This is a genomic window from Candidatus Defluviilinea gracilis (genome assembly GCA_016716235.1).
In the GTDB taxonomy this organism is placed as follows: Bacteria; Chloroflexota; Anaerolineae; order Anaerolineales; family Villigracilaceae; genus Defluviilinea; species Defluviilinea gracilis.
In genome coordinates, this window is sequence record JADJWS010000007.1 from 287,215 (window position 1) to 402,557 (window position 115,343).

General features: G+C 52.4%; 108 protein-coding genes, 2 tRNA genes and 1 CRISPR repeat array (1 of these 111 running past the window's edge). Of the genes, 50 read left to right on the top strand and 60 right to left on the bottom strand.

Features of this window, described 5'->3' with window-relative positions:
* From IPM31_19290 to IPM31_19330, 9 genes are all read right to left on the bottom strand, one after another.
* Positions 1-439 carry the 5' end (the start) of a GAF domain-containing protein gene (locus IPM31_19290; GenBank protein MBK9009117.1) on the bottom strand. Its footprint begins 1,694 nt before the window's first position, so only the first 439 of its 2,133 coding nucleotides appear in the window; the start codon lies at positions 437-439; its stop codon lies off the left edge, out of view.
* Positions 440-453: 14 nt separating this feature from the next.
* Positions 454-897: a response regulator gene (locus IPM31_19295; GenBank protein MBK9009118.1), complete on the bottom strand. Its 444-nt coding sequence runs from the start codon at positions 895-897 to the stop codon at positions 454-456.
* Complete coding sequence (locus IPM31_19300; GenBank protein MBK9009119.1) at positions 890-1,282, bottom strand: response regulator; 393 nt, start codon at positions 1,280-1,282, stop codon at positions 890-892. Before IPM31_19300 ends, IPM31_19295 begins: the two co-directional genes overlap by 8 nt.
* Positions 1,283-1,391: 109 nt before the next feature.
* Positions 1,392-1,463, bottom strand: a tRNA-Gly gene (locus IPM31_19305).
* A gap of 74 nt (positions 1,464-1,537) precedes the next feature.
* Positions 1,538-2,539 (bottom strand): polyprenyl synthetase family protein, encoded by a 1,002-nt coding sequence (locus IPM31_19310; GenBank protein ID MBK9009120.1) that lies wholly within the window; start codon positions 2,537-2,539, stop codon positions 1,538-1,540.
* A gap of 3 nt (positions 2,540-2,542) precedes the next feature.
* Positions 2,543-3,151, bottom strand: coding sequence for an HAD family phosphatase (locus IPM31_19315; GenBank protein MBK9009121.1), 609 nt, complete (start codon positions 3,149-3,151; stop codon positions 2,543-2,545).
* Between the two features lie 80 nt (positions 3,152-3,231).
* Complete coding sequence (locus IPM31_19320) at positions 3,232-5,670, bottom strand: FAD-dependent oxidoreductase (protein ID MBK9009122.1); 2,439 nt, start codon at positions 5,668-5,670, stop codon at positions 3,232-3,234.
* 126 nt (positions 5,671-5,796) lie between these two features.
* Positions 5,797-6,183 carry a four helix bundle protein gene (locus IPM31_19325; GenBank protein MBK9009123.1) on the bottom strand — a complete coding sequence of 129 codons (387 nt, stop codon included), beginning with the start codon at positions 6,181-6,183 and terminating at the stop codon, positions 5,797-5,799.
* A gap of 84 nt (positions 6,184-6,267) precedes the next feature.
* Complete coding sequence (locus IPM31_19330) at positions 6,268-7,164, bottom strand: phosphotransferase family protein (protein ID MBK9009124.1); 897 nt, start codon at positions 7,162-7,164, stop codon at positions 6,268-6,270.
* A gap of 347 nt (positions 7,165-7,511) precedes the next feature.
* Here IPM31_19330 and IPM31_19335 point away from each other — a divergent pair, with 347 nt between their 5' ends.
* The 4 genes from IPM31_19335 (at position 7,512) to IPM31_19350 (ending at position 11,847) form a co-directional block, all read left to right on the top strand.
* Positions 7,512-8,639, top strand: a complete 1,128-nt coding sequence (locus tag IPM31_19335) for an amino acid ABC transporter substrate-binding protein (GenBank protein ID MBK9009125.1) — start codon at positions 7,512-7,514, stop codon at positions 8,637-8,639.
* 67 nt (positions 8,640-8,706) lie between these two features.
* Positions 8,707-9,888 (top strand): ABC transporter permease subunit, encoded by a 1,182-nt coding sequence (locus IPM31_19340; GenBank protein MBK9009126.1) that lies wholly within the window; start codon positions 8,707-8,709, stop codon positions 9,886-9,888.
* 1 nt (position 9,889) lies between these two features.
* The gene (locus IPM31_19345) at positions 9,890-11,089 is read left to right on the top strand and encodes an amino acid ABC transporter permease (GenBank protein MBK9009127.1); all 1,200 of its coding nucleotides are present in this window, start codon (positions 9,890-9,892) and stop codon (positions 11,087-11,089) included.
* 14 nt (positions 11,090-11,103) lie between these two features.
* Positions 11,104-11,847, top strand: a complete 744-nt coding sequence (locus IPM31_19350; GenBank protein ID MBK9009128.1) for an amino acid ABC transporter ATP-binding protein — start codon at positions 11,104-11,106, stop codon at positions 11,845-11,847.
* An 18-nt stretch (positions 11,848-11,865) separates the two neighbouring features.
* On the opposite strand, the gene IPM31_19355 is transcribed toward IPM31_19350, so the two are convergent.
* The 7 genes from IPM31_19355 to IPM31_19385 form a co-directional block, all read right to left on the bottom strand.
* On the bottom strand, positions 11,866-12,255 hold the full coding sequence (locus IPM31_19355) for a type II toxin-antitoxin system death-on-curing family toxin (GenBank protein ID MBK9009129.1): 390 nt from the start codon (positions 12,253-12,255) through the stop codon (positions 11,866-11,868).
* A complete protein-coding gene (locus IPM31_19360; protein ID MBK9009130.1) occupies positions 12,255-12,452 on the bottom strand; it encodes a DNA-binding protein in 198 nt (65 codons plus the stop codon). The genes IPM31_19355 and IPM31_19360 overlap by 1 nt, the downstream gene beginning before the upstream one ends.
* Before the next feature lie 73 nt (positions 12,453-12,525).
* Positions 12,526-12,909 carry a hypothetical protein gene (locus IPM31_19365; protein ID MBK9009131.1) on the bottom strand — a complete coding sequence of 128 codons (384 nt, stop codon included), beginning with the start codon at positions 12,907-12,909 and terminating at the stop codon, positions 12,526-12,528.
* Positions 12,906-13,238, bottom strand: coding sequence for a hypothetical protein (locus IPM31_19370; GenBank protein MBK9009132.1), 333 nt, complete (start codon positions 13,236-13,238; stop codon positions 12,906-12,908). Before IPM31_19370 ends, IPM31_19365 begins: the two co-directional genes overlap by 4 nt.
* 110 nt (positions 13,239-13,348) lie before the next feature.
* Positions 13,349-13,735, bottom strand: a complete 387-nt coding sequence (locus IPM31_19375; protein ID MBK9009133.1) for a hypothetical protein — start codon at positions 13,733-13,735, stop codon at positions 13,349-13,351.
* Positions 13,732-14,067 carry a hypothetical protein gene (locus tag IPM31_19380; protein ID MBK9009134.1) on the bottom strand — a complete coding sequence of 112 codons (336 nt, stop codon included), beginning with the start codon at positions 14,065-14,067 and terminating at the stop codon, positions 13,732-13,734. The genes IPM31_19375 and IPM31_19380 overlap by 4 nt, the downstream gene beginning before the upstream one ends.
* 18 nt (positions 14,068-14,085) lie before the next feature.
* Positions 14,086-15,114, bottom strand: coding sequence for a type 2 isopentenyl-diphosphate Delta-isomerase (locus tag IPM31_19385; protein ID MBK9009135.1), 1,029 nt, complete (start codon positions 15,112-15,114; stop codon positions 14,086-14,088).
* 63 nt (positions 15,115-15,177) lie between these two features.
* Here IPM31_19385 and acpP point away from each other — a divergent pair, with 63 nt between their 5' ends.
* Positions 15,178-15,411, top strand: coding sequence for an acyl carrier protein (gene acpP / locus IPM31_19390; protein ID MBK9009136.1), 234 nt, complete (start codon positions 15,178-15,180; stop codon positions 15,409-15,411).
* A 143-nt stretch (positions 15,412-15,554) separates the two neighbouring features.
* On the opposite strand, the gene sucD is transcribed toward acpP, so the two are convergent.
* On the bottom strand, positions 15,555-16,418 hold the full coding sequence (gene sucD / locus IPM31_19395; GenBank protein MBK9009137.1) for a succinate--CoA ligase subunit alpha: 864 nt from the start codon (positions 16,416-16,418) through the stop codon (positions 15,555-15,557).
* Positions 16,415-17,545 (bottom strand): ADP-forming succinate--CoA ligase subunit beta, encoded by a 1,131-nt coding sequence (sucC, locus tag IPM31_19400; GenBank protein MBK9009138.1) that lies wholly within the window; start codon positions 17,543-17,545, stop codon positions 16,415-16,417. Before sucC ends, sucD begins: the two co-directional genes overlap by 4 nt.
* Positions 17,546-17,741: 196 nt before the next feature.
* Here sucC and IPM31_19405 point away from each other — a divergent pair, with 196 nt between their 5' ends.
* From IPM31_19405 to IPM31_19480, 16 genes are all read left to right on the top strand, one after another.
* The gene (locus IPM31_19405) at positions 17,742-19,562 is read left to right on the top strand and encodes an ABC transporter ATP-binding protein (GenBank protein MBK9009139.1); all 1,821 of its coding nucleotides are present in this window, start codon (positions 17,742-17,744) and stop codon (positions 19,560-19,562) included.
* Positions 19,563-19,717: 155 nt separating this feature from the next.
* Entirely contained in the window at positions 19,718-20,038 is a 321-nt protein-coding gene (locus IPM31_19410; GenBank protein MBK9009140.1) for a GIY-YIG nuclease family protein, read from the top strand.
* Positions 20,039-20,253: 215 nt separating this feature from the next.
* Complete coding sequence (locus IPM31_19415; protein ID MBK9009141.1) at positions 20,254-21,951, top strand: ABC transporter ATP-binding protein; 1,698 nt, start codon at positions 20,254-20,256, stop codon at positions 21,949-21,951.
* Positions 21,952-22,086: 135 nt separating this feature from the next.
* Positions 22,087-22,323: a DUF2281 domain-containing protein gene (locus IPM31_19420; GenBank protein ID MBK9009142.1), complete on the top strand. Its 237-nt coding sequence runs from the start codon at positions 22,087-22,089 to the stop codon at positions 22,321-22,323.
* On the top strand, positions 22,320-22,712 hold the full coding sequence (locus tag IPM31_19425; GenBank protein ID MBK9009143.1) for a PIN domain-containing protein: 393 nt from the start codon (positions 22,320-22,322) through the stop codon (positions 22,710-22,712). Before IPM31_19420 ends, IPM31_19425 begins: the two co-directional genes overlap by 4 nt.
* A gap of 2 nt (positions 22,713-22,714) precedes the next feature.
* Complete coding sequence (locus IPM31_19430) at positions 22,715-22,945, top strand: YgiT-type zinc finger protein (GenBank protein MBK9009144.1); 231 nt, start codon at positions 22,715-22,717, stop codon at positions 22,943-22,945.
* 20 nt (positions 22,946-22,965) lie between these two features.
* Positions 22,966-23,223, top strand: coding sequence for a hypothetical protein (locus IPM31_19435; GenBank protein MBK9009145.1), 258 nt, complete (start codon positions 22,966-22,968; stop codon positions 23,221-23,223).
* Positions 23,204-23,494 (top strand): putative toxin-antitoxin system toxin component, PIN family, encoded by a 291-nt coding sequence (locus IPM31_19440; GenBank protein MBK9009146.1) that lies wholly within the window; start codon positions 23,204-23,206, stop codon positions 23,492-23,494. The genes IPM31_19435 and IPM31_19440 overlap by 20 nt, the downstream gene beginning before the upstream one ends.
* 143 nt (positions 23,495-23,637) lie before the next feature.
* Positions 23,638-24,705, top strand: coding sequence for a hypothetical protein (locus IPM31_19445; GenBank protein ID MBK9009147.1), 1,068 nt, complete (start codon positions 23,638-23,640; stop codon positions 24,703-24,705).
* Positions 24,706-24,781: 76 nt separating this feature from the next.
* On the top strand, positions 24,782-25,780 hold the full coding sequence (locus IPM31_19450; GenBank protein MBK9009148.1) for a hypothetical protein: 999 nt from the start codon (positions 24,782-24,784) through the stop codon (positions 25,778-25,780).
* Positions 25,781-25,786: 6 nt separating this feature from the next.
* Positions 25,787-26,434 carry a hypothetical protein gene (locus IPM31_19455; protein MBK9009149.1) on the top strand — a complete coding sequence of 216 codons (648 nt, stop codon included), beginning with the start codon at positions 25,787-25,789 and terminating at the stop codon, positions 26,432-26,434.
* A gap of 116 nt (positions 26,435-26,550) precedes the next feature.
* Positions 26,551-27,696, top strand: coding sequence for a dienelactone hydrolase family protein (locus IPM31_19460; GenBank protein ID MBK9009150.1), 1,146 nt, complete (start codon positions 26,551-26,553; stop codon positions 27,694-27,696).
* Positions 27,697-27,905: 209 nt separating this feature from the next.
* Positions 27,906-29,339, top strand: coding sequence for a trimethylamine methyltransferase family protein (locus tag IPM31_19465; GenBank protein ID MBK9009151.1), 1,434 nt, complete (start codon positions 27,906-27,908; stop codon positions 29,337-29,339).
* A 252-nt stretch (positions 29,340-29,591) separates the two neighbouring features.
* Positions 29,592-29,834 (top strand): hypothetical protein, encoded by a 243-nt coding sequence (locus tag IPM31_19470; protein ID MBK9009152.1) that lies wholly within the window; start codon positions 29,592-29,594, stop codon positions 29,832-29,834.
* A gap of 418 nt (positions 29,835-30,252) precedes the next feature.
* Positions 30,253-31,431: an FAD-binding oxidoreductase gene (locus IPM31_19475; protein MBK9009153.1), complete on the top strand. Its 1,179-nt coding sequence runs from the start codon at positions 30,253-30,255 to the stop codon at positions 31,429-31,431.
* A 512-nt stretch (positions 31,432-31,943) separates the two neighbouring features.
* Positions 31,944-32,978 (top strand): hypothetical protein, encoded by a 1,035-nt coding sequence (locus tag IPM31_19480; protein MBK9009154.1) that lies wholly within the window; start codon positions 31,944-31,946, stop codon positions 32,976-32,978.
* 288 nt (positions 32,979-33,266) lie between these two features.
* On the opposite strand, the gene IPM31_19485 is transcribed toward IPM31_19480, so the two are convergent.
* The gene (locus tag IPM31_19485) at positions 33,267-34,433 is read right to left on the bottom strand and encodes a creatininase family protein (GenBank protein ID MBK9009155.1); all 1,167 of its coding nucleotides are present in this window, start codon (positions 34,431-34,433) and stop codon (positions 33,267-33,269) included.
* Between the two features lie 643 nt (positions 34,434-35,076).
* Here IPM31_19485 and IPM31_19490 point away from each other — a divergent pair.
* The 6 genes from IPM31_19490 to IPM31_19515 all read left to right on the top strand — a co-directional run bounded on the left by IPM31_19490 (position 35,077) and on the right by IPM31_19515 (position 41,636).
* Positions 35,077-36,744 (top strand): ABC transporter substrate-binding protein, encoded by a 1,668-nt coding sequence (locus IPM31_19490; GenBank protein ID MBK9009156.1) that lies wholly within the window; start codon positions 35,077-35,079, stop codon positions 36,742-36,744.
* 196 nt (positions 36,745-36,940) lie between these two features.
* On the top strand, positions 36,941-37,918 hold the full coding sequence (locus tag IPM31_19495) for an ABC transporter permease (GenBank protein MBK9009157.1): 978 nt from the start codon (positions 36,941-36,943) through the stop codon (positions 37,916-37,918).
* Position 37,919: 1 nt separating this feature from the next.
* Positions 37,920-38,879 (top strand): ABC transporter permease, encoded by a 960-nt coding sequence (locus IPM31_19500; GenBank protein MBK9009158.1) that lies wholly within the window; start codon positions 37,920-37,922, stop codon positions 38,877-38,879.
* Positions 38,876-39,862, top strand: coding sequence for an ABC transporter ATP-binding protein (locus tag IPM31_19505; GenBank protein MBK9009159.1), 987 nt, complete (start codon positions 38,876-38,878; stop codon positions 39,860-39,862). Before IPM31_19500 ends, IPM31_19505 begins: the two co-directional genes overlap by 4 nt.
* A complete protein-coding gene (locus IPM31_19510) occupies positions 39,859-40,866 on the top strand; it encodes an ATP-binding cassette domain-containing protein (GenBank protein MBK9009160.1) in 1,008 nt (335 codons plus the stop codon). Before IPM31_19505 ends, IPM31_19510 begins: the two co-directional genes overlap by 4 nt.
* Positions 40,863-41,636, top strand: a complete 774-nt coding sequence (locus IPM31_19515) for an RNA methyltransferase (protein ID MBK9009161.1) — start codon at positions 40,863-40,865, stop codon at positions 41,634-41,636. Before IPM31_19510 ends, IPM31_19515 begins: the two co-directional genes overlap by 4 nt.
* An 87-nt stretch (positions 41,637-41,723) precedes the next feature.
* Here the strand turns inward: IPM31_19515 and IPM31_19520 are convergent, their stop codons facing one another.
* Positions 41,724-41,948 carry a hypothetical protein gene (locus IPM31_19520; GenBank protein MBK9009162.1) on the bottom strand — a complete coding sequence of 75 codons (225 nt, stop codon included), beginning with the start codon at positions 41,946-41,948 and terminating at the stop codon, positions 41,724-41,726.
* 167 nt (positions 41,949-42,115) lie between these two features.
* Between IPM31_19520 and IPM31_19525 the strand changes: the two genes are divergently transcribed.
* The gene (locus tag IPM31_19525) at positions 42,116-43,111 is read left to right on the top strand and encodes an SH3 domain-containing protein (protein MBK9009163.1); all 996 of its coding nucleotides are present in this window, start codon (positions 42,116-42,118) and stop codon (positions 43,109-43,111) included.
* A gap of 92 nt (positions 43,112-43,203) precedes the next feature.
* A CRISPR array of direct repeats spans positions 43,204-46,114; the repeat unit is 22 nt; unit sequence TGAGGGATTTTTTATTTCTTAC.
* 274 nt (positions 46,115-46,388) lie between these two features.
* On the opposite strand, the gene cas2 is transcribed toward IPM31_19525, so the two are convergent.
* From cas2 to IPM31_19595, 14 genes are all read right to left on the bottom strand, one after another.
* Complete coding sequence (gene cas2, locus IPM31_19530; protein ID MBK9009164.1) at positions 46,389-46,679, bottom strand: CRISPR-associated endonuclease Cas2; 291 nt, start codon at positions 46,677-46,679, stop codon at positions 46,389-46,391.
* Positions 46,680-46,793: 114 nt separating this feature from the next.
* Complete coding sequence (gene cas1 / locus IPM31_19535; protein MBK9009165.1) at positions 46,794-47,792, bottom strand: CRISPR-associated endonuclease Cas1; 999 nt, start codon at positions 47,790-47,792, stop codon at positions 46,794-46,796.
* A gap of 135 nt (positions 47,793-47,927) precedes the next feature.
* Positions 47,928-48,839, bottom strand: coding sequence for a hypothetical protein (locus IPM31_19540; protein ID MBK9009166.1), 912 nt, complete (start codon positions 48,837-48,839; stop codon positions 47,928-47,930).
* A gap of 94 nt (positions 48,840-48,933) precedes the next feature.
* On the bottom strand, positions 48,934-49,770 hold the full coding sequence (cas6, locus tag IPM31_19545) for a CRISPR system precrRNA processing endoribonuclease RAMP protein Cas6 (GenBank protein MBK9009167.1): 837 nt from the start codon (positions 49,768-49,770) through the stop codon (positions 48,934-48,936).
* A gap of 96 nt (positions 49,771-49,866) precedes the next feature.
* The gene (locus tag IPM31_19550) at positions 49,867-50,229 is read right to left on the bottom strand and encodes a hypothetical protein (protein MBK9009168.1); all 363 of its coding nucleotides are present in this window, start codon (positions 50,227-50,229) and stop codon (positions 49,867-49,869) included.
* Between the two features lie 107 nt (positions 50,230-50,336).
* Entirely contained in the window at positions 50,337-50,657 is a 321-nt protein-coding gene (locus IPM31_19555) for a DUF1874 domain-containing protein (protein MBK9009169.1), read from the bottom strand.
* Positions 50,654-51,667 carry a type III-B CRISPR module RAMP protein Cmr6 gene (gene cmr6 / locus IPM31_19560; GenBank protein MBK9009170.1) on the bottom strand — a complete coding sequence of 338 codons (1,014 nt, stop codon included), beginning with the start codon at positions 51,665-51,667 and terminating at the stop codon, positions 50,654-50,656. The genes IPM31_19555 and cmr6 overlap by 4 nt, the downstream gene beginning before the upstream one ends.
* A complete protein-coding gene (locus IPM31_19565) occupies positions 51,664-52,053 on the bottom strand; it encodes a type III-B CRISPR module-associated protein Cmr5 (protein MBK9009171.1) in 390 nt (129 codons plus the stop codon). Before IPM31_19565 ends, cmr6 begins: the two co-directional genes overlap by 4 nt.
* A gap of 9 nt (positions 52,054-52,062) precedes the next feature.
* Entirely contained in the window at positions 52,063-52,944 is an 882-nt protein-coding gene (gene cmr4, locus IPM31_19570) for a type III-B CRISPR module RAMP protein Cmr4 (protein MBK9009172.1), read from the bottom strand.
* A 12-nt stretch (positions 52,945-52,956) separates the two neighbouring features.
* A complete protein-coding gene (gene cmr1, locus IPM31_19575; protein MBK9009173.1) occupies positions 52,957-54,228 on the bottom strand; it encodes a type III-B CRISPR module RAMP protein Cmr1 in 1,272 nt (423 codons plus the stop codon).
* Positions 54,225-55,355, bottom strand: coding sequence for a type III-B CRISPR module-associated protein Cmr3 (cmr3, locus tag IPM31_19580; GenBank protein ID MBK9009174.1), 1,131 nt, complete (start codon positions 55,353-55,355; stop codon positions 54,225-54,227). Before cmr3 ends, cmr1 begins: the two co-directional genes overlap by 4 nt.
* Positions 55,352-57,085, bottom strand: a complete 1,734-nt coding sequence (cas10, locus tag IPM31_19585) for a type III-B CRISPR-associated protein Cas10/Cmr2 (GenBank protein MBK9009175.1) — start codon at positions 57,083-57,085, stop codon at positions 55,352-55,354. Before cas10 ends, cmr3 begins: the two co-directional genes overlap by 4 nt.
* A 539-nt stretch (positions 57,086-57,624) precedes the next feature.
* Complete coding sequence (locus tag IPM31_19590) at positions 57,625-59,499, bottom strand: ABC transporter ATP-binding protein (protein ID MBK9009176.1); 1,875 nt, start codon at positions 59,497-59,499, stop codon at positions 57,625-57,627.
* Positions 59,500-59,702: 203 nt separating this feature from the next.
* Entirely contained in the window at positions 59,703-61,538 is a 1,836-nt protein-coding gene (locus IPM31_19595; protein ID MBK9009177.1) for an ABC transporter ATP-binding protein, read from the bottom strand.
* A 413-nt stretch (positions 61,539-61,951) separates the two neighbouring features.
* On the opposite strand from IPM31_19595, the gene IPM31_19600 reads away from it, so the two are divergent.
* The gene (locus IPM31_19600; GenBank protein MBK9009178.1) at positions 61,952-62,839 is read left to right on the top strand and encodes an aminotransferase class IV; all 888 of its coding nucleotides are present in this window, start codon (positions 61,952-61,954) and stop codon (positions 62,837-62,839) included.
* 31 nt (positions 62,840-62,870) lie between these two features.
* Here the strand turns inward: IPM31_19600 and IPM31_19605 are convergent, their stop codons facing one another.
* The 3 genes from IPM31_19605 to IPM31_19615 form a co-directional block, all read right to left on the bottom strand.
* On the bottom strand, positions 62,871-64,256 hold the full coding sequence (locus IPM31_19605) for an MATE family efflux transporter (GenBank protein ID MBK9009179.1): 1,386 nt from the start codon (positions 64,254-64,256) through the stop codon (positions 62,871-62,873).
* Between the two features lie 136 nt (positions 64,257-64,392).
* Positions 64,393-64,869, bottom strand: coding sequence for a hypothetical protein (locus IPM31_19610; protein ID MBK9009180.1), 477 nt, complete (start codon positions 64,867-64,869; stop codon positions 64,393-64,395).
* Complete coding sequence (locus IPM31_19615; GenBank protein ID MBK9009181.1) at positions 64,866-65,897, bottom strand: tyrosine-type recombinase/integrase; 1,032 nt, start codon at positions 65,895-65,897, stop codon at positions 64,866-64,868. Before IPM31_19615 ends, IPM31_19610 begins: the two co-directional genes overlap by 4 nt.
* A 484-nt stretch (positions 65,898-66,381) precedes the next feature.
* On the opposite strand from IPM31_19615, the gene IPM31_19620 reads away from it, so the two are divergent.
* The 4 genes from IPM31_19620 (at position 66,382) to IPM31_19635 (ending at position 72,822) form a co-directional block, all read left to right on the top strand.
* Complete coding sequence (locus tag IPM31_19620) at positions 66,382-67,944, top strand: N-6 DNA methylase (GenBank protein ID MBK9009182.1); 1,563 nt, start codon at positions 66,382-66,384, stop codon at positions 67,942-67,944.
* Entirely contained in the window at positions 67,941-69,194 is a 1,254-nt protein-coding gene (locus IPM31_19625) for a restriction endonuclease subunit S (protein ID MBK9009183.1), read from the top strand. Before IPM31_19620 ends, IPM31_19625 begins: the two co-directional genes overlap by 4 nt.
* A 331-nt stretch (positions 69,195-69,525) precedes the next feature.
* Entirely contained in the window at positions 69,526-70,239 is a 714-nt protein-coding gene (locus tag IPM31_19630) for a hypothetical protein (protein ID MBK9009184.1), read from the top strand.
* Between the two features lie 276 nt (positions 70,240-70,515).
* A complete protein-coding gene (locus tag IPM31_19635) occupies positions 70,516-72,822 on the top strand; it encodes a DEAD/DEAH box helicase family protein (protein MBK9009185.1) in 2,307 nt (768 codons plus the stop codon).
* On the opposite strand, the gene nadE is transcribed toward IPM31_19635, so the two are convergent.
* The 4 genes from nadE to IPM31_19655 form a co-directional block, all read right to left on the bottom strand.
* Positions 72,809-74,392: an NAD(+) synthase gene (gene nadE / locus IPM31_19640; GenBank protein MBK9009186.1), complete on the bottom strand. Its 1,584-nt coding sequence runs from the start codon at positions 74,390-74,392 to the stop codon at positions 72,809-72,811. The two genes, IPM31_19635 and nadE, sit on opposite strands and share 14 nt — an antisense overlap.
* 159 nt (positions 74,393-74,551) lie before the next feature.
* Entirely contained in the window at positions 74,552-75,442 is an 891-nt protein-coding gene (locus IPM31_19645; protein ID MBK9009187.1) for a hypothetical protein, read from the bottom strand.
* Between the two features lie 62 nt (positions 75,443-75,504).
* Positions 75,505-76,467, bottom strand: a complete 963-nt coding sequence (locus IPM31_19650) for a hypothetical protein (protein ID MBK9009188.1) — start codon at positions 76,465-76,467, stop codon at positions 75,505-75,507.
* A gap of 88 nt (positions 76,468-76,555) precedes the next feature.
* Positions 76,556-77,104: an adenylyltransferase/cytidyltransferase family protein gene (locus IPM31_19655; GenBank protein MBK9009189.1), complete on the bottom strand. Its 549-nt coding sequence runs from the start codon at positions 77,102-77,104 to the stop codon at positions 76,556-76,558.
* Between the two features lie 97 nt (positions 77,105-77,201).
* On the opposite strand from IPM31_19655, the gene IPM31_19660 reads away from it, so the two are divergent.
* A complete protein-coding gene (locus IPM31_19660) occupies positions 77,202-78,398 on the top strand; it encodes a radical SAM protein (GenBank protein ID MBK9009190.1) in 1,197 nt (398 codons plus the stop codon).
* A gap of 91 nt (positions 78,399-78,489) precedes the next feature.
* The gene (locus IPM31_19665; protein ID MBK9009191.1) at positions 78,490-78,780 is read left to right on the top strand and encodes an antibiotic biosynthesis monooxygenase; all 291 of its coding nucleotides are present in this window, start codon (positions 78,490-78,492) and stop codon (positions 78,778-78,780) included.
* A 142-nt stretch (positions 78,781-78,922) separates the two neighbouring features.
* On the opposite strand, the gene IPM31_19670 is transcribed toward IPM31_19665, so the two are convergent.
* Together IPM31_19670 and IPM31_19675 are read right to left on the bottom strand one after the other, a co-directional pair.
* Positions 78,923-79,498, bottom strand: coding sequence for a response regulator transcription factor (locus IPM31_19670; GenBank protein MBK9009192.1), 576 nt, complete (start codon positions 79,496-79,498; stop codon positions 78,923-78,925).
* Positions 79,495-80,388 carry a trypsin-like peptidase domain-containing protein gene (locus IPM31_19675; GenBank protein MBK9009193.1) on the bottom strand — a complete coding sequence of 298 codons (894 nt, stop codon included), beginning with the start codon at positions 80,386-80,388 and terminating at the stop codon, positions 79,495-79,497. The genes IPM31_19670 and IPM31_19675 overlap by 4 nt, the downstream gene beginning before the upstream one ends.
* Positions 80,389-81,029: 641 nt before the next feature.
* Between IPM31_19675 and IPM31_19680 the strand changes: the two genes are divergently transcribed.
* Positions 81,030-81,506, top strand: a complete 477-nt coding sequence (locus IPM31_19680; GenBank protein ID MBK9009194.1) for an SET domain-containing protein-lysine N-methyltransferase — start codon at positions 81,030-81,032, stop codon at positions 81,504-81,506.
* A 155-nt stretch (positions 81,507-81,661) separates the two neighbouring features.
* Here the strand turns inward: IPM31_19680 and IPM31_19685 are convergent, their stop codons facing one another.
* The 16 genes from IPM31_19685 to IPM31_19760 form a co-directional block, all read right to left on the bottom strand.
* On the bottom strand, positions 81,662-82,000 hold the full coding sequence (locus IPM31_19685) for a hypothetical protein (protein MBK9009195.1): 339 nt from the start codon (positions 81,998-82,000) through the stop codon (positions 81,662-81,664).
* A gap of 152 nt (positions 82,001-82,152) precedes the next feature.
* Positions 82,153-82,785, bottom strand: a complete 633-nt coding sequence (locus IPM31_19690; protein ID MBK9009196.1) for a hypothetical protein — start codon at positions 82,783-82,785, stop codon at positions 82,153-82,155.
* 97 nt (positions 82,786-82,882) lie between these two features.
* A complete protein-coding gene (eutJ, locus tag IPM31_19695; GenBank protein ID MBK9009197.1) occupies positions 82,883-83,683 on the bottom strand; it encodes an ethanolamine utilization protein EutJ in 801 nt (266 codons plus the stop codon).
* 95 nt (positions 83,684-83,778) lie between these two features.
* Entirely contained in the window at positions 83,779-84,330 is a 552-nt protein-coding gene (locus tag IPM31_19700; protein ID MBK9009198.1) for a DUF861 domain-containing protein, read from the bottom strand.
* Between the two features lie 135 nt (positions 84,331-84,465).
* On the bottom strand, positions 84,466-84,789 hold the full coding sequence (gene eutM, locus IPM31_19705) for an ethanolamine utilization microcompartment protein EutM (protein ID MBK9009199.1): 324 nt from the start codon (positions 84,787-84,789) through the stop codon (positions 84,466-84,468).
* 239 nt (positions 84,790-85,028) lie between these two features.
* Entirely contained in the window at positions 85,029-86,528 is a 1,500-nt protein-coding gene (locus IPM31_19710; protein MBK9009200.1) for an aldehyde dehydrogenase family protein, read from the bottom strand.
* 155 nt (positions 86,529-86,683) lie between these two features.
* Positions 86,684-87,340 (bottom strand): ethanolamine utilization microcompartment protein EutL, encoded by a 657-nt coding sequence (gene eutL / locus IPM31_19715; protein MBK9009201.1) that lies wholly within the window; start codon positions 87,338-87,340, stop codon positions 86,684-86,686.
* A 157-nt stretch (positions 87,341-87,497) separates the two neighbouring features.
* Positions 87,498-88,448, bottom strand: coding sequence for an ethanolamine ammonia-lyase subunit EutC (gene eutC / locus IPM31_19720; GenBank protein MBK9009202.1), 951 nt, complete (start codon positions 88,446-88,448; stop codon positions 87,498-87,500).
* A gap of 67 nt (positions 88,449-88,515) precedes the next feature.
* Positions 88,516-89,883, bottom strand: coding sequence for an ethanolamine ammonia-lyase subunit EutB (locus IPM31_19725; GenBank protein ID MBK9009203.1), 1,368 nt, complete (start codon positions 89,881-89,883; stop codon positions 88,516-88,518).
* Between the two features lie 240 nt (positions 89,884-90,123).
* A complete protein-coding gene (locus tag IPM31_19730; GenBank protein ID MBK9009204.1) occupies positions 90,124-90,777 on the bottom strand; it encodes an ankyrin repeat domain-containing protein in 654 nt (217 codons plus the stop codon).
* 11 nt (positions 90,778-90,788) lie between these two features.
* On the bottom strand, positions 90,789-92,264 hold the full coding sequence (locus tag IPM31_19735; GenBank protein MBK9009205.1) for an ethanolamine ammonia-lyase reactivating factor EutA: 1,476 nt from the start codon (positions 92,262-92,264) through the stop codon (positions 90,789-90,791).
* A 73-nt stretch (positions 92,265-92,337) separates the two neighbouring features.
* Complete coding sequence (locus tag IPM31_19740; GenBank protein ID MBK9009206.1) at positions 92,338-92,628, bottom strand: EutN/CcmL family microcompartment protein; 291 nt, start codon at positions 92,626-92,628, stop codon at positions 92,338-92,340.
* Positions 92,629-92,675: 47 nt separating this feature from the next.
* Entirely contained in the window at positions 92,676-95,480 is a 2,805-nt protein-coding gene (locus IPM31_19745) for an FAD-dependent oxidoreductase (GenBank protein MBK9009207.1), read from the bottom strand.
* Between the two features lie 66 nt (positions 95,481-95,546).
* Positions 95,547-97,010, bottom strand: a complete 1,464-nt coding sequence (gene glpK, locus IPM31_19750; protein ID MBK9009208.1) for a glycerol kinase GlpK — start codon at positions 97,008-97,010, stop codon at positions 95,547-95,549.
* A 121-nt stretch (positions 97,011-97,131) separates the two neighbouring features.
* Positions 97,132-98,835 carry an amino acid permease gene (locus IPM31_19755; GenBank protein MBK9009209.1) on the bottom strand — a complete coding sequence of 568 codons (1,704 nt, stop codon included), beginning with the start codon at positions 98,833-98,835 and terminating at the stop codon, positions 97,132-97,134.
* A 222-nt stretch (positions 98,836-99,057) separates the two neighbouring features.
* Complete coding sequence (locus tag IPM31_19760; protein MBK9009210.1) at positions 99,058-99,471, bottom strand: hypothetical protein; 414 nt, start codon at positions 99,469-99,471, stop codon at positions 99,058-99,060.
* A gap of 142 nt (positions 99,472-99,613) precedes the next feature.
* Between IPM31_19760 and IPM31_19765 the strand changes: the two genes are divergently transcribed.
* The 9 genes from IPM31_19765 to IPM31_19805 all read left to right on the top strand — a co-directional run bounded on the left by IPM31_19765 (position 99,614) and on the right by IPM31_19805 (position 109,618).
* A tRNA-Leu gene (locus IPM31_19765) sits at positions 99,614-99,695 on the top strand.
* 48 nt (positions 99,696-99,743) lie between these two features.
* Positions 99,744-101,228: a trigger factor gene (gene tig / locus IPM31_19770; protein MBK9009211.1), complete on the top strand. Its 1,485-nt coding sequence runs from the start codon at positions 99,744-99,746 to the stop codon at positions 101,226-101,228.
* A 54-nt stretch (positions 101,229-101,282) separates the two neighbouring features.
* Positions 101,283-101,891, top strand: coding sequence for an ATP-dependent Clp protease proteolytic subunit (locus IPM31_19775; protein ID MBK9009212.1), 609 nt, complete (start codon positions 101,283-101,285; stop codon positions 101,889-101,891).
* A gap of 110 nt (positions 101,892-102,001) precedes the next feature.
* Positions 102,002-102,844, top strand: a complete 843-nt coding sequence (locus tag IPM31_19780; GenBank protein ID MBK9009213.1) for a DUF1028 domain-containing protein — start codon at positions 102,002-102,004, stop codon at positions 102,842-102,844.
* Positions 102,841-103,629 (top strand): HAD-IIA family hydrolase, encoded by a 789-nt coding sequence (locus IPM31_19785; GenBank protein ID MBK9009214.1) that lies wholly within the window; start codon positions 102,841-102,843, stop codon positions 103,627-103,629. Before IPM31_19780 ends, IPM31_19785 begins: the two co-directional genes overlap by 4 nt.
* A 52-nt stretch (positions 103,630-103,681) precedes the next feature.
* On the top strand, positions 103,682-104,773 hold the full coding sequence (rlmN, locus tag IPM31_19790; GenBank protein MBK9009215.1) for a 23S rRNA (adenine(2503)-C(2))-methyltransferase RlmN: 1,092 nt from the start codon (positions 103,682-103,684) through the stop codon (positions 104,771-104,773).
* A gap of 110 nt (positions 104,774-104,883) precedes the next feature.
* On the top strand, positions 104,884-105,450 hold the full coding sequence (locus IPM31_19795) for an RNA polymerase sigma factor (protein ID MBK9009216.1): 567 nt from the start codon (positions 104,884-104,886) through the stop codon (positions 105,448-105,450).
* A complete protein-coding gene (locus tag IPM31_19800; protein ID MBK9009217.1) occupies positions 105,450-106,115 on the top strand; it encodes a LysM peptidoglycan-binding domain-containing protein in 666 nt (221 codons plus the stop codon). The genes IPM31_19795 and IPM31_19800 overlap by 1 nt, the downstream gene beginning before the upstream one ends.
* Positions 106,116-106,201: 86 nt before the next feature.
* A complete protein-coding gene (locus IPM31_19805) occupies positions 106,202-109,618 on the top strand; it encodes a TIGR03663 family protein (GenBank protein MBK9009218.1) in 3,417 nt (1,138 codons plus the stop codon).
* A gap of 202 nt (positions 109,619-109,820) precedes the next feature.
* Here IPM31_19805 and IPM31_19810 read toward each other — a convergent pair whose 3' ends face one another.
* On the bottom strand, positions 109,821-110,540 hold the full coding sequence (locus tag IPM31_19810) for an alanyl-tRNA editing protein (protein MBK9009219.1): 720 nt from the start codon (positions 110,538-110,540) through the stop codon (positions 109,821-109,823).
* 64 nt (positions 110,541-110,604) lie between these two features.
* On the opposite strand from IPM31_19810, the gene IPM31_19815 reads away from it, so the two are divergent.
* The 5 genes from IPM31_19815 to IPM31_19835 all read left to right on the top strand — a co-directional run bounded on the left by IPM31_19815 (position 110,605) and on the right by IPM31_19835 (position 115,231).
* Positions 110,605-111,162, top strand: a complete 558-nt coding sequence (locus tag IPM31_19815; GenBank protein MBK9009220.1) for a hypothetical protein — start codon at positions 110,605-110,607, stop codon at positions 111,160-111,162.
* A 150-nt stretch (positions 111,163-111,312) separates the two neighbouring features.
* Positions 111,313-112,248 (top strand): ATP-binding cassette domain-containing protein, encoded by a 936-nt coding sequence (locus IPM31_19820; protein ID MBK9009221.1) that lies wholly within the window; start codon positions 111,313-111,315, stop codon positions 112,246-112,248.
* Between the two features lie 9 nt (positions 112,249-112,257).
* On the top strand, positions 112,258-112,992 hold the full coding sequence (locus IPM31_19825) for an ABC transporter permease subunit (protein ID MBK9009222.1): 735 nt from the start codon (positions 112,258-112,260) through the stop codon (positions 112,990-112,992).
* Positions 112,992-114,710 (top strand): GldG family protein, encoded by a 1,719-nt coding sequence (locus IPM31_19830; protein ID MBK9009223.1) that lies wholly within the window; start codon positions 112,992-112,994, stop codon positions 114,708-114,710. Before IPM31_19825 ends, IPM31_19830 begins: the two co-directional genes overlap by 1 nt.
* Positions 114,707-115,231 carry a hypothetical protein gene (locus IPM31_19835; protein MBK9009224.1) on the top strand — a complete coding sequence of 175 codons (525 nt, stop codon included), beginning with the start codon at positions 114,707-114,709 and terminating at the stop codon, positions 115,229-115,231. The genes IPM31_19830 and IPM31_19835 overlap by 4 nt, the downstream gene beginning before the upstream one ends.
* The last annotated feature ends 112 nt before the right edge of the window (positions 115,232-115,343 follow it).

Below are 115,343 nucleotides of genomic sequence, written 5' to 3' on the forward strand. Positions count from 1 at the left end.
CCACGGGCTGGGACGGGGCTGTGGAGTTTGCGACGACCTTGGTCGTCAACTGGATCGTCCGCTGAAACGAGTCGATCAATTCATCGCTAATAGTCTGGCCCGCTCGCGCGCCGATCATCACCAAACCGCGCATATCCGCGCCTTGCATCACGGGAATGAACGCCGCAGACTCGCACTCGAACTGACGAATATAGTGGAGCATATTGAACTGAGTCAACGATTCAGGCAACGACCTCCCGCTTGCCGCATCCACCCTTACAAACCCGCGCGTAATGTGACCTTCAATATCCCGGACAGACAATTCATGCCCGCGAGGAATCGTCGCCTGTGGTTCTCGCGCGCGCGGGTCTGAAAATTGCGCAAGTTGCAGGTGATCTCCATTGGCTATAAAGTAAGCCGTGAAAAAGAACGCGTTTCCTTCGGGGAAATTTTGATTCATTGAAATCTAATTTTTTAGCTGAACTCCCAGACCGATTCGCCGTTTAGAATTCGACGGATCTGATCGGGAAATTTATCGGGATCGAGCGGCTTACCGAGGAAGCCATCGAAACCGGAATCCTTTGCCTTGTTCATTTGGTCCGTGCTTGCCTCGGCAGTGACGGCAATGATCGGGATCGAGCGTAGCTTCTCAGACGCGCGGATCTTTTTCAAAGCGCCGTACCCATCCTCGTAGGGGAGGCGGATATCCATGAGAATCAGATCGAGCCGGGATAACGTGTCGGCATATTCGACCACCTCGTAGCCGGACGTTTTCCATTCGCAATGGATTCCCAAATACCCCAACATTCGGGCAATCAACACAAAGTTAGCGACGTTATCCTCAACGACCAGAACGGTCGCGTCCTTTGGAATCGTCGGCTTTCGGATGGGTTGGGTATCTAAAACATTTTCAGACATGTGCTCTCCTCGCGAGGAACTTTTCTACTTCTCGAACCAGTTGATCGATATCGATCGGTTTTTGGATATACCCATCACAGCCAGCCTCGATGGTTTTTTCGCGGTCGCCCCGCATCACATTGGCTGTGATGGCGAGGATCGGAACCTTGCCGAACCCATCCATGGCTTTGATCTGCGCCGTCAGGGTGTAGCCGTCCATATCGGGCATGTTGATATCCATTAAGATGAGATCGGGGCGGCGCGTCTTCAGGATTTCAAAGGTCTCTTGGGCGCTACTGGCTTCGACCAGCGCGTATTTTTCCGCCAACAAGACACGCCTCACCAGCATTCGGTTTTCGGGATTGTCTTCCACATACAGGATCAAATTCTTGGCGCTCTCGCTCATCAATAGTGTGTCTCCAGACTGAATTTTACATACTACCTTTGGGGGATGACATGACAGCAACCTTGCAAATTCCCCAACAAAAATGTCGAGGCGGAGCCTCGACATGCAGAGCGGGTGATGGGACTCGAACCCACGATATCTTGCTTGGGAAGCAAGCGTTCTACCACTGAACTACACCCGCTAGATGTTCAAAATTATAGCCATGCGAATCTGTTGTGTCAATGCGGATATAAAACCCGCTTCGCCTCGACGGGGCTACTGTTTGCGCCCTAGCAAGCGACTCGTCAACTCGAACAACGCTCCGCCCGCCTCGCCCTGCGGGTCTGCCTCGCGCAGATTCATCAACGCGAGATCGGTCATCTGCTTCGCCGCCTCTTGCGCCGCGAGCAAGCCGCCTTCACTCGCAAGCAAACGCGAAACCTCGCCAACCTCATCGGGCTTAATCGGTCCCTGCGCCCAACTTTCCGCGAACTTTCCTTTTTTCTCAAGCCCCGCCAAAATGGGAAGAGAATTTTTCCCTTCCACCAGATCGCTCGCAACCGATTTGCCCGTCACTTTCTCGTCGCCCCAGATTCCTAAAATATCATCCTGCACTTGAAACGCGAGACCAAGATAATGCCCATACGAGCGATAGACTTCCTGCTTCTCCTCGTCCGCGCCGCCAAGCAACGCGCCGATGTGACAACACGCCGCGATCAGCGCGGATGTTTTGCCTGAGATCATGTGCCAATAATCTTCCACGCCGAGATCGTTTCGTTCTTCATAAGACATATCAAGATACTGTCCGCGTGTGAGATCGAGACAAGTGTTATGCAGAATCCCCGCCGCTTTCATCACAACCTCGGCTGGATAGCTATCTTTCAAATCAACAATTGCCTGACTCGACATCACGAACAACGCATCGCCAACATTGATCGCCATCGGCGCGCCCCATTTGACCCACGCCGTATCCCTGCCTCGTCGCTTCGATGAATTATCTTGGATGTCATCATGCACGAGTGAAAAGTTGTGCACCAATTCAATCGCCGCCGCCGCAGGTAGCGCAAATTGCCAATTTGCACCACAAGCAGATGAAGTCAACAACACCAACAGCGGACGAATCCGTTTGCCAGTCGCTTCGGGACCCGCGCCTTCACCCGTCCAGCCCATGTGATAGGTGAGCATCTCGTGGAAAGGCTTTGTGCGCGGCGAATCCAATCGCGAGACTTGTTTTTGCAGCTCGGCTTCGATGGCTGAGATGAGTTCTTTTGTGTCCATGCGTTAGAGAATTCCCATATGAGTTAATTCATCTTCCAATTGTTCGGGCGATGTGAAATGGATTGTAACAAATCCCATCCGTTTTGCCTGTTCGATGTTCACCAGCGAATCATCAATGAATACACATTCGCTCGCGAGTCTGCCGATCTTTTCAAGCATGAGGTTGTAGATCTCAGGCTCAGGCTTCACAAAACCGACGTTTGCCGAAATGACCATGTCATCGAGCATGTTGAAGAAATCATACTTTTCTCGTGCAAACGGAAATGTCTCCGCCGACCAATTGCTCAACCCATACAGTGGATAGCCCGCCTGTTTGAGTCGCTTCAAAATTTCGACTGTACCTGCGAATGTATCGCCTATCGAATCTTTCCAATGATCGTGATATGCCTGAAACAAATGCGCGTATTGCGGGAACTTCTGCGAATGGTCAGCCACGCCTTCTTTGAATGTGCGACCTTTATCTTGTTGCGCGTTCCATCCCGCAAAATCCACTTCACTGAAAAATTTCCTCATCGCCTCTTCATTCTCAAAATGACGACGATACACATACCACGGATTCCATTCGAGCAAAACATTCCCGAAATCGAAGATGATGGCTTTGATGTTGTTCATATGCAAGACCGTCCCGCAGGTTTGATTTCAGGACTCTGCTGAATCCCAGGAAACCTGCGGGACGTTTTCCCTATGTCACGTTACGCTTTCACTCGCTCACCCTTCGGATCAAACAACGGCTCTTTCTGTACTTCCGCCTGAATTTCAACGCCGAAGCACTCTACCGTTACCCGCGTTCCAACTTTCGCCAACTCAATCGGCAAATACGTGTACGCAATGGACTTGTTGATCGAATATCCGAATCCACCCGAGGTGACCCAGCCGACAACTTTTCCATTGTGGCGAATTGGTTCACTTCCAAAGACGATTGTGTTTGGATCATCCAGCACAATACAACACAACTTTTGTTTAACGCCTTCCGCCTTCTGTTTGACCAGCGATTGCTTACCAAAGAAATCAACGGACTTGTTCAACGCCACCGCGAATCCCAGCCCTGCTTCGTACGGGGTGTAATCTGGCGTGATGTCCGCGCTCCAGTAGCGATAACCCTTTTCCAGCCGCATGGACTCAATCGCCTTGTATCCCGCCGCGACCATGCCGTGCGGTTTGCCTGCGCTCCACAACGTGTCCCACAATTGTTCGCCATATTCAGAGGGCGCGTAAAACTCCCAGCCGAGTTCGCCGACATACGTCACGCGCAATGCCAGGGTGGGAATATTCCCAATCGTGATCTGTTTCGCTGTCATATAAGGGAACGCTTCATTAGATACGTTGTCGCGCGTGACAGATTGCAGAATGTCACGAGCGCGTGGACCCCACAAACCAAAACATGTTCTCGCCGAAGTAATGTCGTTTACAAACACAGTTCCATCGAGCGGCATGTATCTTCGCAGGTGAGTCATATCGTGCGTGCCGAAGGCTGTGCCAGTCACGATTTGAAACCGATCTGTGGCGAGGCGCGTCACAGTGAAGTCACATTCGATTCCGCCGCGCGCGTTGAGCATTTGCGTGTACGTCACTGTGCCGATGGGTTTATCAATATCGTTGGCGCATAATTTTTGCAGGAATTCACACGCGCCTGGTCCCTGGATTTCGATTTTCGAGAACGACGTTTCATCGAACAAGCCAGCGGCTTCACGCGTGGCGCGAGTCTCTGCGGCGATGGCAGGTGACCAGTTGTCGCGCGACCAGCCCGAAAGGTCGGGAAGAGAAGCGGCGCGTGAGTCCGCTTCATTTGGCGCGAACCAGTTCGGGCGCTCCCATCCGCCTTTTTCACCAAAGACCGCGCCCAAATCCTGCAAGTGATGATAGGCGGGCGAAACACGCAAAGGTCGCGCCGACTCGCGTTCTTCGTATGGCATGTGAATGTCGTAATATTTTCCGTACGTTTCAATTGTGCGCGCCAACGTGAACGATTGACTCGCATATTGATTTCCAAAACGCCGCACATCGAGTTTCCACATGTCCCATTCGGGGTGCCCGTCAATGATCCACTCCGCCATCGCTTTGCCGATGCCGCCCGCGCCCGCGATGCCATGCGCGCAAAACGCGCACGCCACCCAAAAGCCGCGCACAGATGTTGGTCCCAACAAATATTCTGAATCGGGCGTGAAGCCTTCGGGTCCATTTAATAACTGCACGATCTCAACACTTTCCATTGATGGCACGCGCTTGATAATATTTTCCATCAACGGCGTGAAGCGATCCCAATCGGGTTCGAGCAATTTGAAATTCCAATCTTGCGGCACGCCATCGAGTCCCCATGGCGCGGGCTGTCGTTCGTACCCGCCCGCGACCATGCCGCTGTCACTGCCGCGAAAATAAACAAGATGATCTGGATCGCGCATCGTCGGCATCGTCTGTGGTTGATTCTTGACAGGCTTGGTGATGAGATACAAATGCGCCATCGGGATGATGGGCAACGTGATGCCGACCATGGACGCGATATCGTTGCCCCACAATCCCGCCGCGTTGATGACGACATCGCTTCTTACTTCGCCTCGATCTGTCATCACACCCCGAACCTGATTCCCGCTGACGGTGATTCCAGTCACGCGCGTGTTGAACATAAACGTCGCCCCGCGACTCTTCGCGCCAGCCGCGAGCGCGTTGGTGAGTCCCGTTGGGTCAATCTGCCCATCGGTGGGGAGGTGGACTCCGCCGCGCACATCATCCAACGACATCAACGGAAATAAATCCCCACATTCTTTCGGTGAAATAATTTCAAGTGGCATCCCAAATGCTTTGGAATATCCGACAACGCGCTTCAATTCCTCCAGCCGCGCATCCGATGAAGCGATTCGCAAACTGCCCACTTCGTTCCAGCCTGGGTCAACGCCTGTGAGGTCTTTGAGCTTGCGATACAAGTCCGTGCTGTAACGCATCATCTTGGTGAGGCTCGATGATGTGCGGAGTTGCCCCACTAAACCTGCCGAGTGAAACGTCGAACCGCTCGTCAATTCATGCCGTTCGATGACGACGATATCTTTCCATCCCATCTGTGTCAGATGATAAGCAATGCTTGCCCCGCCGACTCCTCCGCCGATGATGATCGCTTGTGCGTGTGTGGGTAGATTCATGAGTGTGTTGATCCTTGATTGGTGTTTGAGGGTAAATTCGTGAGGCGTGGGTTCGTGGAGCGTGAGGCGATGTTGCGTGAGGCGTGGATTCGTGAGGCGTGGGGTGTGTGAACGTGAGGCGAGGGGTTACTCTTTGCCGCGCGGGGTCCATTTGCCTGGGTCGGACATCATGATGGAGAGTTGACTGCAAATGTGGTCGTAATGGTCGGAGAGTTCTTTGTGAAGTGCGGGTGTGATGTATTCGAAGTGTAATGCAAAATCAATCCAGACGGCGGTTTCGGTGGCTTCTGAATCAGAATCGGTCAATTTGCTGACGAAGTTCTTCGGGTATTTTCTCCTCCGCCATGCTTCGGCGATGTTCGCGCAGACCGAACGCGAGGAACGCCTGATTTGATCAGTAAGGCTGTATTTTTCTTCGGAAGGAAACTTCTTGGTGATTTCATGGATCTGTGTCGCGGATTTGAAGGCGAGTTGATACACGCGCAAGTCACGGTGAGATGTAGCGGTTGTCATTTTGTTCTCCTTTTGTGAATTGATGAGCTGTCGGAGCATTGAATTGGAGTCGCCTCACGCCCAATTCGCTCCACGCCTCACGTTTTACACTTCCCTCAGCCACCTTTGAAACTCACTTCCACTCGTGCTGGATTCAAACCTCTCAAAATACTTCTGCCCGTAGCCTTCGTAATCAAAATCAAGTTGCGAGACGCCGCGTTGTACCTGCGCCCACATTGCCTCTCTTAGATCGGACATGATCTTCATTAACTTGAGATGCGCGTGTTGTGAGTCTGTTGGGTTGTTGAAGTAGGCGCGGAGCAAGATGGCATCTTGTTCTACGTTGAATTCGTGTTGAACGGCGAAGTTGCCCAGGTCAAAGAAGATGTCGCCCATGCCCGCGTATTCCCAATCCAAAACGCGGATGCGATTTCCATCATCAATAAAGTTTCCATTGAGTAAGTCATTGTGGCAGGGACGGAGTGCCAGCGGCTCGCGGGCGTAGAGCGCTGTTTCGATCTCACTTGATTTTTCGAGATACCAATCCATCTTATCGGGTAGTTTTACATTGAAACTGCGAGCAGTTTTGGCGTATTCCTCCGCGACGCGGAAGGGAGAGAAAAAGCCGGGAAAGTTTTCAATCGCGTGATAGGCTTTCATAGATTCAAGCACGCGTTTGATGTTTTCCTCCGTGCCGATCTCCTCAGCCGACATCCCTTTGCCTGAAATGAAACGAGCGAGGATGAATCCCTCAGGGGCAATAAAGGCAACAGGGTTTGGAGCAACTCCAATTTGCGCGGCGAGGCGGGAGCATTCATATTCCACCGCGCGGTCGATGCCGAGAAATTTTGTCTCGTTGCCGCCCATCCGCAAGACGAAGGAGTCTCCGTCTGCTGTGATCTTGTAATTCTTGTTGGTGATGCCGCCCGTCAACTCAACGACTTCGATTGACTTGGCGGAGGCGATTTGCGGAATGCGCTGGAGGATTGTGCTGAGTTCCATGGTTGACCTCGATGGCAGGACGTGCGCGAATTATACTTTTGATTTGCGGAATAGAAACGACCTTGCGAGATATAAATGTTTCCGCGAAACGAATAGTCAAATCGCCTTGCTTTTTTTCAAAAAATGAATTACAAACCTTTCAACACGAAAGGAGGTGCGCCGCCCCCGTCCTGTTGTAAAGAACTGCGCCGTATAAAACGAGATCGTTCAATAGACCTCTTGCGAAAATCACTTTCGCCACAGAGCACACAGAGAAAGAGAGCATTTCTCAAAGGTCTCTGTGGACTCTGTGGCTAAGCTAGAGACACTTATGCAAGAGGTCAAATAAAACTCTACTTGGAGGAGAGATGCGTAAAACCTATACCACCCTATCGTTGTTTGTCCTGTTCGCGCTTGTGTTAGCCGCATGTGGCACCGCGGCTCCTGCGCCCGCTCCCAGCGGCGAAACCGTCACCGTGAAAGAAACTGTAGTCGTTGAAGTGACCTCATCCGCGCCGGTTGTTGTCGCTCCCACCGGCTATGGCGTAACGCTGAAAACCGTGATGGAACGCGGCAAGTTGGTCTGCGGCGTGAACTCGCAAGTGCCGGGCTTCGGCTACGTGGATGCGAGCGGAAATTTTGCGGGGATCGATGTTGATTATTGCCGCGCCCTCGCCGCCGCCATTTTTGGCGATGCTACCAAAGTCGAATTCCGCCCTGTGACCGCCGCCGAGCGCTTCACCGCTTTGCAATCCGGCGAAATCGATATCCTCAGCCGCAACACCACGTGGTCGCTTGTGCGTGATACCGAGTTGGGCGGCAACTTCGTCCACACCACCTTCTATGATGGTCAAGGTATGATGGTTCCGAAAGATAGCGGAATCAAGACCCTTCAAGATTTGGCGGGCGGCACGATCTGCGTTCAGACCGGCACAACCACCGAACTTAACCTCGCCGATGTGATGGCGTCGTTGGGCGTCGAGTACACCCCGGCTGTTTTCGAAGATGCCGATGCGACATTCGCGGCATACTCCGAAGGGCGCTGTGACGCCGTCACCACCGATAAATCCGGCTTGGTCTCGCGCCGCTCTGTGTTGGCAGATCCGTCTGCTCACGAGATCCTCGACGTGACCATGTCGAAAGAACCGCTCGGTCCGATGGTTCGCCACGGCGACGATCAATGGTTCGACATCGCGCAATGGACGGTCTTCACGTTGTTCTCCGGCGAAGAATTTGGAATCACCTCTGCTAACGTGGATGACATTCGCGCCAATGCCACCGCGCCTGAAGTCCGCCGTATGCTTGGCGTGGAAGGCGACCTGGGTTTGAAACTCGGGCTCACCAACGATTGGGCTTATAACATTATCAAGCTCGTCGGAAATTACGAGGAGATTTACAATCGCAACCTCGGTCCCGATACCCCGACTTACATTCCGCGCGGCTACAACAGCCTGTACACCGATGGCGGCTTGCTCTATTCGCCGCCGTTCCGTTAGACCATAAAGAACGCAAAGAGGGCGGGGAGATATTCCCCGCCCTCTGTTTTCATTTGGATGACTCTCCATGCAGCGCGAACATAACCAAGCCGCAACAATTCCATTTTGGCGCGATGAGCGCATTCTCAAAATTTTAGGGCAGATCGTTTTTGCTTTGTCTGTTTTCTATGTGGGCATGCTCATCTACCAGAACATGAAAGTCGGGCTTGCCAAACAAGGCATCTCGTTCAGCTATTCATTTCTGACCAACATCTCCGGCTTCGACCTTGCGGAAACCTCTTTCCCCTACGACCGCAACTCCGCGTATTGGCAGGCGTTTCTCGCGGGATTGCTGAACACGCTCAAGGTCGGCGTCGTCGGCATCGTCTTTGCGACCATTCTCGGCGTGATTCTCGGCGTCGCGCGCCTTTCCACGAATTTCATCATCAACCGCCTCGCAACATTTTATCTTGAACTCATTCGCAATCTTTCGTTGTTGGTATTCTTGATCTTTTGGTACCTCGGCGTTTTTCTCAAACTTCCGCGCGTGAAGGATGCCATCTTATGGCCCGGCGATATCATCCTGACGAATCGCGGCGTGGGCATCCCTTGGGGGATTCCAACCGCTTCTTTCCCGACGTTCCGCCTGATTCTCCTCTTCGGCTTGATTCTCGCCGTCATCGTTTTCTTCGCTCTTCGAGCCTATAGCCAACGCACAGGCCGCGCCCCGTTGACTCTACTCTGGTCGCTCCTCACATTTGTATTGGTTGCGGTAGCGGGCTGGTTCATCCTCCCTGTCAGACCGCTCACATTGGATCTCGCTTTCGTGAAAGGATTGAATCTCGCAGGCGGGAAAATTCTCACTCCCGAATTCATGGCGCTCACGTCGGGACTCGTGCTGTATACCGCCGCATTCATCGGCGAAGTCGTGCGCGCGGGGATTCAATCCGTTTCAAAGGGACAAGTGGAAGCCTCACGCGCGTTGGGCTTGAACGGCTTTCAAACCTTGCGCCTGATCGTTTTCCCGCAAGCCCTGCGCGTCATCATCCCGCCGCTGACGAGTCAATATCTAAACTTGGTGAAAAATTCATCGCTGGCGATTGCAGTCGGCTATCCCGACGTTTTCTATGTATCGAACACCATTCAAAATCAAACAGGTCGCGCGGTGGAGATGATCTCGTTAGTGATGTTGACCTATCTCAGCATCAGCCTTCTGACTTCGGCGTTGATGAACTGGTACAACCAGCGGATCAAATTGGTGGAGCGCTAAGATGGCAAACGTCGAATCTGTCCTCCCGCCGATGACCGAACGCTCCAACCTCCTGCGTTGGGCGCGCAAGAATCTATTCGGTTCGTGGTACGACGCAGTGTTGACCATCCTCGGCGCGTGGATCGTCTATTGGGCGGTGAGCGGTCTGCTGACGTGGGTATTCACCACAGCCGAATGGAAAGTGATCATCGTCAACATGCGCTTGTTGATGATCGGGCAATATCCACTCGAGCAGGCTTGGAGGTTGTGGATCTGGCTTGCCCTTCTGGTTTTTCTTTCGGGAAATTCATTGGCGATCTGGGCGAGAGGTTCGCGTTATGCGCTTGTGCTTTTAGTTTTACCTGTCGTGCTGGCGTTTGCTTTTCCGTTCGGTGACGAGCCGCGTAAGTGGCTGGTCATCTTAACCGTCACGGGACTGGCAGGCTGGGGAATCGGGCGAACCAGCCCGGACGTCCTGAAAAGAAGCGTGATCGCGGGGTGGGTCATCTCACTGCCCATCATCATCCTGCTCACGCGCGGACTCTCCAAATCCGAAACGGGATTCATGCCCATAGTGACGACCAACCTTTGGGGCGGGTTGTTGCTCACCTTCCTGCTGACGGTGGTCGGAATTATGTTCTCTTTCCCGATCGGTGTACTGCTGGCATTGGGGCGTCGCTCGGAATTACCGATCATTCGATGGTTTAGCGTGGGTTACATTGAGTTGGTGCGCGGCGTGCCGTTGATTTCGATCCTGTTCATGGCGCAATTGATGTTGCCGCTCTTCTTGCCAGACGGCTGGACGGTTGATCGCGTTGTCCGCGCGATGGTGGGGATTACGTTGTTCAGCGCGGCGTATCTGGCGGAAAATGTGCGCGGCGGCTTGCAAGCCATCCCGAAGGGACAGTTCGAAGCGGCGGAGGCGTTGGGCTTGAGCGGCGCGCAGACGATGGTCTTTATCATTTTGCCGCAAGCGTTGCGCTTGATCATTCCGATTCTCGTGGGACAGTTCATCGCGTTGTTCAAAGATACATCGCTGGTCGCCATCGTCGGCTTGCTCGATCTGCTGGGAATGGCGAAGACTGTGCTAGCCCAACCGGAGTTCCTCGGCTTGCAGCGCGAGGTGTATGTATTTATTTCGTTGATCTTTTGGGTGTTGAGTTACGGGATGTCGTACTTGAGTCAGCAATTGGAAGTGCGGCTCGGAGTTGGAATTCGATAACGAGGATAAGCGCTATGGCAGACGAACCGATCATCAAAGTTCAAGAAGTTCATAAATGGTATGGGAATTTCCATGCGTTGAAAGGGATCAACATGGAAGTGGCGAAAGGGGAAGTGATCGTTATCTTCGGGCCGTCGGGTTCGGGAAAGTCTACGTTCATCCGCACGCTCAATCGTCTTGAGGAACATCAACGCGGGAAGATCATGGTGGACGGCATCGAGATGAGCCACGATGTGCGCAACATCGAGCAGATTCGCAGTGAAACAGGCATGGTCTTTCAGCAGTTCAACCTGTTCCCGCATTTGACCGTGATGCAGAATATCGTCCTTGCGCCGATCCAAGTCCGCAAGTGGACGAAGCAGAAGGCGGAGGAGATCGCCATGCAATTGCTGGAGCGCGTTGGCATCCCCGAACAGGCGAAGAAATTCCCCGGTCAACTTTCGGGCGGACAGCAGCAACGCGTGGCAATCGCGCGCTCGCTGGCGATGCAGCCGAAGATCATGCTGTTCGACGAGCCGACCTCCGCGCTCGACCCTGAAATGATCAAAGAAGTGCTGGATGTGATGACCGAACTCGCAAAATCAGGCATGACCATCCTCGCTGTGACGCACGAAATGGGTTTCGCCCGCGCCGTCGCGGACCGCATGATCTTTTTCGACAAAGGTGAAATTGTGGAGCAGGGGACGCCTGAGCAGATCTTCAATTCCCCGAAGGAAGATCGGACGAAGTTGTTTTTGTCACAAATCTTGAGGCATTGATTTATTACGTGTGCTGGTTCACGAAAATTCTCTGATGTGGTTGGAGAGCCATTTCGTAAACTGGTCGCGTTCAAGCTTGCCAGCGGCAACCGATAAGATAACTTCCGTTTGTTCGTCAATACTTGCATCTATCATGTAACCGTTGATCGCTAGAAACATTGCCATAGCCGCATGACCTGTGCGTTTGTTTCCGTCTGCAAAGGGATGGTTTTGAATCAAAGAAAATCCCAACGCCGCGGCTTTTTCTGCGAGGTTGGGATAGAGTTCATTTCCACCGAAGGTCATATAAGGTTGGGCGAGCGCGGATTCGAGCGCGCCAAAGTCTCGGATTGCAACCAAGCCCCCAGTTTGCTTCATAATGCGTTGATATATTTCGAGAACTTCGGTGATGGTGAGAGATCGAATCATTATGCCAGTCGCTTGTACAGTTCGTTGTATGTCTCCAAAACGTATTCAAGCGCTTTTTGAAAATCTTCTTGCGGACGCGCGACCAATTCCTCAACACTCACTCGAAGTAATTGTTCGACGGGAACGTTGAACTGAGTTGCAAGATTTTGTAATTTTTCGAATCGGTCTTCTGAAAGCGTAACTGTAACTGTGACCATGGCATACCTCTCTCGCAATTATACAACCTTACGCGTTGATCAATTTTCCATTCCAACAAACGCCGTCGCGGAGCTATTTGTTGATAATTAACGCAACCTCATCCAATACTTCGAAAATATTGACAGGTTTGCCTGATGTGATATTCGTTTCGCTGACATGGATGTGATGCGGAAAGTTTTCAAGATGGGGGTAGTGCGGAGCGTTGTCCCAGCGGCAAATGAGATTGCCGTTTGTATCAGCCCAATGATAACTATAGGTTACAAGGCGAATCTCACCTTCTGTGTTCTGCTCAATGAATTCTGAAAATTCCATTTTGCTGTTATCCGAAAAGAAAATGCGAACGCGTAGATGACCGTTATTTGATCTATCTACGCGTTTAAGAAACTTAAAATCAACAACAACTGAATCGGTCAAGAGACGATCCTTGACCGATTCGAAGTATTCGGCGATATTCATTTCTGGCTTTCGTTGGAAAGGAATTCCAGACGTTGTCGTAGATTATCCGCCATTTGAGCCAGTGACGCCCATTCGACATAATCCATGCGGTCGTCGGTTTTGCCCGCCTGCCATCTCTTGAAAAAATCCGCTGTGGACATGTTGTGTTGACGCTCAAAGTCGCCCAGGTCTTTTTCGGTAGCCGCGAGATCAGACTGCAACTGGCTGAGTTCTAAATCTAGAACCTTGTTCAAGTTACGCGCAGTTGTTTCGCTTACCTGCCCGCTTTCGTAGAGTTTGAACAAATTACCAACTTGTTTTTTTGTATTGGCTGACGTGTGAATAGTCATAGCGCGCCTCTGTTTCAATTATACAACCACAAGCCTGTCTTTTCGCAATTCATCCAATGTTCCCGCGCCTGAGGTGAACATCGCCACCTCGATCTGTCGCTTCGTTAACTTCATCGTTTCAGTTTGTGGATGGCTGATGCGATCTCATCAAGCACGTCGAAGATATTGACAAGTTTGCCTGAAGTCACATCCGTTTCGCTGATGTGGATGTGATGCGGAAAGTTTTGGAGATCAGGGAAGTGTTTCGCATTATCCCAGCGACGAATGAGATGTTTATCTTTATCCATCCAATGATACCGGTAGCTGGTTAATTCCAAATCGTCCAGCCATTGTACGAATTCAGAGAAATCGAGGATATCGCCGTTGGTCAAATTTGCTCGAACACGGATAAACCCCTCCTCAAGGCTGGCAAACTCCCTGATGACATCAAACCTGATAACAATAGAGTCGGTCGAAAGGCGTTCTTTGACCGACTCCACGTATTCGATCGGGTTCATTCCGACGATTCGCTAAGAAGTTCGAGTCGCTTGCGGATGCTGTTTGCCATTTGAGCAAGCGACGCCCATTCGACCGATTCGGCGCTATCATCTGTTTGTCCTGCCTGGTAACGCTCGAAGAATTCGGGAGTGGACATTTTGAATTGTTTCTCGTAGTCGGCTAATACTTTTTCAATCTCGTCTAATTGAGATTGCGATTGGCTGACCTCGTACTCGACTGCTTTGTTGAGCGTTTGCGCGGTCAAATTGCTGACTTGTTTTTTTTCGTAGAGTTCAGCTAGCCAGCGGACACCTCTGGCGTATTTTGTGTTGGGCGTAGTTTGAATAGTCATGCAACACCTCTGTTTCAATTATACAACCACAAGCCTGTCTTTTGTTAGCTCTTTCAATGTTCCGGCACCCGAAGCAAACATCGTCACCTCGATCTGCCGCTTCGTTAGTTTCATCATGTCAACTGCTTGCTCGGTCGAAATTGCCGCGGCTTTGAGGAATTGACCTGCCATGCCGCCGAGCGTTGCGCCGAGGGCGATGCACTTGGCGATGTCGAGTCCATCTTTGATGCCGCCGCTGGCGAAGATGGTCATGTCGGGGGTTGCTTTCTTCACATTCAAAATTGAATCTGCCGTTGGGATTCCCCAGCCAACAAACGTCGCGGCGAGTTGACGGGTGAATTCGTCGGGGGCGCGGTGCATTTCCACTTGTGACCAACTTGTGCCGCCCGCGCCTGCGACGTCAATGGCGGAAACGCCGCAATCGGATAATAACTTTGCTGTTCGTTCGGAGATTCCCCAGCCGACTTCTTTTGCAATGACGGGGACCTCGATTTGTTTGCAGACTTCCTCGATTCGTTTTGCAAGCCCATCAAAATTTGTGTCGCCCGCATCTTGCACGGCTTCTTGTAACGGATTCAAATGGAGGATCAACGCGTCGGCTTGGATCATGTCTACGGCGCGGCGGCAGTGGTCAATGGTGTAGCCGTAATTGAGTTGTACTGCGCCAAGATTTGCGAACAATAAAATATCAGGCGCGACGCGGCGGACTTGAAACGTCCGCGCTTGTTCGGGGTGTTCGATCGCCGCGCGTTGACTGCCGACTCCCATAGCGATGTTCATCTCTTGCGCGGCTTCGGCGAGACGCAGGTTGATGGTCTCGGCTTCGGCTGTGCCGCCCGTCATCGAAGAGATGAGGATGGGAGCCGCTAGAAGTTTGCGAAACAGGCTGACCGTCGTATCGAGGCGGTTTAAGTCCAGTTCGGGCAATGCTTCGTGGATGAATCGGTAATTCTCCAGTCCTGTTGTCAGCGCAGAGCGGACATCCTGCTCTAAGTTGATCTTAATATGGTCTGCTTTTCGCTGGTCTATCGGCGCAACTTTTGACATGGGGCAGTGTTCCTGTGGTTGTATTATCTAGTACAATAGAAGAAATTCTCTGAGGAGGTTGTCATGTCTGACACATTTAACGACGTAAAGGCGATTATCAAGGATTTACTGGGCGCCGACGAGGCGAAGATCACACCCGAGGCTCGCTTCCGCGAGGACCTTGAGGCTGATTCGCTCGACTTGGTGGAGTTGATCATGGCGTTTGAAGACAAGTTCGGCGCCGAGATTTCCGACGAAGCCGCCCAAAAGATCGCTACCGTCGGTGACGCCGTTTCGTACATCGACTCGCATAAGTAAATCCTTTTGGCGATTATAACCGTAGAGCCGTCCGATAAGGACGGCTCTACGTGTTTAATTTAAACCTTTGCCACGGATTTCACCGATTCTCACGGATTGGTTTTAAAAATTTGAGAAAATCTGTGTAATCGGTGGCTGGGGTCTTACTTCAATAGCGACGGAATCTCCTCGGGATGTTTCGCTACTTTGACTCCCGCGGCTTCGAGCGCTTTGACTTTGCCTTCCGCAGTCCCCGCGCCGCCTTCGATGATCGCGCCCGCGTGACCCATCCGCTTACCGGGAGGGGCGGTCTGGCCTGCGATGAATGAAACGACAGGCTTGGTCATCTTCGATGCGATAAATTCTGCGGCTTTGTCCTCATCCGAGCCGCCGATCTCGCCGATGAGCACAACTTTTTCGGTGTGCGGATCGTGTTCGAACATTTCCAGCACGTCAATGAAATTCGTTCCATTGACCGGGTCGCCGCCGATGCCCACGCACGTGGATGCGCCCATGCCGACGAGTTTCAACGCGTACAACACTTCATACGTGAGCGTGCCTGAGCGCGAAACGACTCCCACGTTGCCGGGGATGGCGATGTTGCCGGGGATGATGCCAACTTTTGATTCGCCGGGGGTCAGCATGCCTGGGCAGTTCGGACCAACCAAGCGAACGTTTTTCTGGTCGAGATAATTTCGCACGCGCATCATGTCTTGCACAGCGACGCCTTCGGTGATGCACACGACGAGGGGAATGCCCGCGTCTGCCGCTTCAAACATCGCGTCGGGCGCGAAGCGGGCAGGGACGAAGATCACCGCGCAGTTCGCGTCGGTCGCTTCTTTTGCGAGTTTGACCGAATCGAATACGGGGACTTTTCCATCCAGCACCCATTCGCCGCCTTTGCCGGGCGTCACACCCGCGACGAGATTTGTTCCGTATGCCAGCATTTGTGTGGAATGAAAGAGTCCTTCGTTGCCGGTGATACCCTGCACGAGAAGTCTTGTGTTTTTGTTGATCAGGATGCTCATCTCGCCGCCTCCACTGCCTTCTTCGCCGCGTCGGCAAGAGTCTCTGCCGTGATCATTTTTGCAGATTTCAAAATTTCGCGTCCTTCTTCCGCGTTCGTGCCGACGAGCCGCACGACCATCGGAACTTTCGGTTTGACTTCATCCATGGCGACCAAAATTCCACGCGCCACTTCGTCGCAACGGGTGATGCCGCCAAAAATGTTGAAGAGAACCGCTTTCACGTTGGGGTCGGACAAAATGATTTTCATCGCCGCGGAAACTTTATCCGAGCCTGCGCCACCGCCGATGTCCAGGAAGTTGGCGGGCGAGCCGCCGAAGAGTTTGACGATGTCCATACTAGTCATTGCCAAGCCCGCGCCGTTGACCATGCACCCGATGTTGCCATCGAGTTTGATGTAAGAGAGTCCGTACTTCCGCGCCTCGGTCTCGGCGGGCTCTTCTTCGTCAATGTCGCGCATCTCGTTCAAGTCTGTGTGACGGAACAACGCGTTGTCGTCAATCATCATTTTGCCGTCGAGCGCGACCAATCGTTTGTCTTTCGTGATGACCAGCGGATTGATCTCTGCCAGCGTCGCGTCGGTTTCGAGATAGGCTTGCCACAGTCCCGCCGCGATCTTGCTGAAGTCGCGCCAATGTTCGCGCGGCAGGTCAATCGAAGCGGCGACATCGCGCGACTGGTAATCGCGCAACCCCAACAGCGGATCGATATGCACCTTGATAATTTTCTCAGGTGTCGTCGCGGCTACTTCCTCGATGTCAATGCCGCCTTCGCCCGAGGCGATCATCACAGGTTTTTTCGCGGCGCGATCGTTCGTGATAGCAAAATAAATTTCATGTTCGATGGCGGCGGCTTCGTCCACCAGCACTTTTCGAACGGGCAAGCCCTTGATCTCCATCGCGAGGATCTGTTGTGCGAGTCCCTCGGCTTCTGCCGCGCTTTTGGCAACTTTGATGCCGCCCGCTTTGCCGCGTCCGCCCACCAGCACCTGCGATTTAACAACAACGCGGCCCCCCAGCTCTTCGGCGATGTGTTTCGCCTCCACTGCGGTAGCCGCCACCCGTCCCTTGGGGATCGGGATTCCATACTTTGCAAAGATCGTTTTGGATTGATACTCGTGAAGTTTCATGTGTCCCTTCAAGTTCTTCAAGATAAAAGCACGGGCATTATACCACCGTGATGTTTGCGACGCAGTTGCACTGCGTCGCGTTCATGCGACTGACTCGCCGTGATGTTCGTGACGCAGTTGTACTGCGTCACCTCTGGTGGCAGTGCAACTGCCACCAGAACAGAAAAATAATTTATGGTATCCTTTCAAGCCCGCTATGAAAAATTTACTCAGAACTCGAATTTTCCTCAAGCCATACACATGGCAGATCCTTGCGACTCTCTTGATGCTGTTCATCATGACCGCGCTCAACCTCCTCGTCCCGCGCATCATTCAGACAGCGGTGGATGACGGACTCACTCGCCGCGATATGCGACAGATCACACAGTCCGCGCTTCTCCTTCTCGGACTTGGGCTTGGTTCGGCTTTCCTCAGCCTGGTCAACCGTTACACGACTGAATGGATCGCGGCTCACGTTGGCTATGACCTGCGTAACCGCACGTTCGATCACATCCAGCATATGACGTTTACGTACCACGATCATACGCAATCGGGACAACTCATCTCGCGTTGTATCGAAGACGTCCGCTCGATAGAAAAATTTTCAGGCACGGCGGTTTCCGACCTTGTGAAGTTTGTCATGCTCGCCGTTGGAGTGATCTATTCGATGGTCGCGGAGAATCCATTCCTGGCGGGGATCGCGCTCGTGCCGATGATTCCGCTTGTGTTGATGACCTCCAGTTTTGGCACGAAGATCGGAAAATTATTCTTCATCGTGGATCAAGCAATGGGCGAGGTCTCGAATCGCTTGCAGGAAAATGTCGTCGGCGTGCAAGTCGTCCGCGCGTTTGCGCGTGAGAAATACGAGATCAAACGGTTCACCGATGCGAACAATGTCGTTTTCAAATCATGGGTGCATGTCATTGACGAGTGGTCGAAGATCATGCCGACCACCAACTGGCTCACGACGGTCAGCGTCATCTTGATCCTGTGGTTCGGCGGGCAGATGGTCATGGACGGAACGTTGACCATCGGCGCGATCGTCGCGTTCAACGCGTACATCTTGATGATGGCGGAACCAGCCCAACAGTTGACGGGACTCGTCAACGCGGGCGGGGAGGCGGCGGCTGGCGCGCAACGTGTCTTCGAAGTGTTGGACGTGGAGCCAGCGATCCAGTCCGCGCCGAATGCGGTGAAGATGGAATCCCTGCGCGGCGAGGTCGAGTTCCGCGATGTGCGGCTGAATTACAAAGGCGAAAAAACCGTCTCGTTGAATGGTGTCAGCGTAAACGTCAAACCGAATCAGATCATCGCATTGATCGGACCGACGGGTTCGGGCAAAACCTCATTCATCAATCTCATTCCGCGCTTCTACGATGTGACCGATGGCAGTGTGTTCGTGGATGGCGTGGATGTCCGCGAAATGGATTTGGTGACTCTGAGAAAGCAAATTGGCATCGTTTTGCAAACTTCGCTGTTATTTTCCGACTCGATTAAAGCAAACATTGCCTATGGCCGCCCCGAAGCGACGATGGACGAAGTCATCGCCGCCGCGAAAGCCGCGCAAGCGCATGAGTTTATCGAAGGGTTTACCAACGGCTACGACACTATCGTCGGCGAGCGCGGCGTGACGCTTTCAGGCGGACAACGTCAACGCGTGGCGATTGCGCGCGCGCTGTTGATGAATCCGCGCATTTTGATTCTCGATGACTCAACTTCATCGGTGGATACTCAAACTGAAAAACTAATCCAAGCCGCGCTGGATACGCTGATGGAAGGACGCACAACGTTCGTGATCGCGCACCGTTTATCTACAGTGAGACGCGCCGATTTGATCCTCGTGCTGGATAAAGGTCAAATCGCCGAACGAGGCACGCATGAAGAACTTCTCAAACGCGGAGGACTGTACAAAGAAATCCATGACCTGCAATTGGTAGATCACGCTGGTTTTGCGGAGGAGATGGAGGAAAACTTCCTCGCTGAGCGGAGCGAGCCGATAGGCGAGCGCAGTCGAAGCGAGAGCAGTCAGGAAGCATAAAATTCCTTTTGAAACATGTCCTTCGACTTCGTTCCTCGCTGAGCGGAGGAAGGGTGCTTGTCCGTTCCCTAGTCGAAGCGTGCGTGCCCCAATGTCCTTCAACTGCACTCGTCGCAACAACTGCTCCTCGTTCCGCTCAGGACGGAGAAAACAATATGCCTTATCTTGTTTATATCCTTGAATGCGCTGATGGCTCCTTTTACACAGGAAGCACTGACAACATCAATAAACGACTCTGGCAACATCAAGAAGGCGTTGAGTCATCCGCGTACACTTTTTCTCGTAGACCTGTGAAGTTGGTTTGGGCTTCGGACGAAACAAAATATTATTACGATGCCCTCCGATGGGAGCGACAGATCAAAGGTTGGAGCCGCGCCAAGAAGCAAGCATTAATTCGCGGTGACTTTGATGGAATTCACGAGATCGTAAAGACTGAAAGAAAGCAGAGAGAAAATAAAAAGAAACCTCCTCGCTGAGCGGAGCGTAGCGAAGTCGAAGCGTGAGCATGAAGCCAACTTTTTTTCATGAACACTTGTCCTTCGACTGCGTTCGTCGCTATCGCTCCTCACTCCGCTCAGGACGGAAATAGATATGACCACCAAAATTATCCCTCCCCAATTTATCACCCAATCGGAAGAGACAGCTCGATAAGGGCTACGACCCCAAGGTTGCGCGTGGATTGCTGCGCTTTGTGAAACCGTATGCGCCGCGCATGTTCTTTGCGTTGACCCTGATGATCATTGTCACTGCCGCGGCTGTGTCGGGACCGTACTTCGTCAAACTTGCGATTGACGAAGGCGTCGGCGCGAAAGATGCCCACGCGTTGAGAAATATCGTGCTGGCGTATTTGATTGTGTCGGTCGTTCAACTCGTGACTAACTTCTACCGTGTGCGGATCATGTCTCGCGTGGGGCAACACGTGTTGTACGATGTCCGCACGGCGATGTTCGAGCATTTGCAGAATCTGTCGTTGAGTTTTTATAACCGCTACAGTGTGGGGCGTGTCATCACGCGCGTTATCAATGATGTTGGCACATTGCGCGAGTTCATCACGTGGGCGGTGCTGGCAATTGTGCGGAATCTGCTTGGCATCATCGGTACGTTGGTTGCGATGCTCGCGCTGGATGTGAAGTTGTCATTGCTCACGTTTACCGTTTTGCCGTTCATGGTGCTGGCGACGATCATCTTCCGCAAAGCCGCGCGGCAGAGTTATCGCAAAATTCGCGCCGCCGTTTCGTGGACGAATTCGGTGCTGGCGGAGAATGTCAACGGGGTGCGGGTGGTGCAGGCGTTCTCGCGGCAGGAGAAAAATTATTCCACCTTCAACGGGTATGTGAATCGTTATTATCTCGAAACGAGTCTCGATGCGGCGAAGGTCGCGTCGCTATTCACGCCAGTGGTGGATGTGCTCGGCGCGATCGCAACTGCCATCGTTGTGTATGTCGGCGGGAAATATGTGTTGAATACCGAGATCACTGCAGGCGTGTTGATCGCGTTCATTTTGTACATTGACCGCTTCTTCGAGCCGATCCGCGATATGAGTCGGCGCTTCGACACGCTTCAATCCACGATGGCGGGCGGCGAGCGGATTCTCGAACTGCTCAGCCAGCCCGTCGAGGTGCGGGATGCGGAAAATGCCAAAGGGTTAGAGGCAATCGTCGGCGGCGTCCGATTCGAAGATGTCCAGTTCCATTATTCCGATGATCCGACTCTCGTCCTCAATCAAATTAATTTAAATGTGGATGCGGGGCAGACAGTGGCGTTGGTCGGGGAGACGGGCGCGGGCAAGACGACCATCGTGAAGTTGCTGGCACGCTTCCATGATCCGACGTCGGGCTGTGTGCGCGTGGACGGCGTCGACCTGCGGACGGTGACTCAGGCGTCGCTGAGGCGGCAGATGGGGATGGTTCTGCAAGACCCGTTTCTGTTCACTGGCACGGTGAAGGAAAATATTTTGTTCGGTCGTTTGGATGCAAATGATGAGGAAGTGATCCGCGCGGCGCAGGCGGTGGGCGCGCATGAGTTCATCATGGGCTTGAAAAATGGATACGAGACTTCGGTGGAGGAAGGCGGCGCGACGTTGAGCGTGGGGCAGAGACAATTGATCTCGTTCGCGCGCGCGTTGCTCGCCGACCCGCGCATTTTGATTTTAGATGAAGCGACCTCGTCGGTGGATACGCAGACCGAGCAGATCATCCAACACGCGCTGGCGACTCTGTTGAAGGGACGCACATCCTTCGTGATCGCGCACCGCCTTTCAACCATCACATCCGCAGATAAAATCGTGGTCATTCACGATGGGAAGATTGTTGAGCAAGGTTCGCATACCGAGTTGCTGGCGAATCAGGGGATGTATTACGAGTTGTATCGGACGGGGTTTCAGGAGTAGGTAAATAAACCTGACAGGTTTCCTGTGCGACATGATTGACCCAGCCGTTCGCGTGGACGCGGATTCACGATTGGGGCGGTTATGTGAAAACCTGTCAGGTTTGGATGAAGTGCTATAATTTGAGATGAGGTAACTATGGCTATTCCTAGAATCCTTGAAGATATTCAAAACCTTCCTCCCGAAGCGCAAAAACAAGTTTCTGATTTTGTGGCTTTTCTAAAAGCGCGCTACAGTGAAGTTTCGCGCAAAAAGTCCAAACGCGGAAAACTCGAAGATGAGCCTTTTATTGGGATGTGGAAAGATCGCGAAGATATGCGTGATAGCGTGAGATGGGTGCGGGAATCTCGCGAACGTGAGTGGGGAAGTAAATGAGCATCGTGCTCGTAGACACTGACATACTGATTGACGCTGCCGCTCAAAATGCTGATGCGATTGACTGTTTGAAGCATTTTGAGGGAAAGTCAACGCTCGTGGTAAGCGCAGTGACAGAGTTGGAACTTCTGGTTGGTTGTCGAAACAAAATCGAATTACAAAACACAGACCGATTGCTTGAGCGATTTCAGGTTGTCCCACTGAACGAACAAATTTCAAATGGAGCGGTTGGTTTAATTCGTAAATACCGCCTGAGTCATGGGTTGCTTCTTGCAGACGCTTTAATCGCGGCAACCGCGCTCGTTGTGGACTGTGAATTCGTTTCCAAGAATCAGAGGGATTATCGGTTTGTGTATGATCTGAAACTTTTACCCTATCCATTGAGGTAGCCATGTTCAAGTGCCATGTATGCGGTTCGACAGAATACCGCGAAGAAGTAGTGAACGAGGTATTTCAAATTGACGGCAAACCTGTGCTCGTAGAAAAAATCCCTGCGCAGGTATGTACTCGTTGTGGTGAGGAAATTTTCAGCCGCGAAACGACCGAGAAAGTACGCCTGCTGGTTCATGGGAAGGCGAAACCGATCAAGTCTGTGCAGGTAGATGTGTTTGCGTACGCCTGAGGTAAGTGATGGAGTTGAAAATGGAAACTATTCAAGTTAACGTGACATTTGACCAGATCAAGCAAGCCTTGCGCAAACTGCCTGCGCAGGAAAAGGTTGAACTTTGGCGGTTGTTGGACACGGAGATTGATCGCGTTGTGCTCGAAAAGAAATTTGTCGCGACTGTGAGCGCGATTCGGAAGAAATATTCCCGCTATAGCGAAGAAGAAGTGATGTCGGATGCCGTGAAAGCCACACGCGAATCTCGCAATGCGCGCCATGGCAAGAGTCGTTCTTGATACGAATGTGTTAGTCAGCGGGGTAATTGCTTCGGGTCATTCTGCCCGAATTCTTTATTCAGCGCGGCAAAACAGGATAACGCTCGTGACATCGCCACATTTGCTGGCGGAATTCAATGATGTGATCGCGCATCGCCTTTCGACGATTACATCCGCAGATAAAATCGTGGTCATTCACGATGGGAAGATCATCGAGCAAGGCTCACATGCTGAGTTGCTGGCGAATCAGGGGATGTATTATGAGTTGTATCGGACGGGGTTTCAGGAATGATATCCTTAACAGCTTTTCTTAGATTTGATTTAATTTCAAGATTAAGTAACTTTAATCCATTAATCTACCATTGCTATTAAATAGAAAATTATATATACTCGGTAAAATCGTTTTCGCCTAATCGCAGAAAGGGAGTCGGAGTTATGAAAGTAACCATGTTGGGTTTGAGCGGTTCAGGAAAAACCAGCTACATGGCTGGATTATATGAGGTTCTTGGGGCTAACTCTCTTGAAGGTTTCAAGATACGCCCAACATCCTTAGGCCCAGATGGCGATTGGATAGCCGAAAGCGGAAAATTTGAGAAAATATCATTTGGAGCTCGCAATTTTGATTATCCCCCAGGTACTAAAAAAACTACTGTTTGGTCATTTGACTTACTCTACGAGTCGTCCTTTGTAACATCTATTAGCTGGATAGATTATAGAGGTGGTGTATTAAAGGTTCAGCCTGATGATGCCCCTGAGGATCCAGAAATTTTGGAGAGTTTACGGGAAATAGCCACTCATATTTCTATTAGCAATGCAGTAATAATTTTTGTTGATTCTGTATCCTTGACAAGTTACAAGAATCTAAAGGAAGCAAGTTTTAAGAGCGGGGTAAATCGTCTAGTAAATGTTCTCAGCAGATTTGACCAACAGTTTCCGTTTCGACCATTGACTTATGTTATCGCCTTATCTAAGGCTGATGCTGTGGACAAGAAGTGGCAAGAAGATAATTTTGGGAAACTTGTATCCTTAGCGCAGGATACTTTTAAAGAATTGATTGATCTTCATAAACGTAATGTTTCACATTGGACGGGTGCAATAATTCCTGTGTCAGCTGTTGGTCTAGGAAATGCTGAAAATCACATACGCCTTCCTAAACATCTACAAGATTCACTTGAAATGAGCAGTAAGTTGATATCGTTCCCAGAGCCCTTAAACGTTGCCCATGCTTTAGCGTTTTGTATTTGCCAAACTTTGCGCAGGTCAAGAGATGTTGCACAGCAAACTTTATCTGATCAACGAGACCAGATAGAGAAATTATTAAAAGCTTCAAACTGGGCAAAAAACTTATGGTCTGCGCTAACGGGTAAGCAAACATCGCAAGAAATTGCATCCGAAATCTACAAGCAGCAACAATCTACATTTGCGAGTCTACAGCAGTTCGAGAGATTTATTGAACCACTTTGTCGAATGGCTGAATCGGAAATTCGAATCATTCGCGTGTAGGAAATAGGGTTCTCGAATTATGCACTATTATCGCTTTTTATACTCTCGATCATATTCAGAAGATTATCGGTGGATGATGGTTCCGCCTGTCGCGCCTGAAGATGAATTGAAGAGCCTGCTGAGAATATACGATTCCTATGATGATGTAAAAGAAATTAACAGCATAAATAGTTCATTTCCATCTATATATTTGCTTCAAGAGTTGAAGATGCTTTATTTATTTAAATGCAGCCCGTTAGATGTGGTTGATAGATTGGAAAGGCAAATTTATGGCATGGAAGGCGTTGCTATTGAGAGAGGTTTTTGGAGAGATTTTTGGTGTATCCTTCCAAAGGTGTTACTAAATCTTGATCAGTTGTTCTTAAAACAGCGAGATCTAAGCCCAAAACGTAATGATAAATTGAGAAGAGTCTCTTCTGATAAAGAGAAACTCGATTCGAAGATATTGTCTTCGACGAGTTATTTTGAAATATCGAAAAAAGAAGAATTAGCTGTCAGAGATAACAACCCCATTATTCTCCCTTTTAATAAAACTGGGTTTGAAAGTCTTGTAAAGATTACCTCATCTCCTCATCTTCCACTTGTAAATTTTGCATTTGGTGCAACAAATCAAATTCAACAGGTAGCAGATTTTAAGATACTTGCGTTCATAACTCATTCAGATGCAATACTTGAAAAACGAGAGTTTGCCGAGGCTGGCACTAAGGTTAGTCAAATTGAAACATCTAAAGCGAATCAAACTTTTAATAGTAAACAAGTTGAGCATTATGTGGAATATGAAACCTGCGAAACTCAACTGTTTTCCGCAATGTCTGGAGGCTCTAGATTATTTAATAAGCCAAATGTAAATTGGGTGTTTGTCGCTGTTTCTACATCTAAGAAGGGTGGAGTAATTGCTCAATCTGAGGTGGTGGAAAAAACATCTTATTCTGATGAGGCCCCGAATATATTACAAGTTGCCAAAAATGTTGAAATTTTACGAAAGATGCTTGATGAGATGGAAACTCTTGGCTGGAAGGTTTATTCACGCGGGGAACCATGGTGGCGGGTAACGCTGAGGAAATATAGATCATAATCGCCCATGGAAAAAAAGGATTTATTAAGCACCCTTTTTCGTGTAATTATTCGTGAAGGTGGCGAAGATGTTGTGTTTGGCGGGCTCAATAAATTCTTGGTTTTGTTGTTTGCATCGAGCTTCCAGCTTGCCTTTGGGTCTTTCGCACTTGCCTTGCCAATTGCGGCACTTACCACTTTTGGACTTAAGGCAGGATACATAACTGCGCTGGAAATGAGTAGAGTAAAAGCTCTCGGTACCGCCTACAGAGTGTCTGTATCTCCGAAGTCCAAAATTCTCGTTGCGCAAAACATCCAGCCTGCAAGCTTGGCAGATTTCCCCGTTCCCTTACCGATTGAAGCTAGTTTTTATCCAAATGATTTGATTAGAAAAACCTTGGAATCGAATCCACAGGCGAGTATTTTGGACAAACTGGCGGTTCGGCAACTTGATGTTAGACCTATTTATAAGTCGGTTAGCGAGTTGCTTTATAACGAATCGGGCTCAAGATGTGTTGAGTGCGGTAAAGCAATTTATTTACTAGAAGGCTATCAAGTGGGGCATATATCGTCGTGCTCAAGAAACCCCAATCGTTATTTTGATTGGTGTGATGATTGCTTTACTGATTTGACAATATCGAAACATAAAGTTACCTGCATTAGATACTCTTCGTGAAGAAATTATATACACGTTGTGTTGGATAATCAAGAGATCCCTTTCATTGCCAATTCTAAAACAGGAGTTGAGGCTGAATTACGTCACCAAATTTCAAGAAGAGAAAATTAGCAAACATGAATCGCCGTAGTTATCTCTTCTGCTTTCTCCTCCTCACCGCCTGCCAACCCTCGCAACCTCCTCCAACCCGAACCCTGCCTCCGCCTCATGTTGTGATTGAGGCCATCACGCCTGTTCCTCTTCCAACGGATACGCCGCTCCCTTCGCCGACTCCTACAATTGAAGAAATAATTTATCCCTACACCATCGAGGGACTGCGCCAGCATGAGTATCAAAGCGGGGAGGTTCGCATCCTCGAAACGTTGACCGAAACGGACAAGTACACCGCGTACCTGATTGATTATCCCAGCGACGGGTTGACGATCACGGGTGTGATGCAGATTCCGAAGGGTGAGGGTCCGTTCCCTGTCATTGTGATGAATCACGGATTCTACGCGCGGAGCATTTACACGTCGGGCGATGGCACAGATCGCTCGTCCGTGTTTCTGGCGGAGCGGGGATACATCACCCTCGCGTCCGATTATCGCAGTTGGGGCGGGTCGGATGTGGGGGAGAGTCTCTTCTATTCAGGCTTGGCGATTGATGTGATCAATTTGCTCAATGCGATCCCGTCCATTCCGCAGGCGGATGCGACGCGGGTTGGGATGTGGGGTCACAGCATGGGAGGGGGAGTGACGATGAAGGTGTTGACGATCCTCGGTGGTCGAGTAGCCCCGAGCGATAGCGAGGGGCGTATCGAGACCACTGTGAAAGCCGCTGTCCTCTATTCCTCCGTCAGCGCGGATCATGCGGATGTGATTGCGCGTTGGGGCAATGGTTGTCTCGGCGACATCGCCGCGGGCGAGCAACTTCTCGGATGCAATTCGGCGGATGTTGTCCCGCTTGAGTTGCCGAACAGCCTGCTCAACGCGTTTCACAACGCGCCGAGCGACTCGGAGTTGATGAAGAGTGTCTCGCCGATCTTTCATCTTGATTCTATTGACGCGCCGATACAAATCCATTATGGGTCGAACGATGGACTCGTGTACAGTGGCACGCCGCCTGAATGGTCAATCAAGTTGGATCAAGCGTTGCGCGATGCGGGGAAAGATGTTGAACTGTTTCGCTATGAGGGTGAGGGTCATTCGTTTGTGGGTCAACCGTGGTTTGATTTTATGATCCGCGTGGTGGATTTTTTTGATGAATATGTGAAGAGTGGGTAGAAAAAAGCAATTCGCGCTGAGCGGAGCGTCCTTCGTCTTCGTTCATCGCAAATTACGCTCTTCACGCCGCTCAGGACGAGTACAAACAAGCAAAGAGCGTAGACGAAGCGCGCGTTGCATGGAAACTCAACACAACTTGAAACATGCGCTTCGTCTACGGGACAGAAGAACACTGTCCCTCCGCTCAGCGCGAAAAAATTGGAGAATATATGAACAACGTCCGACCGCAGATGAGGTTGTTGAGTGAGTCGCAGAGGGAGGAGATTCATCAGTACACGTTGCAACTGCTCGCGACGACGGGCGTGCGTGTGGACTCGCCGTCGGCGGTGGAGATGTTGGGGAAAAGGGTAGGCAGGTCGAACGTCGAGGGAAGAACCGTGCGGATACCGAGCGAGGTGGTCGAATGGGCGATAAAAGCCGCGCCGCGCAGAATCCAAATCTATGACCGACGAGGGAATCCGCAATTCCAAATTGGGAATGAAGAAGACCGCGCGCGATTCGGAATCGGAGTCACCGCGTTGTTTTATCAGGAGCCAGAGACCGATACGCCTGTGGAGTTTCAGCGTAAACACATGCAAGACATGGTGCGCGTCGGAAATAAATTGCCGCTGTACGACATGGTCTCGACGATCGGCATTTGCCGCGACGTGCCAGATTATCTGACCGATCTGCTTGGCTCGCTTGAACATTTTGCGAACGGCACGAAGCCGATGGTGTTGTTGTGTTCGGACGAAAAAAAATTCGACGATGTGTTGAACATGATCCAGCATTTGCACACGCGCGACCTGGGCGACAAGCCTTTTATCATTCCGTATTTCAATCCCGTCTCGCCGCTGGTGATGAACGAAGGCACGGTGGACAAAATGAAAATCGCCATCGAGCGCGGACTGCCCGTCATCATATCCAATTACAGTTTGTCGGGCGCGACCACGCCGATCACGCCCGCAGGGACGATCGCCGTGTTGATGGCGGAGTTGCTCGCGGGCTTGGTCATCGGGCAATTGTATAAAGAAGGCGCGCCGATGTTCCTCGGCATGTTGCCCGTGTATCTCGACATGAAAACACTGCAAAATTTTTACGATCCGCAAAGCGTGTTAGACAGCCTCGCCTGCGCCGAGATGATGGCGCATTACGGCATCCCGCATTGCGGCACGTCGGGGAGCGGCACAGGCTGGGGCATGGACTTGCTCGCCGCGGAAACATTTTGGATGAACACGCTGATGATGACTCTGACGAAGGGCGGCATCGCTCCGTTCATCGGCGATACGTTGGGATCGAAAGCCGTCTCGCCGTTGACGTTTATCTACTGTCACGAGATCATTGATCAGGCTCTACGCTTCTCTTCGGGATTTCAACTTGACTCTGCTTCGGTGGGCTTGGACGAAATCCACGCGGTGGGACCAGGCAAGGGATTCGTCTCCGCGCCGTCTACGTTGAAAAATTACAAAACGGGATACTACGTCAGCCGCATCTTCCCGCGCTGGAGCATGGAGAAGTGGCTGGAGGCGGGTCAACCGCATGTGCAGAAACGGTTGAAGGAATATTCGATTGAGTTCTTGAAGGATTTACCTGTCCCTGAGGATCATGAGGAGGTGATGAGGAGAGGGGAGAAGTGGGTGGAGGGGTGGGAGAGGAAGAGGTGAGGAGTTATCAGTGAACAGTTATCAGCCACGATTGGATTTCGGCGGGTCGCGCAGCATCCTGCCTCAGTTCGTGGAAGTCCGCTCAAGCGGACTCGCGAGCGTCGCCGCGAGATCAGCCCGAAGGGCTTCCATGTGCTGAGCAAGCGGCTTTAGCCCTGCGAATCCCATCCTTGAAATGGACCCGACCTATGAAAAAACCAGTAACCGCCGCGCGTGATAAAATTGAACCACTGAGTTGAAAGGAAGCACAAAATGGCTCTGGAAACTTTGGAAAAATTACTGAAACAAGCAGATCGCCTATCTCCCAATGAACAATTGCTTCTTGCCACGCGGTTGATCGAGCGGGCAAGACAATCCGTCAAACCTATGAAAGCAAGTGACTTGCTCAAGTCTGGCTTAGTGGGTGTTTGGTCGAAGCGGCAGGATATTGGCGATAGCGTTGCGTTCGCTCGCAAGTTACGGTCACAGGCACAGACGCGGAGTCGCGCCTCGTGATTTTGCAAGACCAAGATAGCAGAGGTCGTTTATGAATTGTTATTACCATCATGGTGTTCCAGCTATTGGATTGTGCAAGAACTGTCACAAAGGCTTATGTCGGGAATGTGCTGTAGATGTGGGAAACGGATTAGCGTGTAAAGATAGCTGCGAAACAGCAGTTAATGAAATAAACGACATATTTCAGCGTACGAAAGGTCAGTACTACCGTTTGGGTTCTAATTATGTGCGCGGAGTTTGGCTTGCGTCAATATTTGGAGTCACCTTTTGTTTGGTTGGGCTTCTTTTGTTGTATTTTTATCCGCACAACTGGCCCGCGGCATTGCCAACGATCGTAATCAGTTTCTTTGCCTTCTATGGTGCAATAACTAATTATCGGGAAAGCAAAAAACACAAGAACTCTTTGTAGTTGTCACACATGCTGAATTCATACGATGCCCTAATCATCGGCGGCGGGGTGACGGGATGCGCGACCGCGTACTATTTGTTGAGGGACGATCCGCGCATCAACGTCGCCATCCTTGAAATGGACCCGACCTACGAGAGAGCGTCCACGCCGCTATCGGACGGGAATACGCGCATCCAATTCAACATCAAAGAGAATATTCAAATGTCACAGTACGGGCTTGAGGTTCTCAAGACCTTTGCCGACGAGATGTCCGTTGGCGGCGAAAAGCCCGACCCTGCATTTCGTCAGCAGGGGAATCTGTTCGTGCTGGATGAAGCCAGCCGCGATGAATCTCATGAAGGGATGCTTCTGCAAAAGAGTCTCGGCTGTGAAGTCCATTGGCTGACGCCAGATGAAGTTCAACAACATTTCCCGCTTTACAACTTGAAGGATTGCGTCGCTGGCGCGTTCGGTCCGCACGATGGGACGATGTTACCTATGGCGGTGTTGGATGGTTACAAAAAGAAAGTGATTTCGCTCGGTGCGAAATACATCCAAGCCGAGGTGATTGAAGTTTTGAAAGAGGGGAATCAAGTCTCTGGCGTCAAGCTTGTATCTGGCGAAGTGTTGAATAGCAACATCGTGATGAACGCGGCAGGGGCATGGGCGCCGAAGATTGCCAAATCCCTTGGCGTGGAACTGCCGATCGCGCCGACGAAGCGACAGGTCACGATTGTTGAAACGAATTATCACGGCGAGGGAGTTTTACCCGTCTTGTTTTTGCCCTCAGGCTTGTACGTCATTCACGAAGGTGAAGGATTGTTCATGGTCGGCAAGTCGTTCCCCGACGATTACATCGGCTACGATGACTTCCGCTGGGAGAAAAACATCTTCGAGAAACGGATCTGGTCCGAACTTGTGGACAACATCCCTTCGTTTGACCGACTCAAAATCCTGCGCGGCTGGGCGGGGCTGTACGAGGTCAACACACTAGATGGCAACGCGATCCTCGGCGAATGGACTCAGTTGAAAGGTTTCTACCTCGCCAACGGATTTTCAGGGCACGGGTTCCAGCAGTGTCACGCCGTGGGGAGGTACATCGCTGAATTGATGCTGGGCAAAACGCCGACTCTCGACCTGTCCATTTTTTCGCCGCAGAGGATTTTGGAGAATAAGCCTGTATTTGAGAGTAAGAGGAAGATAATATAAGTGAAAACGGTGGTTGAGTAGTCCCGCGATGCTCGTCGCGGGACGTATCGAAACCACAGGTTCGCGTACGAACTTTTGTAACAAGATTTGCTTTACGATGTGGTGGTTTCGATACGAGCCTCACTCCGTTCGGCTCTTCTCGACCACCGATTTTTCCTTGACGCAAAATTTCCCCAGTGATAAACTCCGAACATCTTAACCAACCCTGAAAGGAGGCATGTTGCCATGAAAGCCAGCGTATTATCCACAACCCAAGTTTTGAACGCGCCTCCTGTCGGCAAATCGTAGTAACGACTTCAGTCGTTTTATGTTGCATGTAACCGCAGGCGCATTCACCTGCGGTTTTTGTTTTAACCCATTATAGACATGTCATTCTGAGCCGCGCTCTTGCTCTTTGCGGCGAAGAATCTCCGTGATAATCATTGAGACCCTTCGCTAGCGCTCAGGGTGACATACCAAGAGGGCGACCGCAGGAAAACGTATCCACCTTTTCAATTTCATCTGTAAACAAAATGGACACAAAACACTACATACAAATTTTCGACGAGTTGGACGATGACGACCGACTCGACAATGAAACAAAAAACGGACGCAAACAAAAATATCCGCTTCGCAACCCGAAGAAAGAATCGGAGTCGGATCATGCATTCAAGTCACAGCAAGACGACTCGGCTGGCACATACAAGTTCACCTACAAAGCCGCGCGATTTGAAGAGTGGTGGCTTCTCGATTCCATCGGTCCGTTTTACGAACACAAACTCATCAGCGATGTCCTGCGTCGGCTCAAGGGCGGCAAAGAGGCGTCCGTATATCTGTGTCAAGCATCCACTGAGTCCGAACCGTCTCTCCTCGCGGCGAAGGTGTATCGTCCGCGCTCGTTGCGCAACCTCAAGAACGATCAAATCTATCGCACGGGTCGCACCGACCTCGGCAAAGACGGCAAGCGATTGGTCAAAGAGGCAGACATCAACGCCATCATCAAACGCACGGCATACGGCGAAGAAGTGCGTCACACATCGTGGATCGCGTACGAGTTCAGCACGCTCGAGATGCTTCACGCCGCGGGCGCAGATGTGCCGAAGCCTGTGAGCATGGAGAAGAATGCGATCCTGATGGAATACATTGGGGATGTTGGCAATGCCGCGCCGACTCTCAACACGGTGACTCTCGAGCGTGATGAAGCGCGCGAATTGTTTGACCGCGTCATTCGCAATTTGGACCTGCTTCTAACCCTCGAGCGGATCCACGGCGACTTGTCCGCCTACAACATCCTCTACTGGGACGGCGACATCACGCTGATAGATTTCCCGCAAGTGACGTTCGCCGAAGCGAATCCCTCCGCATGGACGATCTTCTTGCGCGACGTGACTCGCGTGTGTCAATATTTCAAAACGCAAGGCGTGGAATGTGACACCAGAAAACTCGCCGCCGATTTATGGACCTCGCACGGGCATCAAGTTGTAAAAGAAGTCCATCCGTTATATCTCGACGCCGAGAAAAAAGAAGATCGTCGTTTGTGGGAAAAACAAAAGTCCACCATAAAATAAAACTGTGCCGCGATCCCTCAAAAGTTCGCGGCACAAAATTCTCCAATTCTCCGCCTCTCAACGACCCCAATCTCCAGTCTCCAATCTCTAAGGGTCGGTAAATTAATAACTTCCCGTATGTTTGTTCGCTTGCAGTTGCACTGCGAGCGGGATGTAGTGCAACTGCACCCGCAACAGGGAATTTATATTTTTACGAACCCTAATCTCTGCTCTCGACTGCCCGAGTCTCGACCATCAAATTACCAATTACCACTTACCACTTACCAATTACCAATTACCAATTACCAATTACTTCCCCTTTCCCCAAAGCCCATACCCCTCATTCCGCCTCGTCTCGCGCCTCTCATGCTGTTCATGGATCTGCTCCACGTGATCCGCTTTCTCTTCAATGGCGGCTTCGAACCATAACTTACCTTTCTCCGCAGTGGCATGACTCCCCGCGCCGTACGCGCCTGTCCTCGTGTCATCATCCCACGGTGGATTCGCAACCAGCGCGCCGCCTTCGATCCAATCCATGTAGTAATCAGGTGTGGCGACGAAATCGGTTTCATCTACAACTCGATCCATGTTGCAAAGGTCTGGGCGCAAATGAAGCATGTACGAAGTTTCAAGTTCGCCCGCGTGACCCATCCCGCCGATCTTCGATGTGCGATATTTCGGAATCACTTCTGATCCAATTCTGCCTGATGTATGAAGGAAGGAAGTTGCGCAAAAGATTCTGCGATGACGTTCACCCGCATACTTCACAACGTTGACTAAAAACGATGTATTGCCTCCATGTCCGCTCATTAGATAGAAGCGATCAAATCCGCGCGAGGCGAGTAAGTCAATCACTGCGACCCAAAAATCTTCAAACGCGCGACCGCCTGCGTTCATTGTCGCCGCAAAAGATGAACGGTGTGTGCTGACTCCGTACGGCATCACTGGCATTGCCCAACAGCGCGTAGGCAATTTAGACGCAGTGCCTTTTGCGATTGAATCAATGATGATGGTGTCAACCGAGAGGGGAAGATGGAATCCATGTTGCTCGGTGTGACCAATGGGGATCAATATCACTTTTCCGCGCTCTGAATCGGGCGGTAAGAACGTTGACGCCGTGAAAAGAGTAGGGGAGGGGAGGCGAAGAACCGAGGATGAATTTTGCAAAATAAATGTTGATTGCGGATCAATGCCCGATGGCGCGAGACAATACACGCGCGAAAATCCGTCGTCGCGCAGACTGTCCAACAAGTTGAAAACGTATTGCGCGAAAATCTTATCGGGCAATTCGAGTCCACTTCCGCGCCAGCCGAATGGGAACGGCGGCAGAAGGCCCGCACGTGTTGGACTCCCTAGCTGGCTTGCGACCAGGTTCCAGTCGAAGCCTGAACCGAGCGGCAGAACGAGCGGAGTGTCGCGCGGCAACTCGGCTACTTTATCCCAAGCCATTTCATCGTATCGAAAGAAAGAAGTCATTTATGTGTCTCCTTATAATTTGCGCGTAGCCAAATACATCACTTTATTTTTCTACCCTTTTATCCCTTCAAACAAGTGATCGTTCGAAACAAATTATAGGGTAGGGGGCGTTCTCTAACGTCCCTGTTGGCGTAAACGCCGACTGCACAAACGACCACATAACTCCAAAACAATCAGCATCGTGCAACTCAAGGTCGAGACTCTTCAGAGCGCGAGTAGCCATTAGAGGAACACGTCACGTATTTGGACGCTGATAATCGCAGAAAACGCCGATTTTTTCTTGAGTCAGCGTTCATCAGGGTTTTTCTGCGTCCCCATACTTTTATCCGAGAGAGTCTTCTATGATGGATGCTCCTAGACAAAACAGCATCAAATTTCTGTGCTCGTTTGATGCAAGCAAGTGAAACGATATGAACAAACGAAAAACCTCACCAAGATTCTTTGAACGCCTGCGCAATGAACTCACGCTGTCATTTGTCCAGTTGATTATCTTTCCTCAAATCGGAATATACAGTAGAATAATTCTCAATGTACTCGACCGAAAACTCAGTACGCGCGTTTCACCAAGTATAACAATGGTTTACCCCGCATCGCGGCTCTACAGGCTTGCGATGCGGTTCTCATTAAACTAGAGGAGTGAATGATGAAAACCAGACATACCTTTTTTGTTGCCATAACCCTGTTGGCGTTGATCTTATCCGCATGTGGAGGGGGAGCGCCTGCGACGCAAGCGGCGACAGATGCGCCTACAACCAATGACGCGCCGTCGGTGTTGAAGATCGGGTGGCTCGGCGAACCTGACACGCTTAACCCAGCCTATGCGTTTCTCACCGAGGCATACGCTATTTTCGATCTGGTCTATTCGCCATTGGTGACTGAAGATTCTTCGGGGGAATACGTTGGCGCGCTAGCGAAAGAATGGAGCGCGTCGGAAGACGGCTTGACGTGGACGTTCACACTGAAAGACGGATTGAAATGGCATAACGGCGAGGCGCTCACTGCCGACCAGATAGCATGGGCGATCAACGCAATCATGGCGGACCCCGACGGCTGGGCGGCGCTTTCAGGCTACGTGGGCGGATTCAGCGAAGTCACCGCGCCTGATGACAAGACAGTTCAGATCGTCACAGAATATCCAATCGCGAACATGGAGTACAGACTGTCTTTCTTGTATGCCGTGTATCCGCCTGATTTTGAATCGTTCACGACGCCGGAAGATTTGCAAAACTTCACCAACGATAAGCCGATTGGCACAGGTCGATTCAAACTCACCACATTCGATAAAGACACCGGGGTGGTAATCCTTGACGCAAACCCAGATTTTGTGGACGGCGCGCCGTTCATTGATCAGGTGATCTATCAAAAGTTCGATTCGGCCGACGCGATGATTCAAGCGCTCAAGGTTGGCGATATTGACCTGCTCTCCGACGTGCCCGCCAGCGCGTTCGAAACCGTCAAAGGATTCGATGGCGTCACCGCGGTCGCATTCGATGGACGCAGTTTCGATGAATTGATCATCAATGACGTTTCCGAAGATAACGATCCCGCGCCGACAGGCAACCCAGCGTTGAAAGACCCCGCTGTGCGCCTTGCGCTGGAAACCGCGATGAACCGGCAGGATATCATTGATATTGTTTTGCAGGGTCAAGGCACGCCAGGCGACACGATCGTTCCGCCCACGTTAGGCGGCGGCTTCTGGCACAACCCGAATATCAAAACACCGGAATTCAGCATCGAGAAAGCCAACCAAATCCTTGAGGATGCCGGGTATGTCAAAGGCGCTGACGGCGTCCGTGAAAAAGACGGCGTGCGGCTTGAGTTCCGCTTGCAATTCGATGTGGACTCTTCAAACTATCCGCGCATTGCCGACCTGCTGGCTGATTGGTATAGCCAGATCGGAATTAAGGCAACTCCCGAAGGCGTCAACTCGGACACGCTGATCGCCGCGACCACCGGGGTTGGCGACTACGATCTTGTGATCTGGGGTTGGGGCGCGGACCCCGATCCCGATTTCATCTTGAGCATCATGTTAACCGACCAGTTCGTCATTGGCGGCTGGAGCGACGCCGGGTATCACAACCCCGAGTACGACCAGCTCTATCTCGATCAACAAACCGCGGTCAACAAAGAAGAGCGGCAGGAGATCATCTACAAGATGCAAGACATGGTCTACAACGACCGCCCGTACATCGTCCTCTATTACAGCAACTATCTTCAAGCCTATCGCTCCGACCGATTCACCAACTTTATCGAATCGCCTCTGGGACTCGACGACGATGCCTCGCTTGCCCAGGCAAAACCTGTTCAGTAACATCAAAACGTCCCGAAGGTTTCCTTGAAAAACTTTGTTGTGCCACACCAACCTTCGGGACGTTGTATAAAAGAGAGCGCATTTTACACGCATGAGAAAGAGCCTCAGCCGCAGAGAACATCGAGTTCAGGGAGATTTCTAAAAGTTTTTTCTCAGAGTTCTCTGCGCGCTCTGCGGCAAAGAAAGAGTTAACAAGATGGCGCGCCGCGATTATTTACTCGGCAAGTTTGGCATTGCCCTGCTGACATTGCTATTCGTTCTTCTCCTCGATTTCATCCTGTTTCGCGTTCTGCCGGGCGACCCCATCCGCGCAGTGATCGGGCGGAACGTTCGCATTTCGGCCGAAGTTCAGCAATCGCTGCGCGAACAATTCGGCTTGGATAAGCCGGTCTTCCCCGACCAATTCGTAGATACGCTCGGTCAATGGGCGCAGGGCAACTTGGGAGTCTCATGGTCGCAGAGAAAGCCGGTCAGCGAGATTTTGATTTCCAAACTTTGGAATACCCTGTTGCTGATCGGTTTGGGACAATTGCTTTCGATCATCCTGGGCGCAGTGTTGGGACTGCTTGCGGGATGGAAACGCAAGACGCCATTCGATGTCGGCGCGCTCACGTTCTCGTTGATCGCGTGGGCGACGCCGACATTTTGGCTGGGAATTATTCTGCTGGTGGCGGGCAGCACATGGCTCGGCCTTCCCACAGGCGGCATCGTCAGCCCCGAAAATGTCGGCAAGCCTCTGCACACCGTCATTCCCGACCTAGCCCGTCACCTGATATTGCCCACGCTGACATTTACAATTCTTTACTTGGGGGAATACATGCTCATCATGCGTTCGTCCATTTTGGAAGTGCTAAGCGAAGATTACATCCTCACCGCGCGCGCGAAAGGGATGAGTCACTTTCAAGTCCTCACCAAGCATGGATTGAAGAACGCGATGCTTCCCATGGTGACGATCATTGCGTTGAACCTTGGCTTCACTGTTTCCGGCGCAATTTACATCGAAACAGTTTTTTCCTACGACGGCTTAGGCAACCTTGTGCAAACCGCGCTCGTCAAACAGGATTACCCGCTTTTGCAAGGAGCGTTTCTCTTGCTTGCGGTCAGCGTGATCGTCGCCAACATGCTTGCCGATATTTTGTACACTTACTTAGACCCGCGCGTGAAAGCGAATTGACATGGGCGAAAATTGGAATCTCCTCTTGCGCAACCTCGCGGAATTTTGGAAAACGTTCCGCCGAAACAAACTGGGATTGGTCGGCGCTTTTTTGGTGGCGACCGCGGCGTTCATAGCCATCTTCGCTCCTGCGTTGACCTCGTACGACTCTAGCGAGATCATCCGCGATGCGAATAACCGCGCGCTGACGTTTGCTCCTCCTTCCGTTCATGGCGTTCTCGGCACAGACGACGCGGGGCATGATGTTTGGTCGCAGCTTGTGTTCGGCTCGCGCATTTCGCTGGTCGTAGGATTCATGGCTGGCTTCATTGCAATGTTCGTGGGCAGCGCGTTGGGAATTGCGGCGGGATACTTCGGCGGCGCCATAGACAGCCTCATCATGCGAATCACCGACGTGCTTCTGGTGATACCCGACCTGCCTCTCATGCTTGTGCTGGTGGCAACCATCCGCCAAATGGAGCTGAAAATTTCCCCGTTGGCAGTGTTGATCGTCGTGATCGGTCTGCTCTATTGGACAAGCACCGCGCGCTTGATCCGTTCGCAAACGCTGACTATCAAAGAGCGGCAATTCGTAGCGCGGGCAAGAGCGATCGGCGCGGGACATTGGCACATCATCCGCAAACATATTTTGCCGCAGTTGATGCCGTTGATCGTGGCGAACACCGTGTTGATCCTGTCCACCGCGATCTTGATCGAATCAGGCTTGGCGTTTCTCGGGTTGGGCGACCCAACTCAACCGTCGTGGGGAACGATGTTGAACTTTGCGTTCGACCGAAGCGCGATATCCAATGGCGCGTGGTGGTTTTATCTCCCGCCCGGCATCGCCATCTTGTGGGTGAGTTTGGGGTGCATCCTGCTCGGAAATGTCCTCGAGGAAATGTTGAACCCGCGTTTGGCGGCGCATCATCTTGAAGGCGAGGCAGGCATGATTGCAATCGCGGATGTGGAGTCTAAAGGATGAACAACGGGAAACCACTGCTCAGCGTGCGCGGACTGACGACGGAGTTCGTCACACCGGAAGGCAAGATCGCGCGCGCGTTGGAAGACGTTTCATTTGATGTGATGCCCGGGCAAACGATCGGGCTGGTCGGCGAATCGGGTTCGGGGAAGACGACCACGCTCATGTCGCTGATGCGGCTGTTACCCGCTGGCGGAAAGATCACCGCAGGCAAGGTGATGTTCAACGACACGAATTTGCTGTCGTTATCCGAACGCGAGATGCGCGACTATCGCTGGAAGAGCATGGCGATCGTGTTTCAGGGAGCGATGAACGCGCTCAACCCGGTGATGAAGGTGGGCGACCAGATCCATGAAGCGATCATGTTGCATAACTTGATGGATGAAGACGCGGCGGAAAAACGAGTGAGAGATTTGTTGGAGATGGTCGGCATTGCGCCGACTCGCCGCGATCAATATCCGCATCAATACTCGGGCGGGATGCGGCAACGCGCGATGATCGCCATGGCATTGGCGTGCGCGCCCGACCTGCTATTTGCCGACGAGCCGACCACCGCATTGGATGTGATGATCCAGGCGCAGGTGCTGCAACTCTTGAAAGAAATTCAAAAGTCGCTTGGGCTTGCGATCGTGTTGGTGACGCACGATCTGGGAGTCGTTGCGGAAGTGTGCGACTCGGTCGTGGTGATGTATGGCGGCAAAGTTGCCGAATACGGAACGGCGGATCATATCTACAACGAGGCGCAGCATCCCTATACACAAAAACTCCTCGAGGCGTTCCCCGATGTGACCAAGCCGGGCGATACGTTGGCGTCCATCCCCGGTACGCCGCCGCGCTTGACGAATCTCCCGCCGGGTTGCCGCTTCGAGCCGCGCTGTCATTTGAAGATCGAGAAATGTTCGCAGATCAATCCTCCATTGCTCGAAGTTTCTCCCAAGCATTACGTCTCGTGCATTTTGCGCGATGGCGCGGAGGCTGACCTATGACGACGCAGACTCCCATGCTCGAAGTGCGCGGACTGTTCAAATATTTCCCGGTGCATCAGGAAATCCTTGACTCACTGAGACGCCGTCCACATTTAAACGTCAAGGCGGTGGACGATGTTTCATTTTCGCTCGCGCGCGGTGAAGTGCTGGCTGTGGTGGGAGAATCGGGATGCGGCAAGACAACCATTGCGCGGACGTTGATCGGATTGGAAACGCTCACCAAAGGCGAGATCGTATTCGACGGCAAGTCTGTCAACACGCATTCGCAACAACCGCATATCGGCTTGAAGCAACTGCGCAAACGCGCCCAGATGATCTTCCAAGACCCATATGAATCATTGAACCCGCGCGCGACGATCTTTGAAATTGTCGCCGAGCCTTTGGTCGTTCATGGACTCATCAAAGACCGGCAGGAACGGGTCGCGGCGGTCAAATCAGCGTTGGAGGATGCGGGGTTGCGTCCCGCCGAAGATTATTTCACGCGTTATCCGCACGAACTTTCGGGCGGACAACGCCAGCGCGTGGTGATCGCCAGCGCGATGGTGTTGCAACCGGAGTTGTTGATCGCGGACGAACCCGTCTCGATGCTCGACGTTTCCATCCGCGCCGAGATATTGAATCTACTGCGCGACCTGCGCCAGAAGCGCGGCATCAGCATTGTATTCATCACGCACGACCTCAGCACGGTCGCTTATTTCGCAGATCGAATCGCAGTGATGTATCTAGGTCGCATGGTAGAAATTGGACCCGCGCGCGAGGTCTTGCAGAATCCACAGCACCCATACACCAAGGCGTTGATCTCTGTCGCGCCTGTTCCAAATCCGCGTTTGCGGCGGGAGCGGGTGATCCTTCAAGGTGAAACGCCGAACCCGATCAACTTGCCGACGGGTTGCCGCTTTCATCCGCGCTGTCCCGTTGCGATTGATATTTGTAAAGAGAAAGACCCGCAGTTGATCGAACTAAGCGAAACGCATCGAGCCGCGTGCTTGTTGCTTGAACAATGACGGACATTACCAGTCTCCAAAATTCTCGGATCAAACACATCGTCAAACTGCGCGAGGATAAAAAGACTCGCAACGAAGACGGCTTGATGCTGGTGGAGGGATTCGACGAGATTCAACTCGCCCTCGCGGCTGGACACACCCCGCAGACGGTTCTCTCCGCCCCTGAACTTGTCTCGCGCTCGTTGACCTTCTCCGCCCGTGAGCATTTGACCCTCTCCCGCGCGGTCTTCGAGAAGATTTCGTATCGTGAAAACCCTGATGGCTGGATGGGAATCTTTCCGATCCCTCAAACATCGCTTGACGATTTGAAGTTAAGCAAAACGCCGCTCATCATCGTGGCTGAGTCCATCGAGAAGCCGGGCAACCTCGGCGCGATCTTGAGGACAGCCGACGCGGCAGGCGTGGATGCGCTTCTCGTCTGTGACGCGCGCGTGGATGTGTGGAATCCCAACGTGGTGCGGGCGAGTCGAGGCGCGGTGTTCAGCGTGCCAGTTGTCGCTTGCGAGAATGCTGAGGCGTTGAAGTGGCTGAAAGGCGGAAAGATGCGTATCGTCGCGGCGACTCCGTCTGCCGATGAAATTTATTCCAATGTAGATTTGAGTCAGCCCGTCGCCATCGCGGTGGGGACAGAGGATGAGGGGCTATCCGATTTTTGGATGACGAACGCGGACGTGAAAGTGAAAATCCCGATGATGGGAAAAGTGAATTCGTTGAACGTGTCGGTTTCGACGGCGTTGATTTTATATGAGGCGGTGAGACAACGCGGATGAGTTGGGCAATGACATCGTTTTGAATTAGGGGCAATCCAATGAAAAATGGCAAACCTTTTGGGCTTGCCATTTTTTGTTACGCGTGTGTTATTTCTTCAGCGCGTTGATCTCTGCCAGAACTTTCTTTACCATGTCTTCGGTGATGCCCGCCTCTTTGGCTTGCGGCATGGCGATCAGGGTTTTGAGGGTCATGCCCTTTGCCAGCCCGATCATGGGATTTTTGGAAACGCCCGGAGCGTACTTCTCCAGGACTTTCACCGCCCCCGTGTCTTTCAAGATGTCACCGACTTTGGTATCCAATGTGTAAGCCATTTGAATCTCCTCATTTTGGGTTTCGCGTGCATGCTTATTATACTGCGTTCGTGTCTGGCATTTCATACAAACTCAAGCGCCGTTCTATTTGTTTGGCAAATCATGGCGCCGTTGACGGGGAACAATTCAGCGGGGGAATGAGTTAAACTAAAGACGATGAGAATCCCATGAAGAACACATCGAAAAAAATATTGTTATTCTGCATCATACTTTTAACTGTCGCCGCGTGCGCGTCCCAGTCGCCTGTGCCGACGAACACACCCCTGCCGCCGTTTGATACGCCGACACCTTTTGTTGCGCCGACGTTCACGCCGATCATCTCCGCCGAAACAGCGACGTCACAGCCAACTCAAGCGACGCAATTCGTGCCGACGAGCACGAATTTGCCCTCAGTTGCGATGTCCACATCCTTGCCGCCCGTGACGGGAATCTTCAACCCGTACGCCGTCATCCTTGTCGGCAAGAACGATGTGCTGAACATCCGCTCTGCCGCAGGGATCGGACAGCCCATTGTCGGCTCGCTCGCGCCCAACACCGTCGGTGTGAACCGCACGGGACCCGCAACCAGCGCGGGAGGCGACCGCTGGGTGGAGATCCAGAATCCATCGGGCGGAGTCGGCTGGGTGAACGCGAAATTCCTCACCGAGCAAGTGACTTCGTCCGCGTTCTGTTCCGACTCGCGCGTGTCTGACCTGTTGAACAATTTGCGAACGGCTGTGTTGAACTCGAACGGCGAGTTGCTGGGTTCGCTCGTCAGCCCCGAGCATGGACTTGACCTGCGCTTGTGGCGTTGGGGAACGGTGGCGAATTATTCTCCCGCAGAAGCCGCGTGGGTTTTCCAATCGGATTACGTGGTGAAGTGGGGACCCGCGCCCGGAAGCGGCATGGATACGAACGGGACCTTCTCCGAACACATCCTGCCGAAGTTGCAAGAAGTGTTCAGCGCGAATTACACGCTGCACTGCAACGACACGCTCGACCTCGCGACCTTCTCGCTGGAGCCGTGGCCCTCCGAATATGCCAACGTCAATTTCTACACGGTACGCAAGCCCGGCTCCGATCAATACGGAGGCATGGACTGGCGCGCCTGGACCGTGGGAGTCGAATACGTGCAAGGCAAGCCGATGTTGTTCGCGTTGATCAATTATCAGTGGGAGCCGTAATCAGCAAAACGTCCCGAGGGTTTGAAACCTTCGGGACGTTTTTATTGCGCAGCAGGTGACAGTCACCTTCAAGGTGACTGTCACCTTTTTTTGTTTCAGTCCCTCATTGAGGGATTTTTTATTTCTTACAGCTGTATCCTTGCCGGGATTGCCACGCTTTTTGGCGTTTCAGTCCCTCAGTGAGGGATTTTTTATTTCTTACCGTTCACCATCGAGTTGAAGCCTGAATACTATGGCGAGTTTCAGTCCCTCAGTGAGGGATTTTTTATTTCTTACTATACACTGACACTGGCTGACGTTGCGGAGCGCAACGTTTCAGTCCCTCAGTGAGGGACTTTTTATTTCTTACTTTTGATCGTTTTGATAGTGATATCGGTTTGTTTGTGCGGGTTTCAGTCCCTCAGTGAGGGATTTTTTATTTCTTACACGCGAGGAGTTTCAATCCAGCGCGATCGCCGGTTTCATTTGTTTCAGTCCCTCAGTGAGGGATTTTTTATTTCTTACTTGTGCGCCCTTTTAGTTACTGTTATGGCGTGCAGACTGCGTTTCAGTCCCTCAGTGAGGGATTTTTTATTTCTTACGTACTGCAGTATATCTCTCCCATTGTCATCTCATATAAGTTTCAGTCCCTCAGTGAGGGATTTTTTATTTCTTACTAGGCGCACCCAATGGGTGTTATCTACTCGGTGGACGCGTTTCAGTCCCTCAGTGAGGGATTTTTTATTTCTTACGTCGGAAATCCGACTATCATCATTTATGAAGACGAACCTGGTTTCAGTCCCTCAGTGAGGGATTTTTTATTTCTTACTTTTCATTTGGTTAAGTGTTATAAGCTTGTGTGGATGTGGACGTTTCAGTCCCTCAGTGAGGGATTTTTTATTTCTTACGAGTTACCAGATTCGTACTTCCAAACACCGCAACAAGTTTCAGTCCCTCAGTGAGGGATTTTTTATTTCTTACGCGCCGATCATGTTGACTGCCAGCGGCTATCAGGTCAGTTTCAGTCCCTCAGTGAGGGATTTTTTATTTCTTACGATGAAAATGATATGGGACAGTGAACTCGTCCCTAATGATGTTTCAGTCCCTCAGTGAGGGATTTTTTATTTCTTACGCGGAATTCATCGCTAACACATATTCGGATGCAACCGTGTTTCAGTCCCTCATTGAGGGATTTTTTATTTCTTACTTTCGCAATCTGGTTCTTTTGATCGTCTTCGCTTTGGTTTCAGTCCCTCATTGAGGGATTTTTTATTTCTTACCTGTACGTGTAAATTGAAAGAAAAAAAATCGATCAGTTTCAGTCCCTCATTGAGGGATTTTTTATTTCTTACTGGCGAATTCGTAACAATCGGCACAGGAAGCGAAAGCGAGGAAGTGTTTCAGTCCCTCATTGAGGGATTTTTTATTTCTTACAACTGCTATGCCTACCGTCGATATTTCAACCGTTACGTTTCAGTCCCTCATTGAGGGATTTTTTATTTCTTACCTGGGCAATCTTTGGGACAACCAAGGCAGGGTTGGAACGTTTCAGTCCCTCATTGAGGGATTTTTTATTTCTTACTTGTTGCGAATGCACCGCCCGAAGTCCCAGGAGCTGAGTTTCAGTCCCTCATTGAGGGATTTTTTATTTCTTACCACACACCTTGAGGAATACTTCGCTAAGCCCGAAAATGTTTCAGTCCCTCATTGAGGGATTTTTTATTTCTTACCGACGGCGAGTGCCTTGTGCACTTGGACAAGCGCTGGTGCATGTTTCAGTCCCTCATTGAGGGATTTTTTATTTCTTACACAACCGTACGTTGAGACAGTTGAGGATGCTACTCAGATTGTTTCAGTCCCTCATTGAGGGATTTTTTATTTCTTACCAAAGTGGCAGATGGCCTGTGGGTCGGCGTCGACAGTGGTTTCAGTCCCTCATTGAGGGATTTTTTATTTCTTACATGAGCCCGACAACAACAACACCTATGTCACGATGCGTTTCAGTCCCTCATTGAGGGATTTTTTATTTCTTACCCAACCCGAATGACCCTACCCGGCTTGCCTTAACCGGTTTCAGTCCCTCATTGAGGGATTTTTTATTTCTTACAACCTGATTCAGGATGGCGTCAATGCCCGTGTCAGTGATCTGTTTCAGTCCCTCATTGAGGGATTTTTTATTTCTTACTTGCGTTCAAGAACGCGCTTCCCGCTCTGATCGCCGTTTCAGTCCCTCATTGAGGGATTTTTTATTTCTTACTTGGAGCGCTTGGAGGGTACATGATGTATCGCCTCGCTGGCGGCGTTTCAGTCCCTCATTGAGGGATTTTTTATTTCTTACCCGAGATCGTTGCCCAAGCGGACCCCGATGTTGCCGAGGTTTCAGTCCCTCATTGAGGGATTTTTTATTTCTTACGAGGGTGAATCGCTCCACACGGTTTCATCATGGACGTTTCAGTCCCTCATTGAGGGATTTTTTATTTCTTACATCGTGCAGAATGCATAGAGGACTATCCCAGGGTAGTAAGTTTCAGTCCCTCATTGAGGGATTTTTTATTTCTTACTTTGAAAGTGAAGGAACCGTTCAAGCCGTTTGGGATCAAGTTTCAGTCCCTCATTGAGGGATTTTTTATTTCTTACGGCTCAGCGGTAACTGGCGCAAGCCCACGATCCACGGTTTCAGTCCTCATTGAGGGATTTTTTATTTCTTACTTGGCGCTTGGCGCAACGATGGTTCTGGATTTCTTGCATAGTTTCAGTCCCTCATTGAGGGATTTTTTATTTCTTACGCAGCCCATTGCTTCGCCGCATCATGGCAGCCATCGGGTTTCAGTCCCTCATTGAGGGATTTTTTATTTCTTACCATTCTGATTGTTTTCGGAATGGTCTTGTCCGCTTGTGCCACAGGTTTCAGTCCCTCATTGAGGGATTTTTTATTTCTTACAAAGTGCCGCAAGCAAAAGCTGAGCAGGCGGTTGTTATAGCCGACTGTTTCAGTCCCTCATTGAGGGATTTTTTATTTCTTACTCTTGCCCAACTTTCAATTCTGTTTTCTGCCTTCAAAAAGATTAAGGTTAAGATCAATCTTCTTCAAGAAAAACACCGTTTTGGCTGTATATCTCATTTCCGAGCATCGCATAGTGCGTTTCGGTAAGCATGGATGCTCGGTTCTTGCGGGTCAGGGCTGACAAGTGGCTTCAAATGTGTAACCGATTGCGCCACAGGTTGCCATTGGTTAGGCGCACTTTCCGAGCATCGCCAAAGCCCATTGCGCCCCCCTTGGCGCTCGTTTTTTCGGCGCTCACACCACCATCGTTTCCTGCGGCAACGATTTGGAAACCTCATGAGGGCGGGAGGATTCGATCCGTTTTTCACAATCGGCGCACAAGTAGTAATACCGCACGTTATCTTTACGCTTACGGATCACACGGGTAATCGCCTGCTTCATTTTGGAAAGGTTCTTCGCGTCGAGATGGCACTCGAAGACCGAGTACTGCACGGGCGTGCCGTAATCGAGCAATACATTGTGCAATTTTGTCCTGCGTTTGTCGTTCGAGATATCGTAGACAATGAGAATGAATTGTGTTGGCATTATACACCTTTCAAAATGAAACCTGACAGGTTTTAAGCGCGACTCGTGTTTACCACAACCTATGCGCGGACACGGATTCGCGTTGAGGATGGATCGCGGAAACCTGTCAGGTTTTTACCTCGTTAAAAACGGCACATAGGCTTTCTCTTTCCCTTCGATCACATGGCGCAGTTGGCGCACTTGCACCTCAAAGCATTTCTGATACGTAATGGCGCGCCCCGCCAGCGGATGAACGACCGAAGTTTGCAAGCGCGCGTTATATTGCGCGAGAAATTTCTTCAAGGCGTGTTGTTTCAGGCTCACTCCGCCTGCCTCGGCCGGTTCAAAATCATCGGGCGAAAGGATGCGTTTGTTGATCACGGTCAGCACCGTCGAATCCACGATCACGCTTCGGAACTCCTCCACCAGATCCAACGCCAGCGCGGGGCGTCCGTACACGTCGGCGTGAAAAAAACCGTCGTAGGGGTCGAGCCCCACGATCTCGAGCGCGGTCATCATATTTTGTGTGAGCAGGCTGTAACCCAAACTCAACAACGCGTTGGCAGGGTCGGCAGGCGGGCGGCGCGTGCGTTTCGGAAAACTCCAATCTTCGTTGAGCGCGGCGCGGAAGATTTCGAAATAGGCTTTCGCGCCGATGCCCTCCTGTCCGCGTAAACGATCCAGATCGGATTCGTTCTCGGCTTGCTTGATGCAACTCGTAATGCGCTCGATTCCCCTCAACGGGACGGCTGGGTCTGCCCTCCCCAGCCGGCGCGCCAACACCCGCTCGTTCTTCAATTTCCCCAACACGATGGCGCGCGCAATGTCAAAACAAAACGCCGCCGCCTCCGACCGGCGATATTGTGTATGTCGTAAGAAGATATTTCCCTCGCTGGGCGGCATGAGCCTGCCGAGCAGTTTCCCCGCACGGCTGATGATCGAGAACGAAACGCCTGCGCCCAGCAATGAAACCATCGCTTGAGTAGTGATGCCCACACTGCCCACAATCACCACGTCGGTCACATGCGCCAGCGGCGCGCTGAACAACACCTCCTCATCCCTGCTCATCACGAGGATGCGTTTGTACTCTTTTTCGATCCGAGCGCCGGGCTCGGTCACGTAGAGAGTGGGCATTTTATGTCACTGCGAAGCGCTAGCGAAGCAGTCTCCTCGCTCGTCTGTCATTGTGAACAAAGTGAAGCAATCTCCTTGAACAAGCAAGCAGATTGCCACGCCGCCAAAGAACAAGAGCGGCGGCTCGCAATGACATTAGCCATACCCCTGCGGCGCGGCATAATCATGGAACAATTCAGCGTCGAACGCTCCTTTCACTTCGATCCGTTTCTCCGCCGCCTCGAAACTATACGTATCGCGCTCGAAATGCACGCCGAGAAAATCGAACCCCTCGTCGAAGTGACTGATGCGGGTCTTGTTCGGCTCGAGAATGAGATGCAGTTTTTTCAAGATGAACGCCGTGCGCTTCATGGCTTTTTCTGCCTGCGCTTTCGTCTTGCAAAACACGCAAAAATCATCGGCATACCGCACGGGCGCATACCCCGCCTCCATCAGCCTCGTATCCAATTGGTGCAATACAATATTGCACAGCAGGGGCGAGATCACCGCGCCAAGCGAAATTCCCACACCGGGCACAGATTGTCCCTGCGCCATCCACTGCTTGATCAGACCTGAAACCATTGAGTCGTCCACCTTCTGCTGAAAATGCCGCAAGATCAAAAAATGTTTCAGGCTGGGGAAGCAATTGTCAATATCCGCGTCCAACACCCATTGCCTGCCCGCCTCGCGGTGCGCGAGGATCGCCGGGACCGCATCACGCACGCCGCGTCCGGGGCGGTAGCCGAAACTGCAATCCATAAACTCGCGGTCGAACACATCGTCCACGAGGCGTAAGACAGCCCGCTGTAAAACACGGTCGGTCACGGTGAGGATGGAAATGGTGCGAAGCGTCCCGTCTTTCTTCGGGATGTGGAACTGTTTCAGTTTGCGAGCGCGGTATGTGTTGGCGCGCGCTTCCGCGGCAAGCGTATCGAGTCTTTCCTCGAAATTCCGCTCCCAGCGTTTAATGCTCACGCGATCTATACCTGCCGCGCCCTTCTTTGCCCGCACCTCCTCCCAGGCGCGCCGCAGGTTTTCAGTCTCGAGGATGCGTTCGATCCATTTCATGTTTTATATGTCGTTGCGAGGGAGCGCGGCGACCGAAGCAATCTCCTCATCACAGCAGATTGCCACGGCGGAAGAGCGCCGCCTCGCAATGACATTAGGCGCGCCATGTCTGTCCCAATCCATATGTGGTCTTATGACCAGTGCCGCAATAGAACGAAAACTCCGCCAGAAGGTTGCACAAGCGCGCCCAGTATGCCTCTCTTGCGAAAATACGAAACGCGCATTTCCCCTTGAAGCCGATCCATGAGATACCCCGGTATTCGACGGTATCGGTTTGAATATCATGTTGGCTCAAGGCAAAGTTTGCCTCCCGAATATCCCTTGCCTCGAAGGGCAAGATCGCAGAGGAAAAGCGATTCCAGCGCATGAGCCACGATCTCAGGATCAATTTTGGAACGGGCAGGGGTAAATAAAAATCCCCAGCGTGGAATGTGGTCAGCGATTTGAATTCGATGTTCAGTGTGTCTGATACCGGAGAGTCTGATTTGAGGTATTTATCCACCAACGCCTGATACGACGTTGCTCGCGCGCCGGGGTGTTTTCCCGCCTCCGCCGCGTTTGTGACCTGAAACTTGACCCTGTCTAACTGGAAAACCCGATCTACGACAGTTGGCAGAACAGCATTCTGGAATTTCTGCGATTGTTCTTCATTCAAGGTGGTCACGCGAAACCACGCGCGTTGCCCGGCTTCGATTCGATTGAATCCCTTTTGGGCGTTGGACACCCCCTGCAAATCGGATACCGTATACGGGCGCAACTGATTCCCCCCGTGCATTTCTGTTTCTTCGCGCGGTTCATCGGCGGAATGCGGTTCTTCCGCATCCGAGATCCCCATCCACGTGAGAAATTCCGACCGTATCGCCGCCCCCATGTATTGAGGAATGGAACCGCTTTCCAACGCTTTCAAGTGAATGACGGAGGAGAGGAGCATATTATTCTGTCATTGCGAGGAGCCGCTGGTCGAGTAGCCTCATGTTCGTTGGGGTGAGGCGATGAAGTAATATCATGGCGCCGAGAACTTGCTTTATCATGCGGAACCTTTTTTCTTTTTTGTTTTTGTTATCTTCACGGCAAATTGGCGGAATTCTTCCGGTGTGCATTCGATTTCGAAAGTAACGTCTCCGTTACCGGTTTGAACCTCACTCAACTGGCTCAGGAATTCGGCTGAGTTTGTATAGGCGATATCAAATCGCTTGCCTTTCTTTTCTTCCACCATCGGCAACATACCCACCCAGCCAAGCACCTCCGCGCGGGTAACTTCTTCCCGCCGCATTTCGCCTGGCAAGCGAATGAACTCCTTGTCGTCTTTTGATTTCAAAATAAGTTTCACTTTCTCGTTCAGACGATTTTGTTCGCGTTGTTCATCCTCGCGGATGCGGCGGGTATTCATCCACGTCCAAACTCCGATGAGCGCGGCGAGAATCCCGACGTAATCAGCAATACTGCTCATATTCAACCAATCCATTCGAAACTCTCCTTCGTATTCATAACGGAAATCTATTTTGTATGACAGGTAATGCGGTAAAACTCAATCCTTCCACCTGCGGACAAGGTGGTTGCCCCGGCGGGCAGGCGCGGGCCGTGATACTGAGCCACGAATAAAACATCATCCTTCTGCAACAGCACCGATTCTCGATTAACCTCCACCGGACGTTTAAGCACGCTCGATACGATTGCCGCCATATCCGCATGACCAATGATACTGACAGTCTCGGCTGGTATCTCGGCTGGGAGAACAAGTTGAATGTCCACGCGCATCCCCTCTGCGCCAACGCTCAGCATATTGAGCGAGAAGGCGTTGGCGAGGTAGGAGGTCATTTGGCTTTGGCTAGTTCACAAATCACGCGTAAATACGTGCCGATCGTCTGAATATCAACCACTTTACATCGAACCACAGCGCCCTCTTGATACCGCCCCGGGTGATCCACTGCCACATAGGCTTGCGCATCATCCGGGTTCAACTCGGGAATCGAGAGGTTAATACCTTTTGCCTCCACCTCGGAAACTGCGCCGCGAAAGTAATCGCCAATGTGTATTTCGCTCGCGTCCTTGAAAGTCTTATATTCGATTTTTATCTCAGCCTCTTCCATCCTGCCATATCCACTCGAAGTCTTCGCGCCCACGCCCTCGCGCACCAGCGCCAGTTCCAAAACCTCGAACGCCGCCTTTACCCAATCGCTCGGTCCTGAAAGCGCGAGCAGAAACGTTCCATTGACTGTGATGAATGGAATGGGCGTTGGGCTGTCCCAATCGGCGGGCGGAGCCAGTTCCAGCGTTTGCGAATATATCGGCTTGGCGCCCTGATAATACTCTGGGTGGTGAACCGTGATTATATCCGGCACAAGTCCTTTGCCGGTACCCGGCATATACAACGCGTCATAAAAAGTAACGTACCCCGCGCTGGTCGTATCACCGAACAGGTAACGGCGCGTTTCCACATCCCAAACCGGGTCGTCCTTGAAATACTCAGTCACAAAATGCGCCGCCAACCCTTTCAACGCGCTCCCCGGAATATATGGCATTCCATACGTGCGGTGTAAAGCGATCGAAGTTTCGAGCACACCCTCCGCGCCCAAATTCACCGCCAACCTGCCCTCCGTTCGAAACGGGCGGCAATCCGCGCCCAAGCTAGTCAGCGTTTGGTTCCAACGTCGAAAGAAAGTTGTATATGCCTCCGGAATGGAAACCTTGGTCACTTGCTTCACATGCTCGGCTTTGGCGGTTTGCGCATCGTCGCCCGGGAAAAACTTATCCAACCACAGCCCGGCGTGTGCCTCTGCAGGCGGCTGGGCGATCTTCGTCAAACTGTCACGGCGAAACTGTATCATCGCGCGCCTCCGTCATCTTGTGTGGCAGGAACGTCCAGAATTGTTTGCGCAAAACGCTTGAACCATTTCAACGCCTGCAACGAGCGGTGGGTGAGGTACATGTATTCCTGCAACTCCACATCGCGGCTTTGTACGGCAAAATCGTCTGCGCTCTTATCGAGAACTACCTGCCCTAGATCCTCAAGAAGCGCGGTACTTCCTTCCTTGCCGCGGCTTTGGACGAACGCCAACGCCTCCGCCAACCCTGCCGTGCGGATGAGGATCGGCAGGGAATGCGCCATCGCCCCATATTGATTCCGCTTCGCGCTCCCTTGCGGCTGGTTCTCCCCAAAAAGCGATACTTTCCTGTACACCTTCTCTGCCACTTCCTGTTCGAGAGTCCTCATTACTGCCTCCTACCCCAACAATGTGGCGTTACACAAGCCGCGCCCCACAGTCGCCTTGCCGCCAAATTGCAGGGTTTTGTTATCAGAAAGTCTCTTCACCTCGGCGAACACATCCGCCGTTCTGGCATTGCTTTTGTCCACGTTCGCCGCGACCACCAAACTGACCATCACGGTTTCCGTGGGCAACGCTTCTTCGTACCATAACATATGTTCCTTGACAGTTTTTTTGTCGTCATCTATCTGTATGCGGGCAGTGATCTCCGTCGCTGTTTCCAACAGAAAATTCAACACATTATCCGAAACAATGCATAACCGTGCTTTCAATGCGTTTTGCATATCCGTATCTTGCACGAAGAGCGTTTGCCCAAACCAGCCCGCCCAAGCTGTCACTTCTGCTTTCCGCTTAAATTTCAACGCCAAGTCTTCAAGTACCACCGCACTTTTCTTCTTGTCTCTATCGATCTCCATACTCAATCCTTCTCCGTCATTACTTACAAAACACTCTCCATCCGCAGGCGCAGGGATGTTGAAAGCAAGCGGCGCGGGTGTGTTTGCGGCGTCTCGTTTCAATCGGTGTAAGAGCAGCGGCGATGTCACCCATGCGAATACACCATGCAAACTGCGCACGGGCAATAACAACAACCGCGCATCACTGAAGGTCACAGCCCCAGCGTGCAACTCTGCATTGCCGGTGTCTGGTCCGAAAACTTTTGTCCGCATTGAAGAGTCTGTGCATGCGTCCCGAAACACGCCCTTGAGCGTCGAACCCGGCAAGAACGGAATACCGGTTGCTTTTTCGCGCGCGATGGGTAAGTCAATCACTCCAACGCCCTGCCCGGTCCCTGCGTGTAATGGCGAGATCGCCTGAACAACTAACAGTTTCGCATCCATGTTTGGTTCCTCCTATTTCAACGAGTCGAGAAAGGCTTGTAAGACATCGGTATGGCTGCCCAGTGGCGGAATATATGCAACTTCGCTCTCCAGCACATCACTTACTACAGAAGGATGATTCGGCACGCCACTCAAAACCAATCCGCCTGGCGGCGTGTACATTTCACTCGACTCAACGGTCTCCCATTCCAGAATAGCGGCAAGTCCCACAGCTCCATCGGAACATGCAATCGGGCGCAGAATCAACGGGCTTGCAAGACGGTCTATGGATTTTTTATCATCAATCAGAATACCTTGGAGTTTAATATCCTCCGGAAGATCTTCATCGTGATGCATGTTGTATTGAATCGGTAATCCAAACTTGGCGCGTGGAAACCTGTTTTCAACATGTTTGTAGCCAGATATATTTTCAGGGGTATTAATTTCCTTATTAAACAATCGCCTGATTTCATTCGCTTCAGGCCACTGACTCAATCCAAACTCGCCTTTGTATCGTTTTTGTCGAAACTCTTTTAATGCAGTGAAAAGACTCTCCCAAACCTCGCTGGCATTGTCTGTCTTTGTTACCCATTTCATACGAGAATTCGTTGTCAAATGAGGGACGCCCGGGTGCCACACACCGTCTGCCAAAAGATGTTTTGTGAAGAAGTTTTTGTCAACCTGATTCCTTGCCGGGGGGTCAATTTTCTGCCACGACCCATCGGCAGAGTCTTTTTTTGCCTCACACTGCAACGCTCCAAACCCCCGCCGTGTGCGTCCACCGATACCGCCAAAGGTTTCCCATGCCCACAAAGCCGCCTCAACGTCGTCATTAATATTGTCAACATTCTTATACTTGATTTCCAACTCAAAAGAGGCATCTTCATAAACCGGCAACTCATCCTCGCGTAAAGGAAAAGCCACATAACTCCATGCGGAGCCGGGTTGCCCAACATCATTGCCGCTTGCCTTGCCTCGATGCGCGCTGACAACCCTCACGTGCACTTTGGAAGGTCCCGGCTTATTCTCTTCAGCGGGTGAACCCCAAATCTCTTCCTCGCGCTTCTTCATAGCCGCCAGATTTCCGTCGAAGCCGCCTCCGCGCGTAGCACGCCACCAAAAGCGCAAATGCCCGCGCACTTCGGTCGCGCGGATCGTGGTCAGCGAATCCGGTCGTTGAGGTTCCTCACCGCCGCCAAACAGGGGGGTAATTACCTTGTATTTCCGAATCTCTATCACCCAGCCGGGCTTTTGAACTTCTTTGTTCACCACCGGCGGGTTCTTCTCTGGAAGTTTCCTGCTCATCCGTTCACCTCCATATTCTTCCACGTGCCAAGCAACGCCAGCCCAAAACCATCGCGGCACGCCTGTACATCATCACTGATATTATTCAACCACACGCGTTTTATGAAATCCTGCAAATCCGTTACCTGAGTCAGGTCTAGAAAATACACACTCCCGGCAGGCGCCAGTCGGCGGGTAGGCTTTGGCTCACCACCATTTGGTTTCGAGTAATCCCACCCAGAGATAGTCTGATAACGCGGCACCGCTGATGCCACCACGGTTGCTCCAAATTGGCTGGTCAGGTAACTCGGAAGATGTCCGTTGGCAAAATACGCCGGGGTCGCAAGGATTAGTCGGCAACTCTTGTCTTCGCTGATCTTCTGCACAATATCCTCAGGGCAGGTGGCATCTGCGAACACATTTGAAGTTGCCCACCATTGTACAATCCGCCGCTCACCGCCCAAAAAGTCCACGCCGGCTTGTAACCCAGCATCCGAAGTCAATGCGATTGCAAGCGAAGACGCGTTCTCGGTGGTGAATTCCATGCCGCTGGTTTGAAACAAAGCGCCCTCTCGGGAAGCATGTGTATCCGGTTGGATGCTGACGTGTGTGCGATGATCGCGCGGCAGTTCCTCCATACCTAAAGTTTTCGCGTCGAACGGTCCATCATCCACCCCGTTGTGTAACCATTCTTTCATCGTTGGCCACGTCCATAAGCGTGGGGTTTTGTAATACGGCTTATCTTTGATCTGTGGATCACGCCCAACCAAGTGCGACACTCCCAAATCGGTTGAGTTAGTAGATACTCGAATCGGCGCAAGAGCATATCGTAGCACGATGCCCTTATCACTCGTCTCAACCACCAAAGCGTCCGCAGGGGCGGGGAAGTATCTCTCCACAATGGCTTCATTTGCATCTAATTCAACCAGCACCGGTCCATGGATGGAGTTTTCCAACAATCTATTCAATTTGGTTGCATCAAATTTGCCATTGGAAGCATCCGTTCCTGCCCGTGTCCGCACCGCCCCAATCACCGTAGATGGAAATGGGAACGGTAGAGAATCTGCCCGCTCGCCAGGCGTTGCAACGAAGGGCTTGCCATCTCGAAAAATCAAAGGGTCACGCGGGATTACCAACCATTCACTCATTGCGCCTCCCCCTCTATCCCTGCTAGTTCCTTGGCAACAATCATTTCGCGGGCAAGTTCATCAAGCGAGATGGTTTGGATCCAACCTGCAAAGCTTGCTTTGACTTGCTCATTGACTTGCTGATCACTACCCGACTCGCGCTTCCGCTCAACAATTCGAATCGCCTCTTTGGCTTTCGCGTCAGGTGGAATCTCTGTATTGAATAACACTTGGTGTAACTCATGCAACTCGTACGCCGTTCCGCCGCTGATCGCGCCGTCGCGCGCGTATGTGATCAACTCGGTCAGGCGCGCATGAAGAACACTGAACTTGTCAGAGATGGAGCGGTCAACTCCACTGCGCTTGCTCAGGATGATTGCCAGTCCGTTTTTGCCTTCCACGACTTTTGCATCTTTTTCCGCTTTCCGCACGAGTTGCAGAGCATTCGATAGCGGTTCCAGATGATGGACAATGACGATCCCAACAGACAGGGAAGGCTTGATTGTGCCGCCCTTTCCATCAGATATTGCATACTCTTCCATCAAGCTTCCAAAAGTGGACTGTAATTCATTAGCACAATCTAAAACCGAGGGTAAAGGCAGGTACGCTAACACATCGTCACCACCAGAATAAATCAGCACACCTTGAGTGCGCCCAACGATCTCTCTTGCATGTTGCACGAACCTTGCCAGTGATTGCGAAATATTTTGATGAGTTTCCATCCTTGTTTGCCCATCAATGATCTTGCCCATAAAATCACCATCCGCGGCAAGCAAGGCGTAGTAGGCGGTAGGCGTGGCATTGCCTGCATATTTCTTTAACAGGTTTAGATAATCTGCCCGCTGTTCAGGTGTTAGTTTTTGAGTCGGAAATGCATCCTCGAACCGGCTTTCAAATACCAAGCCTTCCTCTGCGCCATCCAACGTGTCAGAATCAACGGGCAATTTGGCGCGGAGAGCCTCGATCAAAGTTTGAGCTTCCCCGTTTTTCTGGTTGAATTTTTCCACAAACGGCAACGCCGCCATATCTGATGTGCTCTTGAAGTTCGGAGTACTGTCAAGCCTGCCAAGCCGCTTGAGCAAATCCACACCTGAGAGTTGCTCCCCGCGCCGCGCTCGATAGCGCGTGTATAAGTTTTTGGTTTTTTGTGTACGAACGTCCTCTGTATCGTTTCTCTCCGCATATTCCGCTCTCGGAATAACCGACTCGCGCGCGCCATCTAAGGATGATTTAGGAGTGCCTGCCGACCATGTCGGTTGTTGAAAATTGCGGATAGTTTTTCGGGCTGCTAAAAACATTTCCGCCTTGTTGCGCGCTTCCGCATAGTTGCCTGCATTGGATTCTTCGAATGGAACGCTAACCCAATAGAATTCAAGCAAGTCGTCAACCTGCTGATTAGCCACTCCCTCATTGTAAGCACGACCATGAATGTGTGACTTGGCATCCGCCCACAATTCTTGAAGGCGTGCACCTACTGCTGTGCGAACCCCTGTAGCAATTCGTTCAGGGTTATCCACAACAGCAATAACTTTATTCGGAGAACTGTACTGACTTGCCGGTTCAAGTAGTCTGATGTCAGCAGGATGTGGAAAAACAAGCCAATCAAGAAAGCCAGAGTCCGCGATATTTTTCGCTGCGGCTTTTGATAATTCACTTAACATCCATGAACCGTACCACAAGTCACGGCTACGACGGGCAGTGTTAATAAAATCCTGTACAGGACCGACTGAAAAAATAATTAGATGCTTCATTAATTATTATCCTCCCTGCCTGCCTTATGAAAGACACGCTCTGCTCCACCCAAATTCGCGTAGATCATCATTTCCAATTTGTTTGTGATCTTTGTCATATTCTGCTCCGTTGAAAACCGATCAGAAGAGCGACTACAAAACCTGTGAATTTCCCACAAGCACAAGTTACATCGAAAATTATAAGGCGTCGCTAACAGAAATGCAATACTTTTCAGGAAAAACGATTCATAGAATTAACCTCCCAGATTGGGCATCACTTTGGAAAGATGATAGGATTCCCGCCATAAAATTCTGGCGGGAATCCTATTTTGAACGAACCCATTAGCCAACACCAAACGGACTCTTCTGCTTCTTCTCCTTCTTCAACTTGCGTTTCTCCTTGATATTGCGCTTGGCTTTCTTCTTTTGTTCTTTACTGCCTTTATCGCGGTTGTGACTCATGGTGGTCTCCTTTCGACCCCCCTCCCAGCCTCCCCCAAATCCGACTGGGGTTCGTCGGATTTGGGGGAGGTGCCCGATAGGGCGGTGGGGATTGGGTCTTAATCCGCCGCCATCGCCTCCCCCGAAATCTCCGAGGTCTGAGAGACCTCGGAGATTTGCGCCCCGACAGCCTCCGTAAACCCATACTGCTCCTCCAACTCGTGCCTGAACTGTTGCGTGTACAGGCGGTAATAATGTCCGCGCTGTTTGAGCAAATCAGCGTGCGAGCCTTGCTCGGCGATTTTTCCATTTTCGATCACCACGATTCGATTCGCCTTGCGGATGGTCGAGAGGCGGTGCGCGATGACGAACGACGTGCGTCCGCGCATCAACGCTTCCATGCCGCGCTGGATCAACGCCTCGGTGAGCGTATCCACGCTGGAGGTGGCTTCGTCCATGATGAAGAGTTCGGGGCGGGCAAGCACGGCTCGCGCCAGACTGATCAACTGTTTCTGCCCAACGGAGAGCAAATTGCCGCCTTCGCCCACGTTGTGGTCGTAGCCTTTTTCTAACGTCACGATGAAATCATGCGCGCCCGCAATTTTCGCGGCGTCGGTCACTTCTTCATCGGTCGCGTTCAATCGTCCATAGCAGATGTTGTCGCGCACACTGCCCGAGAAGAGATGCGGCGTCTGCAACACGATCCCGATGCGGCTGTGGATCGAAGCGAGCGTGTAATCCATGTAATCCCGCCCGTTGATGCGGATCGTCCCTTTGCGCGGCTCGTAGAAGCGGCACAGCAGATTCACGATCGTGGACTTTCCTCCGCCCGTCGGACCGACGAGCGCGATCATCTCGCCCGCTCTCACCTTCAGCGAGAAGTCGGTGAGGACGGGCTTGCGTTCTTCGTAGAAGAAATCCACGCCCTCGAATTCGATCTCGCCCATCAGCGTTTGCGCCTCGACCGCGTCGCTTCTATCGTGGACTTCGGGCGGGGTATCTATCAACTTGAAGATTCTCTCCGCCGAGGCGATGGAGTGCTGCATCTCCGCGTAGACGCGCGCCAAGTCCTGCACGGGCCACATCATGAACGTGAGATACGACACGAAGGCTTGAATCCCGCCGATGGTCATCGCGCCGACGGTGATCTGTTGTCCGCCGTAGCCGACGATGAGTCCCAGCGCGAGCGCGGCGATGATCTGCACGGTGGGGAGGAAGAGCGCTGAGAGCCACGCGGCCCGATACGACGATCGGTACATCGTCGTGGTCAACTCTTGAAATTCTTTCGTGTTCTCGTCTTCGCGCAAGAGAGCCTTCACCACGCGCACGCCTTGAAAGTTTTCGTTGAACGCGCCCGTGATCTTCGAGTTCGTGCGCCGCGACACGCGATACTCCACCAAAATGAACTGACGGAACTTGATCGCGATGAAGATCATCAACGGGATGATGGTGAACACGATCAACGCCAGTTTCCAGTTGATGATCGCCATGAAGATCAGCGATGTGACGATGTTCATCACCGCCCACGTCGAATCCACGATGCCCCAACTGACGAGGTCCGAGACGCGCCCCGTGTCCGATGTGACGCGCGCGATGAGGCGTCCCACCGAGTTCTGCGAGTAATACGAAAGCGACAGTTGCTGCAAATGATTGAACAGCATTCGGCGTAAGTCGTATTGCACGCGTTCGCCCATCACGCCCGCGAGGTAGATGAACGTGAACACCGTGCACGCCTGAAACAAAATGATCGAGCCGTAGATCCACGCGATGCGCGTCAATGCGGCGGTATTCTCCAAGCGGATACCCGTATCCACGATCTCCTTGTTCAGGTATGTGAAGTACGCATCCGTCGAGGACGTCGCCGCGATGGTGATAAAAAACCCGACCACCCATTTCCAATGCGGGCGAAGCAGACTCGCAATCCGCTTGAACACGGGCATGGTGAGCTGTGATGTGAATTCTTCTTCTTCAATTTCAATTAATTCTTCGCTCATGATATTTCTCCGTTACATCTGGTGGTCATGTACGCGCCTTCCGCGCTGAGCGGAGTGGCGCGTGATGTTCGCGCCACGCAGTCGAAGCGCCGCCGTATCGAGACCACACCTCTTGTTTTCATGTGATCATCTGCTTACATGTTGCCTGCTGGTTTCGATACGACCTTCGCAACGAACGCTCAGGTCTACTCAACCAGCGAGATTTAGTTGATTCGAGAAATTTCTAATTCCAATTCTTCATCTATCCTTGTTTGGATATCGTAGATTCTCCGATACATTCCATCTTGCTGAGAAAGCAACTCCTCATGCGTTCCCATCTGAATCACCTCACCTTTATCCAACACAAGGATCAAGTCGGCGACCATCACAGATTGAATGCGGTGTGCGATGATGAACGTGGTGCGGTTCTGCATCAGCCCGTTCAATGCGCCGCGGATCTCCGCTTCGGTCTCGGGGTCCACGCTGGAGGTCGAGTCGTCCAAAATCAAAATGCGCGGATTCTTCAACAGCGTGCGCGCGATGGTCGTGCGTTGCTTTTGTCCGCCAGAGAGGGTCACGCCTTTCTCACCGACGATGGTTTTGTAGCCATCGGGGAACGTCATAATCACATCATGGATCGCGGCGGCTTTCGCGGCGCGTTCCACTTCCTCATCTGAAACGTCGCGCCCAACTCCGTACGTGATGTTCTCGCGGATCGAACGGCTGAACAGGAACGGCTCCTGCTCCACGATGCCGATCTGCCTCCGCAAGAACGAGCGCGAGTAATCTTTCAACTCCACGCCATCGAGCAGGATTCGTCCGCCCGTGTATTCGTGGAAGCGGGGGAGCAGATTCACCAGCGACGTTTTGCCCGATCCCGTTGACCCAAGCAACGCCACCGCCTGCCCAGGCTTCACGTGGAAGGAAATATCTTTCAGCGCGTTGGATTTTCCATCCGAGTACATGAATGAGACATTCTCGAAGACAAGATCGCCTCTTACTGGACCTTCGGGCTGGTACGCCCCATCGTGGAGCGGTTCGCGCGTCTGCTTCACCACATCCATGAGGCGACCGTACGAGACAAGTCCCGTTGAGGCTGAGACGATGATGCGCCCCAAGTTGCGGATGGGCCAGATCAGCCACACGACCAAGCCGACATACGCGATGTACATGCCGACGGTGATCTCTCCGCGGATCGCCATGTTGGCGGCGTAGATGAACCCGAACAGCATTTGAAATCCAAGCACGATATCCGAGAGGGGCCAGAACATCGAGTGCATGAACAGCAAAATTTTGCCCTTCAAGAACTTGCCCCAGTTGTCCTTCTCGAATTTTGATTTTTCATACTCCTGCCGCGCAAACGCTTTGACCACGCGCACGCCCGTTAGATTCTCTTGCAGGGTGGTGGAGAGGATCGCCTCTTGCGCTTGATATTCTTCGTAGGCTTTTGTCACCCGCTTGAAGAACCACAGCGAGACGAGCAGGATGAACGGAATCACCACCACTGAGACCAATCCCAACTTCACGTTGAGATTCAGAATCGCGATGAAGTTGATCACGAACAGCAAGACGATCCGTCCCACGCCGATGCCTTGCTCGCTGAAGAAGCGGCGCAGCGCGTCCACGTCTGAGGTGACGCGTTCGATCAGGTCGCCTGTCGGCGTGGTGGCGTGATACGAAAAACTCAATCGCTGGATGTGATCGAAGAGGAAGTCCCTCAGGCGGCGCGTGATTCCTTCGGCGGTGTAGGCGGCTAAACGTCCCGAAATGAACGAGGCGCTTCCTTCCACCAGCGCGAGCGCGACGAATCCGCCCGCGATCCAAAGCGAAGTCGTGATGAGGCTTCCGCCGATGAAATTCTGTTGGGTCAATACATCGTCGGCAAAATAGCGGAGCAAAATGTACGTGTACGTTTTCGACAACGCCGAGATTGCAAGCGCGGCGGTCGCGCCGAGATACGGCATGCGGTAATCCACCATCATGCGCCAAAGCCCCTTGAGGCGGTTTTCATGCACGGTGTTGCGGAAGTCGAAGGTAATTGCGGGTTCGATTGTAGTCATTGCATTCTCCAATTATTGTGTAGATGGCGCTCTCTTGCGCCATCGGCGTTAGAGAACGCCTCCTACACAAAGCAAAATTAAACAAAAAGGCTGTGACGAGTACGCCACAGCCTGAAACGACAGGGAGGTCTGACCTAACGGTCACGAGGCGCACTACGAGAAGGTACGAATCCAGTGTCAACTGGAACAAAGGGGGTCATGCTGATCAACGTGGACATTCGTGCGCGCTCCTTTCTTGAGATTTGTGTGTCAAACTTAAGTTTGACGTACGGCGAGTTTACACCTCGCACGCGAAAAGTGTCAAGGCTTATAATAAAAATGTCGTTGCGAGGAGCGCTCTTGTTCTTTGCGACGAAGCAATCTCCTGTATCGAGAGGGTTGCTTCGCTTCGCTCGCAATGACATGGATGCGATATGACCCGCACATGGAAGATCACCAAAACAAAACTGGATGAACTCCGCTTCGACGACAACTCCTCGCTCGACGCGGCGACGCGGCAATTGCCCGACGGCTACTATTCGACATTCCGCACGTTCGACTCGTGCACGCGCGTCATCGGACTCTCCGCCCATTTGAAGCGACTCCCACATGCAGACGCTTCATTTCTACGGGGTTGCCTGACTCAGTTGCTTCGACCTTATCGTGCGGACGAAGCGCGCGTCCGCGTGATGGAGACGAAGCGCGGAGAGTTTTACATCTCCATCGAGCCGCTCAAACTTCTGCCGCGTGAAGTCTACGAGAAAGGTGTACGAGTCGAAACGACGACGCTTCATCGTAACGATCCGCGCACAAAGTCAACGGCGTTCATCTCCGCCAGCGACGGGGAACGGAAACACATTGCACAAGAGGGAATCTTCGAGGCGCTGTTGGTGAAGAATGGAAGGATATTGGAGGGGATGACGAGTAATTTTTTCTACATCTTCCGTCCTGAGCGGAACGAGGAGCGTTTGTTGCGACGAGTGCAGTCGAAGGACGCTTCGACTGCGGGACTGACAAGCATCAGTCCCTCCGCTCAGCGCGGAATAATTTACACCGCCCAACGCGGCATCCTCCTCGGCGTCACGCGGACGATGGTCATCCGCGCGGCGCGGGGGAGGGGGCTGGGGGTGAGATTCCGCTCGCTGAGGCTGGACCAGCTGTCCCGTGTGAAAGAAGCGTTCATCACATCCAGTTCGCGCGGCATTGTGCCAGTCATCCATATTGACGATGTGATAGTGGGGCAGGGGAGTCCAGGAAAGGTGACGAGGATGTTGATGTCGGCTTATGATGAATATGTTTTGAAACATGCGGAAGTAATTTAGGTGACAGTCACTTTTAAAGTGACTGTCACCTTTAAACTCCCTCAACCTGCGCGGCGAGGTTGTGAATCCATTTGCGGGAAAAATAGCGGTTGAGACCAAGGACGTATTTGGTCAGTTCTTCCGACATCACGCAGAGATAGACAAAATAGACGGGGAGTTCCCAGACGTTCGCGCCGAGGTACGCCATCGGCACGCCGACGATCCAGATGATGATGCCGTCGAGGAAGAGCGAGAAGCGCGTGTCGCCGCCCGCGCGCAGGATGCCGACGACGATGGTCATGTTGCTCACGCGAATCCACACGAAGAAGGTGACCACGTTGAGGACGGCGCTTACGTTTTGAAGAACCTCAGGCGAGACGTTGTACAACGACAGCACAGGCGTTTTCACGAGTTGGACGATGATGCCCATGACGAGACCGCCCAGCGCGGCGAGTCCCAGCGAGCGACCCGCGTAGGTGTGCGCTTCGTTTTCTTTCCCCGCGCCGATGCGGTTGCCAACGAGAACCGACGTGGCGTTTGAAATTCCGATGAAGAACACAAAAGCCAGTTGCTCGATCGTGCCGACGATGCTCATCGCGGCGAACGATTCAGTTCCCATGCGACCGTAGATGACGTTGTAGGTGGTGATGCCCAGCGCCCAAAAGAGTTCGTTCAACATCACAGGCAACATGGGTCGAATCACTTTACCGAAGAAGACGCGGTCGAAGTCTGTGAGTTGTCGCAGGGACGCGGCGACGGGCGATTTCTTCGCATACGTGATGGTGATGAGCGTGACACATTCGAGTCCGCGCGCGATGACGGCGGCGATTGCCGCGCCTTGAATGCCGACTTCGGGGAAGCCGAATTTTCCGAAGATCAATGAGTACGAGAGGAACGTGCTGAGGATCAACGCGCCGACACTGACGCTTGTCGGCGTTTTCACATCGCCCGTGGAGCGCATGACGAAGGCGTAACTGAACGTGATCGCGGTGAAGAGAAACGTCCACGAGAAGGTGCGGATGTAATTTGTGCCGAGGCGAATCACTTCGCTGTCTTTGGAGTAGATGCGAAGGATCTGTTCGGGGAGGAATTGCGCGAGCGACAGAAAGACGAGACTCGCTGATAGTGCGAGCATCAAGCATAATCCCAGCACGCGGCGTAGATTCGGAACATCCTGCCGTCCCCAGAACTGCGCGGTGAACATCGCCGCGCCGCTGATGATCCCAAAATGGACGAGTTGCAAGAGAAACGCCACTTGCCCCGCCAGTCCCACCGCCGCGACGGAGGTCTCGCCCTTTTGCCCAACGAGAATTACGCCCAGCATGTTCAACCCCGCAAACATCAATTGCTGGATGATGATGGGGATGGCGATCTTGCGCATCTCGGTAAAATATTCGCGGTCGTTGTAGTGGGCGATTGCGTTGCGGATGAAAGTCACAAGTCCTCCGTGGGAGGCTGTGATTATAAGCGACGAGGAGATGTCGTTGCGAGAATCGATGACGCAATCTCTCTCTTATCGTTTGCGAGCGACAGAATCGGAATCCTCAGCGTGTTCTTCAAGCGGGGCAGGGGAACTATTTCTTCTTGTTGAAAATTTCATCATAGGATTTGTTCACATAATTCTCCCACTTCTTTTCCTTGTCACTCTGTGGCGTCGTATCTTTGCCTGGAGTGTAGTTGTAAGTTCTGTTCAGCGCTGGGGACAGCCTCTTAATCATGAGTGGTTCGATGTCTTGAATGGTTCGATTAACATGAGGCGGGATAAAGTCCCCAAGGAATTCCATACAATCTTCCAATGTCCATAATTGAATATTCCAACTTAACGAGTCGGGCAGGTGGTTTTCAATTTTTACTCCAATGGGCGATTCTCCGTACACGACATCACCGTCCCACGTCATGTGACCGCCCCAGCCAAACCAGCGAGTCCAAACATCTGCCTCCGATATGCCGATGTACAAGACATCGCCTAGTCCGTTCTTCACGATATATAAGCAATAACCCGCATCATCATACTTTTGCTCGTGGAAATTCTGAAAAGTCAACTCGATCATTTTCGACTCCATTTTGAGTCTTTTTCAAATGCTTCGTAATATGCCTTGTCCAATTCATCGTCCGTCAATTGTGTGTATCGGTCTGTGACTTGAATGTTTTCATGCCGCGCGAGTCTTTGCGCGATGGCAAGATTGCCCGTAGCGCGTAATGTGGACGTGACGAAATAATGACGAAAGGTATGCGGCGTGATCTTACCGACCAGATCTTTTCCCAGAAATTGCTTCACGCGTTCCTTGACGATATTTCGTCCCGTCGTGGTCGTCATTGGCTTGACCTTTTTGCCAGCGCCTTTATCGTGACGCGCAAAGAGGGGCAGGGAACTCAATTGCTTGCCTGAATTCCCATCCAGCTCGGCGCGTTGCGACAGATATTCCTTGAGGACTTGGAGCGTATGCGATGTAAAACGAACAACAGCCTGCTTGTTGCCTTTCCCGATGATGATCGCGCGTCCTTCATTCCAATCAATGTCGCCGCGCCGCAGGTTGCACGCTTCATGGACGCGAAAACCAGTCTCTGCAAGAGTGAATAAAAACGCGCGGTCACGATATGCGCGTAGTTTTGCATTCGCTTCACCTTCATTTTGAGAGGGCGCAGTGAGCAGATTCGGAATGTCTTTGACCTTCTCCAATAGGCTGTCAATTTCGTTTAATTGATATTGTGGGGCGCGCTTGCCAGCACGACGCGCGCGTTGTCGTAAAAGGACGGTCAGCCGCGATTGATTGACGTCCGCCAGCCGCTCCGAATCAAGGTACAGATAGAAGCCTTTCACAGCCTGCAGATACAGTTGTTCGGTGGCGGTGGCATAGGTAGTGAGGTATTCGACAAATTTTGCGAAGTGATCCTCGTTGAGTTTTGAAATGGGGGTGGTTTCAGGCTCGAGAGATTTACCCTCAAGCATCTCCGAAAAAACGCGCAAGGCGTTCTTATACGAAAGCATGGTCGCCTTGCTCCTTGCGCGTTCGACCATGCGCAGATAACCGCTCATTGCCTGCGTAATCGTCAACAGTTTTGTTTCGGTGTCGATCATGGCGGTCATTATACGAATTTACCGTAGATTGTCAATGCTTTCGATAATAATACTTATCGAAAGCATAATGGGAAACTTTGTGGAGGCTGGGATTTTCGGATGAGTGAGTCTCCCCCACTCTTTGACGATAGACCACAGACGATGGACGCTAATTCGCGTCGCAGGGAAACGCTTCACTCCCAGCCGCGAGTTGATTCTTCTTTCTTCGGCGTTAACTTCATCCTTTGCGTCCCCTCCCCTGTTCTGTAGTCCTGTAGCCCCGTAGGTCACGCTTGTAGCGTGACTTTTGTTCAACACAAACTGTCACGTTAAAAACGTGACCTACGTTTTATCTTGTTTGCGTGGACTGGTAAAATTCGGAGGTGAAATCTTAGACCTGACAGGTTTTATCGTGGAGTCTGACGACCAGAGTTCTCCGAATGGAAATGGATCAGCCCCGTCTAGGTTCTGTGAAAACCTGTCAGGTCTCATCGAGGAGATAATCTTGTTCGAGCAAACTTTCAAAAACATTGACGATAAATTGTGGAAGGATGCGGGTTGTTCCAGCGAGTTGGATTATGTGGAGCAGACTTCGTGGATTCTGTTCCTGAAGTATTTGGACGATCTGGAAAAGGATCGCGCGGATGCGGCGGAGTTGGCAGGCAAGAAGTATACGCCGATTGTCGAGAAGAAGTTCAAGTGGGATGTGTGGGCGGCTCCAAAGTTGAGCAATGGAGGCTCTTCGTCTGCGACTGATGCTGACGCTCAGTCTCCGCTCAGAGCGAGAATCGATCATCACAAAGCGATGACGGGCGATGATTTGATCGAGTTTGTGAATAGTCAGTTGTTTCCGTATTTGAAAAAGTTCAAGAACGAGGACGCGAATACGATCGAGTATAAGATCGGGGAAATTTTCAGCGAGTTGAAGAACAAACTGCAAAGCGGATTTAACTTGCGCGAGGTGATCAATCTCGTGGATGAATTGCGCTTCCGTTCGTCGAAGGAAAAGCATGAGATGAGCGCATTGTACGAGGATAAGATCAAGAACATGGGCAACGCGGGCAGGAACGGCGGCGAGTATTACACGCCGCGCGCGTTGATTCGATCCATCGTCAAGGTGGTGAAGCCCAAGATCGGCGAGACGATCTACGATGGCGCGGTTGGCTCGGCGGGGTTTTTGGTCGAGGCGTTTGAGTACCTCAAAGAAACAGAACCAGCTATGGGGACGAAAGAAGCGAGAATCCTTCAGGAGAAAACTTTTTTCGGCAAGGAGAAGAAGTCGCTGGCGTACATCATCGGCATTATGAATATGATCCTGCATGGCATCGAGGCGCCGAACATCCTGCACACCAACACGCTGGCGGAGGACATCCGCGATATTCAGGAGAAGGATCGTTACAACGTGGTGTTGGCGAACCCGCCCTTCGGCGGCAGGGAACGCGCCGAGGTGCAGAACAACTTCCCCATCAAGACGGGCGAGACGGCGTTTTTGTTTTTGCAACACTTCATCAAGAGTTTGAAGGCGGGCGGGCGCGCGGGCATCGTCATCAAGAATACGTTTTTGTCGAATACCGATAACGCTTCGGTGAGTTTGCGCAAGCAGTTGCTGGAGACGTGCAATCTGCATACGGTGTTGGATCTGCCAGGCGGCGTGTTTACAGGCGCGGGCGTGAAGACGGTGGTTTTGTTTTTTGATAAGGGTTCTGCTACCAAGAAGATTTGGTATTACCAGTTGAATTTGGATCGGAATTTGGGCAAGACCAACCCGTTGAACGAAAATGATCTGGCGGAGTTTGTGAAACTTTCTGCTTCGAGAACCTCAGCAACCGCAACCTCAGCAACCACAACCTCAGCAAACGGAGTTTTAGCGGAAGGTCCTGAAACGCCAAATAGTTGGAATGTGGATGCGCGAAAGGTGGCTGAGCTTGCCGATGCCGACCTTTCGGTAAAAAATCCGCATCGAAAAGATGAAACCGTTTTGCGCGCGCCTGCGGTCATTTTGGATGAGATGAAGATGCTGGATGAAGAGAGCGCGAAGATTTTGAAATCCATCGAGAAGATGTTATGAAGAGGGATCAGGTTTCAGGTTTCAGGTCGAAGGTTGAAGGTTCAAGGTTGGAAGGTTGGAAAGTGGAAAGGCTAGGCGACGTTTGTGAAGTATTTGCTGACGGTGATTGGATTGAAAGTAAAGACCAATCACCAAAAGGAATCCGCCTAATTCAAACTGGCAATGTTGGAAATGGGGTTTTCAAGGACAGAGGTGAAAAAGCTCGCTACATTTCTGTTGAAACTTTCAAGAGATTGCGTTGCACAGAAATATTTGAGGGTGATTGTTTAATTTCAAGATTACCTGATCCTGTTGGAAGAACATGTATTTTGCCCGACACTGGCGAAAGAATGATTACAGCCGTAGATTGTACAATCGTTCGCTTCGACAAGAATAAAATTATTCCAGAATTTTTCAATTACTATTCTCAATCCGTTCAATATCTCAATGATATTGACCATGAAACAACTGGCACAACAAGAAAACGAATCAGCCGCAGTAAGTTAGCAGAAGTTGAAATCCCCCTCCCTCCCCTGCCCGAACAAAAGCGGATCGTGAGCCTGCTGGATGAGACGTTCGCGGCGCTGGCGCAAGTCGGCGCGAATGCGGCGCGGAATCTGGTCAACGCGCGGGAGGTGTTTGAGGCGGAGTTGAATGTCATTTTTGGGAATGGGAGGGATTGGGAAGAAAAAAGGTTATTTGAAATTGGAGAGACTCAAACTGGAACTACGCCAAAAACATCTGAAAAGAAAAATTATGGGGACTTTATTCCATTTATCAAACCTGCAGATATAGATATTAATGGAGATGGTGAAATTCGATACGACAACGAGGGGCTTAGTAAAACGGGCTTGCAAAAAGGCAGGCTGATGCCCGAGAATTCTGTGTTGATGGTATGTATTGGGGCAAGCATTGGTAAAGTTGGATTTGCTGATAGGAATGTGTCTTGTAACCAGCAAATAAATACGCTCACTGCTGGTAAAGGGTATTCTACAAAGTTCTTTTATTATGCAATGCGGAGCAAGAATTTCTACAACAGCGTAATAAAAAATTCCGCACAGGCAACGCTACCTATCATCAATAAAAGTAAATGGGAAAACCTTACTGTTAGATTTCCCAAATCACTCGGCGAGCAACGCGCCATCGTCCAGCGGCTGGAGGGGCTGGCGAAAGAATCGCGTCGGCTGGAGGAAGTGTATCGTCAAAAAATGGAGGATGTGGAAGAATTGAGGAAGAGTGTGTTGAGGGAGGCGTTTGAGGGAGAGTTGTAGATCAGACCTGACAGGTTTCATCGAGGAGTCTGACGATTAGACTTCTCCGAACGCGAAGGCACTCGGTTGATTAAGGCGCTGTGGAAACCTGTCAGGTCTTTACGAGAAGAATCGCGTCGGCTGGAGGAAGTGTATCGTCAAAAAATTGAGGATGTGGAGGAATTGAGGAAGAGTGTGTTGAGGGAGGCGTTTGAGGGAGAGTTGTAGATCAGACCTGACAGGTTTCATCGAGGAGTCTGACGATTAGACTTCTCCGAACGCGAAGGCACTCGGTTGATTAAGGCGCTGTGGAAACCTGTCAGGTCTTAACATCAGGTCTTATAATCCAACCATGCCCACCGACATTCCTCCCCTCACCTACGGAACTTTCTTTCATATCTACAATCGCGGTAATAACGGCGAAAACATCTTCATTCAAGAAAGAAATTATGCCTACTTCATGGAACTATGGTGGAAGCACATCAGCCCCATCGCGGAGACCTGGGCTTACGGTCTGCTAGGGAATCATTTCCATGCAACGGTGTTTATAAAGAACCGAGAAGACCTACATCCAGACCTATCTCTAGACCTGTCAGGTTTCACAGGCGGTTTGGTCAACCATAACCTAAGCGCGGACAAAGGCGCAACCCCGTCAAACTTCCCCGAAAACCCGACAGGTCTCAAACACTCAAAATTAAAAGACCCCAGCCAATATTTCTCCAACTTCTTCAACGCCTATGCGCGCGGGGTCAACATCGCTACTCAAAGAACAGGAGCCCTCTTTGAACGTCCCTTCAAAAGAATCCCTGTGGATACCGAATCCTATTTGATGCGGCTCATTGTTTATATTCACCAGAATCCACAAAAGCATCAATTCGTCACTGACTTTCGAGATTGGAATTATTCATCCTATCACGACATGATCTCCAACAATCCCACCCGCCTGCAACGCGAGAAAGTTCTTCAACTGTTCGGCGGGCGCGAAGATTTTATACGTGTCCATCGGGAGATTCAACCATTAACAGACGCAGACCTGACGGGTTTTATAATTGAGTCTGACGACTGAACATCTATGAATGGGAATGGATTTTACCGAAATAGGTTCGTCGGAGACCTGTCAGTCCTTATTACATCCCCTACCCAGACCTGACAGGTCTCATCAGGAGTCTGACGGGAAAGGTTCTCTGACCGCGAAACGACTTGACGATCAAGGTAGCGTGGAGACCTGGCAGGTCTTTTACAGGAGTCTGACGGGAAAGGTTCCCTGACCGCGAAACGACTTGACGATCAAGGTAGCGTGAAGACCTGGCAGGTCTTTTACATGAAAAGGTAAAATAGGGAAATGAACGAAGCCGAAACCCGCGCCGATTTAATTGACCCGCAACTCGCCAAAGCAGGCTGGGGCGTCCTGGATGACTCGCGCATTTTGCGCGAACGTCACATCACGGCGGGAAAAATCCAAACAGGCGGAAAACGCGCCAAGCCGCTCATCACCGATTACATACTGGTTTACAAAGGGCGGCAACTCGCTGTCGTCGAAGCCAAGAGCAACGAGTATTCGGTCGGCGAAGGAGTCGGTCAAGCCAAAGAGTACGCCGCAAAACTTCAAATCGCCTTCACCTACGCCGCCAACGGGGTAGAAATTTATCAGATCAACATGCTCACAGGCGCGGAAGGTCTCGTCAAAAACTTCCCCACGCCCGAAGAACTCTGGGAGCAAACCTTCGCCCCCAACGAATGGGAAGAACGCTTCAACCCCGTCCCCTTTGAAGATATCAGCGGCACGAAGCCTCCGCGCTACTATCAGGAGATCGCCGTCAACAACGCCCTGCAAGCCATCGCCGAAAACAAAAATCGGATTCTCCTCACGCTGGCGACGGGAACAGGCAAGACGACCATCGCCTTTCACATCGTTTGGAAACTCTACCAGACGCGCTGGAACTTAAAACGAGACGCTTCGCGCCGACCCCGCGTCCTGTTTCTGGCTGACCGAAACATTCTCGCCGACCAGGCTTTTTCCGAATTCACCCGCTACTCCGCCTTCCCCGACGATGCGCTCGTGCGAATCAAACCTGATGAAATCCGCAAACAAGGACGCGTCCCAACCAACGGCAGTGTCTTCTTCACCATCTTTCAAACTTTCATGTCAGGTCCGAACGACACACCGAACTTTGGGGAGTATCCCGCCGATTATTTCGACTTCATCATTATAGACGAATGTCATCGCGGCGGCGCCAACGACGAATCGAACTGGCGCGGCATTCTCGAATATTTTTCGCCCGCCGTGCAACTCGGTCTCACCGCCACGCCCAAACGCAAAGACAACGTGGATACCTACAAATATTTCGGCGAACCCGTGTACGTCTACTCGCTCAAAGAGGGCATCAACGACGGCTTCCTCACCCCGTTCAAAGTCCGCCGTATGCAATCCACGCTCGACGAATATATTTACACATCAGACGACACGGTCATCGAAGGCGAAGTGGAAGCGGGCAAGCGCTACACCGAATCCGATTTCAACCGCATCATCGAGATCAAAGAGCGCGAAGCCGACCGCGTGCGGCGTTTCATGTCCGAGATCAACCAGAACGAAAAAGCCATCGTCTTCTGCGCCACACAAGATCACGCCGCCGCCGTCCGCGATTTGATCAATCAATTCAAGAAAAATCCCGACCCAATGTACTGCGTCCGCGTTACCGCCAACGACGGCGCGTTAGGCGAACAGTATCTTGAACAGTTCAAAGATAACGACCGCACCATCCCAACGATTCTCACCACCTCGCAAAAGTTGTCCACAGGCGTGGATGCGCGCAACATCCGCAACATCATCCTCATGCGCCCCATCAACTCGATGATCGAATTCAAACAGATCATCGGGCGCGGCACGCGTCTCTTCGACGGCAAAGAATATTTCACGATCTATGATTTCGTGGACGCGCATCACCACTTCGCCGATCCCGAATGGGACGGCGACCCCGAAGAACCCGTCGAGACGCCAGCACCGATTGACCGACCTCCGCGAAAAACCAAAGAACCGCCTGAAGGTTATGAGCCGAAAGTGAAACTCAAAATCAAACTGCGCGACGGCAAAGAACGCCAGATCGAACACATGTCGTCCACGTTGTATTACAGCGCGGACGGGCGACCTATCTCCGCCCAGCAATTTGTCGAAAATCTCTACGGCGTTCTGCCCGCCTTCTTCCAAAGCGAAGAGGAACTCCGCAAAATCTGGTCAAACCCTGTCACGCGCAAAACTTTGCTCGAAGAACTTGAAAAAGCGGGCTTCGGCAAAGAGGAACTGTCCATCGCGCAATCCCTGATCAACGCCGAGAACAGCGACCTGCTCGACGTGCTTGAATACATCTCCTTTTTACAGCCGCCCATCAGCCGCGAATTGCGCGTGGCAAAATCGCAAAGCAAAATCTTCGCCGCGTTAACCAACGAGCAAAAACAATTCGTCGAATTTGTGTTATCCAAATACATCGAGACGGGTGTCGAAGAACTTGATCAGGAAAAACTCCCCCATCTGCTCACGCTCAAATACAAAGCCATCGAAGACGCCAAGGAAATTCTAGGGACGATTGATTCGATCCGCAAATTGTTTGTAGAATTCCAGGGGCGTTTATATCAACCAATTACTTCCTCGTAATCGGCATCAGTCTCCCCCTCCCAAACGACTTCCCGCTCACCTTCAAGATCACGCACGCCTGCCAGCGTTTATGTTCGCTAGCGCGCATGGCGGCGTTGCTTTGGTTGCTCCGCACCAGCGCTTCGGCTTCGGGAGAAATTTTCTCATACTCGAACGGGTCAACCTGATTCTCCCTCAACTCCGCCGAGGGCTTTCTCTCCATCACAAATTGCGGAATACTCTGCGAGTACGATGTAGAATTCCGCGCTCCGTTTATCCATCTTGCCAGCGCATACACCTCCATCTTCGTCAGATCGCCGAGCGGGCTGATCGCGCCAGCCATATCGCCGTACAACGTGGAATATCCCAGCGTGAGTTCAGTCTTATTTGACGTGTTGATCAGGAATCCTCCGCGCTGGTTGACGAAACTCATCAGGACGACCGTCCTCAGCCGCGCCTGGATATTCTCACCCGCGACTCCCCCGCTTCTTTCTGGACCTACAGCCTGCTCCGCCGCCTTGTGCATTTTCTCCATTTCGACCACTTCAAATCCAATCCCCAGCCGACTCGCCAACTCCCGCGCCGACTCGGTTGACCTCGCATCCGTGAATCTCGAAGGGATGGCGACTCCCGTCACGCGCTCACATCCCAACGCCTCCACCGCGATCACCGCCGCAACCGACGAATCGATTCCGCCCGACAAGCCGATGAACACATGGTTGAGTCCGTTCTTGTTTGCGAAGTCGCGCAATCCCAACACCAAAGCCTTGAAAACTTCTTCCTCCCCTTGAACTTCCTTTGTGCCCTTCGTGTCCTTTGTGTTTAGATCAATAACTCTAACGTCCTCCTCAAACATCCTCAACTTCTCCCCTCCTAATACAAAACTCCCCCCATCAAAAATCAATTCATCATTCCCGCCAACGAGATTGACGAACACCAGCGGCATCTCGTCGTCCTGAGCGGAGCGTAGCGCAGACGAAGGACGAGTTTCAACCTGTCGTTTTGCATGACGAAGCCTCCCCTCTCCTCCTCCTCTCCGATACGGCGACGCCGAAATGCAGACCAACATCTCCGCGCCCATGGCTTTCAAGTCCGCACCAGGGTGGATGGGATATTCCTCATCCCACATATCCTCGCAGATCATCACACCGACCTTCCTCCCCGCGATGTCAATCGGCGGCAGAGTCTTCGTCCCTGCGATGAACCAGCGCGGCTCGTAGAACACGTCATAGACTGGGAGCAACTGCTTGACCTGCGCGACTATCATTTCCCCATTGTGCATCAAGTACGCGATGTTGTTCAACGACGGATGTTGATACAGCTTCTGCTCGGCGGGCGCGAACGATCCCACCAACAGCGGGGGCAAACCTTCCGCTTGGCGAGCCAGGTCCAACGTCGCGGCTTGAACCGCTTCGACGAATGACACGTCATACAAAATATCGCGCGGAGGATATCCGCACACGGTCAATTCGGGGAAGACGATCAGATCGGGGTTTTGACTCGCAACCGAACGCGCCGCATCCAATATCCGCGCGACATTGCCCGATAAATCTCCCACCGTTGTATTGATTTGCGCGATTGCAAGTTTCATACATACCTCGGTGGTCGAGTAGCCCTGAGCGTTCGTTGCGAAAGGCGTATCGAGACCACCACGTCGTAAAGAAGTTTTTGTTGCGAAATTATGGTCGTGTACTTGTGGTCTCAATACGTTCCTCGCTGCCGCTCGGAACTACTCGACCACCAACCTATTCTAAAAATCTTTCCCCATTTCCTCAAGCAAATTCAACGCCTCCAACACCGTCTCCCTGCGCAAACAAACCTGATCGCCGAGCATGAACGTGCGATAGCCGATCTCCAACAAGAACGCCACGTCGCCGATGTCCGCGCTGACTGGCACGGGCTGATACGCCAGCGAATCCAAAATGCGACTCGCCACGATGGCGTCTTTGTCCGCGTTGATGATGGTCTTCACCGCGCCAGCCACTTTATGCGGACGAAGCACTTCAACATACAGATCGCCGCGCGCCGCCATGAGACGTCCGTGCTTCGAGCCGTGTTTCTTTGCGAAGTCGAGTCCGCGTTGCGTTTCGATCTTGAGGATCACTTCCGCGTTGGGCAACAGAGTTTTCACTTCGTCCACATCTTCGGGAGATTCGACATACGAAAGCATCACCTTCGTCATCCCCAACTCTTTCATCGCCGCGAGATATGTTTTATCGGTGTCGGTCAGCGTCCCCTCGATTTTCAATGATGGATGGATGATGTTCACCGACTCGCCAGGTCCGATCAATCTTCGCAGACCATCGGCAAGGATGAGTCGGTCGCCGTCCACCGCCACCACTTTGACGCGCTCGTTGCCGTCCGAAAAATACGCATCAACAGGAGTCTCCACCTGGATGGGATGACTCAACTTCACTTCGGTATACGGAGGAATCGCCGCGCCGACCACACGCAGTTGACGTCCCTTCAAATCCACCCATAACGGCTGACGAAATTTGCTCAATCGCTCCAACACCTCGCGCTGACTCTCGCGCAACGGCATCACCGTATTGAGTCGGAATCCGCTCACGATGGGATGCGACGCAACGTCGGCGAGGAAGTCGGCGTAGGGAGGAACAGTGACGATGGCGGAGATGGGCATGTTGGTCTCGTACCGCAAAGTTCACTTTGCGATTTGTGATGGGCAAAATGAATTTTGCCGTACTATAACTTAAGCGTCGTCCCGCAGAACTTACACTTGAACATCCCGCCCGCATCCACAGGGATGGGCGCGCCGCAACGCGGACAGATCATCTCGATGGGCTTGCTCACCTGCTTCACCTTCGACTCGTCCTGCCGCGCGCGCATGTTATCTTGGAAGTCGCCGAAGTAGCCCCACGAACGCGCGATCAAGCCCATGGCGTAATCCACTGCGCGTTGCTCGTCTTCAATGTGGAAAATTTTCTGCTCGCCGATGGCGTCGCCCCATTGCTTGTCCACCACGTCGCCGCGCTTGCCGCCAGGTCGGCGCAGGAACCACGTGTTCCATTTTTGTGTCACCTGTTTCCATTCGTTGATCGAATCGACATTGCCCCACACGCTGTCGCCGAGATAGTGACCCACTTGTTTGCTGTCCATGGTGGCGTGCATGTTGATGTCTCCGAACACGATCAAGAAAGGCACATCGTCAGTCGAGGGAATCGTCACATGCGTATTGACCCAGCGCGCGAACAGTCCATACGACTCAGGCGCGTCGCCTCCGCCGCCTTCGCCGTACAACGAGCCGAGCAATTGCTCCAAGTCGAATCCGCTGGCGAACGGAGTCACTTGCAGGGGCCAGCGGTCCACTTTCGCATCGCCGATCGCCGCAAACGAGATCGCCACATCGGGGCGATACTGCGAAAGCGTGTTGAACATCAATGGCAGGCGGTCGAAAATTTCAAAGGGCCACGAAGCCATCGAGCCAGTCACATCAATCGCGACGATGACGGGATTCTTCGACTCGGTTGAAATATGCTGCTTGGGGTCAATGATCTTCTCGTTCGGTCCCGCCTTCTTTTCATACGTGCGCGGACCCGAAGCCGCGGCTCTTGCTGCCGATGCCGCGCGCGCGGGCGCTGCCGCGGGAGCATACGCATACTTTCCCGACCCGTACCATTTTGAAGTATCTTCATCCCATGAGTACATAGTATCTCCTTAGTTTTTTTCCGTACGGCAAAATTTATTTTGCCCCTGTTAATCGCAAAGTCAATCGCAAAGTGAACTTTGCGGTACGTTAAACCACCGTCATCATCGCCAACGTCTCCAACCCAAACTCCTCGCGAAATCTTTGGTCCAGACGATTCGACTTAATATACTCTGCGATGACGTTCGGGACAAGCGACTCCCAATCGTCACCTCGCGCCATCGCACGCCTCACATCGGACCCTTCGGCTGGTACGCGCTCCCGAAGCGGAATCAACTCGACGGGCGGAATGACGCGGTAGTCGTCCCTGAGCAGACTCGCCACGTATGGATTCGCCGTCGCAAACACATCCAACTCCCCAAACAAATCCTTCACCATCACGCGCCACCGCGGACCGTCATCCAGATCGGGAACGGGAATGATTTGATAATTTGAAAAGTCCGCAAGGACGAGTTGAATCATGTCGCGCGTTTCATCGAGCGTGAACGGGTTGCGCGCATTGTAGCGATTGGAACTGCCGATGCCGACGCGTACCTCTTCCCCACTTTGACACAACGCCCGCAAAATCGCGGCATGCCCAAGATGGACAGGCTTCCAGCGCGCGATCATGCCGATGCGAGAATATTTTTTTGCGGGCATGGCGTGATTATAACAAGAGCCAACAGACCTCACAGGTTTTAAAAACCTGTGAGGTCTCCAACTTGCCAAATTAGAATATCCGTTCTATAATTCAGATATGAACGCTCTGGATACTTTGATCGAACTTTCCAGTCAAATGGAATTGGAACATGCGGAAGAATCGCGCGGTGGTCGAGCGCAAGCAGTCGAGACCAAACCCGCCTGCTTCACTCCAAAGGCTCGCCCTGAGTTTACCGAACGGGAAAAACGCGCCGCGTTCACCCATCCCGCCCAACTCCCCAATGGAAAACAAGTCGTCCTGCTGAAAACACTGCTCACCTCCGCCTGCGAACGGGATTGTTACTACTGTCCCTTCCGCGCGGGACGCGACTTCCGCCGCGCCACGTTCAAGCCGCAGGAATTTGCCGAGTTGTTCATGAAGATGAACAAGGCGAAAATGGCGGAAGGGATTTTTCTCAGTTCGGGCATTGCCGCGGGCGGAGCGAACACACAAAACAGAATCATTGACACGGCGGAGATACTCCGCAAGAAACTTGGCTTCCGCGGATACATGCACCTCAAGATCATGCCTGGCGCCGAGAAGGGACAGGTCGAGCGCATGATGCAACTCGCCGACCGCGTCTCGATCAACCTCGAAGCGCCGAACACCGAACGGCTGGCAAGACTCGCCCCGCATAAAATTTTCATCGAAGAGTTACTTCGCCCGTTGAAGTGGGTCGAGGAGATTCGACGAAGCCAACCCGCGCACAAATTCTGGAATGGGAAATATCCGTCAACTGTTACGCAGTTCGTGGCGGGCGGCTCGGATGAATCTGATCTGGAATTATTGACGACAACCAACTGGCTGATGAAAAACGTCCGTCTCACACGAGCATATTTTTCCGCCTTCCACCCCATCCGTGATACGCCGCTCGAAAACAAAGCCGCCGTGGATCCGTTGCGTGAGCATCGCTTGTATCAAGCCTCATTCCTGTTGCGTGATTACGGCTTCGATTTGGAAGACATGCCGTTCACACAAAACGAGAATCTCCCCCTCCACACTGATCCAAAAATGGCGTGGGCGCAAATGAACTTGAAAGGGAAGCCAGTTGAAATCAACAAAGCAGAAAAGCGCGACCTATTCCGCATCCCTGGCATTGGACCCAAACACGCGGACGCAATCCTGCAAGCGCGCCGCACAGCGAAACTCCGCGACCTGACCGCCCTCCGCAAAATGGGAATCGTTGTCGCTCGCGTTTCCCCATTTGTTTTGTTGGATGGCAGGCGAGCGGAGAGTCAGATGGCGATGTTTTGATTATTTGTGGAAAGGCAAAACGTAGTGACGACTTCAGTCGTCAAGTTGCCGCAGAAAAGCGACTCAAGTCGCTACTACACAGGAGCACAAAATGTACGGTTTGATCGGGAAAATAAATGCGATAAAAGGACAGCGCGATGTATTGATTGCCATCCTGCTGAACGGCGTCAATGACATGCCTGGCTGTTTGAGTTATGTGATCGCGCATGATTCCACAGACGAAGACGCAATTTGGGTCACAGAAGTGTGGGACAGCCAAGAGAGTCATCGCGCGTCACTGACATTACCTTCCGTTCAACAAGCCATCGCGCGCGGAAAATCATTCATCGCGGGCTTTGGTGAACGCTACGAAACTCATCCCGTAGGTGGTCACGGTATTTAACAAGACACCTTGAAAAAATTTCCTCGCCACACACCTGCCCTGGCGGGCGGTGCCATGGGAGAGCACAGAGAAAAAAAGATTTTCTCAGAGGTCTCTGTGAACTCTGTGGCTAAACAAAACTTCCTTGTGCTTGAAGTTAATTTCACAACGCGACCCACCCGCCGCGCAGACCCGCGCGCACGGCTTCGGTGCGGTTGGTCACATCCAATTTTGTGTAGATCGAAGAGACGTGAAATTTTACGGTGTGTTCGCTGATCCCCAACTCGGCCGCGATCTGTTTGTTCGCCAACCCCTGCGCCAACAACCCCAACACTTCCAATTCCCTCTCAGTGAGCGGACCGCGCTCTACGGGTTCGATTTCCGATTCAAATAACAACTGCGGCGCTCCGACGATCAGTCCCTGCGATAGCGCGTGGATGGCGGCGGTCAACTCTTCAGCGGATGAATCCGTCGGCAGGATTCCCCACACGCGGGACGAACGCTTCATCTCGCGGACGTCAGCCTGGTCGTCGCTCAGGAGGAGGACTCCAGCCGACGAGGGCAGAGCAGGCTCAAGTCCCGAAAGAGACGCGAACGAAGTGGATGTGATGATCACATCCACTTCGTTTTCTTCATCCAATGAATCGTTGACAACTTTGATCGTCTTATCAGACGCGAGCAGGGCTTGCAACCCAGCGCGTAATGCGGGCGATGAAAGTTTCAACAAGACGCGAATCACTTGCGCTCGCCCACCGTCACGTTGACATTCTCAGCCTTGCCGCCGCGCAGAACTTCAACGACAACTGATTTGCCAACGGTGTCGCTCTTGAGCGAGGCGAAGAGATCATCGGGGTCGCTGACGGGTTGACCCGCAACCGCGACGATGGTATCGCCGACGAACAAACCGCCTTTTTGCGCGGGCCCGTTTTCTTCGAGCCACAAGATGAGCAATCCGCTTTTCTGTTCGCGCTTGAGACTCTTGCGCGCGGCTTCGGGGATTTCAACAGGCTGTGTGCGGACGCCGAGATAGCCGCGCTTGACCGAGCCATGCTTGGCGAGTTCATCCGCAATGCGCCATGCCACTTTAGCAGGGATGGTCAGCGACGAGCCGCGCCCGAGACCCGATGTGTTCAAGCCAATGACTTCGCCCTCGGTGTTGACGAGCGGACCGCCAGAGAAGCCAGGATACGGAGTTGTTTCGGTTGAGATGTATTCATCGAGCAAGCCGCCGCGATGCGTGCGCGCGGGTCCCGCAATCGCGGTGACGATTCCCCACGAGGCTTGTATGCCCGATGTGTTTGGTCGTCCAAGGGCAAGCACAAGTTGACCGACTTTCACATCGTTCGATGTCTTTGCGGGCTTGAGTGCTTTTTCCGCGAGTCGCAAGAGAGCAAGGTCTGAACCCGCATCGCGCCCTGCAATTGTCGCGGAGAGACTCTTGCCGTCGGGCAGAATCACTTTGACGTCTTCGCGCGTCACCACATGATCGGCGGTGAGGACGAGATCTTCTGCATACGCGATTCCGCTTGCGGGATAACGTTTGCGCGCATCAACAGTGACAGCGCTTTCGCCGCCCTTCTCAACAGCGGCAGTTAGGTAGTTTGAAAATTCAGTAAATGGATTGGACATGATTGTCTCCTTATAACATATCGGTTTGAATGAACCAAGTATTCGCAGTGTACCGCTTATGAAAATAAAATATATCGGATGTTTGATTAGTTCGCATCCTAGCCGTTCGGAGGAGGGAATCACTTGACCTTAAAGTTTTTATTTCCGCTTTCAAAACCCTTGAAATTATTTTTATTATCGTTATACTGTTTATATTCATGTCATTGCGAGGAGCGCTCTTGTTCTTCGCGACGAAGCAATCTCATAGTTGGCATATAAAAGATTGCAATTTGATGGAATTTCTATGAATGAGCTTTTCTTCGCGAACAAAACTTCTCCACTACACAAACTGATTGTTCCTAACTTCAGGGAAATAAATCTGTTTCCAATATTTGGAATCGTAGTGGTTAGCGCAATCATAACCGTGCCGATAATAGGGTCAAATGTTTTGAAATACCTCGATCCAGGCGCTGGCAGTTTTCTAATTCAAACACTTATGTCCGTGACGACCTGCTCAATCTGCGGAATACCAATTGCCATTGTTGGAGCGGTGGTTTACTTTCTAACAAAGAAGGGGAAAAAGAATACACAATCAGATTCTGCAAACAAATCTAATTCATAATCTCGACTCAATTGAAATGACAACACGAAAGGAAAACTATATGGTTTCAATGGAAACACTTGTGATCAAAACCGAAAATAAATTCAGAACTCTGATCACAAAACAGCAATACAAACAAGGGGAAGTGATCTGCGCAATCCCGCGCGAGAAAGTGGTCAACAAGCCGAATCGATTTACGGTTCAAATTGATCGCACCGAACACACGGATGTGGGCAAACTTGCCGCGTTGAATCACTCATGCGATCCGAACGTGATCCTCGATACCGCAAAGATGCAAATGGTGGCGCGACGCGACATCGAGAAGGGAGAGGAACTCTCGTTCTTCTATCCATCCACCGAATGGGAAATGGACGCGCCGTTCATCTGCCTGTGCGGATCGGCGAACTGCATCCACGTCGTCGCGGGCGCGCGCTTCCTGCCCCTCTCCACGCTGGAACATCACTTCCTCAACAAACACATCCGCGAAGAGATGATTGACTTGCTCAACGCCACCGAAAAGAATTTGCCCACCGCGTAACTTCACCGTCCCGCAGGATTCAATCAGGGCGCACGCTGCCCAGCCCAACCTGCGGGACGTTTTACGTCAAATTAAAACAAACACCCGCCGAAAGGCGGGTTTTATCATTGATCTAGGCGGCGTCCTCGCCGCCGTGGACGGCGACGAGAGCAAACTTATTTTAGTGAAGAAATCACTCGCGAAATAACCGCGTCGAGCATCGCCGCATCCACCTGCCCATCCAACTTTGCCAGCACCGCGGACTTGATCTTCGCCTTCAACTCCGCATCCCCAGCGGACTCGGTCCGCGAGTATGCCGCGACCAAATTCACCGAGCCGCTCAACGTCGCTTTCGGCGCGGACGACGAATCGGCGCGGGTGATTTTCATCTCATACTTCATCGCGCGTTCCAACGCCGCATCCGTGACCACCACATTATCCGTGATGTCCAATGACGTGACCCCGCGCGCTTTCATCTCATCAATATCGCGTTCGGTATAAAAGACCTTGGGCATACAGTCTCCAGTCTCTAATCTCAAATTACCAATCACTATTTACCACTTACTCGGTAGTCTCGACTGCTTGCGCTCAACCACCAGTCTCCAGTCTCCAATTACCAATCACTATTTACCACTTACTCGACCGCCAGTCCTCTAATCCTCTGCCTTTATTTCTCAGGTCTCCCATCCAACCCCTCCAACGCCTTCACCGCCGAATTCCGCGCCGCGACGATCTCCGCTTCGGAGCCAGAGAGCCACATGCGACCGAACCGTCCCACAGACGACACGTGCAGGATTTTGATGTTCGCGCCTTTTTCCGCTTCGTTGCACGCGTAGTTGATATACGCGGCGGGAGCGCATTCCAGCACGAGCATCGTCTCGCCAGGGACAAGCATCGAGCCGCGGCGGAAACGATTCAACAACTGCGCCTGATACGGGTCCACGTTGGTGATGATCTGCACGGATGCGATGAACGGCTTGATGCGTTCTTCGGGTTTCAGGCTGAGTCGATCCAATACGATTCGCCCCGCTTCCAATACCTCGGATTGCGAATGTGAATGGATTTCGAACATGCCGAACTCGCGCTCGACCAGTTGCGCGCCAGGCTTCGCTTCGGTTGATTTGACGGCGATATCCACCAGCCGAAATACTTCGTTGCCTGGGGCGACCTCAACGTACAAGGATGCCATGCCCTCGGTTGGAAGGTCGCCTTGTGTGATCGTCCCAACGAACGCGGCATACTGCGGCTGCATTCGGTCGAGATAGGAATATACGCGTAATGAAAATTGATCTGATGCCATGTTTCACCTAGTGTCACCCTGAGCGATAGCGAAGGGTCTCCGTGTCGTGAGGGAGATTCTTCGCCGCTCCGCGGCTCAGAATGACATCCTTTCGAGTTTAATTATTCATCGCAATCCCAAGCGGCGTAACGAACAGCGGATTGCTCGGTAGAACCGTTTCGATGCCTGTCATTTCTTGAATCACTTCATCCATGCCAACGAACGCGCACGTGCCGCCGACCAGATACAGCTTGTCCACTTGATAACCAGCCACATGCCGATTGACGATCGAAGCGACCTTTTCCATCACAGGGCGGACGACGGGAAATAACCGCGTCTGCTCGCTCGGATTCTTTTTCATCGCTTCGGCTTCCTCGAACGTTTTGCCCGTCGAGCCAGCGATCACCAGCGAGAAAGATGTTCCGCCTGTCGGCTCGTCGGCGGTGTGCGCCACCTCCCCATCACGGAAGATGGCGATGCCTGTCGTGCCGCCGCCAACATCTACAATTGCACCGTCGCGGATCTTCAACACATTGTTCGCGGCGGTCGGCTCGTCAATGACGCCTGTGCAATCCAGTTCCGCGCCGTGCAACACGTTGGCAGTTGCGCGCACTTCCGCTTGCGGCACGCCTGGCGGATACGCCGTCGCGGCGGAGGTCAACTTGAAGCCAAGTTTCTTCTCGACCTTCGCTTTCATCGTCCGCAACAAATCCACCGCGCCGATAAAGTCCACGACGAGTCCGTCGCGCGTCACCTCTGCGAATTGATACTCGCCCGCAATCGGCTGAAAGTTTTCATCGAGAACGACCAACACCGTGTATGCCGTTCCCAAGTCCACACCGACATGCACGCGTCCCTGATAAATGCCTGAGGGGAGAATCAGGTTCGGGTCGGCGTGCCAGCCATTTTGTCCAGCCATGATGCGGTCTGTCTGAGTCAGAAGAGTCGTCAGATTCGGATTCATCCAATTTGATTTTCTTTCCTTAGTGTACTTCGTGTCCTTCGTGGTAAAAATTATTTCTCGTTCCAATTCACAGGAAACACCACATACACAAAGCGCGTCCAGTTCGGCGTCCCAAACGTGATGCTCGAACCTTTCGGGATGTAAATCACATCGCCCGTTTTGCCGCGCACTTGTTCGCTTCCGCACGTGATCACGAGTTCGCCCTCAAGCACGATGTCAATCTCGTCATACGTCAACGTCCACTGCATCTCGCCTTTGTCGAGCGACATAAATCCCGCGCCCATCGGCGATCGATCCTGCGTGACGACCACATCCTTCAGCCAGACGTGCGTGCCAGCCGTAGTCTTGCCTTCGGTGAACTGCTCCATCTGGACGTTCGCCATTTTGACGACTTTCAGCGGCGGCAGATTCGTGGCAGCGGACGCCTCGTTTCTTCCCACGGGGACGCCTGATTCGGCTTCTCGAATCATTTTCACGCCCAAAGCGAACGCCACATCCTGCGCCTCGTGTGTGACGATATCGTCAGGCGCAAGCACAAGCGGACCGACGCGCTCACGCGCCAGACGGCGAATATCCTCCGCAGTAAATAGTTGACGCGGCATGAGAAACGGTTTTCACCGCGAAGCGCGCGAAGGACGCGAAGGACGCGAAGGAATCAAAAAAGAATCTTTGCGCTCTCGCCTGCACTTGGTGCTTGTGCAAGTGTTGCGTTCTTGGCGGTTCAAATCCTGCGTGACCTATTTCTCTTTACCGCGTCCGCCGAACGAACCCTTGCTATTCTGCGGCAGGATCATCTCGACGTCACCGTGCGGGCGTGGAATCACATGCACAGACGCGAGTTCACCCACGCGCTTTGCCGCGGCGGCTCCTGCATCGGTCGCGGCTTTCACCGCGCCGACGTCACCGCGCACCATCACGGTCACGTATCCGCCGCCGACATATTCACTGCCGATCAGCGTCACGTTTGCGGCTTTGACCATCGCGTCCGCGGCTTCGATTGCGCCGACGAGACCCTTGGTCTCCACCATTCCTAAAGCGATCATTGCTACATCTACGGGCATGGCTTAAATCTCCTTTGAGATAAATATTGTAACGCGACATTTATGTCGCATTCCTCCGATTAGACATCGGATGTGAAAGATTGAAAATGATTCAATCGCTCACATCGGGCGTCTAACCAATTCATCGCGCTGAGCGGAAGCCTGAGCGAAGTTTGCGAAGGCTGGAGACGAAGCGCACTCTTCGCAACTGCGCTTCGTCTTCGGGACGAAAGAGCATCGTCCCTCCGCTCAGCGCGAGATTATTTCTTCAACTCCAACAACACCTTCCTCACGATCTCTTCCACCTGTGGATTTACCGCGTTCGACGCCACCGAACCCGCTCCACCACTAAACATACCTCTTTGAGTCTGCGTATCCGTTGAGCCAGGCGTAAACGCGGCATCGGGCGCGGTGCGGATCTCGTACGCCAGTCGCTTGGTATTATACATGTGATGCACGCTGATGTTATCGCCCGTGATCGCGCCGCCAACTCCGCCCGAGCCGAGAGTCATCGAGGGCATCAAGCCAGTGGTGTAGCCTGTTGTGCCGAGCGTCCCGAAAGTGTTGACCACGATGCGGAACACGGGTTTCTGCAAACCGAATTGCATAATGACATTCTCGTCTTGAGCATGGATGACTTGCGAATGTCCGCGCCCGCCGTATGCGATCATCTCCAAAGAGCGTTCACAACCTTCCTCCCAGCCATCCACCTCGTACCAGCCGAGGACGGTGGTGAGCTTTTCACCAGAGAGCGGCTCGTCGCGCCCAACGCTGTTGAGTCGCACAACGAGAATCCGCGCCCAATCAGGGACGCTGAATCCGTATTGCTGTGCCAACTGCTGTGGACTCTTCCCCACCGATTTAGGATTCGGCAAATGACCGACAAACAAATTCTTCGCCAAAATTTGTTTGATCTTATCGTCAACAAAGTACGCGCCCTCAACTTTCATCAATTCTTCGAGTTGCGCCGCGATGGGACGATCCGCAACGACGGCTTGCTCGGTGGCGCAGATCACGGAATGATCGAACGCTTTCGATGCGACGATGTATTTCGCCGCCTTCGCCACATCCGCTGAACGATCCACATACGCGGGGACGTTGCCAGGACCGACCCCGTACGCGGGCTTGCCAACGGAATGAGCCGCGCGAACCATGTCCGAGCCGCCTGTGGCGAGAATCAACGCGACGTATTTATGCTTCATCAATTCCTGTGTGCCAGGCAGGGATACTTTCGTCATGCACGAGATCAGTCCCTTCGGCATCCCAGCCCGCTCGCCCGCTTCTGCCATGATGCGGATGGTTTCCGCGCAACACTTCGCGGCAAATGGATGCGGCGCGATCACAATCGCATTCTTCGCTTTGACCGCGATCAACGTCTTGAACATCGTCGTGGATGTTGGGTTGGTGGATGGAGTCAACGCGGCGACAACGCCCATGGGCCACGCAATGTCATAGGTTCTTTTCACAGGGTCACTGCGAATCACGCCGACGGTTGGAATATCCTTGATGGCTTCCCACAATAATTGCGACGACAATAAATTCTTCAGCGTTTTATGTTCAGGCACGCCATAGCCCGTCTCTTCGCTCGCCATTTTGCCGAGTTGCACAGACGCATCAGCCGCGGCTTGCGCCATCGCCGCGCAGATGCGATCCACTTCGGCTTGGGTGGCGTGGAGAAACGCGCGTTGAGCGTCACGCGCTTGCGTGGCAAGTGTGCGGGCTTCCTGAATGGATTGGAGATCGTTGTCAAAGTCGGTCATAGATTATGCCTCGGTGGTCGAGTAGACACGAGCGATAGCGAGTGTCGTATCGAGACCACCAGTTACAAGAATACATCTCGAACAAAAGTTATTTTGCGTACCTGCTGGTTTCGATACGGCGGACGAACGCCGCCTACTCAACCAGCGAAGTGTTCTTAATAGTTGAGTGGATTACTCGCAACCTCTAACACTTTATTTTGAAACGCGGTTGCGGCGGCTTTGCAGGCGGGTTGGTCGCCTGTGAGCATCACGCCCATGTAATTCGTTTCAGACGGCGGCATGGTCAATGCGACGATGTTCACGTCCGCTGATTTTAACGCCGCATCGAGCGCGACCAAGCCTTCGTTTGGAGTCGCCACAAGATACGCGATCGGCGAACCGACAGGGATGTTGCACACTTGCGAAAGATATGTGCCTGTTCTCGAAATCACATGCGGGAAGAATGCGATGGAGTCGTCGTCGTTGGCGGAATACCAGACGGCTTGAGTCTTGATGTAGTTCACCGCGGCATTCAATCCCGCTCGGACTTCGGCGGGATCTGGTCCCGCTAAAATAGCCATGATCTCACCCGACCATTTTCCCGACGTGTGCTTCGCGCCCGCGTAAAACGACTTGGCATACACCACTTCGACGTTTGCCATCTTCGTCGCTTCGTCAATGGCTGTGTACGTCGCGTCGTCGTTGTCCACGCTGAGGAGACCAATGGAGCGTTGATCGTCGCGCAGTTTAAGTTGCTCCGCGAAGTTACGATGCACCTGAGGGATCAATTGCACCGCGAGGGGAGTTCCATAGAGAGGGTCGAGGATTGCCATAAATAATTTTCCTCGGTGGTTGAGTAGGGCTGAGCGGTAGCGAAGCCCGTATCGAAACCACCAGTTTGCAAGAGTACTTCTCGAACAGAAATTGCTTTTGTTGCCTGATGGTCTCGATACGCCCTCTAAAGCATTCGGGCTACTCGACCATCGAATTCTAATTCGCCAACTTCAATTTTACGCCAGATGCTTGATGTTTGCGCATCTTTTGGGCGATCTGCACGACGAACGCCCCGCCCTCGAGCGGATTGGTTCCGCCGTTTTCGAAGATGTTGCAGACCACATCGCGGTCGGCGTCTGTGTCGCCGTATTTGGGTTTGTAGCCCATGTACGCGCTCATCGACTCGGCGCGTCCCAGCCCAGGGCGTTCGCCGATGAGCAAGATGACCACATCGGGCTTGATGAGTTCGCCGACATCGTTCATCACGCCGACTCGGGCATACTTGATGAAGAACGGCGTTCCAAACGTGAGACCTGCGGTTTGCACACCTTGTTTGAGTACAGGAAATATCTGACGCAGGTTTGCTTCGATTGCCGCGGCGGAGAGTCCATCGCCGACGACGAGTTGGATGTTGACGTTCTTCTGGCATTTCTCGTTGATAATGCGTTTGGCGTCGTCGTTGAGTAAGCGACCCAAATCAGGGCGGAGGAGGTATTCCTGTTTGCCGCCTGTGATTTTCGTTTGGACGGTGAAGAGGTTGAACTCGTCCAATAATTTCTGGTCAACGTCACGATAGAGCGCGTCTTGCGTCACGGCATGATCGCCCTGGAATAAAAGTAACTCCGCCGTGCTGTAACGCGGACCTGCGCGACCGACTCCGATGCGGGCGGTGGTGGATGCCATGAGGGCTTTCAACCCTTCTGCATCTTTGGGATTCTTGACGCGCGGAGTGGAGCGGGTGAGGGTGGGGTCGGGGAGGTCAATGGTGAGATTGGTAATTGGTAATTGGTAATTGGCTTGAGGTTTGGCGGAGGAAGCCGAAGAGGAGGGGAGAGTTGACGAAGCAGAGGCAGGCGTCCCTGCGGAGGAAGCGGGCTTCACGGCTCCCGAGGCTTTGAGTTCGCGTACGATCGCGTCCACGAGGGTGTTGAGTTGGGTGTCGTCCATAAAATATTTCTCCGATACGTAGTGACGACTTTAGTCGTCAAGGTAACGACTGAAGTCGTCACTACGGTTATCTCTTTAGGAATATCGTCGGGTCGCCTGCTTTGTCGGTGAGGATGCCGTTCTTGATGAGACCCATTTCTTCCATCCACTTTTCGAATTCTGGCGCGGGGCGCAGGTTGAACAGTTGACGAAGCGTGGGCGCGTCGTGATACGACGTGGATTGATACGAGAGCATCGGGTCGTCAGCCATTGGCACGCCCATGAAATAATTGCATCCCGCCGCGGTGAGCATGACCGCGAGATTCTCGATGGCGTTTTGATCGGCGCGGGCATGATTGGTGTAACAGGCGTCCACGCCCATCGAGATGCCCGTGAGTTTGCCCATGAAATGATCTTCGAGTCCCGCGCGTTGGATCTGGCGCGCGTCGTATAAATACTCGGGACCGATGAAGCCGACCACCGTGTTGACTTGATACGGGCTGTAGCGTTTTGCGAAACCATAACAGCGCGCTTCAAGCACGAGTTGATCCCAGCCGTTATGCGCCTCCGACGAAAGTTCCGCGCCTTGTCCCGTTTCAAAATACATGTAGTTCGGACCCGTCGGGAAGCAATGCTTCTTCGCAAGTTCGTATGCCTCATCCATGAGTCCGATGGAGATGCCGAACGAGTCGTTGCCTTTTTGCGAACCCGCCAGCGACTGAAAGACAAGCCCAACAGGCGAACCTGATTGCATACACTTCATCTGCGTTGTGACGTGCGCCAGCAGACAATTTTGCGTGGGGATGTTCCAAGTCTTGATGATGTCGTACGTCATGTCGAGCAGGCGCGCGACCGAGCCGTACGAATCGTCAACGGGATTGATGCCGATGACCGAGTCGCCTGAGCCGTAGGACAACCCCTCGTAAATCTCCGCGCGGATGCCTTCGGGCGAATCAGTCGGATGGTTGGGCTGGTTGCGGCTGGACAGCGTTCCTGGCTTCCCGATCGTGTTGTTGCAATAGGCAGTGACGGGAATCTTCTTCGCCGCGTACATCAGGTCGAGATTCGACATCAATTTCGTGACGCCCGCGATCATCTCGGCGGTGAGTCCGTTCGAGACGCGGCGAATCATCTCGGTGGAGGTCTTGTCGGAGAGAATCCATTCACGGAACTCCCCCACTGTCCAATCTTTGACTTCGTTGTAGATGGTCTGGTCTACGGCGTCGTGAATGAGACGCGTGATCTCATCCTGGTCATACGGCACGGCGGGGTTATCATGCAGAACCCATAGCGGGACTTCTGCCAGCACCATCTTCGCCGCGACGCGCTCGGCAGTGGTCTCAGCCGCGACTCCCGCGAGACGGTCGCCTGATTTCTCCTCGTTGGCTTTACCCATCAGGAGGCGGATGTCGGGGAATTCGTAGGTCTTGCCGTGAAGTTTGGTTCGGAGAATCATTTTTCACCACAAAGGCTTGCACTGAGCGAAGTCGAAGTGACACGAAGGTCACAAAGGAAGAATAAGGAAAGAAGGAAAGAGGAAAGATTCATTTTAGGGTTGGTGTTGCTTACCGTCCACGAATTTTTCACGAATAAACGAATTGACGCGCCCGTATTCGTGAATTCGTGGTCGTATTCGTGGATGGCGGTCTTACCGTGCAGTTTGGTTCGGAGGAGCATGAGATTACCTTTTAATTGGTTATGCTGCGTCAAATCTTTTTAGCAATTTAGCCAACTGTGGACGCCCAGGATTATTCTCACTTAAGACAATCAATGGAGTCTTCCCATCTTCTGTTTTAGCGATCACATCGGCCCCAAAACTTATCAAGGTTTCGATAGCGTCCAAATGATTTTGAATGTCGCGCTCTTCAATATTTGCACATAGCGCCCAATGAAGGGGGGTGAAGCCTTTGGTACCTCTCAAATTTACATCTGCACCTTTCCCAACAAGAAAAGTTATTATTTCTTTGTCCCCCGAAACCGAAGCATTGTGCAACAGGGAGAATCCATTTTTATCATAGGCATTTACATCTGCACCAGCTTCCAAAAGAAAATTGGCAATTTCAGTAAAGACTATTCGTTCGATTGCGTGATTCGTTAATGACTGTTCAATAGCCAGATGCAAAGCAGTAGTCCCATTACCGTCAACCGCTTCAACCTTTGCGCCTGCTGAGATTAATAACTTGACCATCTCAACCAAGCCATTTTCCACAGCGAGATGCAGAGGCGTCTTACCAATCTCATCTCGAGATTCGACAAGATAAGGTTCTGGATGTAATGCAAGTATTACGGCATTTACATCACCCGCTTTCACGCTAGAGAAAAACTGAGATTCTTCTATAGAAAATCGCATATCTCTAATCATCAATGATAAAAAATCAACGTCTTCACGCTCAGCGGGACAACGCGTCCGTCCATGAGCGGTGCCCCGATGTCAATGTAATCGCCTTCGGATAAGCCGACCTGATCAATGACGAGTAACGCGCGGGAGGGAGCCAAGCCTTTAACGGTTTGACCGAGTGCTTGGGCGTAGTCGCGTTCGATGATGGCGATGAGCGGTCGGTCACTGGGCATGGTGTTGGCGAAGTCGTTGAGTCCATTGGCGAGTTGAGTCAGGGATTGATAGTCCAATGATTTTTCGAGTTCCAGCGCAATTGCGAATGGGTCGGTTGCGAGATTCACATCCCAGCGGGTGACGGCTTCGGAGATCGCATTTGAAACAGATGCAGGGTTGATGCCCTCTGGTCTCGATACGCCTTCGGCTACTCGACCAGCGATTGTAAATATGGGTCTTATCACAGGCACATTCTTCAACGGCAAAATTTCCTTCTCTGCCCAAATCGTCGAGCCTGAGAGAGTCACCGTTTGTGTACTGGCTCCCAACACCGTCGCGCGGACCGTCTCTGCGGGCGGCACAATCGAGTACGAGTTCAGCGTTGCATGTTTCCGCAACGACTCCGCCAGCAACGGACCGACATCATCGTGAATCGTCGCGTCGCTCACCGAGTCGATGGGAATCGGGTTGTAGTAATAATGTCCGATACCGCCAGAGAACATCAGCACCGAACCTTTACCCGAAACACCGACAGGCGGCGTGAGATAAATCTTCTGCGCCAGCGGCGAGTTCGTCCCTTCGATGAGTTCAACGGTCATATCAGCCATACGATCCGTAAAGCGACGCAGATCCTCAAACGAAGGCGAATCTCCAATCTCCAATCTCAAACCAATATCTTCAAGTATCCTCCGCGCAGGCTCCGCAATATGCCTCACGATACCCGTCGCATGATCAATCTCCAAAATGCGACCGCCATAATTCATCGCCGCCGCGCCGATCAGGTTGCCACTGCGGAACGTCGCGCTGTTCGCGCTCCCGCCGCCGATGTCCAAGTTGGTGACGGTGGCAAAGTTCGTCTGCGAATATTGCGCCGCGCCCGCGCCTTTGCCAGCGATCAAACTCTCCACATTCGGTCCCGCCACACTGACGACGAACTCGCCAGCCAGCCCCGACAACGCCCGCAGGATTTCGTCCGCATTCTTCTTTTTCGCAGTCTCACCCGTGATGATGACCGCGCCCGTCTCCACTTGACTCGGCTCCACACCAGCGGATGAATATTCGCTCCGCACGATCTGATTCAGCTTGTCCGCGTCGATCGTATCAGAATCAACCAACGGCGTGAAAACGATCGGGCTTTGATAGATCACTTTCCGATCGGTAATATTTATTCTCGGTATTTGCCCAGGTCGCGACACATCCTGCAAGTTGAGGCGTGAAAAGACGATCTGAGTGGTGGTCGTACCCACATCCACGCCTACTGACAAAAGGTCACGTGAATCAGCCATATGTGTTCGGGATACAAGATACAAGGTACAGGATACGAACCGTAACTCGTATCGCGTACCTTGTATCTTGTAATCACTCTTTCCTGTACGAAACCTTCCCCCCCATCTCAAGCGAATCGATCACACCCACGATCACCGCGTCCACAGGCGCGTTGGTGGTTTGATTCGTGTAACGAGCCGATGAACCGTCGGTGACCATCACCAGGTCCCCCGTCCCTGCGCTGACCGTGTCCACGGCGATATACGGCTCGCCCGTCGGCTTGCCCGCTGTATCCGCATCCCGCACAATGAGCAGTTTCCGCCCCCGTATCACTTCATCCTTGATGGTTGAAATGGTCGAACCGATGACGAGCGCAATTTTCATGGCATCTCCAAATATGTCTTCGGCTTACTTACAAACTTTACCATACATCACGCTTGTATGACAAGTTGTATAGCCTCGCCTGCGTAATTCACTTTCTCGACCCATTCACTGCTCAAACTCAAAGCGACGTTTGCCTTCAACCACCCAACCCGCTTTTCATACAAAACCCGCGTACCCTGCTTTAGTTGCAACCTGACATTCCGACGGAACGCCTTCGACCAGAATCGGAATCCATCCACGCGGACATCGGGACTCAACACATTTGGACAAATCCACGAGACGGGCGCTTCAACCTCGACGGGCAATCTGGTCGCAGACCATTCGGCTTTTTCCAACCACCGAGCAATGGATCGCGCCGCCGCCCGACCCTCCATCGCCGCCCAATCAGCGGTCTCGACTCCCCTCAACAGATTCCCCGCCGCAAACACTCCCATCTGCGACGCGCGAAACGCCCCATCCACCTGCGGACCCATCCACGGCTTGGACGTTTCCACCTCTCCCCTCCTCGCCAATTCATTTTCAGGAACCCAATCGCCAGTAAAGATCACCGTGTCACATTCAATGTAGGACAATTTGCCAAATTGTTCTACTTCGATTCCTTCAACCCTCTCTTTTCCATGAATATTTGTTACTCGCATATCCATCAAAATCTTTGTGCGTGCAAGAATATCCGCATACAGAACTTTTGCTGGCAGAAATATCGGCAAATACAGCTGATGACTTGGCAACTCCGTCACCATTGCCGCCACCTTCACGCCCGCGTGCAGAAGAGTCGTCACAACCGAAAGACTCACAACCTCCGCCCCAACGATCACCGCGCGCTTGCCAACAGGCAGATGATGTTCGTACACAAACCTCTGCAATGATCCCGTTGTAAACACTCCCTGTGGGCGATGACCAGGGATCATCCGCGCAGACCGCGGTCTCTCGCGCACGCCCGTTGCAAGCAAGACAGACCTTGCCTCAATGCTGCCCATGTTGTTTGGACTTATATATGATGATTCTATTTTGTGTTTATTCTTATTAACTTCAAGATTGAGAATTGTATTGGCTACACGCAAATTAATTTCCGCTTCTTGAATCAACTCACAATACCTCTGCGCATAACTCGGACCGGTCATCACGCGCCGAAAATCTCGCAGACCAAATCCCGTATGTCCACACAGGCGTGGTATCCCACCTGCTTCACTCTCGCGCTCTGCAACCACAACATCTCTAATACCAAGCCTCCTCAACTCTAACGCCGCCGCCAACCCAGCAGGTCCCGCGCCGACGATCAACACATCTGTCGCGCTGAGCGGAGCGGAGCGCAGTCGAAGCGCAGGTAATAACGAAGATTTCTCTGCACTAGTCGGAGATTGCTTCGTCGCTGTCGCTCCTCGCAATGACATCTCTAACGTCGCCTGACAATTAAATCCCTGGCACCGTCCCTGCATCGCGCGCGTCCTCCTCCGCAACGCGTCCAAACTCCGCGCAGGGATCGGCGACTCCAGTGCATCTCTCAACTCACCCAACGTGACACTCTCACAATGACAAACAATCTTTCCGTAATCAGAATCTTTCGCGATCATCTCCCCCATTTGATACGGACGTGGAAACGCCTCGCCGATGTTCGGCATCTTGATGGACTTGAACGCAGGCTTGCGTTTCAACTCTACCCCACCCTCTTTCAACAAATCAACAACATATTCCGCAATCCCCAAACATCCAGAAATCCCCGTTGACCGAATCCCGCCGACGCAAATGTATCTTTGTTCCGCATGAAGCGAGATTTGATAGTCGCTGTGCTCCGTCGCCGCCCGCAGACCTGCATACGTGGCAGTCACTTCTTCCTCAAGCAACTCTGGCAGAATCTTTCTCCCTTTTTCAAGCAACGACTTCAATCCACTCTCGCTCGTGTTCGTCGCGGACCTATCGTTCAAATCCTCCGCCGTCGGACCCAGCAACACATTCCCGTAAATCGTCGGGCTGACCAACACGCCCTTCGTTGTCGCTGTCGGCACTGGCAACAACACATGATTCACCAACCTCCGCGCCAACTTTTCGTAAATGATCAACTCCCCGCGCCGCGGCGTGACTTTGAACTCCTCGCGCCCAAACATCTTGTTGACATCATCCGAATACAATCCCGCCGCATTGATGATCCAATGTGCACGAACAACTTTATCCCCATTGGAGACTTCATAAACATCAGCATACTGCTCACTGCTCACTGATAACTGATTGCCGCCTACTTTCCACTTTTCACTCACCACACTTTCCACCCTAAACCCCAACCTCAACTCCACCCCATTCACCACCGCCTGAGTCGCGCACGCCAGCGGAATCGTAAACGTGCACAGAATCCCCTCGCGCGGCACGACCATCCCGCCTAACGCGCCTTCGCCGAGATGCGGTTCACGTTTGTACACTTCAGCCTTGTCGATCAAGTAACAATCTGAATCCCCATTTTGAATTGCCTTATCCAACAACTTCGGGAGCGTGCATAACTGTTCTTCGTTCCATGCGATCAACAACCCTCCCACCAACTCGAACGGACTCTCCACCTCTTTCATGAACGCTTCCATCAACGGATAACTGCGCTTCAACAACTGCGACTCAAGCGATTCGGGCGTCGCGTCGTATCCCGTATGCCAGATCGCAGTGCTGGCTTTCGATGTCCCCATCCCAACATCGGAGTTCGACTCAAGTAATACGACATTTATGTCGTACTTCGATAACTCACGCGCAATCGCGCTCCCAACCGCGCCCGCGCCGATGATGGCGATGTCAAAAATATTTTCCATATCATATGGTGGTCGAGTAGAGCCATGATCGTCGGCTCGTATCGAGACCACACCTCGTGTTTTCACATTTACTCCTCATTTCTGGTCTCGATACGTCCCGCGAAGAACACGCTGGACTACTCAACCAGCGGGTTAGGAGTGAAATCCTTTCACCGCCTCCACCGCCCTCCCCCACTGCTCCAATTTCTTTCCTCTTTCATCTTTCGTTATCTTCGGCTGATAACTCGTTTCCGCTTTCCAATTCTTTGCCAAATCATCGAACGAAGTTCCCAACGCGGATACCCCCGCCAGATTCGCAATTCCAATTGCAGTCGCTTCCAGTGCCGCTGAAACACGCACTTCAATATCCAACAAGTCAGCGATCATTTGCATGAGATACGGATTCCCCGACGGGCCGCCATCCACTTTCAAATGCGGAGGCTTTTGCCCCAAATCTTCCGACATCGCCATCACCACTTCGTAGACTCGACACGCAATGCCATCGAGTGTTGCCCGCACAATATCATCGGATGTGGTGCTTCGGTTCAAGCCAAACATCGCGCCGCGAACATCTGTCCGCCAGTGAGGCGCGGCGAGACCTTGCAAGGCGGGGACAACAACCACGCCTAGATCTGCTGATCGCTTTGCCGCCTCAAAACTCGACGGGGTGTCTGGGATCGCTTTCAAGTTGTCTCTCAGCCACTGGACAGCGCTCCCTGTGACGAAAATTCCGCCATCGAAGGCGTACGTTGTGTGTTCGCCAAACTTCCAGCCGACGGTGGTGAGCAATCCGCTATTCGAGAGGCGCGGCTCCCCGCCGATGTTCATCAGTAGAAAACTCCCTGTGCCAAACGAACATTTCATCTCACCTGCGTTGAAACATGCCTGACCGAACAACGCGGCTTGCTGGTCTACCAACATGGCATGGAGCGGAAGCGGCGTGCCGTTTCCAAAATCCACATCGCCGATGTAGCCTGCAGATGGTTTGACTTCGGGCAACATACTTCTTGGAACGTCGAATAAGTTTAGTAGATCTTCATCCCACTCGAAGCGATTCATGTCGAACAATAGAGTCCGTGACGCAGTGGAAGGATCGGTCACGTGTAACTTACCGTTGGTCAATTTCCAAATCACCCATGTTTCTGTTGTTCCGAACAACAACTTGCCATCGCGCGCTTGTTTGCGGATGTCAGGAAAATATTCAAATACCCACTTAAGTTTCGGCGCGGAGAAGTAACTGTCCAGTAGAAGACCTGTCTTACGGCGAAGCAGGCTGAGGTCAAGAGAAGAAGCGAGTGAGTCACACACGGATTGCCCGCGCGTATCCTGCCAGACTATCGCGGGAGTCACAGCCTCCCCTGAATCCTTATCCCAGACAACGAATGTCTCGCCTTGATTATCGAATCCAACGGCTGAAATATCGTATTTGTCCAGCAACGGCGCGCACGCTTCTTTGACCGTTCGCACAATATCGGAGGGCTCCTGCTCCACCCATCCCGCTTGCGGAAATCGCGCGGGCAGTTGCGACGAGTTCTTTTCGATCATTTCGCCACGCTCGTTGACAATGACCGCTGTGGTTTGCGTCGTGCCTTGATCTATACCGAGGAGGTATTTCATATTTTTCCCGTGTGGACCTCACAGGTTTTTGAAACCTGTGAGGTCTCTTCAAAATAAAAATTGGAGACCGCGATTGGTCCGCGCCAACCTGCAAGTCTCCAATCTTAGCTCACGAAATTTTTTACTGTTCGCCAAATCTCTTTTCGATATCGGCGATCATCTTTTGGCGTTGGGCGATCTTTTCGCCTTCAGGCACGCCTTCGAATCGTTTGTCTTCGCCGCCTGTTGCGTAAGTAATCACGGTGGCAACCACACCGACAATGATCGCGGTGATCGCGGTGCCAGCCGGCGGGATGAGGAAATGCAAGGCGTTGGCGTCAGACACAGGCAGGAAGCCCGCAAGGTAGCTAATCACAGCGATGACGATACCCACAACGGCGGTCTTCTTAGACCAAAGCCCAAGCAAGGCAACCACAAAAAGGATCGTGAAGTAGAAGACCTTTTCATTGGGCGGGAAGAATCCGCTGATCGCCAGGGTGACGCCGAAAATGATGGCGAGCACGGCATTGGGCTTGGAGAGTCCGCCGAGGTTGAACGGTCCTTTTTCCTTCCATTTTGCGGAGCCTTCTTCTTTGAGACCCGCGGCAATCGGCATCACCATAGACAGGTAAAGGAATACCGCGCACGCCACCGCTAACACGAGGTAATACGGAGCGTAGACGGTGCTAAGCAACGCCAAGCCAGCAGAGACCCAAATCGCATTCGTGGGGGTTCGGTATTGCGTGCTGACGTGGGAAAGGCTCTTGGAGAAGAAAGGGATACCGTCATCGCGCGAGAAGGCGTACATCATGCGCGAAGTGGAGGTAAGCCCCGCGAGGGCGCAGAGGTAGTTCACAATGACGAGTCCAGCCGCGAGGACGATGCTCAGCCAACCGGGCATTCGCGAAGCGCTCCACATATAGAAGAACGATCCCCAGCCAGCGGCTTGGGCTTCCTCGAGGCTTGGCATGGTCAAGACATACGCGGCAACCGCGAATAAGCCGAACACCCAAGACCAGAACACAGCCGTCCACATTCCCTTCGGCACATTCACCTGGGCGTCTTTGGTTTCTTCGGATGTGTGAGCTGAAGCGTCGAAACCTGTGATGGTATAGCAAACATAGGAGAGTCCCAGCAGGAAGGCAAAGGCGATGCTCTCGGTGCGGAAAGGCACCACGCCGCCGCCAGCGTCACCGGTCACGTTTTGGAACGTCCACAAACGCGAGAAATCCAGCGCCACAGGGCTGAAGGCGAATAGCACGATGATGAGAACGACCGTGAGGGCAAGGATCATGTAGCCGCTGAAATCGGTCAACTTCGTGGTGAGATCGATGCCGTAATGATTCAACAACGCCTGGGTCGCCATGATGATGCCGACGATGATGAACTGATGCCAGAACCCAAAGCCAGATACATCCACTCCCAGGGCAGTGCCGAGGAAGAGATCCTTGAAAAAGACGGTGTACAGCAACACGTCCACAGAAGAGACGACGCAGATCAAACCGATCAGGTTCAACCATGCGGTCATCCAGCCCCAAAGTTTGCCGCCGAGGTGCGAGCTCCAGTGGTAGAGTCCACCCGCCGTCGGGAAGGAGGAAGCGATCTGTCCCATACCGAAGGCAACGCTCAACGCGAGCACGCCGCCCACGAGCCAGATCAGGAACGCGCCGCCAGAACCGAGGGCATTGAACGCGGCAGGGAAGGCGGAAATTCCACCCGCCAAGATACAGATAATCGAAAACGAAATCGCGAAATTCGAGAAGCCGCTCATGCGGCGGGAGAGTTCTTGCGCATACCCCATCTTGTGCAGGACTTGCTTATCGTGTGCTTGACTTTTATCAGCCATGGCTAAATTCTCCTCTTAGGTTTTGATCTTGGTTTACACTGGGAAAAATAATTCGTTGGGTTGATTGGGCAATATCAACCTCCTGTTCCAAACGATCGGGGAATGGAATGGTGTGTTTAGAATTGAAACACCAGAATCTGGAAAAAAGGTACGAGGACTTTCACGCGATCTTTCCGATTAGGAAATAAAAATCGGTCATGCCTCTACATGACCGATCCCGCTTCACTTCCCGACGAGTTGCCTGTGCGCCCCCACCCAGGGTTTCCCCAGCCTGTGATTTTGGGCGATCACCACCTTGCCAAACTTCTGCGCGACCTGAGCAGAGACCATCGCCACAGTTCCCCAATCGTTGGTAAAGATGGCAACTTTCAACTTATCGGCATATTGTCCCGCCCACATCCACTCCATGCGGAAGCGGTCCGCCTTGACCCAATAATCGCGCTTCTCCCACGCGGCAACGGAGGAATCGATTCCCTCTGAGATGGTTTTCAACGCGAGCGAGATAAACGCCGCGAGGTCTTTCGCTTCTTGCGTGACTTCGGTCTGCTTCGCCAATTCGCGCACTGCCAACACGATGGCTTTTGACAAACGCGCGCGGTCTTTTCCAGCAGAATCAGGGTTGATGACGCGGCTCAATGAATGCTCCAGTTCCAGGTTTCATGTTTCAGGGTTCAAGTTGGCGATTATATCCAGCAATTACGAATCGTCAAATCGTAAATCAAAAATCGTAAATCGAAAATCGAATTTCCACGTTATAATTTCGCCGCATTCACCGCCAGGGGACGTGGTGGAACTGGCAGACACGCAGCACTTAGGATGCTGTGCCGCAAGGCTTGAGAGTTCGACTCTCTCCGTCCCCATATTAAAACCTCACCCCTGCCCCTCTCCTAAAAGGAGGGGGGAAACACATGGAGCAGAAATTGAAAATCGAAAAGACAATCGAAGAGAACCATGAAGCGAAACTTGTGGTTGAAGTAGAACCCGAAAAGTTGGATACCTACAAACGCCGCGCGGCGCGGAAAATCTCCGAACGCGGGAAGATCGCGGGATTCCGACCGGGCAAGGCGCCGTATCACATGGTGGTGTTGAATTACGGCGAGCAAGCCATCGTCGAGCAGGCAATTGATTATTTCATTGATGGCGAATACTCGAACATTCTCACAGAAGCGGATGTGAACCCCGGCGCATCGGGCAGGTTGGAAAATATTGAGTCGCTTGACCCGCCGAAGTTGATCTTCAAAATTCCGCTCGCGCCTGAAGTGGACTTGGGCGACTACCATTCGATTCGATTCCCCTACGAACTAGCCGCCCCTGAATCGAAGGATGTGGACGCGGCGATGGACGAACTCCGCCAAATGTATGCGACGACCGAAACTGTCGAGCGTGAAGTGCAGGAAGGCGATTATGTTCAAGTGGATGTGGAATCACAAACGCCAGAATTGAAACGCGATGGCTTTGCGACGGTTGTCCGTAAAGATGACCGCGATACCGAGTGGCCCTTTGCTGGTTTTGCCAAGCAACTCGTGGGCATGAAACCGGGCGACACAAAAACGATCCAACACGATTTTCCCGCCGATTACGACCTCGAAGAATTACAAGGCAAAAGCGCGGAAATGACCGTGACGGTAAAAACCGTCCGCGCGATGACGCTGCCGGAGTTGGACGACGAATTTGCTAAAACTGTCGGCGCGGGCGAGACGCTTGCCGAACTGCGCGAGATGGTGACCAAGGATGTGGAAAATCGATCGAAAGCAGATTACGATGATAAATATTTCGTTGACTTGATCGAAAAGATCAAAGAAGGCGCGACATTCAAATATCACCAACACTCGCTCGACCACGAAGGCGAACATGTCCTCAGCGACCTGACTCAGCGCCTCAGCCAGCAAGGCATGGACTTGGATACGTACTTCAAACTGCGAAACACCACGCGCGAGCAATTCATCGAAGACGAAGTAAAACCCGTTGCGAAGAAACGCTTCGAGCGTTCGTTGATCCTCGATGAACTTGTCCGCAAGGAAGAAATTGAAGTTGACAATGAAGCCCTCGATAATGAATTCAGCCAGACGCTGAACGCGCTCGCCATGCAAGGCATGGACTTGAGCAAAGTCCGCGGCGGGAAGAAGGGTCAGCAACAACTGGCGCAAGCGGTGGCGATGGAATCAGCGAACCGCGTGATGACGCGCCGCGCGTTGGAAATGTTGAAGTCTATTGCGGTGGGCGAGTACAAATCGCCTGAGGAGAGAAAAGCCGAAGCCGCGGCGCTGAAAGCCGAGCAGGCTAAAGAGGAAGAAAAAGTTTCCGAAGCCGAATCAGCTGTACCCGCCGCCCTGAGCGAGTCGAAGGATGAGGGCGAAGCGGGTTCTTCATCCGAAGAGGAAACAAAGAGTTAACGAAAATCCTATATTTGGGCTGTATCATCCGCCCAATCGAAAAGGAGATTACACATGATCCCAGACTTCAAAAATATTGTTCCGATGGTTGTGGAAAACACCGGTCGCGGCGAACGCGCATATGACATTTACTCGTTGCTATTGAAAGAGCGCATCATTTTTCTCGGCACGCCGATTGACGATCAAGTTGCGAATGTGATCGTGGCGCAGTTGCTGTTCTTGTCGCATGAAGACCCTGAAAAAGAAATTCGCATGTACATCAATTCGCCGGGCGGCGTGATCTATGCGGGACTTGCGATCTACGACACGATGCAGATCATCCCGAACCCGATCAGCACGGTGGCGGTTGGCGTGACCGCGTCGTTCGGGACCGTGTTGCTGGCGGCTGGCACCAAGGGACGCCGCTATGCCCTGCCGAATGCGACCATCCACATGCACCAACCGCTCGGCGGCGCGCAAGGACAAGCGACCGATATTGAAATTCAAGCCAAACAGATTTTGCGATTGAAAGCATTGTTGCTCGGTATCATCGCAAAACACACCGGTCAACCTCTCGAGGTGATCGAACGCGACAGCGACCGCGATTATTACCTCGAAGCACAACAGGCTGTGGACTATGGCTTGGTAGATCAGGTTGTGGAAACGCCGGAGAAAGTTAAGTAGTTAGATAGTTAGGTAGTTTGATAGTTTGGTAGTTTGATAGTTAAGCCCGCTGAGAGATCGGCGGGCTTTTGATTCAGTTATAATCGCGCATTGCGAAAGGAATTTTCACGATGACATTTTCGATCGTGGCATGTGATCTTGAAGAACAAACATGGGGTATCGCGGTTGCTTCGAAGTTTCCCGCAGTCGGCGCGGTGGTTCCGTGGGCGCAGGCTGGCGCGGGCGCGGTGGCAACGCAATCGTTTGCAAACACATCGTTCGGTCCGCGCGGACTCGAATTGATGACTGGCGGAGTGTCGGCAGATGAAGCGCTCGCGCGTCTTTTGCAAAACGACCCTGACCGGGAATTGCGCCAAGTGGGTCTCGTGGATAAAAGCGGACACGCCGCTTCTTTCACAGGGCAGGGCTGTTTCAATTGGGCGGGCGGACTCGCCGGGCAGGGCTACGCGATTCAAGGCAACATTCTCAAAAGCGGACGCATCGTGCCTGCGATGGAAAAAGCATTCTTGAAGACGAACGGAAATTTACCCAAGCGACTCCATGCCGCACTGTTGGCTGGCGACCGCGCTGGCGGCGACAAACGCGGACGTCAATCCGCGGCGATTTATGTGGTCAAACCAAACGGAGGCTATGGCGGCTTTGTGGATCGCTGGATAGACTATCGCGTGGACGATCACGATGACCCCGTTGTTCGACTTGGCGAATTGCTTGAACTTCATTGGTTATATTTTGGCAAGAGTCCCGTTTCGGAGCGTGTCGCTCTGACAGGGAAGTCGCTTGTCCAATTCACAAAAATACTTACACGCGAAGGCTATCTGAAAAAAGGAAAGAACTTCCGCGACGCGTTTAATGCATTCATCGGCAACGAAAACTTCGAGGAACGCGCCGACCCCGACGCGCAATGGATTGACAAACCGGTGTTGAAATATCTAACAGGCAAGTTCGGCAAATGATTCCCTCTCATATCAAAGCCCTCATCCTTGACATGGACGGCGTCATTTGGCGGGCAGACTCGCCCATTGGAAATTTGCCTGAAATTTTCAAACGCATCGAAGCCCGCGGATTGAAATATGTTTTCGCCACCAACAACGGAACGAAGACTCCCGAACAATATGTGGCGACGCTGGAAAAGCTCGGCGTGCGCGTTTCGACTCAACAGGTTGTGACATCCGCGCTTGGGACGGCGTATATGCTTGGTCAAAGATTTCCACGCGGGACGAAAGTTTTCATGGTCGGCGAGGATGGGACTCGTACCGCACTGGAGGAAAAGGGATTTGAGATTTTGTCCGTTGAGCGCGCGCAAGAGGCGCAAATCGTGGTGATGGGCATTGACCGCGAGGTCAACTTCAACAAAATGCGCGAGGCGACGTTGCTCGTGCGGCGCGGCGTTCCATTTTATGCGACGAACCCCGACAAGACCTTCCCCACCCCGCGCGGAGAAATCCCCGGCGCGGGCGCGTGGCTCTCGGTGGTTACAACTGCAACGGGCGTCGAACCGATTTACGCGGGCAAGCCATTTCCGTTTATGATGGAACTTTCGCTGGAACGACTCGGTACAAAAAAAGAAGAAACGTTGGTCGTCGGCGACAGACTCGAAACCGACATCGCCGCAGGTCAGGCAGTGGGATGTCCATGCGCGTTGGTGTTGAGCGGCGTGTCCACAAAAGAACAGGCTGAGGCGTGGACGCCAAAGATTGACATTGTGGCGGATGATCTGGCGAGTTTGGTTCAGGAGTAAGTCATTACGTAATACTGCTTACTTCGTACTGCGCATTTGGAACTTTCAAACTATGTTGATTTACGATCTCGACCTCGATTCAATCACAAACCTTCTACAAGAATGGGACGAACCCGCCTATCGCGCGAAGCAGATCTGGCAGGGGCTATATCAGCATCTCTATGATTCGCCTGAGCAATTCACGAATCTATCCAAGTCTCTGCGCGAGAAACTTGCGAAGCATGTGACCTTCTCTCCGTTCAAAGTGAAAACCTATCTTGATTCATCCGATGGCTTTACGCGCAAAACATTGCTTGAATTGCCAGATAAAAATTTGATCGAAGCCGTGCTGATGAAATACGGCGACCCAGCGGACAATCCGCAGATCAAAGCGTCTGCCCCAAACAGCGAGAATTTACGCGGCGCGAAGAATCGGCGCACACTTTGCATTTCCACGCAAGCGGGTTGCGCGATGGGATGCGTCTTCTGCGCGACGGGTCAAATGGGATTCAAACGTCATCTTTCGAGCGGCGAGATCGTGGCGCAGGTTTTATATTACGCGCGCATGTTGAAAGAGCGGAACGAGGTCGTCACCAACATCGTCCTCATGGGCATGGGCGAGCCGTTCCACAATTACGACAACACGATGGACGCCATAGACCGACTCAACGACTCCAGCGGATTCAACTTCGGCGCCCGTCGCTTCACCATCTCGACGGTGGGGCTGGTTCCCCAAATTCGGCGTTTCGCCGACGAGAGGCGACAGGTGAACCTCGCCATCTCCCTCCACGCCGCGGATGATGTGTCGCGTGTTGCAATGCTTCCCGTCAACAAGCGATATAAAATTGACGATGTGATCGAAGCCTGCAAATATTATGTCGAGCAAACGCATCGGCGCATCACATTCGAGTGGGCGTTGATTCACGGAGTCAATGATTCGCCTGAAGTGGCGAAGAAACTCGCGGCGCGTCTCAAAGGGTTGATGTGTCACGTCAACGCCATCCCCCTCAACCCCACTACGGGATATAACGGTCAAGCCACATCGCGCGAAAGGGCGGCAAAATTCAAAGAGTCGCTGGAGCAGGCTGGGATCCCATGCACGATTCGCATGAGGCGGGGAATCGATATCCACGCGGGATGCGGTCAGTTGGCTGGGGCTGTTTAAGTCTAATTTTGTGTGGTTAGAGGAAATGCGGCTGCAACTGACTACACGCTAAATCAATTAAAAGTCAAATGAAGGTATTCCCCCTCGCGCGCGTTAATTACACAGAAGGCATGGAATATTCCGATCCGGCACGGCTCATCGAAAGGTGTATCGAAGGAGACGAACAAGCCATCGAAATATTTGTGCGTCGCCATGAAACGGATATATTTCGATTAGCGTTTTCCGTTTTACAAGATCCGAGCGAAGCGTATGAAGCGGCTCAGGACACGTTTATCACGGCATTGAAGGCGCTGTCACGTTATCAGGAAAGATCGTCGCTCAAGGCATGGCTTTGCGCGATCGCGTTGAACATTAGCCGAAGCCGGTTGCGCAAACGAAAAGTATTGGAAAGACTGCATAATACGCTGACGGTTGTGTTTCAGATCGAAACACGAAAACAGCCAACGCTTGAAGAGCGTGTTATCCAAACCGAAAAAGAAAAAGCAGCCTGGAACGCGTTGAACGAACTGGATGAAAAGCACCGCGTGGTTATGGTATTGAGATACTTTCAAGAGTTGTCTGTCCGCGAGATCGCCGAAATACTTTCGATCAGCGAAGGAACGGTCCATTCCCGGCTGCATACTGCCCGTGAACGGTTGAGGAGCGCCCTGAAAGATATCTATGGAGACAAAGTCTGATGCGCATTACGCATGACGATGCCCGCACGTTGATCGATTTCAGCCTTGACGATTCGATATCGCCGGAGAAGCGAGCGATTCTGGCAGACCATCTCGCCGCATGCAATTCATGCCAGACCTACGCGCGCGAGTCAAAGGACGTCGAATCCGTCCTACGCTCGTCAATGAAAAAGCAGTGGGCAGTTAATCCCCTGCCCCTCTCGTTGGATCTCATTCGAGGAGGAGTGAGTAAGGGAAATTTCAAAAGCCCCATCTTGGCTACGCGATTGGCAATGCTGGGCGTGTTCTTCGCTGTGATCGCGTTGAGCATCTGGCAATTCAGCAAACCAAATCCGCATAAAAGCGCGACATTGCCTGTTGTGATCCTACCCAACCCAACACCATCATTGCAAGCGACAAGCACAAACCATGTTTCACCGGACTGCCAGAATGTCATTTACAAGATACAGCCCGGGGATACGCTCGAAAACATCGCACAGCGCTTCGAGGTAGATGAAGTGTCCATTTTGGAAGCCAACAACCTACAGGAGACGACCGTGCAGACCGGCATTCAGCTAATCATCCCAACCTGCGCCCCTACCCCGACGTTTACCGCCTACCCCCCAACCATCATCACCACCTTTACCCCGCTCATGCAATTGACTACGTACACGCCCAATCAATAATCCTTAACGGAAAATTACACGCAAACTTGTCAGAACTTTCGGATTGAAGTATAAGTCACCCCATCTTACACAGGTCTACTCCCCCAATGAATAACCAACAACCAAACTGGCTCCAGCGCCCCATACATTCCTCCCTACCGGCTCTAACGAATGAAATCGCCTTGTTCGCAGGGATCATGATCCTCGCCATCTTTACCCGTTTTTACGACCTTGAAGCGCGCGTAATGAGCCACGATGAGAGTTTGCACACCTACTTTTCATGGTTGCTATATCGCGGACAAGGCTATCAGCACGCGCCCATGATGCACGGACCGTACCAGTTTCACATTATCGCCTTATCGTATTTTCTGTTTGGCGTGTCAGATTTCACAGCGCGCATTCCCACGGTGCTATTCAGCATTGCCACAGTCTGGATGGTCTGGTATTGGCGCAGGTATCTCGGCAACTGGGGCATGATCGTCGCCGCCCTGCTCATGGTCATCTCTCCTTATATGCTTTACTACGGGCGCTACGTTCGCAACGAGTCGTTCGTCGGATTTTCGGGGATCTTATTGCTGTATTCCATTCTGCGATACCTGGAAGTCGGCGAGAAGAAATATCTTTATCTCGTAACGGCGGCAACCCTACTACACTTCACCTCGAAAGAAACCGCGTTCATTTATACAGCGCAGGCTTGGCTCTTTCTAGGGTTTTATTTTCTGGCTCGCGTTTTTCATTCGGGAAAACTGCCAAACCTGCGCGAGGATCGCCCTCTAGACTTGATGATCCTGCTAGGCACCTTCGTTCTTCCGATGGCAACACCCTTCCCGATCAAATGGCTGGAACCCTGGTTACACGTAACCATTCCAACAGAGGTGTCTCAAGTGCAATCGCTCGACGCGAGAGCGCTATGGATCATCGGAATTTTCGTGGCGCTCTTCTTTCTCGTTTCCATCCTCATCGGCATGCTGTGGAATCGGGAATGGTGGAAATACGGCGCAATGTACTGGGGCGTCTTCACCATTCTGTACACGACCGTATTCACCAACCCCGCCGGCTTTTTCACCGGGGTACTCGGCTCGCTTGGCTACTGGCTGGTTCAACAAGGCGTCGAACGCGGCGGTCAGCCGGATTATTTCTATTGGCTGGTGCAAATCCCCATGTACGAATTCCTGCCCGCGCTTGGAACAATCTTCGCCGCATGGCTGGGTTTCAAGAAGATTCTGAGTTTCAAGCCCCGGCAATCAGCGCCTGAGGTGGAAACTGCGCTTCCACAAGAGATTTCCGAACCCGCCCCCGAACTCGTCGAAGAGCAAGCGCGTAATTTCAACTTCGTCAACATGTTCAGCCTGCTCTTATTTTGGTCGATCATCAGCATTATCGCTTTCACGGTTGCCGGCGAGAAAATGCCCTGGCTGACGTATCACATGGCATGGCCCATGATATTACTGACCGGCTGGGGAATCGGGCAAGTCATCGAATCGATCACACAAAAACTCGATGAAGCCTCGCCCTGGCGCTCAGCCCTTATCGTTTTTGTTTTGGCGGTATTTTGTGTCGCAGCTTTCAGCATTCTGCGATCCCTCTTCGGGCCCACCCCTCCATTCCAGGGCGCCAATCTCGACCAACTTCAAGCCACGTCGGCATTTATCTTTCCGCTGATCATGACGCTTGGCGCGGCCGGCTTACTGTTCATTCTGACGCGAAAAGACGCCGCGAGTCTCGCGCATGTGGGCTTGATTCTCACCCTCATCGTTGCCGCCGTCTCAAGCGTGCTCAATGGCGCGCAACTGTTACAGGCGCAAACCACCAGCGCAACAGATCCCGGCATGGTCGCCTTGTATGGATGGAGATTCGGCGGGGTCTTCATTGGCATGCTGGCTGGCATCGCCGGCTTGGTGTGGGTATCGCGCCTGCCGAAAAAAACCCCCCTGGTAGAGTTCGTTGTGCTGGCGCTCTTCGGCTTGCTCGCCGCGCAAACTGCCCGAACCTCGTTCCGCGCGAACTACATCAACTACAACGACGCAACTGAATATCTCGTCTATGCCCATGGCGCGGGCGGAGTGAAAGAAGTCCTTCACCAGATATCCGAAATTTCAGAGCGCACGACCGGAGGCTTGAACGCGATCATTGCCTATGACGCCAGCGCGCCGGACACCGGGGTTTCCTGGCCCGTCGTTTGGTATCTGCGCGATTTCACACAACAACGGTCGTTTGACCAGCCCACCCGCTCGCTCCGCGAAGCGGTTGCGGTGATCGTGGACCAAAAGAACTTCGATAAGATCGACGCCGCCCTAGGCGACGGGTTCTATCGTTTCGACTACATCCGCATGTGGTGGCCCAACCAGGATTACTTCGGGCTGGACAAAACCCGCGTACTCAACGCCATCACCAACCCGGAGATCCGCGCCGGCATCTTCGACATTTGGTTCGACCGAGATTACACACGCTACGCCCAAGCCACCGGCAACAGCAGAATGACCCTCACCACATGGGATCCGTCCGATCAAATGCGACTCTACATCCGCAAAGATGTGGCGGCTCAAATTTGGAATTACGGCGTCGGACCCTCCGACGCGCCGCAGGTAGTCGATCCCTACGAAGCGGGCAAGCAAACCATAAGCGCGAACCAGACCTTCACCTCAAACATGTATGCGCCGCTCGGTTTGAACGCGCCTCGCGGCATTGCCATAGGCAAAGACAGCGACATCTATGTCGCCGATTCGCGCAACCACCGCATCCTGCGCATCGCCGCAGACGGAAGCGTGCTGAATGAATGGGGCAGTTTCGCCGATCTCGCGCAGGGCGACGCGCCGATCGGCACCTTCAACGAACCCTGGGGTGTTGCAGTGGGACCGGATGGCTCCGTCTATGTGACAGATACGTGGAATCACCGCGTGCAGAAGTTCACCAAAGATGGAACTCCGATCAAAACCTGGGGGCAATTTGGTCAACCGTCGCCGGAGTTTCCCGATTCGAACTATTTCTTATGGGGTCCGCGCGGCATTGCCGTGGATTCACAAGGGCGCGTACTTGTGGCAGACACTGGCAACAAAAGAATCGTGGTGTACGATCAGGAGGGGAACTATCTCACAGAATTTGGCTCCGGCGGATTCGATCCCGGTCAGTTCGACGAGCCGGTTGATGTTGCCGTAGGAAGCGACGGGGTCGCGTACGTCACCGACACGTGGAATCAACGCATCCAATCCTTCATCCCCACCGAAGGAACAGAACTCCTCTACCTGCCGCTCGCTCAATGGGACGTCAACGGTTGGTTCGGTCAATCGCTGGAGAACAAACCGTACATAGCCGTGGGAGGCGACAACCACGTGTTCATCACCGACCCGGAGGGCTACCGTGTGATCGAATTTACTTCCAACGGTGAATTCGTCCGCACCTGGGGCGATTTTGGAACCAGCCTCGAGGAATTCGGTCTCACATCCGGCATTGCGGTGGACCCACTCGGATTCGTCTGGGTTGCAGACACAGGCAACAACCGAATCCTTCGGTTCGCTTTGCCATAACCTCGCGCGCGACTCGTCCACGTCAAAGAAGCGCGTCTGGTAACGAGCGAACAACAGAGTCCAGTCACAGACTATGCAACTCAATGGCTCTGCGGAAAAACCCGTAAGGTTAGCAAAGAAGAGAGACACCCGCTATCACAAGGTGTCTCTCTTGGTTTCGACGAAGCTCCAATCGCGCGGGAAAGCCGGCAACAAATACCCGCTATTCAACTTCAATGTAGATCCTTTTGTTGATCGCGCCTTTGCTTTTGTAATCACTCACGCGGATCGTTCCCACTTCGCTGGTGTTGCGCACATGAGTTCCGCCATCGGCTTGCAGGTCAAGCCCCACAATTTCGACCGTCCGCACCTCTTTAATTCCCTCGGGTAAGAGATTGATCTTCGTCCGAATCAAATCGGGGATTTGGAACGCCTCTTCACGCGGAAGAATATTAACCCGAATCTCTCGCGCCTGTCGCACTTCGTTATTGATCGCTATTTCGATCTCGCGCGCCAGCTCGCCGCGCATGGTCGCAAACTCGAAATCCAAATGCCCTTTCAACGGTTCCATATTCCCGCCTGTCACCTGGGCGCCATAATCGCGGAAGATCGTGCCGCACAGCACGTGCAACGCGGTGTGAGTGCGCATCAGCTTGTGTCGGCGGACCCAGTCCAGGGTCCCGCGCGAAGCGACGCCGACAGAAGGCAAAGGCGCGGCGCCGCCGAGAAAATGCAAAATGTCGTCATCTCGCTTTTTCACTTTCTCCACCGGGTAGATCACGCCCGCCATCGTCAGGGAGCCGAAGTCGCACGGTTGGCCTCCGCCGCCGGGATAGAACGCCGTGCGGTCTATAATCACCGCGCGTTCCTCGGCGAACACAGCAACAACCCCGGCTTCGAATTCCTGAAGATAACTATCGGTTTGATACAGCAGTTCGGTCATAGCGACTCCGTTCTCGTGAAGTGTACAGCAAATGATAAAATCAGCCAATGGAATTGGAGGCAGAATGAACCCGAAAAGAATTGTAATCGACGGCAAGGTTTACAACAGCGTGGACGAAATGCCCGAGGACGCGCGCCGAAATTACGAGCAGGCGATGAGGAACTTTGGCTCGGCAGACTCGATCATCGCCTTGAACAATGTCTTTGCCGACGCGAACAACAACGGAATGCCCGATATGGTTGAGAATCAAGCCATGAACATCATGGGCGGGATGACCTTCGTTGTGAATGGGCAAACCTATAACAGCCTCGACGATCTTCCACCCGAAGCCCGCGCGAAATACGAACAAGCCATGGGCATGTTCGATAATAATCGAGACAACATGCCGGATTGGATGGAAGCCATGACGAATGCTTCACCACACCTCCCTCAGCCCGCGAAGGCTTCAACCGGCTACCCCACCGCCGACACAACGCGCCACGCATCGCGCGCGCCTCTGCCTGTCTCGCCAACCTTCGCGCCAGACACCTCAAACGGCTGGATGCTGGCGTTAGCCGGGCTGTTTATCTTGATGGTCTGCGCTCTCGGCTCCATCGGCGTATGGTATTTCTTTTTTCGTTGAAAATGAGCGTTTGGTTAGAACTTCACAACCCGCTTGACACTGTTTAAGGATTTTTGTATAGTATTTTACGTTGCAAATATTGGCACGGCTGCCCACCCGGCTAGGCGTGCCTTTTGTTTGCGCGCACATCACACACTGCGAGGAGAGTCGATGATACAAGTCAACGGACTCATCAAGGATTATGGAGCGCGGCGGGCGCTGAACGCCATCAGCTTCAACGCCAATCAAGGAGAGATCGTCGGATTCCTGGGACCGAACGGCGCCGGCAAGACCACCACCATGCGAATCTTAACCGGGTACATGCCCCCCACCGAGGGCGAGGTGACTGTCGCCGGTTACGATGTCGTGGAAGAGTCGCTCGAAGTGCGGAAGCGCGTGGGATACCTCCCAGAGACGGTTCCGCTCTACAATGATATGTCCGCGTTGGATTATCTGAAATTTATGGCGGATCTCCGCCATGTGCCAGACGCGGAAGACCGAGCGGCTGAAGCGCTGGAAAGCGTCAACCTGGGCGAGCGCGCAAACTCCTTTATTGGCAGTTTCTCCAAAGGTATGCGACAACGCGTGGGGCTGGCGCAGGCTTTGCTCCACCGCCCGGAAGTCATCATTCTGGATGAACCCACCATTGGTCTTGACCCAAGCCAGGTCGTTGAAATCCGTGAATTGATCCGCGCCATTGGCAAAGACCGCACCGTGCTTTTCTCAACGCACATCCTTTCAGAAGCACAGCAGATCTGCGATCGCGTGCTCATCATCAACAAAGGGAGGATCGTCGCCGAGGATACGCCCGAAAATCTACAATCGCGCCTGACTGGCGCGCAACGCGTCATCCTGCGCGTGCGCGGCGAGTCGGATGACCTGCCGGCGAAGATCCAAAAGATCAAAGGCGTGCAGGAGGTGGAAACCAAGCCGGACGGGTCGATCGAATTCGAATTCGCTTCCGGTCAAGATTCCCGCCCGCAGGTGGCGAAGGCAGTTATTCAGGGCGGGTACGATCTCCTGGAATTCCGCCCGGTGGGAATGAGTCTTGAGGAAATCTTCCTTGAATTAACCCGCGACGCATCGTCCGGTAAAAAATCATCGTGAGGCAACAATATGCGTAACATCTGGACCATTGCACGGCGCGAATACGACCAGTATTTCATCAGCCCCATCGCCTATGTTGTGGCGGTGGCTTTGCTGTTCATTCTTGGCGGGTATTTTGCTTTCCTGCTCGTGTACGCCAACCAGAATTTTGGTTTCGTGCCCGACGTGAATGTTATCAACGACCTCTTTGCCTTTCTACTCCTTCTGTCGATCCCCGCGCTGACCATGCGCGTGCTGGCAGACGAAACCCGCACCGGCACGATCGAACTGTTATTAACCGCCCCCGTCCGCGATTTTGAACTTGTGGCTGGGAAATGGCTGGGTAGTTTTCTGTTCGTGTTCACACTCATCCTCATCACGGCGATTTATCCGCTCATCTTGCGTTCCCAGGTGACTCCGGGCTTGGATTGGAAGTTGATGTTGTCTTCCTACCTGGGCTTGATCCTGCTCTCTGCCGCGTTCGTCGCCATCGGGGTGGGGTTATCGGCCGTCTTCAGCAACCAAGTGACCGCATTCATCACCACCATTGCGGTACTGATCACGCTGTGGTGGCTGATCGGCATCCCCGCCAACGTGCTTCCCACCGGCGGCGAATTCTTCCGCTATCTGCAACTTAATACTCACTTTGCCAATGCGCTCAACGCCGGCAGTCTTGAACTTTCAAACCTGGTGTATTTCTTCAGCCTGATCGCCATCGGTCTGTTTACCGGCACAGTCGCAATCGAAGTTCGGAGATGGAAATAATGAATAACAAGTCGAACAAATCGGCATCCAGCCGCTACACGATCGTTGCGCTCATCGTCGCCCTTTTGGCTTGTATTGCCACCGGCTTGCTTGCCGCCGCAAAAGGCGTGATTGCGCTCGGGCTGTATACAGTCCAATTCCCGGAACGCTTGAACAATGGTTTATGGATCAGCGGCGGGTTGGTGATACTGGGCATTGCCGCGTACGCCATCTTTGAACCCGGAAAATTCCAGCGGTTTATCACCGGGCGGCAAGCGCGCTACGGCGGAAACACACTGATCGCCTCCCTCGCCTTCATCGCCATCCTTGTTGTGGCAAACACGCTCGCGTATAAAAATCCAACTCCACTCGCCGACCTGACGGAGGATCAGTCCAACACGCTGGCGCCGGAACTCGAAGCGGCGCTCGAAACCTTGCCGGATAAAGTTCACGCCACAGGCTTTTTCAGCCAACTCCCATCCGATTCAGCGCAGGAACTTCTGGACCGCATCAAATCGAAAAGCGGCGGTAAATTCGATTATGAATTCGTCGACCCCAATCGCGACCCGCAACTCGCTCGTGAAAACAACATCACCGGCGACGGAAAGATCCTGCTTGAGATGAGCGGACGCAAAGAGATCGCCGCCTCCGCATCGGAGACAGAAATCTTCGAAGCCTTATTGCGGTTGATCAACCCGGAAGACCGGGCGATCTACTTCTTGATCGGTCATGGCGAGCGCGACACGCAGGAATACAATCAAGAAACCGGCTCGATGACCCGCGCTAAAGAAATTCTGGAAAGCAAGAATTACACCGTTAAAACGCTCAACCTGCCAGCCGAAAACAAGATACCCGACGACGCCGACCTTATCATTATCGCGGGACCCGTCCAGCCAATCACAGAAAACGAACAAAAATTGTTGCGCGAGTATCTAGCGGGAGGCGGTTCTCTGATCGTCATGGAAGACCCGCTCATTGTGACCGACTTCGGCGACCAGGCAGACCCGCTTGCCAAACTACTGCTCGACGACTGGGGCATTTCCATCAACAATGATGTGGTGATCGATCTCGACAGCTCGGACCCCATGATTGGCACGGCGGCCTCTTACCCTGGGCCGCACGCCATCACCCGCAAGATGAACAACATCATCACCTACTTCCCGCTCACGCGCAGTCTCACCATTGCGTCCGCGCCGGAAAACGTTCAAGCCAGCCTGCTGATCCAAACCACTCCAAAATCGTGGGGCGAAACAAATACGGCAGAGTCGAACGTCGCATTTGATGAAGCCGCAGATATTCCGGGACCCATGACGCTCGCCGTCGCGGCAGACAATACCGCCAACAACAGCCGCGTGGTTGTATTCGGCACATCACAATTTGCCACCGACCAGAACTTCGACCAATACGGCAACGGCGATCTGTTCGCCAACTCGGTGGATTGGGCCGCCCAACAAGAAAACCTGATCGAACTAACGCCCAAACAACCGGTCACCCGCAGTTTCAACCCCGCCTCGCAGGGACGAATCCTGTTCTTAATGTTCATCGTCGCAATTCTCATGCCGTATCTTCGTGGTACTCGGCGTGATGACCTGGCTTCAGCGCCGGAAACAGGGATAACATGCGACGAAACACAACGCTGGTATACCTGCTCTCATCCTCGCCGTGGCGCTGGGAGCGTACTACCTGATCAACAACCGCGAGAAACCGACCGAGATTGCCATCACGCTCGAACCAGATGAAATTGCATCGTATCTATTTTAACGCGGCGGACGGCGTTCCCAGCAACATTCGCATTGAATCAAAAACGGGCGAAACGGTCGAGGTGGCGCGAGGCGAGGATGGCGCGTGGGAGTTGATCCTGCCGATCGAAGCCTCCGCAGATCAAGCGGCGGCAGAAGCGGCAGCCAGTCAAGTCACCACGTTGCGCATCGAAGATACCATCACCGATATCCCTCTGGATGTGATCGGCTTGGACGCGCCTGAATATGCTTTAATTGTCCAATTCAAAAGCGGCGTGGAACGAAAAGCAAGCGTCGGTGTTATCACCCCAACAGAAAATGAATATTACGCGCTCAGCCCGGATGGCGATGTGGTGATCATCAACAAATTTAGCCTCGATCCGCTTCTTGGACTCCTTGCCGCCCCGCCATATTTGGAGACGCCCACGCCCAGCCCGGTGCCAACAGAAACTTTCACTCCGCTTCCACCCACGAGTGAGGTTGGCTCCCCAACCCCAGCCACCGGCACTCCTCAGCCGTAACATTTCCAACCTTGAAGCGTCTATGAAAGAGCAACGAAAAGGGCTTGAATTTCGTTTGGAAAATGTGTATTCTGATAAGAACCCTCTTGATTTTGCGCCCTAAAGTCATAAC

Excerpts from the sequence above, each read along its gene's own strand:
- IPM31_19295 (MBK9009118.1), bottom strand. The coding sequence starts at position 897 with ATGTCTGAAAATGTTTTAGATACCCAACCCATCCGAAAGCCGACGATT.
- IPM31_19300 (MBK9009119.1), bottom strand. The coding sequence starts at position 1,282 with ATGAGCGAGAGCGCCAAGAATTTGATCCTGTATGTGGAAGACAATCCC.
- IPM31_19310 (MBK9009120.1), bottom strand. The coding sequence starts at position 2,539 with ATGGACACAAAAGAACTCATCTCAGCCATCGAAGCCGAGCTGCAAAAA.
- IPM31_19315 (MBK9009121.1), bottom strand. The coding sequence starts at position 3,151 with ATGAACAACATCAAAGCCATCATCTTCGATTTCGGGAATGTTTTGCTC.
- IPM31_19320 (MBK9009122.1), bottom strand. The coding sequence starts at position 5,670 with ATGAATCTACCCACACACGCACAAGCGATCATCATCGGCGGAGGAGTC.
- IPM31_19325 (MBK9009123.1), bottom strand. The coding sequence starts at position 6,183 with ATGACAACCGCTACATCTCACCGTGACTTGCGCGTGTATCAACTCGCC.
- IPM31_19330 (MBK9009124.1), bottom strand. The coding sequence starts at position 7,164 with ATGGAACTCAGCACAATCCTCCAGCGCATTCCGCAAATCGCCTCCGCC.
- IPM31_19335 (MBK9009125.1), top strand. The coding sequence starts at position 7,512 with ATGCGTAAAACCTATACCACCCTATCGTTGTTTGTCCTGTTCGCGCTT.
- IPM31_19340 (MBK9009126.1), top strand. The coding sequence starts at position 8,707 with ATGCAGCGCGAACATAACCAAGCCGCAACAATTCCATTTTGGCGCGAT.
- IPM31_19345 (MBK9009127.1), top strand. The coding sequence starts at position 9,890 with ATGGCAAACGTCGAATCTGTCCTCCCGCCGATGACCGAACGCTCCAAC.
- IPM31_19350 (MBK9009128.1), top strand. The coding sequence starts at position 11,104 with ATGGCAGACGAACCGATCATCAAAGTTCAAGAAGTTCATAAATGGTAT.
- IPM31_19355 (MBK9009129.1), bottom strand. The coding sequence starts at position 12,255 with ATGATTCGATCTCTCACCATCACCGAAGTTCTCGAAATATATCAACGC.
- IPM31_19360 (MBK9009130.1), bottom strand. The coding sequence starts at position 12,452 with ATGGTCACAGTTACAGTTACGCTTTCAGAAGACCGATTCGAAAAATTA.
- IPM31_19365 (MBK9009131.1), bottom strand. The coding sequence starts at position 12,909 with ATGAATATCGCCGAATACTTCGAATCGGTCAAGGATCGTCTCTTGACC.
- IPM31_19370 (MBK9009132.1), bottom strand. The coding sequence starts at position 13,238 with ATGACTATTCACACGTCAGCCAATACAAAAAAACAAGTTGGTAATTTG.
- IPM31_19375 (MBK9009133.1), bottom strand. The coding sequence starts at position 13,735 with ATGAACCCGATCGAATACGTGGAGTCGGTCAAAGAACGCCTTTCGACC.
- IPM31_19380 (MBK9009134.1), bottom strand. The coding sequence starts at position 14,067 with ATGACTATTCAAACTACGCCCAACACAAAATACGCCAGAGGTGTCCGC.
- IPM31_19385 (MBK9009135.1), bottom strand. The coding sequence starts at position 15,114 with ATGTCAAAAGTTGCGCCGATAGACCAGCGAAAAGCAGACCATATTAAG.
- acpP (MBK9009136.1), top strand. The coding sequence starts at position 15,178 with ATGTCTGACACATTTAACGACGTAAAGGCGATTATCAAGGATTTACTG.
- sucD (MBK9009137.1), bottom strand. The coding sequence starts at position 16,418 with ATGAGCATCCTGATCAACAAAAACACAAGACTTCTCGTGCAGGGTATC.
- sucC (MBK9009138.1), bottom strand. The coding sequence starts at position 17,545 with ATGAAACTTCACGAGTATCAATCCAAAACGATCTTTGCAAAGTATGGA.
- IPM31_19405 (MBK9009139.1), top strand. The coding sequence starts at position 17,742 with ATGAAAAATTTACTCAGAACTCGAATTTTCCTCAAGCCATACACATGG.
- IPM31_19410 (MBK9009140.1), top strand. The coding sequence starts at position 19,718 with ATGCCTTATCTTGTTTATATCCTTGAATGCGCTGATGGCTCCTTTTAC.
- IPM31_19420 (MBK9009142.1), top strand. The coding sequence starts at position 22,087 with ATGGCTATTCCTAGAATCCTTGAAGATATTCAAAACCTTCCTCCCGAA.
- IPM31_19425 (MBK9009143.1), top strand. The coding sequence starts at position 22,320 with ATGAGCATCGTGCTCGTAGACACTGACATACTGATTGACGCTGCCGCT.
- IPM31_19430 (MBK9009144.1), top strand. The coding sequence starts at position 22,715 with ATGTTCAAGTGCCATGTATGCGGTTCGACAGAATACCGCGAAGAAGTA.
- IPM31_19435 (MBK9009145.1), top strand. The coding sequence starts at position 22,966 with ATGGAAACTATTCAAGTTAACGTGACATTTGACCAGATCAAGCAAGCC.
- IPM31_19440 (MBK9009146.1), top strand. The coding sequence starts at position 23,204 with ATGGCAAGAGTCGTTCTTGATACGAATGTGTTAGTCAGCGGGGTAATT.
- IPM31_19445 (MBK9009147.1), top strand. The coding sequence starts at position 23,638 with ATGAAAGTAACCATGTTGGGTTTGAGCGGTTCAGGAAAAACCAGCTAC.
- IPM31_19450 (MBK9009148.1), top strand. The coding sequence starts at position 24,782 with ATGGTTCCGCCTGTCGCGCCTGAAGATGAATTGAAGAGCCTGCTGAGA.
- IPM31_19455 (MBK9009149.1), top strand. The coding sequence starts at position 25,787 with ATGGAAAAAAAGGATTTATTAAGCACCCTTTTTCGTGTAATTATTCGT.
- IPM31_19460 (MBK9009150.1), top strand. The coding sequence starts at position 26,551 with ATGAATCGCCGTAGTTATCTCTTCTGCTTTCTCCTCCTCACCGCCTGC.
- IPM31_19465 (MBK9009151.1), top strand. The coding sequence starts at position 27,906 with ATGAACAACGTCCGACCGCAGATGAGGTTGTTGAGTGAGTCGCAGAGG.
- IPM31_19470 (MBK9009152.1), top strand. The coding sequence starts at position 29,592 with ATGGCTCTGGAAACTTTGGAAAAATTACTGAAACAAGCAGATCGCCTA.
- IPM31_19475 (MBK9009153.1), top strand. The coding sequence starts at position 30,253 with ATGCTGAATTCATACGATGCCCTAATCATCGGCGGCGGGGTGACGGGA.
- IPM31_19480 (MBK9009154.1), top strand. The coding sequence starts at position 31,944 with ATGGACACAAAACACTACATACAAATTTTCGACGAGTTGGACGATGAC.
- IPM31_19485 (MBK9009155.1), bottom strand. The coding sequence starts at position 34,433 with ATGACTTCTTTCTTTCGATACGATGAAATGGCTTGGGATAAAGTAGCC.
- IPM31_19490 (MBK9009156.1), top strand. The coding sequence starts at position 35,077 with ATGAAAACCAGACATACCTTTTTTGTTGCCATAACCCTGTTGGCGTTG.
- IPM31_19495 (MBK9009157.1), top strand. The coding sequence starts at position 36,941 with ATGGCGCGCCGCGATTATTTACTCGGCAAGTTTGGCATTGCCCTGCTG.
- IPM31_19500 (MBK9009158.1), top strand. The coding sequence starts at position 37,920 with ATGGGCGAAAATTGGAATCTCCTCTTGCGCAACCTCGCGGAATTTTGG.
- IPM31_19505 (MBK9009159.1), top strand. The coding sequence starts at position 38,876 with ATGAACAACGGGAAACCACTGCTCAGCGTGCGCGGACTGACGACGGAG.
- IPM31_19510 (MBK9009160.1), top strand. The coding sequence starts at position 39,859 with ATGACGACGCAGACTCCCATGCTCGAAGTGCGCGGACTGTTCAAATAT.
- IPM31_19515 (MBK9009161.1), top strand. The coding sequence starts at position 40,863 with ATGACGGACATTACCAGTCTCCAAAATTCTCGGATCAAACACATCGTC.
- IPM31_19520 (MBK9009162.1), bottom strand. The coding sequence starts at position 41,948 with ATGGCTTACACATTGGATACCAAAGTCGGTGACATCTTGAAAGACACG.
- IPM31_19525 (MBK9009163.1), top strand. The coding sequence starts at position 42,116 with ATGAAGAACACATCGAAAAAAATATTGTTATTCTGCATCATACTTTTA.
- cas2 (MBK9009164.1), bottom strand. The coding sequence starts at position 46,679 with ATGCCAACACAATTCATTCTCATTGTCTACGATATCTCGAACGACAAA.
- cas1 (MBK9009165.1), bottom strand. The coding sequence starts at position 47,792 with ATGCCCACTCTCTACGTGACCGAGCCCGGCGCTCGGATCGAAAAAGAG.
- IPM31_19540 (MBK9009166.1), bottom strand. The coding sequence starts at position 48,839 with ATGAAATGGATCGAACGCATCCTCGAGACTGAAAACCTGCGGCGCGCC.
- cas6 (MBK9009167.1), bottom strand. The coding sequence starts at position 49,770 with ATGCTCCTCTCCTCCGTCATTCACTTGAAAGCGTTGGAAAGCGGTTCC.
- IPM31_19550 (MBK9009168.1), bottom strand. The coding sequence starts at position 50,229 with ATGAATACCCGCCGCATCCGCGAGGATGAACAACGCGAACAAAATCGT.
- IPM31_19555 (MBK9009169.1), bottom strand. The coding sequence starts at position 50,657 with ATGACCTCCTACCTCGCCAACGCCTTCTCGCTCAATATGCTGAGCGTT.
- cmr6 (MBK9009170.1), bottom strand. The coding sequence starts at position 51,667 with ATGATACAGTTTCGCCGTGACAGTTTGACGAAGATCGCCCAGCCGCCT.
- IPM31_19565 (MBK9009171.1), bottom strand. The coding sequence starts at position 52,053 with ATGAGGACTCTCGAACAGGAAGTGGCAGAGAAGGTGTACAGGAAAGTA.
- cmr4 (MBK9009172.1), bottom strand. The coding sequence starts at position 52,944 with ATGGATGCGAAACTGTTAGTTGTTCAGGCGATCTCGCCATTACACGCA.
- cmr1 (MBK9009173.1), bottom strand. The coding sequence starts at position 54,228 with ATGAGCAGGAAACTTCCAGAGAAGAACCCGCCGGTGGTGAACAAAGAA.
- cmr3 (MBK9009174.1), bottom strand. The coding sequence starts at position 55,355 with ATGAGTGAATGGTTGGTAATCCCGCGTGACCCTTTGATTTTTCGAGAT.
- cas10 (MBK9009175.1), bottom strand. The coding sequence starts at position 57,085 with ATGAAGCATCTAATTATTTTTTCAGTCGGTCCTGTACAGGATTTTATT.
- IPM31_19590 (MBK9009176.1), bottom strand. The coding sequence starts at position 59,499 with ATGAGCGAAGAATTAATTGAAATTGAAGAAGAAGAATTCACATCACAG.
- IPM31_19595 (MBK9009177.1), bottom strand. The coding sequence starts at position 61,538 with ATGACTACAATCGAACCCGCAATTACCTTCGACTTCCGCAACACCGTG.
- IPM31_19600 (MBK9009178.1), top strand. The coding sequence starts at position 61,952 with ATGACCCGCACATGGAAGATCACCAAAACAAAACTGGATGAACTCCGC.
- IPM31_19610 (MBK9009180.1), bottom strand. The coding sequence starts at position 64,869 with ATGATCGAGTTGACTTTTCAGAATTTCCACGAGCAAAAGTATGATGAT.
- IPM31_19615 (MBK9009181.1), bottom strand. The coding sequence starts at position 65,897 with ATGATCGACACCGAAACAAAACTGTTGACGATTACGCAGGCAATGAGC.
- IPM31_19625 (MBK9009183.1), top strand. The coding sequence starts at position 67,941 with ATGAAGAGGGATCAGGTTTCAGGTTTCAGGTCGAAGGTTGAAGGTTCA.
- IPM31_19630 (MBK9009184.1), top strand. The coding sequence starts at position 69,526 with ATGCCCACCGACATTCCTCCCCTCACCTACGGAACTTTCTTTCATATC.
- IPM31_19635 (MBK9009185.1), top strand. The coding sequence starts at position 70,516 with ATGAACGAAGCCGAAACCCGCGCCGATTTAATTGACCCGCAACTCGCC.
- nadE (MBK9009186.1), bottom strand. The coding sequence starts at position 74,392 with ATGAAACTTGCAATCGCGCAAATCAATACAACGGTGGGAGATTTATCG.
- IPM31_19645 (MBK9009187.1), bottom strand. The coding sequence starts at position 75,442 with ATGCCCATCTCCGCCATCGTCACTGTTCCTCCCTACGCCGACTTCCTC.
- IPM31_19650 (MBK9009188.1), bottom strand. The coding sequence starts at position 76,467 with ATGTACTCATGGGATGAAGATACTTCAAAATGGTACGGGTCGGGAAAG.
- IPM31_19655 (MBK9009189.1), bottom strand. The coding sequence starts at position 77,104 with ATGCCCGCAAAAAAATATTCTCGCATCGGCATGATCGCGCGCTGGAAG.
- IPM31_19660 (MBK9009190.1), top strand. The coding sequence starts at position 77,202 with ATGAACGCTCTGGATACTTTGATCGAACTTTCCAGTCAAATGGAATTG.
- IPM31_19665 (MBK9009191.1), top strand. The coding sequence starts at position 78,490 with ATGTACGGTTTGATCGGGAAAATAAATGCGATAAAAGGACAGCGCGAT.
- IPM31_19675 (MBK9009193.1), bottom strand. The coding sequence starts at position 80,388 with ATGTCCAATCCATTTACTGAATTTTCAAACTACCTAACTGCCGCTGTT.
- IPM31_19680 (MBK9009194.1), top strand. The coding sequence starts at position 81,030 with ATGGTTTCAATGGAAACACTTGTGATCAAAACCGAAAATAAATTCAGA.
- IPM31_19685 (MBK9009195.1), bottom strand. The coding sequence starts at position 82,000 with ATGCCCAAGGTCTTTTATACCGAACGCGATATTGATGAGATGAAAGCG.
- IPM31_19690 (MBK9009196.1), bottom strand. The coding sequence starts at position 82,785 with ATGGCATCAGATCAATTTTCATTACGCGTATATTCCTATCTCGACCGA.
- eutJ (MBK9009197.1), bottom strand. The coding sequence starts at position 83,683 with ATGGCTGGACAAAATGGCTGGCACGCCGACCCGAACCTGATTCTCCCC.
- IPM31_19700 (MBK9009198.1), bottom strand. The coding sequence starts at position 84,330 with ATGCCGCGTCAACTATTTACTGCGGAGGATATTCGCCGTCTGGCGCGT.
- eutM (MBK9009199.1), bottom strand. The coding sequence starts at position 84,789 with ATGCCCGTAGATGTAGCAATGATCGCTTTAGGAATGGTGGAGACCAAG.
- IPM31_19710 (MBK9009200.1), bottom strand. The coding sequence starts at position 86,528 with ATGACCGACTTTGACAACGATCTCCAATCCATTCAGGAAGCCCGCACA.
- eutL (MBK9009201.1), bottom strand. The coding sequence starts at position 87,340 with ATGGCAATCCTCGACCCTCTCTATGGAACTCCCCTCGCGGTGCAATTG.
- eutC (MBK9009202.1), bottom strand. The coding sequence starts at position 88,448 with ATGGACGACACCCAACTCAACACCCTCGTGGACGCGATCGTACGCGAA.
- IPM31_19725 (MBK9009203.1), bottom strand. The coding sequence starts at position 89,883 with ATGATTCTCCGAACCAAACTTCACGGCAAGACCTACGAATTCCCCGAC.
- IPM31_19730 (MBK9009204.1), bottom strand. The coding sequence starts at position 90,777 with ATGCGATTTTCTATAGAAGAATCTCAGTTTTTCTCTAGCGTGAAAGCG.
- IPM31_19735 (MBK9009205.1), bottom strand. The coding sequence starts at position 92,264 with ATGGCTGATTCACGTGACCTTTTGTCAGTAGGCGTGGATGTGGGTACG.
- IPM31_19740 (MBK9009206.1), bottom strand. The coding sequence starts at position 92,628 with ATGAAAATTGCGCTCGTCATCGGTTCGACCATTTCAACCATCAAGGAT.
- glpK (MBK9009208.1), bottom strand. The coding sequence starts at position 97,010 with ATGAAATACCTCCTCGGTATAGATCAAGGCACGACGCAAACCACAGCG.
- IPM31_19755 (MBK9009209.1), bottom strand. The coding sequence starts at position 98,835 with ATGGCTGATAAAAGTCAAGCACACGATAAGCAAGTCCTGCACAAGATG.
- tig (MBK9009211.1), top strand. The coding sequence starts at position 99,744 with ATGGAGCAGAAATTGAAAATCGAAAAGACAATCGAAGAGAACCATGAA.
- IPM31_19775 (MBK9009212.1), top strand. The coding sequence starts at position 101,283 with ATGATCCCAGACTTCAAAAATATTGTTCCGATGGTTGTGGAAAACACC.
- IPM31_19780 (MBK9009213.1), top strand. The coding sequence starts at position 102,002 with ATGACATTTTCGATCGTGGCATGTGATCTTGAAGAACAAACATGGGGT.
- IPM31_19785 (MBK9009214.1), top strand. The coding sequence starts at position 102,841 with ATGATTCCCTCTCATATCAAAGCCCTCATCCTTGACATGGACGGCGTC.
- rlmN (MBK9009215.1), top strand. The coding sequence starts at position 103,682 with ATGTTGATTTACGATCTCGACCTCGATTCAATCACAAACCTTCTACAA.
- IPM31_19795 (MBK9009216.1), top strand. The coding sequence starts at position 104,884 with ATGGAATATTCCGATCCGGCACGGCTCATCGAAAGGTGTATCGAAGGA.
- IPM31_19800 (MBK9009217.1), top strand. The coding sequence starts at position 105,450 with ATGCGCATTACGCATGACGATGCCCGCACGTTGATCGATTTCAGCCTT.
- IPM31_19805 (MBK9009218.1), top strand. The coding sequence starts at position 106,202 with ATGAATAACCAACAACCAAACTGGCTCCAGCGCCCCATACATTCCTCC.
- IPM31_19810 (MBK9009219.1), bottom strand. The coding sequence starts at position 110,540 with ATGACCGAACTGCTGTATCAAACCGATAGTTATCTTCAGGAATTCGAA.
- IPM31_19815 (MBK9009220.1), top strand. The coding sequence starts at position 110,605 with ATGAACCCGAAAAGAATTGTAATCGACGGCAAGGTTTACAACAGCGTG.
- IPM31_19820 (MBK9009221.1), top strand. The coding sequence starts at position 111,313 with ATGATACAAGTCAACGGACTCATCAAGGATTATGGAGCGCGGCGGGCG.
- IPM31_19825 (MBK9009222.1), top strand. The coding sequence starts at position 112,258 with ATGCGTAACATCTGGACCATTGCACGGCGCGAATACGACCAGTATTTC.
- IPM31_19830 (MBK9009223.1), top strand. The coding sequence starts at position 112,992 with ATGAATAACAAGTCGAACAAATCGGCATCCAGCCGCTACACGATCGTT.
- IPM31_19835 (MBK9009224.1), top strand. The coding sequence starts at position 114,707 with ATGAAATTGCATCGTATCTATTTTAACGCGGCGGACGGCGTTCCCAGC.